The 114,028-nt window shown below is 64.8% G+C and carries 92 protein-coding genes, 7 pseudogenes and 1 riboswitch; of the genes and pseudogenes, 47 read left to right on the forward strand and 52 right to left on the reverse strand.

The features are described from left to right. Positions 1–291: 291 nt before the first annotated feature. Positions 292–948 carry an ABC transporter ATP-binding protein gene (locus tag M3I53_RS24550; protein ID WP_254318443.1) on the forward strand — a complete coding sequence of 219 codons (657 nt, stop codon included), beginning with the start codon at positions 292–294 and terminating at the stop codon, positions 946–948. 121 nt (positions 949–1,069) lie between these two features. Then, a pseudogene (locus M3I53_RS24555) lies at positions 1,070–1,390 on the forward strand (aldo/keto reductase); the annotation flags it as partial. On the opposite strand, the pseudogene M3I53_RS38265 reads toward M3I53_RS24555, so the two are convergent. Beyond that, a pseudogene (locus M3I53_RS38265) lies at positions 1,388–1,684 on the reverse strand (LysR family transcriptional regulator); the annotation flags it as partial. The pseudogenes M3I53_RS24555 and M3I53_RS38265 overlap by 3 nt on opposite strands. A 96-nt stretch (positions 1,685–1,780) precedes the next feature. On the opposite strand from M3I53_RS38265, the pseudogene M3I53_RS24565 reads away from it, so the two are divergent. Then, positions 1,781–1,941, forward strand: a pseudogene (locus M3I53_RS24565) (SLC13 family permease); the annotation flags it as partial. Between the two features lie 213 nt (positions 1,942–2,154). Here M3I53_RS24565 and M3I53_RS24570 read toward each other — a convergent pair. Both M3I53_RS24570 and M3I53_RS24575 read right to left on the reverse strand, forming a co-directional pair. Beyond that, a complete protein-coding gene (locus tag M3I53_RS24570; protein WP_254318444.1) occupies positions 2,155–2,694 on the reverse strand; it encodes a hemerythrin domain-containing protein in 540 nt (179 codons plus the stop codon). Positions 2,695–2,911: 217 nt separating this feature from the next. Beyond that, positions 2,912–4,144 carry an Nramp family divalent metal transporter gene (locus M3I53_RS24575; protein WP_254318445.1) on the reverse strand — a complete coding sequence of 411 codons (1,233 nt, stop codon included), beginning with the start codon at positions 4,142–4,144 and terminating at the stop codon, positions 2,912–2,914. Positions 4,145–4,401: 257 nt separating this feature from the next. Between M3I53_RS24575 and M3I53_RS24580 the strand changes: the two genes are divergently transcribed. The 3 genes from M3I53_RS24580 (at position 4,402) to M3I53_RS24590 (ending at position 5,414) form a co-directional block, all read left to right on the forward strand. Next, positions 4,402–4,659, forward strand: coding sequence for a CsbD family protein (locus M3I53_RS24580; RefSeq protein WP_254318446.1), 258 nt, complete (start codon positions 4,402–4,404; stop codon positions 4,657–4,659). A 72-nt stretch (positions 4,660–4,731) separates the two neighbouring features. Beyond that, positions 4,732–5,106 (forward strand): phage holin family protein, encoded by a 375-nt coding sequence (locus M3I53_RS24585; RefSeq protein WP_254318447.1) that lies wholly within the window; start codon positions 4,732–4,734, stop codon positions 5,104–5,106. Continuing rightward, positions 5,103–5,414, forward strand: a complete 312-nt coding sequence (locus M3I53_RS24590) for a hypothetical protein (RefSeq protein WP_254318448.1) — start codon at positions 5,103–5,105, stop codon at positions 5,412–5,414. The genes M3I53_RS24585 and M3I53_RS24590 overlap by 4 nt, the downstream gene beginning before the upstream one ends. Positions 5,415–5,485: 71 nt before the next feature. Here the strand turns inward: M3I53_RS24590 and M3I53_RS24595 are convergent, their stop codons facing one another. Then, positions 5,486–5,740, reverse strand: coding sequence for a DUF6723 family protein (locus M3I53_RS24595; protein WP_254318449.1), 255 nt, complete (start codon positions 5,738–5,740; stop codon positions 5,486–5,488). Positions 5,741–6,109: 369 nt separating this feature from the next. On the opposite strand from M3I53_RS24595, the gene M3I53_RS24600 reads away from it, so the two are divergent. Further along, complete coding sequence (locus M3I53_RS24600; RefSeq protein WP_375542574.1) at positions 6,110–8,467, forward strand: PAS domain S-box protein; 2,358 nt, start codon at positions 6,110–6,112, stop codon at positions 8,465–8,467. A gap of 11 nt (positions 8,468–8,478) precedes the next feature. Here M3I53_RS24600 and M3I53_RS24605 read toward each other — a convergent pair whose 3' ends face one another. From M3I53_RS24605 to M3I53_RS24620, 4 genes are all read right to left on the reverse strand, one after another. Then, positions 8,479–9,072 carry a response regulator receiver protein gene (locus M3I53_RS24605; RefSeq protein ID WP_254318450.1) on the reverse strand — a complete coding sequence of 198 codons (594 nt, stop codon included), beginning with the start codon at positions 9,070–9,072 and terminating at the stop codon, positions 8,479–8,481. 243 nt (positions 9,073–9,315) lie between these two features. Beyond that, complete coding sequence (locus tag M3I53_RS24610) at positions 9,316–9,513, reverse strand: hypothetical protein (RefSeq protein WP_254318451.1); 198 nt, start codon at positions 9,511–9,513, stop codon at positions 9,316–9,318. A 603-nt stretch (positions 9,514–10,116) separates the two neighbouring features. Continuing rightward, a complete protein-coding gene (locus M3I53_RS24615) occupies positions 10,117–10,308 on the reverse strand; it encodes a hypothetical protein (protein ID WP_254318452.1) in 192 nt (63 codons plus the stop codon). A gap of 357 nt (positions 10,309–10,665) precedes the next feature. Beyond that, the gene (locus tag M3I53_RS24620) at positions 10,666–11,622 is read right to left on the reverse strand and encodes a hypothetical protein (protein ID WP_254318453.1); all 957 of its coding nucleotides are present in this window, start codon (positions 11,620–11,622) and stop codon (positions 10,666–10,668) included. Between the two features lie 323 nt (positions 11,623–11,945). On the opposite strand from M3I53_RS24620, the gene M3I53_RS24625 reads away from it, so the two are divergent. Continuing rightward, positions 11,946–12,203, forward strand: a complete 258-nt coding sequence (locus tag M3I53_RS24625; protein WP_254318454.1) for a DUF883 C-terminal domain-containing protein — start codon at positions 11,946–11,948, stop codon at positions 12,201–12,203. A 132-nt stretch (positions 12,204–12,335) separates the two neighbouring features. Beyond that, on the forward strand, positions 12,336–14,186 hold the full coding sequence (locus M3I53_RS24630; protein ID WP_254318455.1) for an ABC transporter ATP-binding protein: 1,851 nt from the start codon (positions 12,336–12,338) through the stop codon (positions 14,184–14,186). Positions 14,187–14,683: 497 nt separating this feature from the next. Here the strand turns inward: M3I53_RS24630 and M3I53_RS24635 are convergent, their stop codons facing one another. From M3I53_RS24635 to M3I53_RS24650, 4 genes are all read right to left on the reverse strand, one after another. Next, complete coding sequence (locus tag M3I53_RS24635; protein ID WP_254318456.1) at positions 14,684–16,213, reverse strand: CYTH and CHAD domain-containing protein; 1,530 nt, start codon at positions 16,211–16,213, stop codon at positions 14,684–14,686. A gap of 101 nt (positions 16,214–16,314) precedes the next feature. Next, positions 16,315–19,062: an EAL domain-containing protein gene (locus tag M3I53_RS24640; protein ID WP_254318457.1), complete on the reverse strand. Its 2,748-nt coding sequence runs from the start codon at positions 19,060–19,062 to the stop codon at positions 16,315–16,317. Positions 19,063–19,070: 8 nt separating this feature from the next. Continuing rightward, a complete protein-coding gene (locus M3I53_RS24645) occupies positions 19,071–19,853 on the reverse strand; it encodes an ABC transporter substrate-binding protein (protein WP_254318458.1) in 783 nt (260 codons plus the stop codon). A 296-nt stretch (positions 19,854–20,149) separates the two neighbouring features. Further along, positions 20,150–21,502, reverse strand: a complete 1,353-nt coding sequence (locus M3I53_RS24650; protein WP_254318459.1) for an MFS transporter — start codon at positions 21,500–21,502, stop codon at positions 20,150–20,152. Positions 21,503–21,825: 323 nt separating this feature from the next. Between M3I53_RS24650 and M3I53_RS24655 the strand changes: the two genes are divergently transcribed. Genes M3I53_RS24655 through M3I53_RS24665 form a run of 3 tightly spaced genes read left to right on the forward strand, consistent with a single transcriptional unit; the run spans position 21,826 to position 26,288 of the window. Beyond that, positions 21,826–23,619 carry an IlvD/Edd family dehydratase gene (locus M3I53_RS24655; RefSeq protein ID WP_254318460.1) on the forward strand — a complete coding sequence of 598 codons (1,794 nt, stop codon included), beginning with the start codon at positions 21,826–21,828 and terminating at the stop codon, positions 23,617–23,619. Between the two features lie 24 nt (positions 23,620–23,643). After that, positions 23,644–24,822: a fumarylacetoacetate hydrolase family protein gene (locus M3I53_RS24660; RefSeq protein ID WP_254318461.1), complete on the forward strand. Its 1,179-nt coding sequence runs from the start codon at positions 23,644–23,646 to the stop codon at positions 24,820–24,822. Between the two features lie 23 nt (positions 24,823–24,845). Next, positions 24,846–26,288, forward strand: a complete 1,443-nt coding sequence (locus M3I53_RS24665; RefSeq protein ID WP_254318462.1) for an aldehyde dehydrogenase family protein — start codon at positions 24,846–24,848, stop codon at positions 26,286–26,288. A 41-nt stretch (positions 26,289–26,329) separates the two neighbouring features. Here the strand turns inward: M3I53_RS24665 and M3I53_RS24670 are convergent, their stop codons facing one another. The 4 genes from M3I53_RS24670 to M3I53_RS24685 form a co-directional block, all read right to left on the reverse strand. Next, positions 26,330–27,025: a phosphatase PAP2 family protein gene (locus M3I53_RS24670; RefSeq protein WP_254318463.1), complete on the reverse strand. Its 696-nt coding sequence runs from the start codon at positions 27,023–27,025 to the stop codon at positions 26,330–26,332. 332 nt (positions 27,026–27,357) lie between these two features. After that, positions 27,358–28,473, reverse strand: a complete 1,116-nt coding sequence (locus M3I53_RS24675) for a succinylglutamate desuccinylase/aspartoacylase family protein (RefSeq protein ID WP_254318464.1) — start codon at positions 28,471–28,473, stop codon at positions 27,358–27,360. Between the two features lie 96 nt (positions 28,474–28,569). Further along, positions 28,570–29,346, reverse strand: a complete 777-nt coding sequence (locus M3I53_RS24680) for an ABC transporter substrate-binding protein (protein ID WP_254318465.1) — start codon at positions 29,344–29,346, stop codon at positions 28,570–28,572. A 370-nt stretch (positions 29,347–29,716) separates the two neighbouring features. Next, the gene (locus tag M3I53_RS24685; RefSeq protein ID WP_254318466.1) at positions 29,717–30,013 is read right to left on the reverse strand and encodes a hypothetical protein; all 297 of its coding nucleotides are present in this window, start codon (positions 30,011–30,013) and stop codon (positions 29,717–29,719) included. 295 nt (positions 30,014–30,308) lie between these two features. On the opposite strand from M3I53_RS24685, the gene M3I53_RS24690 reads away from it, so the two are divergent. Beyond that, on the forward strand, positions 30,309–32,231 hold the full coding sequence (locus tag M3I53_RS24690) for an enterotoxin (protein WP_254318467.1): 1,923 nt from the start codon (positions 30,309–30,311) through the stop codon (positions 32,229–32,231). On the opposite strand, the gene M3I53_RS24695 is transcribed toward M3I53_RS24690, so the two are convergent. Next, entirely contained in the window at positions 32,228–34,054 is a 1,827-nt protein-coding gene (locus M3I53_RS24695; RefSeq protein ID WP_254318468.1) for a beta-galactosidase, read from the reverse strand. The two genes, M3I53_RS24690 and M3I53_RS24695, sit on opposite strands and share 4 nt — an antisense overlap. A 156-nt stretch (positions 34,055–34,210) precedes the next feature. Between M3I53_RS24695 and M3I53_RS24700 the strand changes: the two genes are divergently transcribed. Continuing rightward, on the forward strand, positions 34,211–34,729 hold the full coding sequence (locus M3I53_RS24700) for a DUF308 domain-containing protein (RefSeq protein ID WP_254318469.1): 519 nt from the start codon (positions 34,211–34,213) through the stop codon (positions 34,727–34,729). Positions 34,730–34,860: 131 nt separating this feature from the next. Next, entirely contained in the window at positions 34,861–35,241 is a 381-nt protein-coding gene (locus M3I53_RS24705; protein ID WP_069262336.1) for an SHOCT domain-containing protein, read from the forward strand. 85 nt (positions 35,242–35,326) lie between these two features. On the opposite strand, the gene M3I53_RS24710 is transcribed toward M3I53_RS24705, so the two are convergent. Next, positions 35,327–35,656 carry an RcnB family protein gene (locus M3I53_RS24710; RefSeq protein ID WP_069262335.1) on the reverse strand — a complete coding sequence of 110 codons (330 nt, stop codon included), beginning with the start codon at positions 35,654–35,656 and terminating at the stop codon, positions 35,327–35,329. A 449-nt stretch (positions 35,657–36,105) separates the two neighbouring features. On the opposite strand from M3I53_RS24710, the gene M3I53_RS24715 reads away from it, so the two are divergent. Genes M3I53_RS24715 through M3I53_RS24725 form a run of 3 tightly spaced genes read left to right on the forward strand, consistent with a single transcriptional unit; the run spans position 36,106 to position 41,938 of the window. Further along, positions 36,106–37,269: an efflux RND transporter periplasmic adaptor subunit gene (locus M3I53_RS24715; protein WP_254318470.1), complete on the forward strand. Its 1,164-nt coding sequence runs from the start codon at positions 36,106–36,108 to the stop codon at positions 37,267–37,269. A 12-nt stretch (positions 37,270–37,281) separates the two neighbouring features. Further along, complete coding sequence (locus M3I53_RS24720) at positions 37,282–40,470, forward strand: multidrug efflux RND transporter permease subunit (RefSeq protein WP_254318471.1); 3,189 nt, start codon at positions 37,282–37,284, stop codon at positions 40,468–40,470. Further along, on the forward strand, positions 40,463–41,938 hold the full coding sequence (locus tag M3I53_RS24725; protein ID WP_254318472.1) for an efflux transporter outer membrane subunit: 1,476 nt from the start codon (positions 40,463–40,465) through the stop codon (positions 41,936–41,938). The genes M3I53_RS24720 and M3I53_RS24725 overlap by 8 nt, the downstream gene beginning before the upstream one ends. A 9-nt stretch (positions 41,939–41,947) precedes the next feature. Here the strand turns inward: M3I53_RS24725 and M3I53_RS24730 are convergent, their stop codons facing one another. Then, complete coding sequence (locus tag M3I53_RS24730) at positions 41,948–43,357, reverse strand: diguanylate cyclase (protein WP_375542576.1); 1,410 nt, start codon at positions 43,355–43,357, stop codon at positions 41,948–41,950. 64 nt (positions 43,358–43,421) lie between these two features. Beyond that, positions 43,422–46,172 carry a bifunctional diguanylate cyclase/phosphodiesterase gene (locus M3I53_RS24735; protein WP_254318474.1) on the reverse strand — a complete coding sequence of 917 codons (2,751 nt, stop codon included), beginning with the start codon at positions 46,170–46,172 and terminating at the stop codon, positions 43,422–43,424. Between the two features lie 378 nt (positions 46,173–46,550). Between M3I53_RS24735 and M3I53_RS24740 the strand changes: the two genes are divergently transcribed. After that, complete coding sequence (locus M3I53_RS24740) at positions 46,551–48,272, forward strand: dihydroxyacetone kinase family protein (RefSeq protein WP_254318475.1); 1,722 nt, start codon at positions 46,551–46,553, stop codon at positions 48,270–48,272. 75 nt (positions 48,273–48,347) lie between these two features. Here the strand turns inward: M3I53_RS24740 and M3I53_RS24745 are convergent, their stop codons facing one another. Beyond that, positions 48,348–49,103, reverse strand: coding sequence for an SDR family NAD(P)-dependent oxidoreductase (locus M3I53_RS24745; protein WP_254318476.1), 756 nt, complete (start codon positions 49,101–49,103; stop codon positions 48,348–48,350). Between the two features lie 159 nt (positions 49,104–49,262). On the opposite strand from M3I53_RS24745, the pseudogene M3I53_RS38685 reads away from it, so the two are divergent. Both M3I53_RS38685 and M3I53_RS24750 read left to right on the forward strand, forming a co-directional pair. Continuing rightward, a pseudogene (locus M3I53_RS38685) lies at positions 49,263–49,352 on the forward strand (LysR family transcriptional regulator); the annotation flags it as partial. A gap of 96 nt (positions 49,353–49,448) precedes the next feature. Then, positions 49,449–50,438: a zinc-dependent alcohol dehydrogenase family protein gene (locus M3I53_RS24750; RefSeq protein WP_254318477.1), complete on the forward strand. Its 990-nt coding sequence runs from the start codon at positions 49,449–49,451 to the stop codon at positions 50,436–50,438. Between the two features lie 96 nt (positions 50,439–50,534). Here the strand turns inward: M3I53_RS24750 and M3I53_RS24755 are convergent, their stop codons facing one another. Then, positions 50,535–51,065 (reverse strand): cytochrome b, encoded by a 531-nt coding sequence (locus M3I53_RS24755; RefSeq protein ID WP_302057829.1) that lies wholly within the window; start codon positions 51,063–51,065, stop codon positions 50,535–50,537. 93 nt (positions 51,066–51,158) lie between these two features. Further along, positions 51,159–52,376, reverse strand: a complete 1,218-nt coding sequence (locus tag M3I53_RS24760; protein WP_254318478.1) for an FAD-dependent monooxygenase — start codon at positions 52,374–52,376, stop codon at positions 51,159–51,161. A 138-nt stretch (positions 52,377–52,514) separates the two neighbouring features. Between M3I53_RS24760 and M3I53_RS24765 the strand changes: the two genes are divergently transcribed. Beyond that, entirely contained in the window at positions 52,515–53,459 is a 945-nt protein-coding gene (locus tag M3I53_RS24765) for a LysR family transcriptional regulator (RefSeq protein WP_254318479.1), read from the forward strand. Positions 53,460–53,474: 15 nt separating this feature from the next. Here M3I53_RS24765 and M3I53_RS24770 read toward each other — a convergent pair whose 3' ends face one another. Further along, entirely contained in the window at positions 53,475–54,314 is an 840-nt protein-coding gene (locus M3I53_RS24770) for an ROK family protein (protein ID WP_254318480.1), read from the reverse strand. A 22-nt stretch (positions 54,315–54,336) separates the two neighbouring features. Beyond that, a complete protein-coding gene (zwf, locus tag M3I53_RS24775; RefSeq protein ID WP_254318481.1) occupies positions 54,337–55,968 on the reverse strand; it encodes a glucose-6-phosphate dehydrogenase in 1,632 nt (543 codons plus the stop codon). A gap of 222 nt (positions 55,969–56,190) precedes the next feature. Here zwf and M3I53_RS24780 point away from each other — a divergent pair, with 222 nt between their 5' ends. The 4 genes from M3I53_RS24780 to M3I53_RS24795 all read left to right on the forward strand — a co-directional run bounded on the left by M3I53_RS24780 (position 56,191) and on the right by M3I53_RS24795 (position 60,333). Further along, positions 56,191–57,945 (forward strand): IlvD/Edd family dehydratase, encoded by a 1,755-nt coding sequence (locus M3I53_RS24780; protein WP_254318482.1) that lies wholly within the window; start codon positions 56,191–56,193, stop codon positions 57,943–57,945. Positions 57,946–58,081: 136 nt separating this feature from the next. Continuing rightward, a riboswitch (SAM-I-IV-variant riboswitch) is annotated at positions 58,082–58,185 on the forward strand. Positions 58,186–58,227: 42 nt separating this feature from the next. Next, positions 58,228–58,545 carry a hypothetical protein gene (locus M3I53_RS24785; protein WP_254318483.1) on the forward strand — a complete coding sequence of 106 codons (318 nt, stop codon included), beginning with the start codon at positions 58,228–58,230 and terminating at the stop codon, positions 58,543–58,545. 43 nt (positions 58,546–58,588) lie between these two features. After that, positions 58,589–59,545, forward strand: a complete 957-nt coding sequence (locus tag M3I53_RS24790) for an ROK family protein (RefSeq protein WP_254318484.1) — start codon at positions 58,589–58,591, stop codon at positions 59,543–59,545. 122 nt (positions 59,546–59,667) lie between these two features. Further along, positions 59,668–60,333 (forward strand): hypothetical protein, encoded by a 666-nt coding sequence (locus tag M3I53_RS24795; protein WP_254318485.1) that lies wholly within the window; start codon positions 59,668–59,670, stop codon positions 60,331–60,333. 11 nt (positions 60,334–60,344) lie between these two features. Here M3I53_RS24795 and M3I53_RS24800 read toward each other — a convergent pair whose 3' ends face one another. The 5 genes and pseudogenes from M3I53_RS24800 to M3I53_RS24820 form a co-directional block, all read right to left on the reverse strand. After that, on the reverse strand, positions 60,345–61,442 hold the full coding sequence (locus M3I53_RS24800) for an enolase C-terminal domain-like protein (RefSeq protein ID WP_254318486.1): 1,098 nt from the start codon (positions 61,440–61,442) through the stop codon (positions 60,345–60,347). 21 nt (positions 61,443–61,463) lie between these two features. Then, positions 61,464–63,020 (reverse strand): annotated as a pseudogene (locus M3I53_RS24805) (xanthine dehydrogenase family protein molybdopterin-binding subunit); the annotation flags it as partial. A gap of 186 nt (positions 63,021–63,206) precedes the next feature. Then, positions 63,207–64,238, reverse strand: coding sequence for a xanthine dehydrogenase family protein subunit M (locus M3I53_RS24810; RefSeq protein WP_254318487.1), 1,032 nt, complete (start codon positions 64,236–64,238; stop codon positions 63,207–63,209). Next, complete coding sequence (locus tag M3I53_RS24815; protein ID WP_254318488.1) at positions 64,235–64,813, reverse strand: (2Fe-2S)-binding protein; 579 nt, start codon at positions 64,811–64,813, stop codon at positions 64,235–64,237. The genes M3I53_RS24810 and M3I53_RS24815 overlap by 4 nt, the downstream gene beginning before the upstream one ends. Positions 64,814–64,923: 110 nt before the next feature. Further along, on the reverse strand, positions 64,924–65,916 hold the full coding sequence (locus M3I53_RS24820; protein WP_254318489.1) for a cation diffusion facilitator family transporter: 993 nt from the start codon (positions 65,914–65,916) through the stop codon (positions 64,924–64,926). Between the two features lie 172 nt (positions 65,917–66,088). Here M3I53_RS24820 and katE point away from each other — a divergent pair, with 172 nt between their 5' ends. After that, complete coding sequence (katE, locus tag M3I53_RS24825) at positions 66,089–68,185, forward strand: catalase HPII (protein WP_254318490.1); 2,097 nt, start codon at positions 66,089–66,091, stop codon at positions 68,183–68,185. 24 nt (positions 68,186–68,209) lie between these two features. Further along, positions 68,210–69,031 (forward strand): CHAD domain-containing protein, encoded by an 822-nt coding sequence (locus tag M3I53_RS24830; protein WP_254318491.1) that lies wholly within the window; start codon positions 68,210–68,212, stop codon positions 69,029–69,031. Here M3I53_RS24830 and M3I53_RS24835 read toward each other — a convergent pair. The 3 genes from M3I53_RS24835 to M3I53_RS24845 are packed head-to-tail and all read right to left on the reverse strand — an operon-like array spanning position 69,028 to position 73,371. Continuing rightward, positions 69,028–70,596: an efflux transporter outer membrane subunit gene (locus M3I53_RS24835; RefSeq protein WP_254318492.1), complete on the reverse strand. Its 1,569-nt coding sequence runs from the start codon at positions 70,594–70,596 to the stop codon at positions 69,028–69,030. The genes M3I53_RS24830 and M3I53_RS24835 overlap by 4 nt on opposite strands. Beyond that, positions 70,596–72,176, reverse strand: a complete 1,581-nt coding sequence (locus tag M3I53_RS24840) for a DHA2 family efflux MFS transporter permease subunit (RefSeq protein ID WP_254318493.1) — start codon at positions 72,174–72,176, stop codon at positions 70,596–70,598. The genes M3I53_RS24835 and M3I53_RS24840 overlap by 1 nt, the downstream gene beginning before the upstream one ends. Positions 72,177–72,186: 10 nt before the next feature. After that, complete coding sequence (locus M3I53_RS24845; RefSeq protein ID WP_254318494.1) at positions 72,187–73,371, reverse strand: HlyD family secretion protein; 1,185 nt, start codon at positions 73,369–73,371, stop codon at positions 72,187–72,189. A gap of 251 nt (positions 73,372–73,622) precedes the next feature. Between M3I53_RS24845 and M3I53_RS24850 the strand changes: the two genes are divergently transcribed. From M3I53_RS24850 to M3I53_RS24865, 4 genes are all read left to right on the forward strand, one after another. Then, entirely contained in the window at positions 73,623–75,413 is a 1,791-nt protein-coding gene (locus M3I53_RS24850) for a thiamine pyrophosphate-requiring protein (protein ID WP_254318495.1), read from the forward strand. A 21-nt stretch (positions 75,414–75,434) separates the two neighbouring features. Next, positions 75,435–76,400, forward strand: coding sequence for an NADP-dependent oxidoreductase (locus M3I53_RS24855; protein WP_254318496.1), 966 nt, complete (start codon positions 75,435–75,437; stop codon positions 76,398–76,400). Positions 76,401–76,653: 253 nt separating this feature from the next. After that, on the forward strand, positions 76,654–78,444 hold the full coding sequence (locus M3I53_RS24860; RefSeq protein ID WP_254318497.1) for a glycoside hydrolase family 15 protein: 1,791 nt from the start codon (positions 76,654–76,656) through the stop codon (positions 78,442–78,444). A 270-nt stretch (positions 78,445–78,714) separates the two neighbouring features. Next, positions 78,715–79,017: a hypothetical protein gene (locus M3I53_RS24865; protein ID WP_254318498.1), complete on the forward strand. Its 303-nt coding sequence runs from the start codon at positions 78,715–78,717 to the stop codon at positions 79,015–79,017. 76 nt (positions 79,018–79,093) lie between these two features. Here M3I53_RS24865 and M3I53_RS24870 read toward each other — a convergent pair whose 3' ends face one another. Genes M3I53_RS24870 through coxB form a run of 4 tightly spaced genes read right to left on the reverse strand, consistent with a single transcriptional unit; the run spans position 79,094 to position 84,597 of the window. Continuing rightward, positions 79,094–80,404 carry a cytochrome c gene (locus M3I53_RS24870; RefSeq protein WP_254318499.1) on the reverse strand — a complete coding sequence of 437 codons (1,311 nt, stop codon included), beginning with the start codon at positions 80,402–80,404 and terminating at the stop codon, positions 79,094–79,096. Further along, entirely contained in the window at positions 80,386–80,835 is a 450-nt protein-coding gene (locus M3I53_RS24875) for a cytochrome C oxidase subunit I (protein WP_254318500.1), read from the reverse strand. Before M3I53_RS24875 ends, M3I53_RS24870 begins: the two co-directional genes overlap by 19 nt. Further along, positions 80,832–83,474, reverse strand: a complete 2,643-nt coding sequence (ctaD, locus tag M3I53_RS24880; RefSeq protein WP_254318501.1) for a cytochrome c oxidase subunit I — start codon at positions 83,472–83,474, stop codon at positions 80,832–80,834. Before ctaD ends, M3I53_RS24875 begins: the two co-directional genes overlap by 4 nt. A 1-nt stretch (position 83,475) precedes the next feature. Continuing rightward, entirely contained in the window at positions 83,476–84,597 is a 1,122-nt protein-coding gene (gene coxB, locus M3I53_RS24885; RefSeq protein WP_375542575.1) for a cytochrome c oxidase subunit II, read from the reverse strand. Positions 84,598–84,609: 12 nt separating this feature from the next. On the opposite strand from coxB, the gene M3I53_RS24890 reads away from it, so the two are divergent. Beyond that, positions 84,610–84,792 carry a hypothetical protein gene (locus M3I53_RS24890; RefSeq protein WP_254318502.1) on the forward strand — a complete coding sequence of 61 codons (183 nt, stop codon included), beginning with the start codon at positions 84,610–84,612 and terminating at the stop codon, positions 84,790–84,792. A gap of 59 nt (positions 84,793–84,851) precedes the next feature. Here M3I53_RS24890 and M3I53_RS24895 read toward each other — a convergent pair whose 3' ends face one another. From M3I53_RS24895 to M3I53_RS24905, 3 genes and pseudogenes are all read right to left on the reverse strand, one after another. Then, complete coding sequence (locus M3I53_RS24895) at positions 84,852–85,004, reverse strand: DUF6496 domain-containing protein (RefSeq protein WP_254318503.1); 153 nt, start codon at positions 85,002–85,004, stop codon at positions 84,852–84,854. A gap of 60 nt (positions 85,005–85,064) precedes the next feature. After that, positions 85,065–86,726, reverse strand: coding sequence for a GMC family oxidoreductase (locus tag M3I53_RS24900; protein WP_254318504.1), 1,662 nt, complete (start codon positions 86,724–86,726; stop codon positions 85,065–85,067). Next, positions 86,716–86,883: pseudogene (locus M3I53_RS24905) on the reverse strand (gluconate 2-dehydrogenase subunit 3 family protein); the annotation flags it as partial. The pseudogene M3I53_RS24905 and the gene M3I53_RS24900, both read right to left, overlap by 11 nt. Between M3I53_RS24905 and M3I53_RS24910 the strand changes: the two are divergent. Beyond that, positions 86,880–88,916 (forward strand): annotated as a pseudogene (locus M3I53_RS24910) (PAS domain-containing protein); the annotation flags it as partial. The pseudogenes M3I53_RS24905 and M3I53_RS24910 sit on opposite strands and share 4 nt — an antisense overlap. 34 nt (positions 88,917–88,950) lie before the next feature. After that, positions 88,951–89,544: a recombinase family protein gene (locus tag M3I53_RS24915; protein WP_254318505.1), complete on the forward strand. Its 594-nt coding sequence runs from the start codon at positions 88,951–88,953 to the stop codon at positions 89,542–89,544. On the opposite strand, the gene M3I53_RS24920 is transcribed toward M3I53_RS24915, so the two are convergent. Beyond that, on the reverse strand, positions 89,537–89,875 hold the full coding sequence (locus tag M3I53_RS24920) for a hypothetical protein (protein WP_254318506.1): 339 nt from the start codon (positions 89,873–89,875) through the stop codon (positions 89,537–89,539). The genes M3I53_RS24915 and M3I53_RS24920 overlap by 8 nt on opposite strands. 297 nt (positions 89,876–90,172) lie before the next feature. Here M3I53_RS24920 and hpnJ point away from each other — a divergent pair, with 297 nt between their 5' ends. After that, on the forward strand, positions 90,173–91,594 hold the full coding sequence (hpnJ, locus tag M3I53_RS24925; RefSeq protein WP_254318507.1) for a hopanoid biosynthesis associated radical SAM protein HpnJ: 1,422 nt from the start codon (positions 90,173–90,175) through the stop codon (positions 91,592–91,594). Positions 91,595–91,831: 237 nt separating this feature from the next. Further along, complete coding sequence (locus M3I53_RS24930) at positions 91,832–93,526, forward strand: ATP-binding protein (RefSeq protein ID WP_254318508.1); 1,695 nt, start codon at positions 91,832–91,834, stop codon at positions 93,524–93,526. Here M3I53_RS24930 and M3I53_RS24935 read toward each other — a convergent pair. The 3 genes from M3I53_RS24935 to M3I53_RS24945 all read right to left on the reverse strand — a co-directional run bounded on the left by M3I53_RS24935 (position 93,523) and on the right by M3I53_RS24945 (position 94,632). Next, positions 93,523–93,678 (reverse strand): hypothetical protein, encoded by a 156-nt coding sequence (locus tag M3I53_RS24935; RefSeq protein ID WP_254318509.1) that lies wholly within the window; start codon positions 93,676–93,678, stop codon positions 93,523–93,525. The genes M3I53_RS24930 and M3I53_RS24935 overlap by 4 nt on opposite strands. A gap of 348 nt (positions 93,679–94,026) precedes the next feature. Then, the gene (locus M3I53_RS24940) at positions 94,027–94,287 is read right to left on the reverse strand and encodes a DUF1488 domain-containing protein (RefSeq protein ID WP_028204289.1); all 261 of its coding nucleotides are present in this window, start codon (positions 94,285–94,287) and stop codon (positions 94,027–94,029) included. A gap of 81 nt (positions 94,288–94,368) precedes the next feature. Continuing rightward, positions 94,369–94,632 (reverse strand): hypothetical protein, encoded by a 264-nt coding sequence (locus M3I53_RS24945; RefSeq protein ID WP_254318510.1) that lies wholly within the window; start codon positions 94,630–94,632, stop codon positions 94,369–94,371. A gap of 418 nt (positions 94,633–95,050) precedes the next feature. Between M3I53_RS24945 and sufB the strand changes: the two genes are divergently transcribed. The 10 genes from sufB to M3I53_RS24995 all read left to right on the forward strand — a co-directional run bounded on the left by sufB (position 95,051) and on the right by M3I53_RS24995 (position 104,214). Beyond that, positions 95,051–96,499, forward strand: coding sequence for a Fe-S cluster assembly protein SufB (gene sufB / locus M3I53_RS24950; protein WP_254318511.1), 1,449 nt, complete (start codon positions 95,051–95,053; stop codon positions 96,497–96,499). 13 nt (positions 96,500–96,512) lie between these two features. Next, positions 96,513–97,325, forward strand: a complete 813-nt coding sequence (gene sufC, locus M3I53_RS24955; protein ID WP_254318512.1) for a Fe-S cluster assembly ATPase SufC — start codon at positions 96,513–96,515, stop codon at positions 97,323–97,325. After that, complete coding sequence (gene sufD / locus M3I53_RS24960) at positions 97,322–98,647, forward strand: Fe-S cluster assembly protein SufD (protein WP_254318513.1); 1,326 nt, start codon at positions 97,322–97,324, stop codon at positions 98,645–98,647. The genes sufC and sufD overlap by 4 nt, the downstream gene beginning before the upstream one ends. Beyond that, a complete protein-coding gene (locus tag M3I53_RS24965) occupies positions 98,644–99,897 on the forward strand; it encodes a cysteine desulfurase (protein WP_302057830.1) in 1,254 nt (417 codons plus the stop codon). Before sufD ends, M3I53_RS24965 begins: the two co-directional genes overlap by 4 nt. Beyond that, positions 99,894–100,346 (forward strand): Fe-S cluster assembly sulfur transfer protein SufU, encoded by a 453-nt coding sequence (sufU, locus tag M3I53_RS24970; protein WP_069262276.1) that lies wholly within the window; start codon positions 99,894–99,896, stop codon positions 100,344–100,346. Before M3I53_RS24965 ends, sufU begins: the two co-directional genes overlap by 4 nt. Before the next feature lie 28 nt (positions 100,347–100,374). Then, positions 100,375–100,701 (forward strand): SUF system Fe-S cluster assembly protein, encoded by a 327-nt coding sequence (locus M3I53_RS24975; protein WP_254318514.1) that lies wholly within the window; start codon positions 100,375–100,377, stop codon positions 100,699–100,701. A 1-nt stretch (position 100,702) separates the two neighbouring features. Then, the gene (locus M3I53_RS24980) at positions 100,703–101,035 is read left to right on the forward strand and encodes a non-heme iron oxygenase ferredoxin subunit (RefSeq protein ID WP_254318515.1); all 333 of its coding nucleotides are present in this window, start codon (positions 100,703–100,705) and stop codon (positions 101,033–101,035) included. A 93-nt stretch (positions 101,036–101,128) separates the two neighbouring features. After that, positions 101,129–101,344, forward strand: coding sequence for a hypothetical protein (locus M3I53_RS24985; protein WP_254318516.1), 216 nt, complete (start codon positions 101,129–101,131; stop codon positions 101,342–101,344). 81 nt (positions 101,345–101,425) lie between these two features. Next, the gene (locus M3I53_RS24990) at positions 101,426–102,172 is read left to right on the forward strand and encodes an SDR family NAD(P)-dependent oxidoreductase (protein WP_254318517.1); all 747 of its coding nucleotides are present in this window, start codon (positions 101,426–101,428) and stop codon (positions 102,170–102,172) included. 371 nt (positions 102,173–102,543) lie between these two features. Further along, positions 102,544–104,214, forward strand: a complete 1,671-nt coding sequence (locus M3I53_RS24995; protein WP_254318518.1) for an alkaline phosphatase family protein — start codon at positions 102,544–102,546, stop codon at positions 104,212–104,214. Between the two features lie 95 nt (positions 104,215–104,309). Here the strand turns inward: M3I53_RS24995 and M3I53_RS25000 are convergent, their stop codons facing one another. From M3I53_RS25000 to M3I53_RS25035, 8 genes are all read right to left on the reverse strand, one after another. Further along, positions 104,310–105,680, reverse strand: coding sequence for an MFS transporter (locus tag M3I53_RS25000; RefSeq protein WP_254318519.1), 1,371 nt, complete (start codon positions 105,678–105,680; stop codon positions 104,310–104,312). A 282-nt stretch (positions 105,681–105,962) separates the two neighbouring features. Further along, positions 105,963–107,744, reverse strand: a complete 1,782-nt coding sequence (locus M3I53_RS25005; protein ID WP_254318520.1) for an ABC transporter transmembrane domain-containing protein — start codon at positions 107,742–107,744, stop codon at positions 105,963–105,965. A gap of 70 nt (positions 107,745–107,814) precedes the next feature. Further along, on the reverse strand, positions 107,815–108,117 hold the full coding sequence (locus M3I53_RS25010; RefSeq protein WP_254318521.1) for a hypothetical protein: 303 nt from the start codon (positions 108,115–108,117) through the stop codon (positions 107,815–107,817). Positions 108,118–108,133: 16 nt separating this feature from the next. After that, the gene (locus tag M3I53_RS25015; RefSeq protein ID WP_254318522.1) at positions 108,134–108,703 is read right to left on the reverse strand and encodes an RNA polymerase sigma factor; all 570 of its coding nucleotides are present in this window, start codon (positions 108,701–108,703) and stop codon (positions 108,134–108,136) included. A 165-nt stretch (positions 108,704–108,868) separates the two neighbouring features. Next, positions 108,869–109,885, reverse strand: a complete 1,017-nt coding sequence (locus tag M3I53_RS25020) for a hypothetical protein (RefSeq protein WP_254318523.1) — start codon at positions 109,883–109,885, stop codon at positions 108,869–108,871. Positions 109,886–109,887: 2 nt separating this feature from the next. Beyond that, positions 109,888–110,409, reverse strand: coding sequence for a (2Fe-2S)-binding protein (locus M3I53_RS38475; protein ID WP_254318524.1), 522 nt, complete (start codon positions 110,407–110,409; stop codon positions 109,888–109,890). Beyond that, complete coding sequence (locus M3I53_RS25030) at positions 110,406–113,135, reverse strand: xanthine dehydrogenase family protein molybdopterin-binding subunit (protein WP_254318525.1); 2,730 nt, start codon at positions 113,133–113,135, stop codon at positions 110,406–110,408. Before M3I53_RS25030 ends, M3I53_RS38475 begins: the two co-directional genes overlap by 4 nt. Before the next feature lie 36 nt (positions 113,136–113,171). After that, the coding region (locus M3I53_RS25035) for a formylglycine-generating enzyme family protein (protein WP_254318526.1) at positions 113,172–114,028 on the reverse strand (857 nt) is incomplete at its 5' end.

Consider the following 114,028-nt stretch of genomic DNA (forward strand, 5'->3'; position numbering starts at 1 on the left):
CCCAGCAGGCGTTTGCCGTGTTCGAGCTGCTCAGCGATCTGCGGGCTCGCATCTGGATGCGTTACGGCGTCGAGTTGCACGAGCTGATCCGTCAACAGCGATCGCCTCCGAACGTCGGCGACGTTGACGATATCGCGGACCCGTTCTGAAACGACGTCAACCAGCGGCCGGCATCGGCCGCCGTTCGTTGTTGAGCGATTTACTCGACCTGCGCCGCCGTTTAGTGTCGGATTTGCACAGCCGTCAACACTTGAGGTCAGCAGCGCCCGCGCCGGCTATGGCGCGATCAATGTGTTATGGGACGTTTCGCTCAATATCGCCAGCGGCGAGGTCACGACCATCGTGGGCCCGAACGGCGCGGGCAAGACCACGCTGCTGCGGGCGATCATGGGGCTCGTGCCGCTGGAGCGCGGCCAGATCACCTTCGACGGCGCGCCGCTCGCGGGCGTGCCGACGTGGGGCATGGCGCAGCGCGGTATTGCGATGGTGCCCGAAGGGCGCATGATTTTCCGCGACATGTCGATCGAGGAGAACCTGATGCTGGGCGCGTTTGCAAAAACGCGGCGCGCTGGCGCGAAAGCGCAGCTCGAGGAGGTCTATGCGCTGTTTCCGCTGCTCAAGGAGCGTCGCGCCCTGGCTGCGGGCACGCTGTCCGGCGGACAGGCGCAGATGCTGGCGTTGGGACGCGGGCTCATGTCTTCTCCGCAGCTCATGCTGATCGACGAGCCTTCACTTGGGCTTGCGCCTGTGATGGTGCAGGAAGTGTTTGCGATTCTCGAGCGGCTGAAGGGGGCGGGGCGCACGATCGTGCTGGTGGAGCAGAATACCAATATGGCGTTGCGGCTCGCTGATCAGGTTTATCTCATGCAGGGCGGGAAGGTTACGTTCGCTGCGCGTGCCAAGGATGTGGATGTGGAGGTGCTTCACGATATGTATTTCGCGCGATAGGTTTTTTGTCAATAGCGTTTCATGAATCCCATTCATGAAAGCATGCGCAATCCAGGTCTTTATCGAAAAGCCACTCCGTATTTAAATCTCCACTTTGGCAACGAGCTCGAAGTGAGAGGATATGGACTATCGCAATCTGGGCCGCAGTGCGCTCAAGATTTCCCCGCTGTGCCTCGGCGCGATGATGTTCGGCGGCGAGACCGACGCGGCCGCGTCGAAGCGCATCATCGACAAGGCCTTCGAACAGGGAATCAACTTCATCGACACGGCCGACGTTTATCACGCGGGCCGCTCGGAAGAAATCGTCGGCCGGGCCATCGCGGCGCAGCGCGACAGCTGGGTCGTGGCGACCAAATTCGGGTTCCCGTTCGCACAGGGGCCGAATGAGCAGGGGCAGTCGCGCAAGTGGATCTACCAGTCGGTGGAGGCGAGCCTGAAGCGTGATGCGGATGGTGCCTGCCGGCTTGTCGCGCAGTTCGGTGAGCGCGGCAAGCTCGGCGTCGATCTGCTCGAAGCGCGGCGAGAGCGCCTGAAAGAGCCGCTCGCCGGCTTCCGTGGTCGATACGCTGCGCGTGGTGCGCGTGAGTAGACGCAGGCCGAGACGCGTTTCGAGGCTGCGGATCGTATGGCTCAGCGCCGACTGCGAGACGCCGAGTTGCGCGGGCGCGCGCGTGAAACTGCGCTCGCGCGCGACGGCCAGGAATGCAAGGAGATCGCTGAAGTTTTCACGCGCCATGATCGGGTTCGCTGTGGGGGCGGGTGGAGCGAATCGTATCAAACACGCGAACGGCTGGCGTGCGCCGCGCCTCCTTCATGCACGGTCGCAGCGGCGATGCTGCTTTCGGAAGGCGCCCGACGGGAAGGACTGTTCGATTGGATCGCCGCACTCGCCGTTCAGCATGCGGGGGCTCCCGGCTGCGGTTGCTCGCACGGATCTATCTGGCAGGAGTCGTCACGACGGCATTTCTCTCAAATGACGCGACGGCGGTCCTTTCGGGCAGACCGACCGTCGGCGCCTTCCGGGCGGTTAGCTGGCGGCCGAGCGCCAGGATGCGCGCCGTCGAAGCGAGCGAGGGAGCTACGCTCGCTCGACAGCTGGACCGCCTGCCCGATTCTCTATCGATCTCTATCGAAATTCGTCAGGCGTTCTGCGCCGGATCAAACTGCGGCTGGCGTCCCGAGGCTGCCAGTTTTCGGGAAGCGGTCTTACTCGGGGAAATCGAGGTGGGACAAGCTGAACGTGCGATCGCCCGTGCTCCGCACACCGGCGGCGTCCAGTTTCTCTTCGAGCTGTCTCTTTCGTGCCGCGATGCGGTTCCCCAGTTCGGCAAGGTCCAGGCTGCTCTTGCGTAACGCGGGGAATAGCGTCTTTTCTTCCTCGTCGACGTGATGCCGTACCAGTTCGGACAGCACCTTGAAGGTCGCGTCGAATCCGGTGTGCGACGGCTCGAGCGTGACAAAGCGCTGGATAAGCGACTTTACAAGGTAGTGCTCGACAAGCGCTTCATCAACCTTGATGGTGGCGTCAGGCAGCGCCTCGGACGCTGCCGGGTAGAGCAGCTCCTCCTCAAGCATGGCATGAACGGTCAGCTGTTCACAGGCTCGCTTGACGAGGGCGAAGCGCGCATCGGCCGCGGCGTCTGGCGCGGGCCTGAACGCGTCAAACAGTTTTTCGACTGACCGGTGGTCCGCGCGAAGGATTTCAAGCGCGTCAGCCGCATCAGGCTTCTTGACTTCATTGACCATGACCTTCTCCTCAACGATCGTGTTTCAGACGCCGCGGGCGGACTGCGAGGGTGTCCGGGCGGGGGCGCGCCGATCGCGCGTTTCGCGAGCGGGCCGGCGCTCCGGTGACTACAGCAATTCACGGACCAGCAGGCGCACTTTGGTGCCCCGAGCGACAAACGAATCCCGTTCTCGCAGTACGCGCCCCGGGCGATCGCGCTCAGCAGAAAACATCCACCTACCCGGGAATGAACATGCCCACGGCCGCAAGCGCCATGAACGCCGTTGCGATCCAGCCGCCCGCTTTCAGCAGCCCCGAGATCGCGAACTTGCCCATCACGCGCCGGTTGGTACCCATCAGCATGACCACGACCATGACGGGCACGGCAGCCAGCCCGTTGACTACGGCGCTCCAGTACAGCGCCTTGACCGGATCGAGATGTAAGAACGTGATGGCGGTGCCGCCGAGGATGGCCAGGGCAATCACGGCATAGAACTCGCGTGCCAGCGTCAAGTGGAGCGAAAGGCTGCTGCGCCACCGGAACGCCCCGGCAGCCCCGTATGCCGCAGAGCCGGCAAGGACGGGCAGCGCGAGCAACCCCGTGCCGACAATGCCAGCGGCAAAGACGTATGCCGCCAGATGGCCCGCTATCGGTTCGAGGGCTCTCGCCGCGTCGGCGGACGTCTGGATCTTCACGTGATGGGTGTAAAGCGTTGCGGCGGCCGTCAGCATGATGAAGAACCCCACCCCGTTGGAGACGGCCATGCCGATCCAGGTGTCGGCCGTGATCCGGTTAATGTGCCGGTACGCGCGAAACGACGAGATCCATCGCAGCGGCCGCTCGCCAGGTTTCGCCCGCATTTCCTCGACCTCCTGCGAAGCCTGCCAGAAGAACAGGTAAGGGCTGATCGTGGTGCCGAGAACAGCGACGACCGTGGTGAGATACTCGGCCGAGAGATGGGCCCGCGGCCAGACCAGCGAGATGGCGACCTTTGTCCAGTCGACCGGGACGACGAAGACGACCGCGACATAGGCGAGCATCACCAGGGTGAGCCATTTGAGAAAGCGCGCATAGCTTTCGTAGGGCAGCGAAATCTGCAGGATGGCTGAGAATACGCCGATGGCAACGACGTAGAGATGCTCGGGGCCCGGAACGAGAAGATGGATCGCTGCGCCCATCGCGGCGAGATCCGCGGCGATGTTGATGGTGTTGGCCACAGCCAGCAGCAGCACCAGCAGCACGACGAGCCATTTCGGGCCAAACGCGCGCATGTTCGAGGCGAGCCCCTTGCCCGTGACGCGGCCGATCCGCGCGCTGGTCATCTGGATGGCGACCATGAGCGGGTAGGACAGCAGGAGCGTCCACAGCAGCGCGAAGCCGAACTGCGCACCTGCCTGGGAGTACGTGCCGATGCCGCTGGGGTCGTCGTCCGCCGCGCCGGTCACGAGGCCGGGACCGAGGCGCGACATCCATGAGCGTTCCGTGCGGTCAGTGACCGCGGTCTCAGGCTCGAGATTCTGCTGATCGTTTGACACGGGGCGGCTCTCCTTTCAGGGCCGCAGACCCTGCGGCGAGACAATTCAGCAAGTCCCGTGCCGAAACGGCCAACCGCTCCTGGGAATGGTGGTTGCTCTCACCTTCGTGTGAGGACGCGATGAAACGTCGCTCCGAAATCGAGGTACAAATTCGCGCATTCGCGCATGAAGGGCACGTGAGGAGCATCATCATGGAAACGACGAAGGCGGACGGGCTGGTAGAAGAAGTAGCAGGAAGCGCGAAGGCGGCAGCTGGCGAAGTGCTGGGTGATCCGGAGATGACCCTGAGCGGCAACGCGAAGGCGCTATGCGGGAAGTCCGCGCAACTCCTCGGCGACGCAGCGGACGTCGCACGCGACGCCCTCTCCGAAAGCCCGATGTCCGTGCTGGGCGCCACTTTCGGCATTGGCCTCGTGATCGGCGCGTTGTGGGCCTGGAACCGCCATTGAAGAGCGGCGTGGTATGACTGCGTCGGGGCGTTGCGCTGGACCGCAAGGCTCTGCGAGGACGGGAGAACGGCCATGCGGATTCAATCGAAGCTCGACCGCTTGCGTAGGGTGTTGCGGTTCGTTACAGCGCGCCTTTCTGACTATGGGGAACTGCTCTCGATCGAATTGGCTGAAGCGAGGGAACGCCTCCTTCGCGAGCTCATCGCGCTTGTCGCCCTCGCGGTCTGCGGGCTGTTCACTCTGTCCTTTTTCTGCCTCGCGCTGATCGCCACCGCGTGGAAGACCCCCTGGTTCCTCGTCGTCGTATGGGGCATCGCCGCGCTCTGGCTGGTCGCATCGCTCGCGGCACTGCTGGCGTTTCGCGCACAGCGGCCCGCAGTGTCGTTCGACGTGCTGAAGCACGAGCTCGGGGCAGACCTCGAGTCAGCCAGGGAGGCGCTCAAATGAACGCTCATGCCCGAAGGCGGCAGGAACGGGAAGCGGTCCTGCTCAGCCGGATGGAGCTCACACGTACGCAGCTTCTTGCCGCCACCGTGAGGGCACGGATTCACGATCGAACGCCGAAGTCCTCCGAGAACGCGCTGACGCTCGCGAATATCGGTCGTGCGCTCATGGCCCAGCCGAACGTCACGCTGCTCGGCTCGGTCGTACTGGGTGCGCTGGTCCTGGGCCCGAAGCGGGTTGTGCCCGATGTCGTACGCACGGTGTTCAGCGCATGGATCACGCGCAATATAAAAAAGGCGATCGGGCGTTGAACGGTAGCACGGCGTCCCATGGGAAACAGCAGGCGTGGCAGCGGGCGCGGTGCGGGTCGGGCCATGCGTCCTCAGTCCTCGGGACGCTCGACATCAAGCCGGACGAACTCTTCGGCTAGCTCACGTACTGCGAGCCGGGCTTCTTCGGCAGTTGCAAACGGCCCTGGAACGACACAGCCGTCGAACGGATAAATCAATTTCCCATCAGCCTTTCTCCTGATCCTGAGATGGCCAACGTACTGGCCCATCGCATTGATCTTTTGTCGGCACACCACGTCGTAGCCAACAATTTGAAGTGCGTCTGCGGCGCGAACGGGCTTCCCCATGGTTTTCCCCAAAAACACGGTCGTACCAACCCAGCTTGATGCGCGGTTTCAGCATTTAGCGAACCTGGCTTACAACGCCCAGTATCTGAAAGCCGCGCACGCACCTATTCAGTCATCGTGTCGGCCCGATCGCGTGTTCTCGCTTGTGTTGGGACGCGATCGAAACGATCTCGACGCCAGTGGCTCCGGACCAATTCGCTGAAGCAGGTCCGATCAGGCAATCGAGGCTCGGAAATTGCTGTGCTCATCCGCTCCGGGGCGCACTGTCCAAGGATCCATCGGAGAGGGGATAATGCTGAAAGTCACTGTTGACGCCGTTCTCGAGGCTGCCATTTGCGGGAGGTGCCGGGAGTCGCGCAGGGAGTCGCGATGATGGAAGATCGCATGTTCCAGTCTCAATCCGGCGACGCAGCGGTTGCCTGGGAAACGGCGATGGTCGCCCGCGTCTCGGAGTACGGGATCTTCCGTCTGACGGAAGCGGGAATCGTCGCCACGTGGAACGCAGGCGCCGCGCGCATCAGCGGTTACGATGCCGCGGAAATAGTCGGCCAGCACTTCTCCGTTTTCCACACCGCCGAGGACAACGAAGCCGGCGTGCCTGAGGCGATGCTGCAAGCTGCCCGTGAGTACGGTCACTGTGAGACCGAGGCGTGGCGTCTGCGCAAGGACGGCTCACGTTTCTGGGCAAACGTCCTCGTTACACCGCTTTGCGCACCGGACGGGAGTTTGACAGGGTTCGCAAATATCGTCCGGGATGTCACCGACAAGCGGCTTGCCCACGAAGCAGTGCTCGAAAGCGAGCGCAAGTTCAGGCTCCTCGTGCAGGGCGTCACCGACTACGCGCTCTTCATGCTCTCGCCCGAGGGGATTGTCACGAACTGGAACCTCGGCGCTGCCCGGATCAAGGGCTACGAGGCGGACGAAATCATCGGGACGCACTTGCGGCGGTTCTATACCCCCGAGGACGCTGCGAAGGGGCTACCCGAACGCGGACTAGAAATCGCTGCGCGTGAGGGCCGCTTCGAAGCGGAAGGCTGGCGCGTCAGGAGAGACGGAAGTCGTTTCTGGGCCAACGCCATCATCGATGCCATTCGGGATGAGCACGGCGAACTCGTTGGCTTCGCCAAGATCACGCGCGACGTGACCGAGCGCAAGGTCGCCCAGGAGCAGCTGGAAAAGGCGCGGGCAGCCTTGCTGCAGTCGCAGAAAATGGAAGCCATTGGCAAGCTTACCGGCGGAGTCGCGCACGACTTCAACAACGTGCTGCAGGTGCTCCGTGGCAATCTCGAGCTGCTGGAGCGCCGCCATCGCGATAGCTGGTCTCGCGAGCGCCTCGAAAAGGCAATCGAGGCGACCGAACAAGGCGCAACCCTCGCCTCACACCTGCTTGCCTTCGGTCGGCGGCAAGCGTTGCAGCCCGCAGTGGTCAACCTTGCCGTCATGCTCAGGAATATGGACGACATGCTGCGTCGGGCGCTCGGCGAAATGATTCAGGTGGAAACGGTGGTCTCGGGTGGACTCTGGAACACGCTCGTCGACCCCAATCACCTGGAGAACGTCGTGCTGAATCTCGCCATCAACAGCCGCGACGCGATGCCCCGTGGCGGTCAGCTGACGCTCGAGCTGTCGAATACAACGCTCGACAGCCACTATCACGCGCTTCCTGAGGATGTCGCCGAGGGGCAGTATGTGCTGCTTGCGATTACTGACACCGGCACGGGCATGCCGCCAGAAGTGATGGAGCATGCGTTCGAACCGTATTTCAGCACCAAGGCGGAAGGGGAAGGGACGGGACTGGGATTGAGTATGGCCTACGGGTTCGTCAAGCAGAGTAGGGGGCACATGCGGATCTACAGCGAGGTCGGACATGGGACCACGGTCAAGATCTATCTGCCGCGCTCGACGGAAGAGGTTGTCGAGCCGGAGCCGTCACAGACACCCATGGTTCCGGGCGGCTCAGAAACCATTCTCGTGGTTGAAGACGACAAGCGTGTTCAGTCCACCGTGATCGAGATGCTCACTGACCTTGGTTACGTTGTGCTGAAGGCGGATGACGCACAAAGCGCCATGGTGATCATCCGCAGCGGCGCCAGGATCGACCTGCTGTTTTCCGACGTGGTGATGCCAGGGCCGATGCGCAGCACCGAATTGGCAAAAATGGCGGTGCGTGTCTTGCCGGGCTTGAGGGTGCTCTTTACTTCGGGTTACACACAGAACGCCATCGTCCATGGAGGACGGCTTGACCCGGGGGTGCATCTGCTCAGCAAGCCGTACAGTCGCGAACAGCTGGCAAGGAAAATACGGCGCATGCTGGGTAGCCGCCCCGGTTCGATTCGTCCCCCACCCCCCAGCGCACCCAACGCGGGCGCGCCACAAGTTTCCATACTAGTCGTCGACGATGATGCTGCTTCCCGCGAAGCAGTGAGCGAACTGCTCTCGCAGATGGGCTATGCCGTCAGGCAGGCGGGTAATCGGGAGTCCGGCCTGCGCGAGGTGACGGAAAGTGTGCAGATTCTTGTCACTGATATCGCGCTACCCGACGGATCGGGCGTCGAACTCGCCCGGGTTGCGCTTCAGCGGGTGCCGACGCTGAAAGTCATCTTTGCGTCGGGCGCAGAGACGCCGCCCGCTCGCGATGTGGGCTTCGAGTTCGCCTCCGTGCGCAAACCGTTTTCGGCAGAGCAGTTGCGCGATCTCATCGAGGCGGCCCGTGCAGGAGAGCCCTGATCGTCACGCGGTCAGCGATTGTCTGTGATGCGCTCGTCGTCGCAGCCGCCGATTCTGTCTATCGCGTTTAGCAGCGCATTGAGCGCCACTGGTTTGGGCACGATTTCGTCGACCTTGCCGATGAAGCTCGGCACGTCCTGCGGCCACGCGAGTGCGATGATATGTGGCCTTTCGGTGCAGGTATCAAAGCCCTCTATCAACAACAAGGACGCGCCGCGAGAAAACGGCGAGACATCGACGACGATCAATTGTGATGGTTCGAGCCAGACCTCATGCCAGGTGTCAAAGGCACGCGCCTTCGCCCGCCCGTAACCCTTTACGTCGAGCAGAACGGAGAGAGAGTCCCGGACCCACTTGTCGTGCCCGACAATCACAATCGGTCCGGCTAGCGGCGCTAATTTAGGTACTCCGTGGGTAGTTGACTTGCGCAGTTGGCACTCGCTGCGCAGCCACTCCAGGCGGGACAGATAGTAGCGATCCTGCGCCCTCGCAAGCCCAGCGAGGGATGTCGCTGGATCGTGCTCGAGGCGTTCCAGGTCCTGTGTTGCCCTGTTCAGTTCAGCGACCGCAGTATCGAATGCGAGCGTGTCTTCCGGCTTCAACATGGCGATTTCGCGTAGGAAACGCAAAGAAGATACTCCCGGGAGTGCCTCCCGACCGTCTAACAGGGCGTGCGCCTTGTCTTCCAGCGTTGCCGGTAGCCATGAAGTTCTTCGCGCGCCATCCGGATTGCACTGGCCTTACGCGGTCATTTCACGCGTATTGCCGAGGCTGCGCTGGCAGTCGATTCCGTGGTTGTTCCGCGGGCATGCGCGGGACTACTTACAAGGTAGGCAGGCGGTTGCCGCTCAGCGTTTTCCGGCGATTGCCTGAAGCACCGAATCACCGTCACGGGTAAGGCGTGGACGTTGTCCTCCAGATGCAAGCTGCTCCAGAGCGACCAGCTGGTGTTCGAGCAACGTGTCGAACTCTTCGCGGTCCAGATCGATCTGCTCGGGCGCGGCCTTGACGAGCATAAGGGTAGCGAATTCGTGAGGGCTTAGCATTTACGTGTCTCCGTATTCTCTCTGGATTGGACGTTGACTGTGAGCATGTATTACCGCTGACGCACCAGCACGTCCGGATTGGCAGTTATTCCAGGTCTTTTTTTCCGACCTTGCGAATTCGAAGCCTTCAAGGCCGGAACTCAAATATTAATTCGGAATGCGACGGGAAACGAATGAAAAGAAAGTATGGAGCCCCAACCATGATAGAGCACCTTTGCCGGACGCATTTTGTATCGCGACGCGCGCCTGATGTGCAGTTGAAGGTACCCTCTCCCCGCAGTGCTGCGCATATGAGGACGGTTTGCCGCGAATAGTCAGACCATGATTCGGCGAATGGCAGGCAGCAGCCTGACAGTCCGTCGCATTACGCCGCTCCCGTGCAATTCGAAATTCAAGGCCGGCACGATTGGATTTAAATTGTAATATTTTTTGCACTATTCATATTAAAGAGGTTGAGCGCGTCAACCCTTATAGGCGCATGCAACTTAACTTGAGGTCTGTCCAGGGACTGTCCGCGGTCTCGGCGCGCTTTTGAGCTTCCCGACAGAGGACGTCGAACAAACCTCGATGACAAGTGTGTCCGGCACGCGCAGCGCCGGTGGTTCAACCGCCGCCGATTCCCTGCGTGACCTTTCCCGTGCCTGCACAAACAGTGCAGCGCTCGCCCTCGACGAGGCCAGTGCCGTGGCAGGCTCCGCACAGGTCCTCGCCTACGCCCGGCGCGTCCGGGGGGCCTTCGTCGCCCGGATTCAAGGGTCCTTCGTTCTGGTCACTTGCTGGCCTGGAATTTTGCATGGCTAGCCTCTCGATGGTGGCGTGTGAATTTCTCGTCCGCGTGTCAGGAAACGGACGATCCGGACCTCTTTCACGCAGTTCTCATGCCCGAAACGGGCACCTTAGCGTTGTTGCATTGCAGTCGCGAACACGAGCGACTTGCCAGCAGACCTCCCCGCGATGGATGCAGCGTTCCGGGGCCGAGGTCTGCGTGCACCATCGCGGATGGAAATGCGGCTGCCTCAATGCCAGAACAGGGCGATGAGAATGATGATCGGGATCGGGACACCGAGCAGATACAGAAGAATCGAGCGCATGTCTGCCTCCTTACAGTTCGAAAAATTCAACGTATTGGCAACGCGTGATCGGCCGGCGCCGTCACAATTCGCGCATGCGGCCGCCTATCGTCGCCATGAGGCTTGCGGCGAATGCGCCAATCAGCAGGGAAATAAAGAGCCACAGCGTCACGTGAACGGTCGCCCTGCGTGCCGTTTCAGCAGCAGCGCGCGCCGCGCGATCTTGAGCGTCCGCATTCTCCTGCACGCGCGACCAGGTAGTCGTCACGCGAGCGCGGGCATCGGCCGGCGCAAGCCCCGTTTGCTGGGCCACGACCCGCGCGACATAGTCGCTGTCCTCCGGCGGAAGAGGGCCGCCGGCAGGCAGGCTGTTAAGGAAGATGCGCGCGATCTCCTGCTTGCGCGCCGCGCTCGCTAAAGCGTGGTCGGCATCCGGCGCTGCCGTCACCGCGCCTGGCGCGGCGGCGCCCGGGACCGGTCGCAACATGCCGTCGATCAAATAGCCCATCGGCCAGGTGTCATAAGCCGCGAGGGCATTGCCGCGGTCAGGCGTCCCGACGTCCCCCGTCATGCCCGCGCGCCCGGCGTTTTGCATGCCGACGCTTGCGCCTTCATGCACGAGGCCGGAAACGGTCGACGTGAGAAGTGCGGCAGAGAGAAGGGTGGCGAGCGCCCAGGCGAGAAAGCCATGCGCAGTATCGCGAAAGTGCGTTTCATCGGTTCCCGCTTCCGGCCAGTGGTGGCGCAGCCGCCCCGCGAGATAGCCACCGAGACCGGCAGACATCACTTGCGTTACGCAGATCCAGATGACTGCCGCTACGCCAAATGCCTTCGCGTGCGCGCCGCTTCCGGGCCACGGCGACAGGGACGAAAGCCCGAGCCCCGTGCCGAGCGTTAGCAGAATGAGCGAGAAGGCGGCCATGCCTGCAGCGCCCGCCACGATCGCGCTCCAGGAAACGGCGGCGCGTGCGCGTCCGTGGGGCAGCCCGGCGGCGCGAGCCGCGGCGATGTCGGTTCCCAGTCGGTCGATCTCTTCCATGACGCTCCTCCCTGTCGTGGACTGCATTGAGCAACAAGTCACTCAGATGAGCGGCGTACTACCCGGTCCGGCGAGCGTGGCACCCGAGATGAAACTGCCGCCCGTTCGAAGCTAGCTGAAGCCAGCACTGGATACGCCCCGCCGCGAGGGCCGCGGCCCGCTGTTAGCGCACCGCCCGTGCCCGGGGATGAAGCCGCGCAGCGCGCGTCTGTGGCATGTCGATTGCTGTTGCGGCGTGGCAATACAGGGAGTCAGGCGCCGCGGCGACCCAGCGGCAGTTCATGACCGAGCATGTCGGTACAAGCGAACCAAGGAGTGCAATCATGAGTTCGGAAAAAGTGGAAGGCGTTGCCAAAGAGATCGCTGGCGAAGCCCAGGAGAAGGTCGGCGCGGCGCTCGGCGATCCGGCCATGGAGCTCGCCGGCACGGCGAAAGCGCTGTGTGGCGAGTCTCGACAGCTCGTTGCCGACGCCGCCGTGGTAGCGCGCGAAGCGATGGCGGAAAACCCCTTGCGGGTGCTGGGTATCACGGCTGCGATCGGCTTCGCGCTCGGGTTGTTGTGGAGCCGGAGCCGCGACTGAGCGCTCGCCGGACCAAGCCGGGGAATGCCATGTCAGGCCGTACGAAGCTCGATCGCTGGCACAACGTCGGACGTTTCGCCGTACGCCAGCTGGCTGACTACATGGAACTGCCCGGCAAACGGGGGCGCTCCCATGGTCACTAGAGATGCAGGCGCGGCAGACGGCGGCCGCCGATTCGATACTCGCGGGCGGCGCGCGAAGGCGCTCATCCAGTACGCGAACAAGCCAGTGCGCCTGCTCTTGCGTTACGTCCTCGCGCGTCCGTATGGTCACGCTCTGGTCCTGTCAAGTATCGCCGCGGCGGTGGTCTGTGCGCTCGGGGCACAGTTCGCGATCAGGAATCTCATCGATGCTCTACCCTCGGGACACGCGTATCCCGCTCGAGTAGTGGATGCGTTTCTCATCATCGTCGCGCTTCTGTTTGCCGATAACCTGTTCTGGCGGCTCGCGGGTCTCTCTGGAGTGCGAACGTTTGTTGCGGTAACGGGAGACGTGCGGCGCGAACTATTCGGATACCTCGCCGGACATTCGCCAACTTACTTTTCGAACGCGCAACCGGGAACGCTGGCAAGCCGTATTTCGGCGACCGCCAACGCCATCTTCACGATCGAAAATACTTCGGCGTGGAGCGCCATTCCAACGTTTCTCACTGTGGTGGGGTCGGTCGTGCTGATCGGCTGGGTGAGCATTGGGATGGCGTTCGCGCTCGTTGCCATTTCCGCTTTCATGACGGCTTTCCTTTTCTGGCTCGCGAAGAAGGGCAGCGAGCGCCATTTGCATTTTGCTTCCCGGGCCGCCTCCGTCGACGGGGAACTGGTCGACCTGCTCGGCAATATGTCTACCATTAAGGCATTCGACGCAACGGCGCGAGAATGCCTGCGTTTCGGCAACTTTCTCGATAACGAGATCCGCTCGCGCCAGTCATCGTTGCGCCACCTGGAAAAGCTCAGGATCGTGCATGCCGTCATGACGGTCGTGCTGTCATGTTTGTTGCTGGGCTGGGTCGTCTGGCTCTGGACCGAGGAGCGCGCCACCACTGGCGACGTCGTGCTGGTGAGTTCGCTTGGTTTCGCGATTCTGCACGGCACGCGCGACCTCGCTGTCTCGCTGGTGGATATGACCCAGCATGTTGCGCGGCTCGCCGAGGCCGCGCAATTCCTGCTCGTGCCGCGGGAAATGGAGCAAAGATTGGGTGTGCCAGACCTGGAAGTCCGCGACGCGAATATCGATTTCGAGAATGTCACGTTCTCCTATCCCGGCCGGCGTCGCGTGCTGGATCACTTCAGTCTGCATATCGACGCTGGGCAACGGGTGGGTCTGGTGGGGCCGTCCGGCGCCGGAAAGAGCACCGTGCTCGCGCTGGTGCTTCGGTGGTTCGATCCGGCAACGGGGGCGGGCGCCGTATGCATTTCCGGACAGCGTTTATCAGACGTGAGCCTGAAGAGCCTGCACGATGCGGTGAGCTTCGTACCGCAGGATATTTCGCTGTTCAACCGCTCGCTGCTGGATAACCTGCGATACGGGCGCCCCGATGCGACTGAAGAGGAAGTCCTGCAGGCCTGCGAGCACGCGGGCTGTCTCGATCTGATCCGCTCGTTGCCGGAGGGTTTGCATACCGTCGTCGGCGATCGCGGCGCACGCCTTTCAGGAGGACAGCGGCAGCGCATCGCGATTGCGCGTGCCTTCCTGAAGGACGCGCCGATCCTGTTGCTTGACGAGGCGACTTCAGCGCTCGACAGCGCGTCCGAAGCGGTGGTCCAGGCTGCGCTAGACAAGCTCATGAAGGGCCGGACGGTCGTTGCAATCGCCCATCGTCTCTCGACACTGCAGAACTTCGACCGCATCGTTGTCGTCCAGCACGGGATGCTGGTGGATGATGGCACTCCCGCGGAGCTGGCGCGCCGCGCGGGCATCTATCGCGACGTGCTGCTTCGTCACGAGCGGCGTGACGCCAGCAGGACCGGGTGGCTCGCGGACGGCTAGCTGGCGTTCAACCAACGCCCAAAAGATCGTTGAATGGGGCGCTCGAAGCCGCGCAGGTCCGGCGGCTCGGGAGCCATGCTTGCGCCGTGGCAGGTGGCTTCAGGCGTCGGCAGGCGCCGTATCGGTCAATATGCCTCGTGAAAATGGCTGCTATGCAAATGGATGACATCCAGGGCGGGGTTGCTCCGGATCATGCGAACGGCTGCCGCGAGAATCAGATCCCGAGACAGCCCGAAGGCATCGACTGGCGATGTAGCCGGCCGTCGGTCAAGCGCAGCCAGCGCGCTGCAGCTTATGGTTGCCGGTATTGTCCGCTCACCGTCACTGAGCCTGAACGAAAGAAGGTCGCTGCCTGGCACCTCGGCCCCGCCGAGTATCGTGAAAGAAGTCTCCATCCCCGTTCGTTCGAGTTATTACGGTGCACAAACTATAGCGTCAAAAGCACTCTCGTCGCCAGGGCGTGTACGTCAAGACGACCTGGCTGATTACCTGCCTGTTCAGTGCGGGGGCGAGAGGCGTCTGAAACGCTTCCATAACTTCTTCAATGTCTGCTGATCGGCAGCGACGCGCGAAGCGAGGTAGCCTCTGGCGAAAGCCGCGCCAGGAACTGCCGCGCTGGACTTCTTTGACACCGTCCGCAGAAGCTGATCGGCGACAACCGCATCGTTACGCCAGCCGAGATCGTCCTGGAGTGCCGTCAGCGCCTTGATGTAATGCTGCACTGCGTGTTTCGAAGACAAGGACGCAAAGAACTCTGTCGCATATCGAACCTTTTTTGCCGCTATACGCGCGCGGTGCCTACGGTGATCATCGAGCTCCGCCAGGCGCTTGCCGCGTTTGATCAGCTTGCCGTGTCGGCCGCTCAGCACTGCGGCGGCGAACTGCCTCGCGGGCCTGTCGATCGCTGCAAGCTGTTTGTCGGTCATCGCGTCACGCCATTTTTTGGCGTCCAGCCATAGCGTAAGTTCCAGCACCAGCCGCGTGTAGCGAACCGATTCGGCCGCGGCTGCCGCCCGCTTCCGGTTATCGACTGCCATCTGTGTGCACGCTTGTCGCACTGACTCCATTTCGCCCGCGTTGCCATCCGCTCCGGCACGATCGAGCGTGGCTCCCGCCAGGACTTCCCAGTCGCGTGCCGCACCGAGTTCCGCCGCAATCCAGCGCAGTTCGTCGTCGAGCCCGGAGTAGGCGGGAATCATCTTGTCGAACAGGTCCAGCGCCGAACGCAAACGCCGAAGTCCCACGCGCATCTGATGCACACACGACGGATCGTGACCGGACACGACGCCGCGCTCGTTGGCGTGCACCTGAGCGAGGCAATTGTGTGCAATCGTGCAGAACGCGTCTTCGATCGAATCACTTTTTCCAAGGCATACAGGCTCTGCCTTGACAGCCTCGGCGTGTTCAGCAACAAGCAATTCGTAACCGACGTCCGCTTTGCTGCGATGGTCGATTCGCAAGGGCGCGACCTTCAGGAGTTCGAGGGCCGCCGCGTGGAGAGCCTGCGGATTGCCCCGCTTGAGTTCGAGTTCGACACCGGCGAGGGGGACGGAGCGCGCTTGTGAGTCTACGGTACCCTCGTCGAGCGCCACTTCAATTTCATCTTCCGGAGGCAGACGCAGCACGATCACGGTCCGGTTGATCCGCGTGACGAATACGGGAGCGATCTGCGAGACGACGGCCTGATCGCGAATCAGCTTGCCGCACTCAGTGTCGGCGGATATCGCATCACTCAATAGCGCGAGGTCGGGCGTGTCACGATCGACCGGCATTTCGAACTCGTCTCTGTCGAACACGCCCGCGTCGCCAACACCCTCGAGCTTCAATGTCTGGGTTCGCTGCTGCCCGTCGGCACGCACGCGCAGAGATGCTTTGCACCGATGAATGGCCAGCTCGGGAGTATCGAAGTAGGTGCTCGTCAGTAAATGCGGGGAATTCGCCTCAGCCTGCCCGTGCGCAAGGAAAGGCGTATGGCGAAGTTTGTCCAGATCGCCGGGGGCGATTCGTAGCTTTAACTCCCTTTCCATAATTGCCTCCATTCGGCGCAACGCGCAATCCAAAACAATACCGCAGCAAGTTTCGCGCCGCCCCGGCACGGACGCGTGATGCGACGGGCAACGGGGCGCGCTTACTCCGTGATGCACTCCGACGCCTCGAACCCACGCAATGCCGCCTCGAACTCCTCGACAGGAATCGGGCGGCAGAACAGATAGCCCTGGTATGCATAACATCCGGCCGAGGCGAGGAAGGCGCGCTGCTCCTCGGTCTCGACGCCTTCGGCGATCACGCCGAGGCCCAGGCTGTGCGCGAGCGCCACGATTGTGCGGGCGATTACGGCGTCGTTCGGATCGACGAGGACATCGCGCACGAAGGAGCGGTCGATTTTCAGTTGATCGAGCGGCAGGCGCCTCAAATACGAAAGCGACGAGTAGCCGATGCCGAAATCGTCGAGTGCGAAGACGATGCCGTTCGCTTTGAGCGCCTCCATTTTCTCGATGATCTCCTGCACGTTGTCGACCAGCACGCTTTCCGTCAACTCGAGCTTCAGCCGGTCCGCTCTCGCGCCGGTCTGTTCGAGCGTGGCCAGCACGCCTTGCACGAAGTCCGGCTGGTGAAGCTGCTGCACGCTGACGTTGACCGCAATGGTCAGATGCTCGGTGTCGGGCTGCATGGCCCAACGCGCCAGCTGGGTGCAGGCCGCGCGCAGCACCCAGCTGCCCAGTTCGGCAATGAGCCCGGTTTCTTCAGCCACGGGAATGAAATCGGCCGGGTACACCAGCCCGCGCAGCGGATGCCGCCAGCGCACCAGCGCCTCGACGCCGGTGACGCGGCCGCTGTCGATCTGCATCTGGTAGTGAAGCACGAACTCTTCGTTCTCGATGGCTTCGCGCAGCGCCGCTTCGAGCGCGGCACGCTCCACCACGACCGTCTGCATGTCGGGGTCGAAGAGGCGCACCGCGTTGCGGCCGCGTTCCTTCGATTTGTACATGGCGAGATCGGCCTGCTTCATGAGGTCGTCCGTCGACGCCTGGAGGCCCTTGAATACGGTTGCGCCAATGCTCGCCGTGCTGCGGTAGTCGATCTCGTCGAGTCGATAAGGATTCCCGAGCACGGCGAGAATCCGCTCGCCCAGGGCCTCGGCCTGGCGTGCCGCTTCGCAGGGAACGGGGTTCAGGTTGCCCACCACGACGACGAACTCGTCGCCGCCCACGCGCGCCACGGTGTCGCCCGCGGGTATGCTCGCCGCCAGGCGTTTGGCCACTTCCTGCAGCAGCAGGTCGCCCTTGTCGTGGCCCAACGTGTCGTTCAGCGTCTTGAAGTGATCAAGATCGATGAACAGCAGGGCGCCGCTCGTGCCGTTCCTCGCGCTATCGGTCAGGGCGTCCTTGAGGTTGTCGAGCAGCAGCGTGCGATTGGGCAAGCCGGTGAGCGCGTCGTAGAAGGCCAGCTCCTTGATGCGCTGGTCGGCGATCTTGCGCTCGGTGATGTCGCGCCCGCTCGTGCGAAAACCGATGAAATCGCCCTTTGAGTCGGTAATCGGCACCCACGACGCGGAGAGCCACATGAGCGAGCCGTCCTTGCGTACGCAGCGGAATTCCAGATTGTCGCCGCGCGAGCCCAGTTGCGCGCCGCGAAATTCGGGCGCGACGTAGGAGGCATCGCCCGGATAGATCACGGTGCAGGCGAAGTCGCTCATCGCCATGCACTCGTCGACGGTATAGCCGATGTACTGCTCCACCGCCGAGTTGATCCAGCGCGGCTTGCCTTCGGGCGACCACCAGATTTCCCAGTTGACCGTGCAGTCCGCAATGGCGCGGAATTTTTCCTCGCTTTCGCGCAGTTCCTTCGTCATCGACGACGCCATCCGTATCGCGCGGCTGCGACCCGTCATCATGAGGCGCGTGAGCAGCGCGAGCAGCAGGCTCAGGCCCGTGCCGGTGATCGCGATGAGCGTTGCCGCGTCGCGGCCGAAGCGCGCTTTGAAGCCGTCGCGCGCCATCAGCTTGAGCATCCAGTCGTGTCCGCAGACGACCAGGTATTCGGTCGCCGAAAGATCGCTGGGCAGGTGATGGGGGGAGGCGCCCGACGTTCTGTAGAGCAACGCGTCCGGCGACGATTCCACACCGTCGTAGATGGAGACCGAGAGGCCCGGCGGCTCCTCGCCGTAGAGGCTTGCGATGACGTCGTGCATGCGAAAGGACGCATAGACCCAGCCCACCAGTTGCGCCTCGCGTTCCGTGGCGTTTGCCGGCGCCAAGCCGCGTGCGTAGACCGGCATGTACATCACGAAGCCGGGGTCGGCGCCGGGATCGGTGTCGACCGAGAGGCGCACCTTGCCGGAAATGGTCGCCATGCCGGTGTCGCGCGCCTGCTCCATGGCGCGTCGGCGCACCGGATCGATCCAGGCGTCGAAGCCGGGCGCGGCGCGATTGGCGCCGATATACGGCTCGCGCTGGATGATGGGTGCATAGTTCGCGCGCGCACCATCGGGCGCGATCGAGTAGCCTGGCAAGCCGCGGTGTTGCATGGCCGTGACATGCGCGGCCTTTTGCGTTTGCGGCACCCACGCGACGATGCCGATGGCCTGGATGCCGGAAAAATTGGCGTCGAGATTGAGTGTATTGACGTATGCCCGGAACGCGTCGCTATCGACCTCGCCGCTGGCGGCAAAGAGGCTCTGCACGCCGCGCAGCAACAGCTCGTACGTGCCCATGCGCTGTTCGATGCGGCTCACGACGTCGCCGAGCGAGAAGTCGAACTGCGTGAGCAGTTCGTGGCGGGCCGCTTCCCGCTCGTGGTTCCAGAGCGTCCAGGTCACGCCGAGCGCGGCGGCGAGAACCAGTAGCGGGAGCAGAACGAGGCGCGTCCGGGTCATGGCGGCGTCTAGAAGGGGACCATCGAGTCGGCGAGGTCAGGCTTGAAATACTTCGTGAAGATGCGCCGCACCGTACCGTCGGCGATCATCTCGTTGACCAGGGCGCGCCACTTGTCCCGCTCCTCGGGCGAGAGCGCCTTCTTCGACATGATGAGTCCATGTGGAATGGGTGGATCGTCGAACTCCACGATATTGGTTACGCTCCGAATCTTCGCTTCGTCGATGGCGGGATAATCGAACGGCTCGATGATCATTCCCTGAATGCGGCCAAGGATCAACGCCTGGTAAAGCGGCTCGAGGCCCCCGGCCTGACTCACGCGGTTTTCGGCGGAGAGCGAATCGACCAGCCGGTTGGCCGACTCGCTGTAGCGGAAGCTGCGAATCACGCCGAGCTGAAACTTGTCGTTGTGCTCGAAATCGGCCAGTTGATGGATGCCCGAATCCTTGCGAACCAGCAGATAGTACTTGTTGCTGAAGTACCAGGCAAAATCCGCGTATTGATTGCGCTCTTCGTTGGCAATGCCCGAGAGGCTGAAATCGAGCGCGCCCGATTCGATCAGTTTCCAGATGCGCGCGCGCGACATCAGGCTCACGCGGATCTGGCAGCCGCTGCGCCGCGCGAGAGCGTCGGCGAAGTCCTTGTCGATGCCCGTGTCCGTGTCGACGGAGTAGAGCAGCCCGTGATCGTGTAAGGCGAGCGTAAATGAGCGCGAGCAGTCGGGGCCCGCGGCAACCGCGGTGCCAATGCAACTGAGCGCGAGCAGCAGGCCTCCAAGGCAGTTTCGAATCACAGCGTCTCCGTTGCTTGTCAATGCGCCGATGGCGGTGCGTCGGGCGAAAAACAGTGTTCACGTCTTATCGGCAGCGTGCTGCAATTCTTGAGACAATTCCAATTGTTTTTTTTGCATGGTTTTTGTGGAGGCGCTGGGGGCTTTCGGCAGGACGATTGCCTGTGCTCGCCAGACTGCGAAGGGCAAAAAAAAGCGCCGGCGCAAGGCCGACGCAATTTTTAAAACGGAATTGTGTAAGGAAGGCGCACCCGGAAGGTGGTCCTCGCAACGGACGATTTAGCCGATTCGCATAACGCTCAGTTCTCTTCCACGGGATCGCGGTTCAGCATGCTTTTCGGAATCGATAGGATCAGAACGCAGCTCACGAGCAGACACGCGCCCAGCGCATAGGTGCCGTTGTTGATGTCGCCGGTCAGGTCCTTCGCGACGCTGGTAATCATGGAGCCCGTGAAGCCGGACAGGTTGCCGACCGAGTTGATGAGCGCAATACCGGCCGCCGCGGCCGTGCCGGAGAGAATCTGCCCAGGGAAAGTCCAGTAAATCGGCATGAGCCCGAGGATCGCGCAGGTGGCGATAGTCAGGAATACGATGGAGAGCGGCACGTTGTGCGCGAAGAGTGCGCTCAGAATCAGGCCGGCGCCGCCGATACAGGCCGGAATAGCCGCATGCAGCCGGCGCTCGCCCGTCTTGCGCGAGTGCGACGCATTCCAGATCATGGCGACCACGGCGCTGAGATAGGGAATGGCGGTCAGCAGGCCGATATTGAACGTGCTCTTCACGCCGGAAGCCTTGATGATGGAAGGCAGCCAGAACGCCAGACCATAGAAGCCAGTATTGAAAGTCAGCAGGATGAACGTCAGCAGCCAGACGCGCGGGCTTTTCAGCGCCGCCATGGCGCTATGCGTTTTCTTCGCGCTTTCCTGCTCGAGATTCTTTTGCAGCACGGCTTTTTCGGCGGCGCTCAGCCATTTCGCCGACTGAATGCCGTCGCCCATGCGCAGCAGCACCACGAAGGCGACCAGGATCGAAGGAATGCCTTCGAGGAGCAGCATCCACTGCCAGCCGTCGAGGCCGAACAGGCCATGCGTGTTTTCCATGAGCCAGCCCGAGATAATGCCGCCGAGCGTGAGGCTCACCGGAATGGCGACCAGGAACCCCGACATCGCGACGCTCTGGCGACGCGCGGGAAACCAGTAGTTCAGGTAAAGAATGATGCCGGGGAAGAAGCCCGCTTCGCAGACGCCGAGCAGAAACCGCAGGATGTAGAACATCGTCGAGGTTTGCACGTGGAAGAAACTCGCGAGCGGCGCGATAAAGGCGAGCGACGAAGACACGATGCCCCACGTCACCATGATGCGCGCGATCCAGAAACGCGCGCCATAGCGATGCAGGAGCAGGTTGCTCGGCATCTCGAAGAGGAAGTATCCCCAGAAGAAAATGCTTGCGCCCACTGCATAGATGCTGTCGCTCAGGCCGAGCGAATCGAGCATCTGCAGCTTGGCAAAGCCGACGTTCACGCGGTCGAGGTAGGCGACGACGTAGCACAGAAGCAGAAGCGGCAGGATGCGCTTCAGGACCTTGCGGTACAGCCGTTCTTCGGCTTCGTTGACGGCGGCCGGCGAGTCCGCGATCTGGGTCAGGGTTGGCATGGGATGTGTCTCCTTTCACATGTGCCTTCGAATTGTCCCGCTGCTGGGGAGCGATTCCACGAGCTTCGTGGCGTACTTGCTGGATCTCGGCGCTGGCTGTGAACAGCGCGCTATTTTGTTATCGGTAACACGGCGGGCGCTAAATTAGCATGAGACGAGGCGCCGCGGCAAGTCGGAAGCCGACGCCAGGGTCGGGAAAACGCGTGGTCTCACCTGGTGCACAGGGCAGGCGCAAAGTGCTAATATCCAGAAATGTTACCGATAACAAACTGGCGCGGACTCGAATATGCGCGCGCCACATCGTCGAGACAAGGAACTAGCAAGTGAGTGATACGACCCAGCCCAACGCACGGCGCCTGCGCAGCCAGGAATGGTTCGACGACCCCGCCCATGCGGACATGACTGCGCTCTATGTCGAGCGTTTCATGAACTACGGTCTGACCCGCGAAGAACTGCAATCGGGCCGCCCCATCATCGGCATTGCGCAAACGGGGAGCGATCTCGCCCCCTGCAACCGGCACCATATCGAGCTGGCGGCCCGCACGAAGGCGGGTATTCGCGACGCGGGCGGCATCCCGATGGAATTTCCGGTGCATCCGCTTGCCGAGCAGAGCCGCCGGCCCACGGCGGCGCTCGACCGCAACCTGGCCTATCTGGGTCTGGTCGAAATTCTTCACGGTTTTCCGCTCGACGGCGTCGTACTGACCACGGGCTGCGACAAGACCACGCCTGCTTGCCTGATGGCCGCGGCAACGGTCGATATGCCCGCCATCGTGCTGTCGGGCGGCCCGATGCTCGACGGCTGGCATAACGGCCAGCGTGTCGGGTCGGGCACGGTCATCTGGCACGCGCGCAATCTGCTGGCGGCCGGCGAGATCGACTACGAGGGCTTCATGGAGCTCACGACCGCTTCGTCGCCCTCCATTGGCCACTGCAACACGATGGGCACGGCGCTGTCGATGAACAGCCTCGCCGAAGCGCTGGGCATGTCGCTGCCCGGCTGTGCCAGCATTCCGGCCGCTTACCGTGAGCGCGGGCAGATGGCGTACGCAACTGGCAAGCGCATTGTGGACCTCGTGCGCTACGACATGCGGCCGTCGCGCATCATGACGAAAGAGGCGTTCGAGAATGCCATCGTCGTGGCCTCCGCACTGGGCGCGTCCACCAACTGCCCGCCGCACCTCATTGCGATCGCGCGGCACATGGGCATCGAGCTGAGCCTCGAAGACTGGCAGCGCGTCGGCGAACAGGTGCCGCTGATCGTGAACTGCATGCCGGCAGGCGAGTTTCTGGGCGAGAGCTTCCACCGCGCGGGCGGCGTGCCAGGCGTGCTGCGCGAACTCGATCGCGCGGGCCTCGTGCACCGCGAATGCCTCACGGTTTCGGGCCGCACCATCGGCGCCATTGCCGACAGCACGCCGGAGCCCGATCGCGAAGTCATCAGGACAACCGATGATCCGCTCAAGCACGGCGCGGGCTTCATGGTGCTCTCGGGCAACTTCTTCGACAGCGCGATCATGAAGATGTCAGTGGTCGGCGACGCCTTCCGGCAAACCTATCTGAGCGAGCCGGGCGCGGAAAATACCTTCGAGGCGCGCGCGATCGTGTTCGACGGTCCCGAGGACTACCACGCGCGCATTAACGATCCGTCGCTCGAAATCGACCAGCGCTGCATTCTCGTGATTCGCGGCACGGGCACGGTGGGCTATCCGGGCAGCGCCGAAGTGGTGAACATGGCGCCGCCGGCGGAACTGGTGCGCCAGGGCATCACCTCGCTGCCCACGCTGGGCGACGGCCGCCAAAGCGGTACGTCGGCGAGCCCGTCGATCCTGAACATGTCGCCCGAGGCGGCGGTGGGCGGCGGCCTCGCGCTGCTGCAAACGGGCGACCGCATTCGCGTGGATCTGAATGCGCGCAGCGTGAACGTGCTGGTCGACGAAGCCGAACTGGCGCGGCGCCGCGAAACGGCGCACTTCGAGGTTCCGCCGGCACAGACGCCCTGGCAGGAGCTTTACCGCAAGACGGTGGGGCAACTGTCCACGGGCGGGTGTCTGGAACCGGCCACGCTCTATCTGAAAGTCATCGCCGAGCGCGGCAATCCGCGCCATTCGCACTAACCATCGGACCCAACTGGACGCACCATGACCTCGAACCCCCCATCAAACTGGCTTCCCGGCGATGTCGGGCAGGCGCTGCTCGTTGGCCGCGTGTGGCGCAACGCGGGCCAGCACGAAGGCCCCTCCGTCGTGCTCGTGCGCAACGGCGAAGTCATCGATATCACGGCCAGCGCGCCGACTACCGCGGATCTGTTCGACCGCGAGGACCTCGCGCAATTTGCGCGCACCGTGAACGGCGAATCGCTCGGCCCGGTGGAAAAGCTGATCGACGCGAATCTGCCCGGCAGCGTGGAGCCCGCGCTGCTTCTGCTCGCGCCCAACGACGTGCAGGCCATCAAGGCCTGCGGCGTGACGTTCGCGGTTAGCCTGATCGAGCGCGTGATCGAGGAGCAGGCAGGCGGCGATCCCGCGAAAGCGCGGGAAGTGCGCGAAACCATCGCTGCCACGATCGGCACCGATCTCTCGAAGATCAAGCCGGGCTCGGAAGACGCAATGAAGCTCAAGGCGGAACTCGAGCGGCGCGGCGCGTGGTCCCAGTACATGGAGGTGGGCATCGGGCCCGACGCGGAAGTGTTTTCGAAGTCGCAGCCCATGTCGGCGGTGGGCTTCGGCGCGGATGTCGGCTTGCTGGCCGCTTCGGTCTGGAACAACCCGGAGCCGGAAATCGTGCTGGCCGTGAACAGCCGCGGCGAGATCGTCGGCGCGACGCTCGGCAACGACGTCAATCTGCGCGACATCGAAGGCCGTTCCGCGCTGCTGCTCGGCAAGTGCAAGGACAATAACGCCTCGTGCGCGATCGGTCCGTTCGTGCGTCTGTTCGACGAGTCGTTCAGCCTCGACACGGTGCGCAAGACGAGCGTCGCGCTGCGCGTGGAGGGCACGGACGACGACTTCGTGCTGGAGGGCATCAGCCACATGAGCGAAATCAGCCGCGACCCGGCCGACCTCGTGGCGCAGACGTGGGGCCCACATCACCAGTATCCCGATGGCTTCATGCTGTTTCTCGGCACCATGTTCTCGCCGATCAAGGATCGCGACACGCAAGGCGGCGGCTTTACACATCACCTGGGCGACAAGGTCACCATCTCAGCGCCGGAGCTCGGCGCGCTCATCAACACCGTGCAGTTGAGCACGGAACTCGCGCCGTGGACCTTCGGCGTGCGCGCGCTTTATCGCAATCTGGCTGCGCGCGGATTGCTGTGAGCCACTGAATCGGAAAACGCGACATGAACCAGTTCGACAATTACATCGGCGGCCAGTGGGTGCCCGGCGCCACGGCATCCACCAACATCAATCCCTCCAATCTCGACGACGTGATCGGCGAGTTCGCGCAGGCAGACGACGCGCAGACGCGCGACGCCATCGCCGCCGCACGCAAGGCCTTTGCGCAGTGGTCGCTCTCCACGCCGCAGCAGCGTTTCGATTTGCTCGACCAGGTGGGTAGCGTCATTCTCGCGCGCAAGGCCGAGTTGGGCCGCCTGCTCGCGCGCGAAGAGGGCAAGACACTGCCCGAGGCCATCGGCGAGGTAGGCCGCGCCGCGCAGATCTTCAAGTTCTTTGCCGGCGAGGCGCTGCGCCTTGGCGGCGAGATCGTGCCTTCGGTGCGCCCCGGCATGACCGTCGAGGTGACGCGCGAGCCGATCGGCGTGATCGGGCTCATTACGCCCTGGAACTTTCCGATCGCCATTCCCGCCTGGAAGATCGCGCCGGCGCTGGCCTATGGCAACACGGTCGTCATCAAGCCCGCCGACCTCGTGCCGGCCAGCACTTGGGAACTCGTGAAGATCATTGCGGAAGCGGGCGCGCCGGCCGGCGTGATCAACCTCGTGATGGGGCGCGGCTCGGTGGTGGGCGAGGCGATCGTCAACTCGCCCGATGTCGATGCCGTGAGTTTCACGGGCTCGGTCCCGACGGGCCGCGCGATCGGCGCGAAGTGCTTTGCGACGGGCAAAAAATTCCAGCTGGAGATGGGCGGCAAGAATCCCATGGTCGTGCTGGACGACGCCAATCTCGACGTCGCCGTGGAAGCCTGCATCAACGGCGCATTCTTCTCGACGGGGCAGCGCTGCACGGCGTCGAGCCGCCTCATCGTGACCGAAGGCATTCACGACCGTTTTATCGAAGCGATGAAGGCGCGCATGAAATCGCTGAAGACGGGCGACGCGCTGGCGGACGGCACGCATATCGGGCCGGTGGTGGACGACAAGCAGTTGCAGCAGGACGAACGCTACATTGCCATTGCGCGTGAAGAGGGCGGCGAGGTGTACGGCGGCGAGCGCGTGGAAGGCGCCGCGCGCGGCTATTTCCTTGCCCCGGCGCTGATCACCGGCACAACTGCGCAAATGCGCATCAACCGCGAAGAAGTGTTCGGCCCGGTCGCCTCGGTCATCAAGGTGAAGGACTATCACGAGGCGCTCGAGGCGGCGAACGACACGGAGTTCGGTCTGTCGGCCGGCATCTGCACGACTTCGCTCAGTTATGCCAACCACTTCCGCCGCCACGTTCAGGCCGGCATGGTCATGGTGAATACCGCGACGGCGGGCGTGGACTATCACGTTCCGTTCGGCGGCCGCAAGGGTTCGAGCTACGGCCCGCGCGAGCAAGGCAGCTATGCCCGCGAGTTCTATACCACGGTCAAGACGGCGTACGTCAATCCGGGCGCAGTGTGAAGCCGCTCGGGCGGCGTATTGAAGACGCCGCCCGCCGGTTTTCAGATCATCCCGTGCACCGCGGAGTGGGCTAGCCTGAGCAGATCGTCGAATTGCGTGATCAGTTCGAAACTCACGAGAAACGTGAATGCGGCAGCCGCCCCGGGACAGCGCACCATCAGGCGCAAGGCGGGCTCGGCGGTCCGCTTCCTCACGGCATCGCGCGTCATCAGCCAGGTGATCGCCACCCCGATCGCGCCGCCCGCTATCAGATCCGTGGGGTAGTGATAGCCCAGATACGCACGCGGCAAGCAGATAATTAGCATCACGTATAACATCACCAGCGCGCCGATCACGCGCCATACCAGCAAGATCCTCATCGCAATCGCCACCCACAGCATGGCGTGATCGCTCGGGAACGAACTGAAATCGGTGAGCCCGGCCGCCCGCAGCGACGACGAGGCGAAATGCAGATGCAGATCGGGATTGAATAGCGGCCGTTGGCGGAACGGCAGTAAACGCGCGAGGAGGCGTCCCACGGCGAGCGCGATCAGGCCGCTCGTCACCGTGGCGATCATCATCTCGCGCCGCCACTCGCGCCGCTCGTTCGGCTGAAACCAGATCCACCATATGAGCGGGATGAGGAAATAACCCTTGAACGTATAAAGTCCCACCATCACCCGGATCGCATGATTGAGCAGTGGCGGCAGATCGACTTGGGTGAGGGCTCCCAGAATGACGGTATCGAAGCTGTTCATTTATTGTGGGCCATTCCGCTGACTTATTTACGAATGAGCAAGGCGGCCGGAAACGGAGGTCTCCGGCCGCCTTGGGGCCCGATATCCCAGGCGCAACCGATCGTAAAGTTCAACTCATCGCGCATAGGTAAAGAATCGAAAGCAAGTGTAAATCGCGCTCGCTCCCGCCCTCACTGCGCCGCAGCGGCAGGCACCATCTCCTGCGGGGTGCCTGCTGGCCCCCCTGTTACGCCCCGTCACACATCGTTTCGTTTCCAAACGAACTGTGCCGGACAGGGTGTCCGTTATCGGGCGCGACCGCACCATGTTGGGCGATTTGCTGTTTTCATCGCTTAGTCGGGAAGCAGGGAGCCGCTGCGCAATGGCGTGGCGCCGGCCACCCACGCCACTTCCATCCCCGCGGTGGCGAAACGCGTGCGTTGGCGTGCGTACAGCATGCCGGTTACAGAACTCGTGATCGTGACGACGCGATCGGTCAGCGGATCGATGACATCGGCAATCGGCTGACCCGGTTCGACCAGCACACCCACCGGCGTGCGGAACACGAGCACGCCGGAGGCCGGCGCAATGAGCGCTTCGGCGCCCGCGAACGGCGTGGCCGCGTATTCGAGCGCAGGCAGCGGCGCGGGCGTGCCCTCGATCACACCGCGATGCGTGAGGTAGTTGATGATGGCGTTCGCGTCGCGTTCGGCGAAGTCGTAGCTTACGTCTGCCTGGCCACGCAGCTCGATCGTCACGGAAACCCCGCCGTTGGGAATCGGAAAGCGCTCGCCGTAGCGCTCGCGCAGCGCGGACCAGCAGAAGCTGTGAATCTCGTCGAAGGGATTGCCGTCCGAATTGAGCGCAAAAAGCGATGCCTTCGCTTCGAGATAGCGCGCGAGCGGCTCCACATCGGCCCACAGGTCGGGGTTCGTGTAGAGATGCAGCGCGCCTTCGAAGTCGCAATGCAGGTCGAGCACGACATCGGCGTCGTACGACAGGCGCTGAAGCGCAAGACGCTGCGAGCCGAGTTCGGTGGTGGGCGTCTGTTCGTCGAGCGCCTCGCGCATCGCAGCGCGCACGACGGCCACGTTCTGCTGCGCGTCGCCGCTCAGGCGAGGACCGACGCGCGGGAGCACGAGTTCGGCAAGATCGTGGAAGTGGCGGTTGAAGTTGGCTGCGGTGCCGCTTTCGAAACGGCCGAGCAGCTGACCGAGCAGGCGTTGATTGAGGCCGATGGGATTGGGCACGGGCACGACGACGACTTCGCCGCGCAGCCTGCCTTCGGCTTCGAGCGCGGCAAGGCGTCGGCGCAGAGCCCAGGCGACCAGCATGCCCGGCAGTTCGTCGGCATGCAGCGAAGACTGGATATAGATCTTCTGCGCGCCGGTGGGGCCATAGTGGAAGCTCGTGAGGTGCCGCGCGGTGCCGAGCGCCGGCGAAATGAGCGGATGGGTCTGGATCTGCATGATGGCGTGAGGGCGGGGAGAGTTGCGGGCGGCGCAAAGGGCAAAAGGCGCGGGAGCGCCCGCGCCTTCATCGCTAATAGTGTGCTCCGGTCAGGCTCAGGAACCGTACACGTCGAATGCGAAGTAGCGCGATTCGATCTTCTTGTACGTGCCGTCCTTGAGCATGTCCGCGAGCGCCTTGTCGATCTTCACCTTCAGGTCGGCGTCGTCCTTGCGCAGGCCGATGGCGGCGCCGTTGCCGAGAATGCCGCTGGGATCGGCCAGTTCGCCGTTCGTGAACGCGAAGCCTGCGCCGCGCGGGGTCTTCAGGAAGCTGAGGTCGGCCTGCACGGCGTCTTGCAGCGCGGCGTCGAGGCGGCCCGAGAGCAGATCCGCATAGACCTGGTCCTGATCCTGGTAAGGCACGATCTTCACACCGTTCGGCGCCCAATTGGCTTTTGCGTAGGCTTCCTGGGTCGTTCCCTGCTCGACGCCGACTGTCTTGCCCTTCAACGAATCCGCCGTGGGCTGGAGGCTCGAGCCCTTCTTCGCGACGAGACGGCTAGGCGTGTGGAAGACCTTCGACGAGAATGCGATCTGCGCTTCGCGCTGCGGCGTCATCGACATCGAGGAGAGCACGGCGTCGAACTTCTTCGCCTTGAGCGCCGGAATCATGCCGTCGAATTCGCTTTCCACCCAAACGCACTTCGCGTTGATGCGCTTGCAGATTTCGTTGCCGACGTCGATGTCGAAGCCCACCAGCTTGCCGTCCGTGCTCTTCGATTCGAACGGGGGATAACTTGCGTCCACGCCAAAGCGGACCGTGGTCCAGTCCTTCGCGCAGACCGAGGTGGCGACGGCGAGCATCGCAATGCACAGGGCAAACTTCTTCATTGACGTGGAGTCTCCAAATATATCTTTCGACGCCGCCGTGACGGATGGCGGCATGGTCAACAGCCGGCTGTCACGTCAGCCGTGTTGTATAGACAAGATAACGGCTCTCACATATTGAGACAAGTAGGGTTTTTGCTGGCGGAAGGTGTAATCGTGCTGACACTTGCGCATTGCACGCGGGAAAGAAGGCAGGAGGCGGGTTGCGGCGCGCGTTGTAATCGTTTATTGGCTAGACAACTTGATAGACCTATCCTGGCGTGGCCGAACAGGACTGCTGTCGCGGGAGGGGGCGAGGGACTTGCAGATGCAGGGGGAGGCGGGCGCGCGCATGAGGTTGCGCGCGCAACGATCAAGCTGTCGGACGCGCCGGTCAGTCGTCGTCGCCGTGGTGATGTTCCCAGCCACGATGACGGCCGTGGTCGTGCCAGTGGTGTTCGTCTTCGTCGTGGTCGTAGCGGTAGTAACCATAGGCGGGGGCCGGTTCGTAGACCGCAGCGGGCGGTGCCGCATACACGACGGGCGGCGGTGCCTCGTACACGGGTTCGGGCGCGGCATAGACCGGACCGGGAACGCCGAGATAGACACCGATATCGGCATGGGCGGATGCCGCTGTGCTGACACACGTCCCTGCGAGTCCTGCGAGGAGATAAAACGTCAGGCGATTCATGATGATCTCTATTCCAGTCAACGGACGCGGTTGCGATGGAAGCGGATTCTAGTCGCTGAGCTTACGGACGGGATGCGCAGATTTGTCAATCGTGTAACCACTGGTAAAGCCGCGCCAAAAATGACGGCCTTAAGGTTCCCATAAGGCAATCGTGCGGCCGGGAATGGCCGCTCGCGTGGGCATGCCGCTTTAGGGCCATTACAGGCTCGTGCCATTGCTATACCCTGTAGACGCTGCTCGCGCTCGAGACAGGTTGCCCATGCGTGCCGATGACCGAACTTCTACGCAAGCCTCCATGCCTGTATTCCGGACACAGGGCGATGTCTGCTCGTTCGGGAACCAGGCCGTGGCATTGCGTTGGGAACTCGAGGACGAACACCTCACTCGTTTCTCGCTGCTCGATTGGGCGGGGGCATGCGAGTTGCCCATCGTCACGCCGTTCGCGCTGACGTTCGCGGATGGCACCACGCTTGGCCCCGCCGCTATGCGGGTGCTTGCACCGGTAAGGGAAGACGCACTCGCGGCCACGCCCCAGGCATCGCGCCTGGCCGATCGCGTCGCGGGCCGGCGCGTGAGCATCACGCTGGGCGACGCCCAGGGGCGTCTCGCGATTCAATGGAGCGTAGAGCAGCGCGACGGCGCGCGATATCTGCGCATGACGCTGAACGTGACGGCCCTGCGCCAGGACGAAGCTATCGCCGTCGTTTCATTGCTGCAGGCGTGCGCTGCCGACGCGCAGACCGGCAGCGAACGCAAGGGCGCGCCGGTCGTCGCGGGCAACTTCTACCTGGGCTTCGAGTTGCCGCTTGCAACCAGCCACGTGCGAGCAGATAGCGTCTGCTTTACGCTGCAACGCACGTTGCCGCTGCAAAAGAGCCGGACGCTGACTTACTCCGCCGTGGCGGGCGTGGCTCGCGACGGTCAGTTGCGGCGCGATTTCGCCGTCTCTCTCGAGCAGGAGCGCGCTCGCCCATATCGTCCGTTTCTGCACTACAACAGCTGGTGGGATATCGGTTACCTCACGCCTTATACGCAGGACCAGGCGCTGGAGCGCATCGAAACAATCGGCCGCGAATTACATACCGCGCGCGGCGTGCAGATCGACTCGTTTCTGTTCGACGATGGCTGGGACGACCTTGGCGGCGGCTGGCATTTCAGCCAGGCGTTTGCTCATGGCTTCGTGCCGCTGCGCGACGCGGCGGCACGCTATGGCGGCGCGCCCGGCGTCTGGCTGTCTCCCTGGGGCGGCTATTGCGGGCCGAAGGACGAACGCGTCACGCACGGCCGCGCCGCGGGCTATGAAGTCATCGACAATGGCTTTGCGTTGTCGGGCCCGCGCTATTACGAGCGTTTTCACGAAGTCGTGATGAGCCTGCTCGCGAGAGACGGCGTGAACCAGTTCAAGTTCGACGGGACGGGCAACGCGGACCGTGTATTTCCAGGCAGCCTTTTCGATAGCGACTGGGGCGCGGCGATCCAGCTCATCGCCGAGATTCGCGCGGCGAAACCGCAAACCTTCATCAATCTATCGACGGGCACGCATCCCTCGCCGTTCTGGCTGCGCTACGTCGACGCGATCTGGCGCGGCGGCAGCGATGACGGTCAGGCGGGCAGCGGCACGAGCCGCGAGCGCTGGATCACGTATCGCGACGCGCAGACGTACCGCAACGTCGTGCTGCGCAGCCCGCTCTTTCCGCTCAATTCCCTGATGTTGCACGGCATTGTGCTGGCACAGTGCAATCCACGCCTGAATGCGCCGGCAGGCGATGCATTCGCGCACGAGGTGCGGTCCTTCTTCGCGAGCGGTACGCAGTTGCAGGAACTGTACATTACGCCATCGCTGCTGGGCGAAGACGACTGGAACGTGATCGCGCAAGCGGCCCGATGGGCGCGCGCGAACGGCGGCGTATTGCGCGACAGCCATTGGATCGGCGGCGCGCCCGACGAAGCGGCCATCTACGGCTGGGCCGCGTGGGCGCCGCACAAGGCCATCGTGACGCTGCGCAATCCGCACGATCGGGCGCAGCGTTTTGCACTGGCGCTGCGATATCAACTCGAACTGCCGGATTGGGCGGTGAGACGATTCCACGCGCGCAGTCTCTGGCGCGCGGGCGCGCCCGGCATACCCGCAATGCTGGACGCGGACGTGCCGTGCGAAATCCAGCTCGCGCCATTCGAAGTGCTCACGCTGGAACTGCTGCCGGCCGAGGGGGGCTAGTACAACGCATTCGCCAGATGCACCGGTTTCGATTCGGTCTGGTGCAGGTCGAAGATCAGCACTTCGTTCTCACCCTGCGTGAGCCACGGCGCGGGGCAATACAAGCGCTGTTGGGGGCCGATACTCCAGTAGCGCCCGAGATTGTGCCCGTTGACCCACACCACGCCCTTGGTCCAGTGGCTCATATCGAACCAGGTGTCGCCGACTTCATCGAGAACCAGGTGCGCCTTGAAAAAGAGCCCCGGTTTCAGCGGATTCGTGCAGCGTTCCTGCAACCCGGCGATGTACGCCTCATCCATCGGCAATAAAAAGACTTCCCATTCCTCGATTGAGGCAACGGACCCGTCGGCGTATTGCATTTTCACGGGCTCAAACAGCCCTTTGCGGTCGACGATCGCAGGCCCGAAGTTGACGCGGCCCATGGCCTCCACCAGGATCTCCAGCGCGCCGGACACGGCGGCGGGCAACGCGAGCGGCGCGCGATACGTCACGCGTAACCGCTGTGCATAGTCGTGCGGAATCCGCGCGCGCGAAACGCTGCCCGCATAGCGCTCGCCGACAAAAACCGCTGCATAGTCGTGAACGCCACTGATATCCAGCGCGCCAACCGGATGCGGTTGTGCCCGCAACTGTTTGCGATACAGCATGAAGCCGGATGTCTGGCCGTAGTGCTCGAACGGCTCCGGAGCGACGCTCGAGTCGCACGGCAGGGGCGCAGGCAGGTTGTCCCAGAGCGAGGCGTGGAGAGTCGGCGTCAGGGTGCGGCCCGCCAGTGTGGGAATGGCGTCGGGAATGTCCGGCAACGGCTCCGCCAGATAGCCCGCGATGAGGTCGCGATACTTCCTGTATTTCGCCGTGGGCGCCCCTTGCTCGTTAATTGGCGCGCCATAGTCGTAGCTCGTGATATCGGGTTGATAGTTGCCCGACCCGTCCGTATTCGCGCCGGCATAAAAGCCAAAGCTCGTTCCGCCGTGAATGACATAGAGGTTGAACGACAATTGTGACTGCATGAATGCTGTCAAGATGGCGGAAAGATCGTAATGGAGTCCCGCGAATTCAGGCTCCCCCCAATGCGTCAGCCACCCTGGGTAGACCTCGCCCGCCATCGCGGGCACGGCAGGAAACGCGCGCCGCACCGTGGCGATTTGCGCCGCGTTGCCGTTGCTCAGCGCGATGGCGCCACCCGTCACCGTCGTGCGGTTGCGTTCGAGTTGCGCGAGACCGTCCTCGGTGTAGAAAGGCCCCGTTATGCCGCCCCGTAGCCAAAGCTGCCTCAGTTCTTCGAGGTATGCGGGATTGCTTGCGTACGAACCGAATTCATTCTCTATCTGGATCATCAGGATCGGGCCGCCTGCATCGATCATCAACGGTTTGATGCGGGGAACCAGTTCGCCGATGTAGCGCGCAACCGCAGCCATGTAACGGGCATCGCTGGCGGAGTCGGTGCGAAGCTGGATGTCCGGTTCGCTCAGCAGGTAAGCGGGAAGGCCTCCCAGGTCCCACTCGGCGCAAACGTAAGGGCCCGGACGCAGCAGCACCCACAGCGCTTCTTGCTGACACAGACGGATAAAGGCTTCGAGATCGCGGTTGCCGCTTTCGAAGTCGAACACGCCCCTGCGCGTCTCGTGGTAGTTCCACATGATGTACAGCGCAATGCAGTTCATGCCCATCGCTTTGGCCATGCGAATGCGATGCAGCCAGTACTCGCGTGGTATGCGCGCGGGATGCATCTCGCCGCTGCGAATCTGCAAGGGTTCGCCGTCGAGCAGGAAGTGCTCGCCGTTGGGACTGAACGAGAAGGTGTGGCTGCGTTCGAGGCTCACGGTGCAATCGCGCCCTTGTATTTGCACACTCACGCACTATACTTCGACGGCTGATAGTAGAACGCTTAATTTCGCTTAAGCCTATAATTCGGCAAGAATACGCGCAAGTCAGATATGCCGAGCTATGTAACCGTATTGACGCAGTTACATTCGAATATGAAAAAGCGTGCTATTTTTCCGATTGCCAGTTCAACGCTTCTCGTCGCGGCGGGAATTTTCTGCATCGTCTTGTCACTCTCGACAAGGTCCCTGATCGGAACGCTTTTCATCGCAAGGATGCTGCTGTTCTGCGGCTTCGTGCATGCCTTGAATCTGTTCACGACGAAGGACTGGAAACTCGCAATCAGGCGCATTCCGCCGGTCATCGTGCCCATACTCATCGGCATTCTCATTCTGGTCAATGACAGCGCACGGGCTCGCGGGCTTACCGTGATGCTGATGATCTTTTTCGTGCTCGACGGCTTCTTCAAGATCATTGCTTCCGTCGGGCAGGACGTGAAGATCAACAATATCGGCATTGTCAGTGCGGCGCTGTCTTTCCTGCTCGCCATTTTTCTGGCCGCCAATTTCCCGAGCGTGCCGTTGCCCTTGCTCGGATTGTTCCTCGGGCTGGATCTCATTTCCATGGCCGTGGTGCCGTTTGGCGGCCGGGAGCGCAGGCGCGACCTGATCTGACCTGACGAAAGCGCAGTCGGCGGCCGCGTCACGGCCGCGCATCACGTTTCGCGCGCACACGGTATCGCCATCGATGCCCGTGTCAGTGTGCGGTTGCCGTTTTACACACGCAAAACCGACGGAGGCGATTCATGATCTTCGCAAATGGCTTTACGTTTTCGAACTTTATTATCGATACGTTTTCGATATTCATGTTCATTCTGTGGTTCTGGCTGTTCATCACGATCACGAGCGACCTGTTCCGTCGAACCGATATATCGGGCTTCCTGAAGATCGTCTGGGTGATCTTTCTGATTGTTTTGCCCTATATCGGCATATTTGCCTATGTCCTCACGCAAGGCAGAGACATGGCGCATCGCAACCAGGAACGGGCGCAGAAGGCGCGCGAAGAACTGCGCCACATAGTGGGCTACAGTGTCGCGGACGAAATCGAGAAGCTCGACAAGCTGAAAACGACAGGCTCGATTACCGACGACGAGTACAAGCGCCTGCGCGCGCGGCTCGTCGAATGAGAAGGGCAGCAGGCATGGCAACCGCCCATGCCTGAATCATGCAGCAAGCGCGGGCTACGGCAACGTAGCCCGTCGCGTCATCCGGTCATTCAGTACCCGAAACGATCTTCGAGATCCTCCAGTTGCTTCTCGTCACCAGCACGTAGTCGCCGTTCACGCCAAGCCATTGCTGGCCGCGCTTCGGTGCGTCCAGGTTATGCGACTTCCAGTCTTTCATCTGGTAGTTGTAATGCCGATACTTCGAGGGAACCTGTTGGCCCTCATGCCAGTCGCGATGCGGCATGGTCGGCATGACCTGCTGGCGACCTGTCCCCTGGCTTTGGTCTGCACCCGATGCTGCGTCTTGCGCCATTGCGGAAGAGGCAACACCGAGGAGGAGCGCAGCGATGACTGAGAGGACGAGTTGGCTTTTCATGATTCGATCTCCGGAGGCAAGAAGATGATTGACGTCGCCATGACTATGGCTTCTTCGGTTATAGAACATCCCGAAAGCCGTGATATCCAGTTGTGCGAACGTGCCCTTAAAAGCGGATGGGCAAAGGCTGGAAAACGAACGAATCTAGCGGTGTGAATAAGGGTGTGAAGCGTCTATCCATAGTAGTAAACGGAATTCCGACTTCAAGTAATTTACGAGTGGTTGATTTTGCGGCGGTTTTGCGTAATTCCTGTGAATGCATGAAAGCGCTGCTTGTTAGATAACGATCGAAACGTTGCATTTCTCGCGCGCTTGAGCATTCGCGAATTGCGCACATCGGGGGCTCTGATTTGCAGTTTGAGTGAACATCGCAATGATCCGGTCGAGTACTGCGCAATGATCCGTTCGGGGCGCGCGCGTACCGTCTCTATTTTTCGGTGGAGCCTCGCGTGCCAAACTGCGAACCCAGACGCTGTAGACCGTGGCTGATCGGCGTTGCGGCGATGTTGCTGCTGGCGGGCAACGGATGCCGCGACCGGCAAGCCCAGAGCGGCGCGGCGCCACCGCCGCCGAGCGTGATGGTCGTAACGGTTGCGGCCCAATCCATTCCCCGCGAGATCGAACTGCCGGGGCGTATCGAAGCGATCCGCTCGGCGGAGGTGCGCGCCCGCGTGGACGGGATCGTCGAGCGGCGGCTCTTCGAGGAGGGCACCGACGTGCGCGCCGGCGCGCCGCTCTTTCTGATCGATTCGCGCGACTACGAGGCCGCGTTGCAGCAGGCCCAGGCCGCGCTCAACCGGGCCCGGGCCGTGCAGGGCAATGCGGCCTCCGAGGTAGCGCGCTTCAAGCCGCTGGTGGCGCGTCAGGTCGTGAGCGCCCAGGAATTCGAGGCCGCGACGGCCGCCCTGCAGCAGGCCGACGCGAACGTTGCGGACGCACGCGCCGCGGCGACGCTCGCGCAGCTTCGCCTCGATCGATGCACCGTTCGCGCGCCGATAGCGGGCCGTGTGGGGCGCGCGCTCGTCACCGAAGGCGCGCTGGTCAGTGCGGCCGGCGCGACGCTGCTCACCCAGGTCAACCAGCTAACGCCTGTGAATGCCGTTTTTACGCAGTCGAATATTTCGTTGCTGGAAGTACGCAAACAGATCGCGTCGGGCACGCTCGCGGCGCCGGCCGCGGATCGCGCGCAAGTCTGGCTCACGCTCGCGAACGGCGACGACTATAGCGAGCCGGGCGTGCTCGACTTCACCGATCTCGTCGTCGATCCTTCCACCGGAACGCAGGTGCTGCGCGCGCGCTTCAACAATGCATCGCGCATCTTGTTGCCGGGGCAGTTCGTGCGCGGGCGCGTCGTGATCGGCACGATACCGAACGGCCTCGTCGTCCCCGCGCGCGCCGTGCAGTTCGACAGCAACGGGGCGAACCTCTCGCTCGTCGCCGACGACGGCACCGTCGTGCGCCGCAATGTGGTGCTCGGCCCGCAGGAAGCGGGGCAATGGGTCGTGAAGGATGGGCTGGAGCCGGGCGAGCGCGTCATCGTCGACGGCTGGCAAAGGGTGCAGCCGGGGCAGCGCGTGGACGCCCATCCCTTCGCTGCGCCGGCCCATTCCTGAGCGGCGCGCCCCATGAACCGATTCTTCGTCTACCGGCCGGTCTTCGCGTGGGTCGTTGCGCTCTTCGTCACGCTCTTCGGCGCCCTCGCGCTCATGCTGCTGCCGGTCGAACAGTACCCCGACGTCGCGCCACCCTCGCTCACGATTTCGGCGGTCTACAGCGGCGCCGACGCAAACACGCTGGACCGCACGGTCACGTCGATCATCGAAGACGAGATGAACGGCGTCGACAATTTCCTCTACATGTCGTCGCAGAGCCGCTCGAACGGCACGGCGCAGATCACTGTCACGCTCAGGCCCGGCACGAATCTCGACGTCGCGCTCTCGCAGGTCCAGGACCGCTTGAGCCGCGTCGAGCCCCGACTGCCGCTGGAGGTGAGGCAGGTTGGCGTGAGCGTCACGAAAGCGTCGTCGGGCTTTCTGATGCTCGTTGCGCTACAGTCCGCCGATGGGTCGATCCCGGCCGTCGAGCTGGGCAACTTTGGCGCCAATAACATCGTCAACGAATTGCGCCGCATCCCCGGCGTCGGCGACGCCCAGCTGTTCGGTTCGTCGTATGCCATGCGGATATGGATCGATCCGGAAAAGCTGGGCAGCTTCGGTATTTCGGCCAGCGAAGTGATGACGGCCATTCAGGAGCAGAACACCCAGACTGCGGGAGGCAGCCTCGGCGACCAGCCCATTGCGCCGGGCGCCGAACTCAATGCGCAGATCGTCATGCGGGGCCGCTTTTCGACGCCCGAGCAGTTCCGCGAGGTGATCGTGCGCTCGAACCCGGATGGCTCGACGGTCCGTGTGGGCGACGTCGCTCGCGTGGAGCTGGGCAACGACAGCTATGGCTTTCGCTTTCGCGTGAACGGCAGGGAGTCCGCCGGCATCGCCGTCCAGCTCGCGAGCGGCGCAAATGCGCTGGCCGTGGCGAGCGCTGTGCGGCAGCGTCTCGCACAACTGCAGCCCACTTTCCCGAAGGGCGTGGCGTGGGTCGTGCCGTTCGATACGACGCCGTTCATCACGACCTCGCTGAGCGGCGTGCTGCGCACGATGGTCGAGGCGTTGCTGCTCGTGACGGTCATCGTGTTCCTGTTCCTGCAGAAGTGGCGCGCGACGCTCATTCCCACGCTGGTCGTCCCGATTGCGCTGATCGGCACGTGCGTCGGCATTTTTTTGTTCGGACTCTCCATCAATCTGCTTTCGCTGTTCGCCATGGTCGTAGCGATCGGCATTCTCAACGACGACGCGATCGTGGTAGTGGAAAGCGTCGAGCGCGTGATCCAGGAGGAGGGTTTGAGTTCGCGGCGAGCGACCGTCAAGGCCGTTGGGCAGATTGCGGGCGCCGCCATTGCGAGCACACTCGTGCTCATTGCGGTGTTCGTTCCCATGGCGTTCTTTCCGGGCTCGACGGGCGCGATCTATCGCCAGTTCTCCGTCACGCTCACCGTCTCGATCTTTCTGTCGACCTTGCTCGCGCTGACGCTGGGCGTGGCCATGTCGGCAACGCTGCTGGGCAGCAGGACGAAGACCGCTGGCGGCACCGGCAAGCCGGCTGCCACGCACTGGCCGGCCCGCGTGCAGCAGCGCGTGTTCGATGCCTTCAACCGCGGCATGCAGAACGCTACCGAGCGCTACGTGCTGGCCGTGCAGGCCATGCTGCGCAAGCCGGTGCGTTGGCTCCTCCTGTTCGTCGCGGTGTGCGCGGCGACCGGCTTCCTCTTCACCCAGTTGCCGCGCGGCTTCATTCCGGGCGAGGACCAGGGACACATTTTTGTTGCATATACGGCGGCGCCCGGCGCGACGGCGCAGCGCACGCAACAGGTCGTCGATCAGGTCGAGGCTTTTCTCAGGCAGCAGCCGCAGGTGCGCAATATCGCGTCCGTCACGGGATTCAGCTTCTTCGGCCAGGGGCAGTCGGCGGCAATGTCGTTCGTCGATCTGAAGCCGTGGTCGGAGCGGCCTGGCGCGGACAATTCGGCGGGGGCGCTGGTCGCGCGCGCTAACGCGGCGTTCCGCAATATCCCTCAAGCGCTCGTCTTCGCGCTCGATCCGCCGGCCATTCCCGCGCTCGGCAACGCGAGCGGCTTCACGATGAAGATACTCGACCGCAGCGGCGTGGGCGGCGCGGCGCTGCAGCAGGCGAGCGCGCGCATGCTGGCGGAGGCGGCGCGCAGCCCCTTGCTGGTGGGCGTGCGTCCCGACGGTTTGCCGCCCGCACCGCAGCTCTATGTCGATATCGACCGTGTGAAGGCGCGCGCGCTGGGGCTGCAGATCGGTCAGGTGAACAGCGCGCTCGCGCTCGCATTCGGCTCGAACTACGTGAACGATTTCGTCTACGAGGGGAACGTGCTGCGCGTGCTCATGCAGGCCGACGCCGACCAGCGCATGCGTCCGGAGGATATCGGCGCACTACGGCTGCGCAACAACGTGGGCGAAATGGTGCCGTTCTCGGCGTTCACGAGCGTGCATTGGAGCGCGGGGCCGCAGCAGGTCGAACGCTACAACGGCTTTCCCTCGGCCACGATTTCGGGGCAGGCGGCGCCGGGCCGTTCGAGCGGCGCGGCGCTCGCGGAGATGGAGCGCATTGCTGAGCACGTTCTTACCGGCAGCCTGACCTACGAATGGACCGGCACGGCGTTCGAGGAACAGCAGGCGGCTGGGCAGATCGGCGCGCTGCTGCTGCTTTCGCTCGTCGTGGTGTTTCTGCTGCTCGCCGCGCTCTACGAGAGCTGGGCGATTCCCGTTGCCGTGCTGCTCATCATTCCGCTGGGCGTCCTGGGCGCGGTTCTCTTCACCATGGCGCGGCGTTTTTCCGCCGACATCTACTTCAATATCGGCCTCGTGACCATCATCGGGCTCGCGGCGAAAAACGCCATTCTGATCGTGGAATTCGCGATCAAGGAGGAGGCAGCGGGCAGCGATACGGTGAGCGCGGCCGTGGACGGCGCGCGTCAGCGCCTGCGGCCGATCCTGATGACGAGCGTGACCTTCGTGCTAGGCATGCTGCCGCTCGTGCTCGCCACCGGCGCGGGCGCGGCGGGCAGGCAGGCGGTGGGCACGGGCATCATGGGCAGCATGCTCACGGCCACGCTGTTCGGCATCTTCTTTACGCCCGTGTTCTATGTGGTGGCGCGCCGATGGTTGAGCCGCAAACGTACGCGCGACGATGACGAAGAAGATGCGCGGCCCGCGGGAGCGCACGATGCTTAAGACTGCCAGGTGGACGGCGACCACCGCGTGTCTGACGCTCGCGTCGTGCAACTTCGCGCCCCGCTACCAGCAGCCGGATTTGCCGATTGCGCAAAGCTACGAGAGTGCGGATATTGCCGCAGCGGGCGGCGAGCGTCTCGCCTCGGAGCTGACGTGGGAGACGTTCTTTCGCGACCCGGCGCTCAAGCAGCTGATCGCCATGGCGCTGGCGCATAACCGCGATCTGGCGGCATCGGTTGCGCGCATCGGACAGGCTCAGGCGCTTTATCGCGTGCAGCGCTCTGCGCAGTTCCCACAAGTGGCAGTGGGCGCGGACGCAACCCGCACCAAAACCCCGCTCAACTCCGTCGAGCCCGAACTGCCCAACAACAACACGTCGATTCACTTCAACCAATACAGCGTGCAGGTGGCCGTCACGTCGTTCGAACTCGACTTCTGGGGGCGCGTGGCGAACCAGAGCGAGTCGGCGCGGCGCAACTATCTGGCGACGATGGAGGCGAACGAAGCGTTTCGCCTCTCGCTCATCAGCAATGTGGCGGCAACGTACTACGCGATCCTTTCTGGCAACGAGGGCATCGACCTCGCGCAGCACACGCTGGAAACGCGCCAGTACGCGCTGGAGGTCGCGCGGCTGCGCCTCGAAGCGGGCGCGACCTCACTCGTGGACTACGAGCAGGCGCGCATTCTCGTTACGCAGGCGCAGACGCAGCTTGCCGAGCTGCAAAGAACGACGGGTCAGCAGCGCGATCAGTTGGCGGTCCTGATCGGCGGTCCTTTGCCGGATGCCGCGGACATGACGCAACGCCACGCGCTCACCGACGCGGACCAGTTCGGCACGCTCGACGCGGGCCTGCCTTCTTCGCTGCTCGCGCTGCGCCCCGATATTCGCGCGGCCGAGCAGTCGCTGCGAGCCGCCGACGCCGATATCGGCGCCGCGCGTGCGGACTATTTCCCGCGTGTTTCGCTCACGGGCAATTTCGGCTATGTGTCTCCCGAGTTGAGCGACCTGTTCGTGCCCGGCAAGCAGACATGGCTCATCTCCGGGTTCGTCGCGCTGCCGATCTTCGACGCGGGGCGACGCAGCGCGCAAGTGCGCCTCTCTGAAGCGCGTCAGACCGAACTCGTGGCGAACTACCAGAAAACCGTTCAAGTGGCGTTTCGCGAAGTCTCCGACGCGCTGATCGCGCGCCAGCGCCTGCAGGAGCAAATCGCGGCACAGGAGCGCGCGGTGGCCTCCGAGTCGCGCCTGGCAGAAGCGGCGGAGCTGCGCTACGAGAACGGCATTTCCATCTACCTGGAAGTGGTCGATGCGAAGCGCAGCCTGTTCGCGGCGCAACAGCAACTGATCCAGCTACGCGCGGCGGCGCTGCAAAACGGCGCCTCGCTCTATGTGGCGCTGGGAGGCGGGCAGGACGCGCTGCGGCCCGATCACGCGAGCGAGGCTTCTAACAGCGTCGCCAATCCTTAGCCGCGCGGGTCAGGCGCCGCACATGGCGACTCGGTTGCGCCCGCGCGCTTTCGCGTCGTACAGCGCCTGATCCGCCGCCTTGATGACCTGCGTGACATCGACATCCTGGTCCGGCGACCAGCTCGCGGAGCCGATGCTCGCCGTGACGCGCCCGTACTCGCTGCCCGCATGCTCGATCGCGAGTTCGCTGATCGCGTGGCGGATCTTCTCGGCGATCGCGCAGGCGCCTTCCAGCAGCGTATCGGGCAGCACGACGATGAACTCTTCGCCGCCGTAGCGGGCGGCGGTGTCGGCGGGCCGGCGGATGTTTTCGCCGATGCAGCGCGCCACGGCGGCGAGCGCGTCGTCGCCGGCCTGATGGCCGTACTGGTCGTTATAGGCCTTGAAGCGGTCGATATCGACGAACAGCAGCGAGAACACGCTGCGCGCGCGCCTGGCGCGCCGCCACTCCTGTTCGAGGATTTCGCCGAGCGTGCGGCGATTGTTCAGCCCCGTGAGGCTGTCGGTGCGCGCGAGCAGCTGCAGTTCCGACTCGGCGCGCATTCTGCGCCGCAACTGCGTAGCGAGCACGAACGAGAGGGCGACGAAGCCGATGGCGAAGGTGCCCATGAGCGTGCCGATGGTCAGCGCGCGCCGCCGCCACGCGGCGTAGATATCGGGTTCGGCTTCCGCCACCATGATGATGAGCGGCTGGCGCGGGAAATTGCGAAAAAAATACATTCGGCGCACGCCGTCGATCGACGACGTGTCCGGAAAACTGCCTTCCTGCGCAGTCAGAAAGTGGCGGAAGGTACTCGCGTTGCGGATGTTGCGTCCGACCACGGCCGGATCGTAGGGCTGGCGCATGATCATCGTGCCGTCCTGCGCGATCAGCGAAATCGCCCCGTGGCGGCCGAGCGAGAGCCCGGCGAACAGCTGGTGAAAATACTCGAGGTTAATGGCGATCATGACGATGCCGGCGAACGACCCGTCGGGATGCGAAAGCCTGCGGCTCAGCGCAATGCTGGGCGCGCCGTTGCGCAGGCGCGAATGGTAGGGCGCACTGACGTAGAGGCCGGCATGGGGATTGTCGCGCTGCGCCGTAAAGTAGTCGCGGTCGGCGAAATTGGCCTTGAGCGGCGCGCCGGTAGCCGAATTCATGACGACGTTGCCCGCTTCGTCGAGCACGAGTATCGAGCCCAGATATCTGGCGGTAATGGCGTGGTCGAACAGCAACTCGCTGCGCAGCGGCGTGGGCAGTGCCATGACGTCGGGCCGGCCGATGCCGTCGACCACCGCCTGCAGCGAGAGTTCGTAAAGCTCCAGGTTGCGCTCGATATCGCGTTCGGCAATGAGCGCGACGTTGCGCGAGTTCTCCCTGGCGCGCTCCAGGGCGTCGTGGCGGCTCTCGTAGAGCACCGTCGCGCAGAGCGACGCCATGATGAAGGCGACCGCCAGGCTGCCATAGAAAATGGCGCGCGGCTCAGTGAGCCATCTGAGCAGGTTAGCGCTGGTGAACGCTGGCCGCATGGCTCGCTTCCAGGTAAGACTGCGCGCTCGCGGCATCCACAGGGCGTGAGAACCAGTAGCCCTGCGCCTCGTTGCAGCCGTTCTCGATCAGGAATTCCAGTTGCCGCAGCGTTTCCACGCCTTCGGCCACCACCCGCATGCCGAGCGTATGGCCGAGCGTGAGCACGGCCTTCACGATGACCTCGTCGGCGCGCGAATGGCCAATGCCCTTCACGAACGACATGTCGAGCTTGAGGCGATCTGGCATGAAACTGCGAATGTAGCCGAGACTCGAGTAGCCCGAGCCGAAGTCGTCGATGGCGACCGAGAGCCCCATCTCGCGCAGGGCGCGCAGCGTGGCGAGCGAACGGGGCGCCATGAGCACGCCTTCGGTAATCTCCAGTTCGATATTGCGCGGGCTCACGCCGGTGCGCGCGAGCGTTTCGGCCATCATCGCGGGCAAATCCGCACGCACGAACTGGACCGGCGAAACGTTGACCGAAACGACGATGTCCGGGTGCTCGCGCGCCCACTCGCGGGCCTGGCGGCAGGCCGCATCGAACACGAACTCGCCGATCTGCACGATCAGCCCGTTTTCCTCGGCGAGCGGCACGAACAGCGCCGGGCTCACCTGGCCGCGCTCCGCTTCGTGCCAGCGCACGAGCGCCTCGAAACCCATCGTCTCGCCCGTTATCGGATTGACTCTCGGCTGCCACGCAACGGCAAACGCGCGCGACGCCACGGCAAACCGCAACGCCTGCGCGAGGCTCGCCCGCTCAAGGTTCTGCATGGCGATGGCCATGTCGAAAACCTGCATGCTGCCCGGCCCAGCCGACTTGGCGCGGTACATGGCGGAGTCGGCGTACTTGAGCAGCGAGTCGGGATCGCTCGAATGATCGGGGAACACGGCGAGGCCGACACAGGCGAGCGGCACGATGACCTTGTTGCCGATCAGCAGGCCATGTGTCAAGGATTCCTGCATTCTTGCCGCAGCGGCGACGAAGTGATCGACGCTGCCCCGGCCATACAGCACGGCGACGAACTCGTCGCCCGCATAGCGCGACACCATCTCGCCGGGAGCAATATTGGCGGACAGGCGGCGCGCGACTTCGCACAGCACCTCGTCGCCCGCGGTATGGCCGAGCGAGTCGTTGACTTCCTTGAAATTGTCGAGGTCGATGAACACCAGCGCGAACTTCTGCTGCGCGTCGAGCGCCGTTCTGACCAGTTCGCGCAATCGCGCCTTGAGGCCGAGCCGGTTCGGCAGATGCGTGAGCGAGTCTTCGTTGGCCTGCAGGCGCAACTGCTCCTGATAACGGATGCGCTCGGAAACGTCGTTGAACACGGTCACGCAGTGCGTTGGACGATTGCGCTCGTCGAGCACAGGTGCGACATGCAGCTCGATCCAGTAGGGCGAGCCGTCGGCCCGGCAGCATTTGAGCAGACCTTCGCCTTCGCGCTCCGATTGCATGGCACTGCGAACGGTATGGGCATCGGCGGACGATTTATCGCAATCGAACATGTCCCAATGCCCCATGCCATTCGCCGTAGCCACGGGGCGGCCGGTGATGCGCTCGAACGCCGCGTTGGCGTACGTGATGATGCTCTCGCCGTCGATCTTTTGCGAAATGATCACGGCGTTTCTCGAGGCCTCCAGTGCCCGGCTGCGGATGCGCAAATGCTCTCTCGCCTCTTCGTGGGCCGTGACGTCGTGCGCGGTGATGAAGCACGCGTCCTGACCCGCATAGTCCAGCAAATGCCACGCGATATCGACGTGGATCACTTCTCCGTTGATGCGCACGTGCCTGCGCACGCCGCCTGCTCCGCTTTGCGCCCCGGAATTGACGTAGCCGTGCAGGTCGCGGCGGAACGCACCGGTTTCGGCCTGCGGGCGAAGCTGCTCGACCGACATGCCCCTGAGTTGCTGAAGGCTCGCACCGTATTGGCGCTGGGCCGCGGCGTTGGCGGTGAGGATCGCATAGGAGCGCACATCGAAAATGAGCATCGCAACCGGATGCTGCTCGAAGTACTCGCGAAAGCGCCGCTCCGCCTCGAGCGCGACGATCTTCGCGGCGCTGCGCGAAAGCGCCGCGCGATGGCTCGTAAACAACGTGAAGAGCAGCAGCAATGCGCCGGCTGTCGCGGTGCCGATCAGCGAGATCTTTTGCCGCGCGAGCTGCGCCTGCGCGCCGAACTGCACGACCTTGATCTGCTCGCGCTGCTCGGAGCGCAGTTCGGTGAGCAGCGACATGATGGAGCTGAGCGTTTCGTTCGCGCGCTGCATCAGGGCGGGGTCGAGCCTCGCGCCCGCGTCTGCGAGCGCGATATTGCGCGCGGCCGCGTCGAGCTGCTCGGGCCAGAGGGCGCTCAACTGCCGCAACTGGCGGATCGTGCGCTCGTTGCGCGGCGCGCCGGCAAAGTCTTGCTCGAGCTGGTCGTAAATGCCGGCTACGACCGCGGCCCGCTTGATCGGCCACGCGCGCGACGTATAGCCCGCCGTGCCCACGCCTTTGAGGAAGTCCGTATTCGCCGCGATATGCAGCGTGAGCAGGGCTTCGAGTTCCGACGTAATGTTCAGTTCCTGACGAAGCCGCGAGTCGGCCGTGCCGCGCGACAGGTTCGCGCTCAGTATCGCGCCGATTGCCACGCATACGATCAGCGCCACGGCCAGCGCTACGGCAACGCCCTTGCCGGGCGCACGGGACGGTGCCTGTGGAGGGGTTCCGGATATTTCAGCTACGTTCATCGCCACGCAACGCGATTGGGCACATCGCCACTCGCGCCGCGTTGCTCGGCCGCAGTGGGCAGGTTACTGGTGAAGGCACCGGCATCAGCGCGGCAGGCGGGCAGAGGGGCCATGTGTTCGAGGCATGCAGACCGCGAAAGCACGGCAAGGCCGTGATCGGTCGCTTCTGTCTGAATAACGGGTATTACGCGTGCCTCTTTGATTGGTGTTTTTACCTAGATACCTGGATGTTGGCGCTACGCGTGGGACACGCATCCTGAACGCATTTGGCGCCCGTGTTTCAATACGCTCGTGGCGTAAAGGGATCGCTCGGTCCGCCGTTTTTATCCTCGCTTCTGCCCCTCGTTTTTTCCCCTGTCACCCGTTCAAGGGACTCTCATGAAGAAACTCGTCAACGATCCGTCGTCAGTCGTGCGCGAAATGCTCGAGGGCATTGCGCGCACCGCGCCGCATGTCGCCGTGCTCGGCGACGAGAACGTGCTAGTTCGCAATCCGCTGCCCAGCCCGGCCGAGCGCGCCGTCGCCGTGATTTCGGGTGGCGGCAGCGGCCACGAGCCCGCGCATGGCGGTTATGTCGGACAAGGCATGCTCACCGCCGCCGTGTGCGGCGAGGTGTTCACGTCGCCTTCCACCGACGCCGTGCTGGCCGCGATTCGCGCGAGCGCGGGTCCGAACGGCGCGCTGCTCATCGTGAAGAACTACACGGGGGACCGGCTCAATTTCGGCCTCGCGGCCGAACTGGCGCGAGCCGAGGGCATTCCGGTCGAAATCGTCATCGTGGCCGATGACGTGTCGCTGCGCGGGCATACGGAGCGCAATCAGCGGCGGGGCATTGCGGGGACTGTGCTCGTGCACAAGATCGCGGGCGCGGCGGCGGCGCGCGGCGACGCGCTGGGCCTCGTGGCCGCGATTGCGCGCGGCGTGGCCGAAAATCTCGGCACGATGGGCGTGGCGCTCGACGGCTGCACGCTGCCGGGCGCGGAGCAAGCCGGCTTTCGCCTCGCCGACGATGAAATCGAGCTCGGCATGGGCATCCACGGCGAGAAAGGCGTGGAGCGCACGGTGCCGATGGCGGCCGGCGAATTGACTCAGACGCTGCTCGCCAACATCGTCGAAGACCTGGCGTTGAAAGGCGGCGAGCGTGTGGCGCTGCTCGTGAACGGACTGGGCGCGACACCCGCGATGGAACTGGCGATCATCATGCGCGATGCATTCGAGGGCCTGAATCGGCGTCATGTGACGGTCGAGCGGGCGTGGACCGGCACGTTTCTCTCGGCGCTCGACATGCCGGGCTGTTCGATCTCCGTGCTGCGGCTGGACGATGCGAAGCTGGCGCTGCTCGACGCCGCTACCGAAGCGCGCGCTTGGCCCGGCGTCGGCACGGTCAACCGGCGAATCCGCATCGAGCCGGCGCATTCGGCAGCGGATACGCCCGCGCAGGCGAACCCTGAGCCTGCGGACGCGGCGAGCGTGGCGTGGGCACAGCGTTTGAAGCCCGCGCTCGATGCCGTTGCGCACGCATTGATCGAGAACGAAGCGCTGTTCACGGACCTCGATTCCCGAGCCGGCGACGGCGATCTGGGCGCGAGCATGCAGCGCGCCGCCCAGGCCATGCTCGCCGTGCCGCAAGGCGCGCTCGGCTCGCCGGGCCGCGCGCTCGCTGCGCTCGGCACGGCATTGCGCCGCGCGATAGCGGGCAGTTCCGGGCCGTTCTACGCAACGGCGCTGCTGCGCGCCTCGCGCACGCTAGGCGGGAAAGCGCAGCCCGACGCGCGGGACTGGGCCGCCGCCATGCGCGGCGCGGCGGAGGCGATCGGCGAACTGGGCGGCGCGAAGCCCGGCGACCGCACGATGCTCGATGCGCTCGTACCCGCCGTCGATGCGCTGGAAAGCGCCTTGAAGTCGGCGCTCCCCGTGGGCGAGGCGTGGGCGCAGGCGGTGATCGCCGCGCAGTCCGGTGCGAAAAGCACGGCGCAAATGACGCCGCGCGCGGGCCGGGCAAGCTATCTCGGCGCGCGCGCGATCGGGACGCCCGATGGCGGGGCGGCGGTGGTGGCGTGCTGGCTGAAGGCGCTGCAGCCGCATATCGGCGCGGCGTGAGGCAGCGGCGCGAAATCGGCGGCCCGCATCAGTGTATGCGAGCGGCCTCTGGCCTGGGCGGCGGCGCAACGAGCACTACGCCGCCGTGCGCCCGCCGTTCACGCGCAGCACTTCGCCCGTCATGAAGCTGGCCGCGCCGGAAGCGACGAAGCGGATCGCGTCGGCGATCTCCCCGGGGTTGCCGGCGCGCTTGAGCGGCACGCTTGCGAGCGAGGTCGCCTTGCGCTGCGGGTCGGGCATGAAGCGGTCGAGCATGGCGGTCTGCACGGGGCCGGGCGCCACGGCGTTCACGCGCACACCGAACGGCGCGGCTTCCAGTGCGGCCGACTTCGTGAGGCCTTCCACGGCGTGCTTGCTCGCCACGTAGAGCGCGGCATTGGGCGCGCCGCGGGAGCCCATGGTCGACGAAACGTTGACGATGCTGCCGCTGCCCTGCGCCGTCATGGCGCGCAGTTCGTGCTTCATCGCGAGCAGCGTGCCGAGCACGTTCGCGTCGAACACGGCCGCGTAATTCTGCGGCGTTTGTTCGGTGATGGGGCCGGACTCGCCTTCGACGCCGGCCGAGTTGACAGCGATATCGATGCGGCCGAAACGTTCGATCGTGCGCTCGACCAGCGCGCGCACGTCGTCTTCCCGGCTGACGTCGGCGTGGATGTATTCGGCTTGTGCGCCGAGTTCGCGGAGTTCGTCCGCTAACGCGCGGCCGGGCTCCTCGCGGCGGCCGGAAACGACCACGCGCGCCTTGTCGCGAGCGTAAGCGAGAGCGGTGGCGCGGCCGATGCCGGTCAACGCGCCGGTAATCAAAACGACAGGTTGGGTGCTGATGCTCATGGTATGGCTCCGTGAATGTTGTGCGAGTCGGGTCAGTCGCGGCCTGCGCGTCTTCTTCGACAAGCGTTGTGCCGAACTGTAGAGCGCGCTTGTGCGGCGGAAAAAGACTTTGTAGGCTTGCCGGCATACCCGCGAGGCATGGCGAGACTGGATCGCGCGATGGAATTGCGGCATCTGCGGTATTTTGTGGCGGTGGCCGAAACCGGCAGCCTGACCGTCGCCGCGCAGCAGCGGCTGTTCACGTCGCAGCCCAAACTGTCGATATCGGGCCCAGTCGAACTCACAGGTCGCAACGGCCTTGTGATGCGCTCATTGCGTCCTCATCAACCGAAGCAGGAGTCAGTCATGTCCCGCACAGTCAGGTTTGCACAAGCAGGTGGCCCGGAAGTGCTGCAATTCGTGGACGAACCGGTACGCGCCCCTGGCGCCGGCGAAGTTCGCATCGACGTGAAAGCCATTGGTCTGAATCGCGCGGAATCGATGTGGCGCGCCGACCAGTACATCGAGCCCGCACGCTTTCCGGCAGGACTCGGGTACGAAGCGGCCGGCATTGTCGAGGCGGTGGGCGAGGGGGTGGCCGGCATCGCACCGGGAGACAAGGTCAACGTGATCCCGTCGTTTTCGATGAATCAGTACTTCACGTACGGAGAAAGCATCGTCGTGCCGGACTATGCAATCGTCAGGCATCCTGAATCGCTTTCGTTCGCGCAAGCCGCGTCGGTGTGGATGATGTTCGTCACCGCGTACGGCGCGCTGATCGAAGATGCGAAGGTGCGCGCCGGCGACTTTGTCGTCGTGCGGGCCGCGTCGAGCAGTGTCGGACTCGCGGCGATCCAGATAGCGAATTACGCGGGCGCGACTTCGATCGCGGTCACGCGTCACACCGCCAAGAAACAACCGTTGCTCGACGCGGGCGCGGCGCACGTGGTCGTGACCGACGAGACGGATCTGCTGGACGAGATCATGCGCATTACCGGCGGCAAGGGGGCGCGTGTCGTTTTCGATCCGGTCGGTGGCCCAAGCTTCGCGAAGCTGATTTCGGCGCTGTCATTCCAGGGGATCGCGTATCTCTACGGCGCGCTCGATGAACGTGCCACGACGCTGCCGGTGCTGGAGATGATCGCGAAGGTCGTGAGCGTGAAGGCCCACAACATCTGGCTCACGAGCGGCGACGCAGAGCGCCGCAAGGCCGCCGTGGAATACGTGTTAAAGGGACTCGAAAGCGGCGCTCTCAAGCCCGTTATCGATCGTACCTTCACGTTCGAACAGATCGTGGATGCGCACCGCTACCTCGAAACCAATGGGCAGTTCGGCAAGATCGTGGTGACGGTGTAGCGTGGCTCGCGCGCAAGGAGTCCGGCTCTATGACGGAGTCGAGTCTCACCATCGACGGCGGCATGGCGCTGTGAGCCCGGCCGCCTTGCGGCGCGCCTAGAGCTTCATGCGTTGCAGCACACGGTCGTTGAGTACGAAGCGATGAAAGAGCGCCGCGGCCACATGCATGCAAATGAACGCGAACAGTACCCACGCGAGCACGCTGTGGACGTCGCCCATGGCGTGCCCGAACGACGAACCGGCAGGGGAGAGCGCGGGCAGCGGGATGGCGCCGAACAGCGTGACGTCCCACGCGCGCGACGAGGCGTTGATCCATCCGAGCAAGGGCACTGCGATGAGCAGCGCGTAGAGGCCGACATGCGTGAGGGCCGCCACGGCGCGCATGAACGGCGTCTGGTCGTCGGGCGGCGGGCGATGGGTGGCGCGCCAGAGCAGACGGCACACCATGGCGGCGAGGAGCGCCGTGCCGACGCCCAGATGCCACGCAATTTCACCCACGGGGCGCGTGTCGCGGTGCACATCGGGCATGGTCCAGCCGATCACGAACTGCGCCGCCACTAGTGCGACGACGAGCCAGTGAAGCAGGCGCGCAACGAGGTCGTAGCGCGAATCGGCGGCGATTTGCATGGGCGCTCCGTGCTGAGGAATGATCGGTCGAAAGCGGCGATTCTAGCGTGCCGAGATTAACGGATCATTAACTGCGCAACTTGCCGGTCCCCTTTAAAGCCACGTTCCCCCTTGGCGCTCGTTCGGCTCCTGTGCAAGCGCGTCGAAATCGTGGATCCAGTCCAGATGATTCAGCACGCCCTCGCGCGAGCCGAGCCGGGCGTTGCGCTCCTGCGCAGCGGGGCCATCGGGCAGATGCAGCACGTCCGCCGCGGTGATCGAAGCGTACTGCACCTTGCGCGTGCGGCCCCGGCGCAGGCGCTCGTAGGCTTCCTGCGCTTCGCGCCAGTTACCCGGGCCCGCCTTGGTCAACTGGTCGGCCAGCACCACGGCATCCTCGATCGACTGGTTCGCGCCCTGGCCGTGGTGCGGCACGAGCGCATGCGCGGCGTCGCCGATCAACGTGATGCGGCCCTTGCTCCAGCGGCCGAGCGGCGGACGGTGGAACAGCCCCCAGCGCTGGCTGATCGGCACGGCGGTGATCATCTGCACGACGGCTGGGTGCCAGTCCTTGAAGAGGCGCAGTTGCTCGCCTTCCTGGGCAGGCATGACCCACTCGCGCGAGGGCCACGGCGAGGGATGGCGCTCGACCAGCAGGAAGTTCTGGTCGCCCTTGTCGCCAATCGGATAGTGCAGCAGATGGCCGCCCGGCCCGACCCAGAACTGAATGGTCTCGGGATCGGGCAACAGGTTCATGCGCTCCGCGGGCACGACGCCGCGAAAGCCCGAGCAGCCCGAATACAGCGCGTCGTCGTAACCCAGCATCCAGCGTCGCGTGATCGAACGCGCGCCGTCGGCGCCGATCACGAGATCGGCATCGACGCGTTCGCCGTTGGCGAACGTCAGGCTCACGCGATCGGCGTGCTGCGCGAGATCGACGAGCCGATGGCTGAGCTTGATCCGCTCGAGTCCGACCGCGCCCGACAGCACCGCTTGCAGATCGGCGCGATGCACGCCCCAGTACGAACCGCCGAATTGCTCGCGGTAATCCGGTGCCCCGCGATGGTGGCCGATCACCGCGCCGCTGCGTCCGTCGCGATAGACGAGTCCCGGCACTTCCGCGCAGACTTTTTCGAAGGCCGGGCGCAGGCCCATGCGCTCGTAGAAGCGCGTGGCATTGGCCGAGAGCGCGACGGCCGCACCCACTTCGCGCAGCTCGTCGGTCTGCTCGAAGAGTTGAGCGTCGATGCCGTGCTCGCGCAGCGCGAGAGCCAGTGTGAGGCCGCCGATGCCAGCGCCGACGATCGCAATCTTCAGATCAGGTGATTTCATGACTCTGTCTCCGATATTCAGTTTGTGGGGGCGGCTGGCGCTGGTTCGTGACCGCGCATACCGTGTCCGTATTCTCGGCAGCCTCTCTTCATTCCACAATAAAATGGGACGAATCTAATTCATCACTGGATTGAATGAATGGAACTGGGCGACATCGATCTCAACCTGCTGCTGCTTTTTCATCGGCTCATGCGGGAGCGGCGCGTGGCGAGCGTGGCCGAGCAGATGAACATGAGTCAGCCCGGCGTGAGCAACGCACTCGCGAAGTTGCGCCGCCTGCTCGGCGATCCGCTCTTCGTGCGCGGGCCGGGTGGCGTGGTGCCCACGCCGTTCGCACTGCGTCTCGCGGAGCCGGTTGCGCAGGCACTTGCCACGCTGCACGGCGCCCTCAATCCTTTGACCGGTTTCGATCCGCTGCGCGCCACGCGCACCATGACGATCGGCATGACCGACATCGGCGAGGTCGTGTTTCTGCCTGCGCTGCTCGAGCGCCTCGCGCGCGAAGCGCCGGGCGTCGCGCTCAACACCGTGCGCAATACGGGCGTCAATCTCAGCGAAGAGATGGCCGACGGCCGGGTCGATCTCGCCATCGGACTGCTGCCGCAACTCAAAGGCGGGTTCTATCAGCGGCGCCTCTTCGATCAGCGCTATGTCTGCCTCTTCAGGCGGGGTCATCCGTTGGAAAACGCTCCGCTCACGCTCCCGGGGTGGCGCGAGGCCGAACATCTGGTAGTGGTGTCGGCGGGCACGGGGCACGGCCAGGTCGACGAGTGGCTGAAACGGCGCGGCGTGAAGCGTCAGGTGCGGCTCTCGGTGCCGCACTTCATGAGCGTGGGCTACATCCTCGAACGCACCGATCTGATTGCCACGGTGCCGGAGCGGCTGGCGCTGCAACTGGCGAAGCCGTTTTCGCTGAGCCTGAGCGCGCTGCCCATGAAGCTGCCCGCCGCGCCCATTCATTTGCTCTGGCACGCGCGCGTGCAGCACGACGAGGGCAACCGCTGGCTGCGCGAACTCGTGATCGAACTGTTCGCAGATGGGGGCGGGCAAGCCCGCAAGGGTAGCGGCGCGGCCCGCGCCTAAGCCTTGAACGATCCGCTAGCGGAACTTGCCCGCGCGCTGCGTGGCCGCGGGCAACTGCCGCGTTTCGCGCACCGAACGCGGATGCCACAGGCGCGCGCCGCCCTCGATGCCGCGATCGTTCGGCACGGTCGCCACGTTCGGCGGCAGATTCAACGTGAGGCGAGCCGCGTTGCCGCCGCCTATCCACAGCTTGTCGTAATGCACGAGCGAGTCGAGGATGCCGATGATCTTCTCGACGCGCGCGTTCCAGCGTTTGTTGCCGGCCTTGCTGCGCGCGGCGTCGCCGATGTACTCGTCGTAAGCGCGCTTCCTGCTGACCGGATGATGCGCGAGTTCGAGGTGCGGCATCAGTTCGCCGTCGCGGAACATGGCCGTGCCCACGCCCGTGCCGAGCGTCATCACGAATTCGAGGCCTTGTCCTTCGATCGCAGCGAGGCCCTGCATTTCCGCGTCGTTGATCATGCGCACCGACCCGATGCCGAGGCGCTCGCCGAGCATCTGGGCGAGCGGCACGTCGTTCCAGTCATCGGGGCCGAGATGCGGCGCCGTGATCACATGATTGTTGCGCACGAAACCAGGAAAGCCGATCGAAACGTGGGTAGCCGGATACTGCTCGAGCAGCGGGCCGACGAGCGTCGCGAGCGTTTCGACCAGCAACGCGGGCGGGCACGGATGCGGCGTCGCCACGCGCACGCGCTGCGTGCGCATCGCGCCGCTCACGTCGACGATCGCGGCCTTCAGGCCCGTTCCGCCTACGTCGATGGCGAGAATATCTTCGATGTCCTGCGAGGTGTGTGCTGCACTTACCGCGCTTTTCACAGCGCTTTTCTTGACCGCCTTTTCGATTTTGGTCATACGTCCTCCTTGGCTGTCTGGTTCACGTCTTCTTCGCTGGCGCCGGCGCGAGGGCGCGCCACGCCCGCCCGTCGCGCGCGAGCAGCGCGTCCGCCTGCGCCGGGCCTTCGCTGCCCGCGGCGTACTCGTACACGGGAGGCGCGGCGTCGAGTTCCGGGTGCAATACGCCATCCACCGTCGACCACGCCGCTTCAATGCCGTCGGCGCGTTGAAAGAGCGTCTGGTCGCCGAGCATGCAATCGTAAAGCAGGGTTTCGTAGCCGACATTGGCGCGCTCCGCGAAGAAGTCGTCGTAGTCGAACGACGAATGCACCGGGCCGATCTGCACGACCGGCCCCGGCGTCTTCACGTTGAAGTCGAAGCTCGTGCCATGCGAGGGGTCGATGCGCAGCGTCAGCACGTTGGGCGTGAGCGTATCGACCGGCGTATCGCGAAAGAGCAGAAACGGCACGCTCTTCAACTGCACCGAAATCTCCGTGCGCCGCGCGGCGAGGCGCTTGCCGGTACGCAGATAGAACGGCACGCCCGCCCAGCGCCAGTTGTCGATCTGCACCCGCGCGGCGGCGTAGGTTTCGGTGCGGCTGTCCTGCGCCACATCCGGTTCTTCGCGGTAGCCCACGCCTGCCGGGCCTTTGGCGTATTGCCCGAACACCACGTCGTCGGGCGTGAGCGGCTTGAGCGCATCGAAGATGTCGGCCTTCTTGTTGCGCACAGCTTCAGCGTCGAACGAGTTGGGCGGCTCCATGGCGACCATGCCCAGCAGCTGAAACAGGTGATTGGGCACCATGTCGCGAAACGCGCCTGTCTGCTCGTAGAACTTGCCGCGGCCTTCCACGCCGATCACTTCCGAGGCGGTGATCTGCACGCTGTCGATGTACTCGCGCCGCCAGACGGGCTCGAACATGGCGTTGGCGAAGCGCAGCGCGAGTATGCTCTGCACCGTGTCCTTGCCGAGGAAGTGGTCGATGCGATAGACCTGCGATTCGTTCGCGAAGCGCAGCACATGCTCGTTCAAGTCGCGCGCCGAAGCGAGATCGGCGCCGAAGGGCTTTTCGATGACGACGCGGCGGAACACGCCGTTGCTGTCGTTGTCCTCCTCGAGCAGCCCGGCCTTGCCGAGACGTTCGATAATCGGCTTGAAGAAGCGCGCGCCCACGGCGAGGTAGAACACGACGCTGCCGCGCGACTTGCCGTTCAGCTGCTGCGCGAGGCGCTCGAACGCGCTGTCGTCCTCGAATTCGCCCGCCATGTAGGTGAGGCGCTGCGCGACCCAGTCCCACGCCTTGTCGTCGAGCTTGCCGGCGTGGAAGGTGCTCGCCTTGTCGGCGGCGAATTTTTCCAGCGAGGCGTGCAGGTCGTCGGACCACGCCTTCGTCTCGCGCTCGCCATGATTCACGCCGATGATCTTCATGCCGTCGTCGAGCAGGCGGTCGACGGCGAGGTTGTAGAGCGCCGGCATCAAAAGGCGCTTGGTCAGATCGCCCCCCGCGCCGAAGATCACGAGCGTGCAGGGCGGCGCGGGATGCTTGCCCGCGGGCGAGGCGGGCGCGGCCGGTGCGCTGTGCGGATGTGCAGGCACTTTCGCGCTGGGGGCCGCGCGGGAAGCCGCGTTGGAAGAGTCAGGCTGGGTTGCGGGGTTCGGTTTCGTCGACATAATTTCGCTTTAGTGGGCAGAAATGAATAGAGCGAGCAAATCCGGTACCTTGACTGACCGAGTTTGCGCGCATTCGGTTCAATCTGCCATTGAAAGCGTCGTGAAATATCTCGGGCGCGCACGCTGGGCCGCGCGCCACCTCGCTGATGGCGCAATTCGCAGTACCCTTACCGGCGACGGCACTTCGACCAGGCTTCATGAACCGACCCGAGGATGGTGGTTATGTCCGAAAAGCACTCCCCAGACGACAAAGATTCCCATGATCCGCAGGGCATGCGTGGCGGATTGACGAACTACGGCGACACGGACTTCTCGCTGTTCCTGCGCAAGGCCTTCATCAAGGGTGCCGGATATACCGACGACGCGCTCGCGCGTCCCGTCATCGGCATCACGAATACGGGCAGTGCGTACAACCCGTGCCATGGCAACGTGCCCCAGCTTCTCGAGGCGCTCAAGCGCGGCATTCTGCTGGCGGGCGGCTTGCCGATGGAATTCCCGACCATTTCCATCCACGAGAGCTTTTCGCAGCCGACCAGCATGTTCATGCGCAACCTCATGTCCATGGATACGGAGGAGATGATTCGCGCGCAGCCCATGGATGCGGTCGTCCTCATCGGCGGCTGTGACAAGACGGTGCCCGCGCAGTTGATGGGCGCGGCGTCGGCAGGCATTCCGGCCATCCAGCTCATTACCGGGTCGATGGTGACGGGCGCGCATCGCGGGGAACGCGTCGGCGCGTGTACGGATTGCCGCCGCTACTGGGGCAAGTTTCGCGCGGGCGAAGTCACGGCGGAAGAGATCGCCGAGGTGAACGACCGCCTCGTGCCGAGCGTCGGCACCTGTGCCGTCATGGGCACGGCCAGCACCATGGCCTGCGTGGCGGAAGCCATGGGCATGACGATGCCGGGCGGGGCCTCGCCGCCGGCGGTGAGCTCGGACCGCATGCGCGTGGCCGAGCAGACCGGCGCTCAAGCCGTGCAGATGGCGAGGCGGCGGCTCACCATCGACCAGGTGCTCAGCGCCGAGTCGTTCGAGAACGGCTTGCGGGTGCTGCTGGCCATCGGCGGGTCGACCAACGGCATCGTGCATCTCGCCGCGATTGCCGGGCGCATGGGCTTCGACATCGATCTGGACGCCGTGGACCGCATGGGCCGCGAAACACCGGTACTGCTCAACCTGAAGCCGTCCGGCGAGCACTACATGGAAGATTTTCATCGGGCGGGCGGCATGGCCGCGCTGCTGCATGAACTGAAGCCCTTGCTGCATCTCGACGCCATGACCGTGACCGGCCGCACCCTGGGCGAGGAGATGGAGCGCGCCGGGCCGCGCTTCGCGCAGGACGTAGTGAAGCCGCTCAGCGCGCCCATTTACCCGCAAGGCGGCCTCGCCGTGCTGCGCGGCAATCTTGCGCCGGGCGGCGCGGTCATCAAGCAATCGGCCGCCTCGGCGGCGCTCATGGAACACGAGGGCCGCGCCGTTGTGTTCGAGGACGCGACCGATATGGCGAACCGCATCGACTCCGACGGCCTCGACGTGCATGCCGACGACGTGATCGTCCTCAAGCGCATCGGTCCCAAAGGCGCGCCGGGCATGCCGGAGGCCGGCTATATCCCGATCCCGAAGAAACTGGCGCGGGCCGGCGTGAAAGACATGGTGCGGATATCGGACGGACGCATGAGCGGCACGGCATTCGGGACCATCGTGCTGCACGTCACGCCGGAAGCCGCCATCGGCGGCCCGCTCGCGCAGGTCCGCAACGGCGACCGCATCCGCTTGAGCGTGGCCAACCGCGAAATCACCCTGCTCGTCGACGACGAAGAACTGCGGCGCCGTGCGCAGGCGAATCCAGTGACAGCGCCCACGGCAAGCCGCGGTTATCAGAAGCTCTTTCTCGACACCGTGACCCAGGCAGACAAGGGCGCCGATTTCGATTTCCTCCGGGCGGCCGAATCGCGAGGTGCAGTTCCCAGGAACTAGCGTGCGGGCCGGGAAGGCCGGGAAGGCCAGGAAGGCCGGGCTTAAAGTTGCGCATGGCCGCACTGCTTGCCCGGCGGCCTGATTTCGGTATAATGAAAGTTCGTTCGGAATATCGAACAAGAAAAAGCAAGCAGCAGCAAAGCATCCAGAGTCGGACTGACCGACGCCAACCTGCCCTCCCGGGCAAGGTGGAAGCCCTCGAGGCGATGCGGCCGATTAACGGCAACGAAACGGGAACAGCCTGGCTGGCACCGGTTCGATCAACCTTCATCCGGAGCCATCATGCATCAAGACACCTCCTCCTCGTCGACCGTCTGTGAAGACCTGTCGCACTGCCTTCCTGGTTTCACGTTGACTCACACCGTTCATCTGGTGTCCGGTCTGGACCTCGGCGTCGTGTCGACCGCTGCCGGTGTGCTCGACGGCGAACAGGTGGTCGTCGACCGTTGGGCCGTGACCCGCTTCGGCGACGTGCTCGAGCAAAAAATCGTATTTGGCGACATGACCGAAAGGCGGGCGGCCCGGCTGCGCGAACAGCTCGCGGCCGTCGACGGCGTGTTGCGCGCGAAGATAGAGCATCATTTCGTGCGCGCCCGCTGAAACTGCAGGCTCGCGTCGCCGATGCACTGAACGAGGAGCCAGCGTGCCAGATACCAGCGTTGAACAGGGGCAACACTCACGCGTCTTTGTCGCGGACATTGGCGGCTCGTACATCAGGCTCGCTGTATCGGACCGTCCGGGCAGCGTGCGCCTCGTCGAATGCGTGCCGACGCCCGTCGACAGCTGGGAGGCGTTCGGCGCGGCCCTCGAAGCCCTGGTGGCCCGTCATATCGGCGAGACTCGCTCGTCCTTCGTGATCTCGATGGCGGGCGCGATCGATCCCGCAAGCGGCGTGATTTGCGCGTCCAACGTCCCATGCGTCTCGGGCCGCGTGCTCGGCGCGGCGTTGTCCTCCCGGCTCCAGCGGCGCATCCGCGTTGCCAACGACGCGGACTGCCTCGCATTGGCCGAGGCCGTCGAGGGCGCAGGCGCGGGCCACGATGTCGTGTTTGGCGTGGTCCTCGGCTCCGGTGTCGGCGGCGGGCTGGTCGTGGGCGGCCGCGTGGTGGGCGGCGCGAGCGGCATCGCGGGTGAGTGGGGCCACGGGCTGCCCGTGAGCACGCACGTCGACTTCGACGGCATGGGCCACGCGGAGCCCGTGATGGCATTGCGTTGCGGCTGCGGGCGAGTGGGCTGCGTCGATACTATCGGCGCGGCACGCGGTCTGGAACGCCTCCACGCACTCCTGAGCGGCGAACGCAAAGACAGCCACACCCTTCTCGACGACTGGCAGCACGGCGGCGAGCGCGCGCGGCGCACCGTTTGCGCGTGGCTCGCGCTGGTCTCGGAACCGCTCGCGGCCGTGGTCAATATCACGGGCGCTACCGTCGTCCCGGTTTGCGGCGGCCTGTCGAATGTGGCCCCATTGATCGACGCGCTGGATGCGGCCGTGCGCAAGCGCACGCTGCGGCAGTTTCACGAACGCGTCGTCGTTCCGGGCGCGTTCCGAAGTGACGGCGGACTCATCGGCGCGGCCATCATCGCGAGGCAGGACGACTAGCCAGCGCCTAACGCGCCGCGATCGCACGCACAGGAAAAATGGGCTTGCGACGCCTAAACTGATCTATGAAGCCAGACGGCTATCGGTCAGCGTGTGGATCTGCGGCTACCGGGGTAAGCATCATGAAAGCGCGTGAATTGTGCAGACTCGTGCTCGTGCTCGTGGCGTTATGCATCAGCGCCGGGGCGAGCGCGGGCAGAGGCGGCGGATGGGTGCATGGCGGCGGCGGTGGCTGGGGCGGCGGTGGAGGCGGCGGCTGGGGCGGCGCGAATCACAGCGGCGGCTGGAGCGGCGGCTACCATGGCGGCTATAACGGCGGCGCCTGGTATCACGGCGGTTATTACCACGGCGGCTACTACCATGGCGGTTACTACCACGGCTACGGCTGGTATCACGGCGGCTACTATCACGGCTGGTATGGCTGCTGCGGGTCGGCGAGCGTCGGCTTCTACTTCGGCCCCGGCTTCATCTACGGCTATCCGTTCTATCCGTACTACTATCCGCCGTACGTCGCGGGCGTCTATTACCCCTACGTTTCCGGCGATTTCTCGCAGCCCACGCAGTGGATCGAACAAGGCCAGGGCCAGGCCCAGGCCGAGCCCCAGTACGGCGGCGCCAATATGTACGATCAAAACGAGCAGTACGGGCAAGGCGGCCAAAGCGGCCAGGGTGGCGAGGCGCCATACGGCGTCTGGTACTACTGCGTCGCGTCACAGACCTACTACCCCTACGTACGGACCTGCGCGGGTGGCTGGCAGCAGGTGCCCGCGCGGCCGCCTGACAGTTGAATGACGGCGCGTCAGCGCACCGGGTAGCGTTCGGCGTCGGCGTGCCGGAACGTCAGGCCATGGCCATGGCGCGCGAGGTCGGGCGCGATATGCCCGCCGTGCAGGCGCGGCGCGCCTTCGAACAGCATGGCCTCGATGCGCGCGTGATCGTGAAACCACTCGAGATGCACGAGGCGCCGCGCCGCGCACGCCACGTGCAGATGCAGCGCCGGCGCGCAATGCGCCGAGAGCGGCGTATGCCACGCATCGCACAGCGCGTCGGCCTGCAGAAAGCCGGTGATGCCGCAGCAGCGCGTGGCGTCGGCCTGCAGCACGTCGACGGCGTGGCTTTCCAGCAGTGCGCGGAAGTCGTCTGCCGTGTAGGCGTATTCGCCCGCCGCGAGCGCCATGCGCGCGGGCAGGGCGGCGCGCAACGCGGCGAGGCCGCGGCGATCGTCCGACGAGACCGGCTCCTCGAACCACTGCACGTCCTCTTGCGCGAAGCATTGCGCGAGCCACTGCGCCTCCTTGATCTCATACGCGCCGTTGGCATCGACAAAGAGGCCCGCCGTATTGCCAATCGCCTGGCGCGCCGCCTTCACGCGCGCCGGGTCGTCAGCCGGGTGCGAGCCGACTTTCATCTTGACCCACGCGCAGCCGTCGTCCTCGACCCAGCCGCGCAGCTGCTTCGTGAGCGTTTTCAGGTTGTAGCTCGTGAAGCCGCCGCTGCCGTACACGGGCACGCGCTCGCGCTGCATGCCGCGCAGCGCGCATAGCGGGATGCCGAGCGCCTTCGCCTTGAGGTCCCAGAGGGCGGCATCGACGGCCGAAATCGCGCAGGCCGCGAGGCCCGGCCGGCCGATGTTGCGCACGGCTCGCTGCATTTCGAGGTTGATGCGCGCGATGTCGAAGAGGTCGTGCTGACGCACGGCGTCGCCGAGCACGCTCTCCACGAGCGCCGTGGCGCTCGCATGCGCATAGGTATAGCCCACGCCGGTGAAGCCGAGCGCGTCGATTTCGACCAGCACGAGCGTGGTGGAACGCCAGGCGATGGTGCCGTCCGCTTCGGGGTGGTCGGTGGGGATCGTATAGGCTCGGGCTTTGAGGCGCGTCACTCGTGTTGCATTCATGGCGTCGGGTCCGGGCCAGTTTCACAGCAGCTTGTCGAGCGTGATTGGCAGATCGCGCACGCGCTTGCCCGTGGCGTTGTAGATCGCGTTCGCCACGGCGGCGGCCACGCCCACCACGCCGATTTCACCTACGCCCTTCGCGCCGAGCGGATTCACCACGTCGTCGTGTTCGTCCACGAACAGCACGTCGATCTCGCCGATGTCGCGATTGACCGGCACGTGATATTCCGCGAGGTTGTGATTCATGATGCGCCCGAGCGCATGGTCGAATTGCGCTTCCTCCTGGAGCGCCATGCCGATGCCCCACACCACGCCGCCGGCGATCTGGTTTGCGGCGGTCTTCGGGTTGACGATGCGGCCCGCCGCGACGGCGCTCACCACGCGCGCCACGCGTACCATGCCGAGCGCTTCGTCCACGCGCACTTCGGCGAACACGGCCGAATGCGTCGCCATGGAATACTGCTTCTGGAGCGCCTCTGGCTTGAGCGTGACCTGCGCTTCGAGCGTTTTCATTCCCGCGTCGGCGAGAACGTCGGCAATGCGGGCGCGCGTCTCGGGCCGGCCAGCGCTCTCGCTCAACCTCACCTCACCGCCTTCGATCACGAGCGCTTCGTCCAGCATACCGGGGTCGAGATTGGCGAACGACACGCCGCCGTGCGCGGGCAGCAGTTGTGCGAGGCGCGAGCGCAACTGCGTGCAGGCGAGCGATGCGGCGCTGCCCACGGAAGCCACGGTCCACGAGCCGCCTTCGATCGGCGCGGGCGGCAGTGATGTGTCGCCGAGCGTGAACTCGACATCGTCGATGGCCATGCGCAGCGCGTCGGCGGCGATCTGCGAAATGGCGGTGTAGGTGCCGGTGCCGATATCGGCCGTGGCGCTGGCGAGTTCGAGCCGTCCTTGCGCATTGAGGACGGCGCGCACGGTCGCTTCTGTCTGCAATGCCTCCCAGATGCCTGTGGCCATGCCGTAGCCCACCAGCTCGTGGCCCTCGCGCATGGCGCGCGGCGTGGCAATGCGCGCGCCCCAGCCAAAACGCTCGGCGCCTTGCGCGTAGCAGTCGAGCAGCGCCTTGCTCGAATACGGCAACTGCTTGTTCGCGTCTTCGTCGGCGTAATTGCGGATGCGCAGTTCGAGCGGATCCATGTCCAGCGCGACGGCCAGTTCGTCCATGGCGCATTCGAGCGCGTAGAGACCTTGCGCGGCGCCGGGCGCACGCATGTCGAGCGGCGTGAACACGTCGAGCCGCCCTAGCTTGTAGCCGAGCTGGACGTGCGGTGCGCGATAGAGCTGGCCCGTCCAGTTGACGACCACGTCGGTGAAGTCCTCGAACTGCGAGGTTTCTCCCACGGCTTCGTGGATGATCGCTTCGAGACGGCCGTCGCTTTGCGCGGCGAGCGCAACGTGCTGGATCGAGGCGGGCCGGTGTCCGAACGTGAACATCTGCGCGCGCGTGAGCGCCACGCGCACGGGCAGGCGCAGCACGCGCGCCGCCATCATCGCTAGCGGCAGATGGTATTGCGGCCGCAAGCCGGAGCCGAACGCGCCGCCCACGAACGGCGAAATCACGCGTACGCGGTCCGACCCCTCCACGGAGAAGGGCGGCTTCGAGCCGCCGCCGGCACCGCGCGGCCACGCGTACCGGGCGCTCGCGCGCGCCCACGCCCGCGTCGACGCGTTTTACCTTGCTGCGGCCATCCACGCGCGAAAGCGGCGCGCCGATGCGCGCGACCGGGCTCGCCGCGCGGCGAGCTTCATAGGCGGTACTCATGCTGATTCCTCCCCGGAGTCTTCTACCCGATCGCCCTCGGCACGGGGTGCCAGCGCCTGTTCGAATGCGCGCACGATCGCGCGCCGCGCGAGATCTACCTTGAACGCATTGCCGGGACGCGGGTCGGCGCGCGCGACCACGGCGTCGGCGTAGTGTTCGATGGCGCGGGTGTCGTCGACAGCACGGCCGATCAGCCGCTCTTCTGCTTCGCGGTCCCGCCAGGGCTTGTGCGCGACGCCGCCCAGCGCGCAGCCCAGCGCGCACATCGTGCCGCCCTCCACGCGCACGCCGAGCGCGACCGAAACGAGCGCGAACGCATACGACTGGCGATCGCGCAGCTTCAGATACGTGAAGTGCTGCGCATAGCCCTCGCGCGGCAATTCGACGGCGGTGATGAGTTCTTCGTCGGCGAGCGTCGTTTCGCGGTGCGGCGTGTGGCCCGGCAGGCGGTGCAGGCTTTCGAAGGGCAGCGTGCGCGTGCCGTGCCGGCCTGCCACGTGCAGTGAGGCGTCGAGCGCTTCGAGCGCGACGCACATGTCCGATGGATGCGTGGCGATGCAGTGGTCGCTCGCGCCGAAGATCGCGTGCATGCGGTTCACGCCGTTCAGCGCCGCGCAGCCGGTGCCCGGCGCGCGCTTGTTGCAGCAGGTGGCGGGGTCGTAAAAGTAGAGGCAGCGCGTGCGCTGGAGCAGATTGCCGCCCACGGTCGCCGCGTTGCGGATCTGCGCGGACGCCCCGGCGAGCAGCGCCTGCGCGAGCAGCGGATAGCGCTCGATCACACGCGCGTCCCATGCCAGCGCGCTATTGGTGGCGAGCGCGCCAATGCGCAGGCCGCCGTCCTGCGTCGGCTCGATGTCGCGCAACGGCAGCCGCGTGATGTCGATGATCGCGGCGGGGCGCATGACGTCCTCGCGCATCAGATCGACGAGATTCGTGCCGCCCGCGAGGAATTCGGCGCCGGGGGTGACGTAGTGCAGGCGCACCGCGTCGGCCACGCTCTTCGCGCGCGCGTACGAGAAGCGGTTCATGGTGCGTCTCCTTCTTGTTCGCTGCTGGCGAGGTCCTGCGCGCGGCGCACGCTTTCCACGGCGTTCGCGATGTTTACGTATGCGCCGCAGCGGCACAGATTGCCGCTCATCTGCTCGCGCACGTCGTCACGGCAATGGGCGTGGCCTTCGGCGAGCAGCCCCACGGCAGAGCAGATCTGGCCCGGCGTGCAGTAGCCGCACTGGAACGCATCGTGGTCGATGAAGGCCTGCTGCACGGGGTGCAGCACGTCGTCCTGCGCGATTCCCTCGATCGTCGTGATCTCCGCGCCGTCGTGCGACACGGCGAGCGCGAGACACGCATTGATGCGCGCGCCGTTGACGAGCACCGTGCACGCGCCGCACTGGCCGTGATCGCAACCTTTCTTCGTGCCGGTGAGATGAAGCTGCTCGCGCAGCAGGTCGAGCAGGCTGGTCCACGGTTCGACGCGCAGCGCATGGTGCGCGCCGTTGATCGCGAGTTCGATCGGCACGGCTTCGCTGCGAAGATGCGTGTCATCGTGCCTCGCCTTTGCGTCGTGTGCGCGCGGCGCGCGGTTGCGGGTGGCTGTGTGCATGACGGCCTCGTTATCAGGGCGGGTTGGGCTGGAATGGTCGCGATCATGCAGTGCGCAATGCGCTTGCCTGGTGGTTCGGGTGCGTGCGGGGGCCCGATCGGGCCCTCGACCTATAGCGGATGCTCACCGTGTTCCGGCAACTCGGGCTCGAAAAACACCCAGCGCGCCGCAGGAAACGCCGCCTGCAAGTCGTTTTCGACACGGTCGATGATGCGCACCAGCTCGACGGCGTCGCAGCGCTCGGCGAGTTCGGCCTGTACTGCTACGAGCAGGCTGTCCGACCAGCGCAGCACGACGAGGCTGACCACGCGGCCGATCTCGGGGCGCGCTTCGAGCCACGCGCGCATGTCCCGGCGCACGCTCGCGCGCGCCGCTTCGCCCACGATCAGCGACTTGATCTCGCGAAGCGCGAACACGGCCGTCGCCATCATCACGCCGCCCACGCCGATGCTGCCGAGCGCGTCGAAGCCCGGCCAGCCGGTGAGGGCGGCCAGCCCCGTGCCGGCAATCGAGACGACGAGGCTTGCGAGCGCCGCGGCGTCCTCGCCGATCGAGAGCATGTTCTCCAGTTCGCCGGTTTCGCGAAACCAGCGCCATAGACCGCCCGCGCGGCGCCGCCGGTCGACGGAGCGGATCGATGCGCGCAACGCGGTGCCCTCGGCGAGCGCCGCAACGGCCAGCACGCCCAAGGCGATCTGCACATGATCGACGCCGCTGTGATGCCAGAGCCGCCATGCACCGATGGCCATCGAAAGCAGGCCGCCGACGAAGAAAAACTGCAGCGCGACGAGCATGGCGTAGAAGTGCGTCTCGCGGCCAAAGCCAAGCGGATGCTGTTCGTCGGGCCGGTTGCGGGCCGCGCGCCGGCCCGCGATGAGCAAAAACTGATTCAGGCAGTCGGCGCTGGAGTGCGCGGCCTCGGCAAGCGTGGCGCCCGAATTCGTGTAGGCCGCGGCGGCGAACTTGCACAGCGCCACCACGACGTTGGACGCGAGCGCGTAGTAGACGGCGCGCGGGACCTTCGCGCTCGCCTGCCCAGTCGCGCCGCGCTCCATCAGAACCCCGGGATGTCGCGCGCCGCAACGTCTATCGTCTTGGTCCATGCAGCCATCGTGCGCTCCCGTTCACGCCCCCTTATTGCGGGGGCGCAAATCGCATGCCCCGTGCGCGCGCGCCGGCGCGATTGCAAGGGCACATGGCTTGCTCTGCGGGCGGTGTCGGCGCTCGCCTGCAGACTGTGGCGAGCCATTCGGAGCACTCACCAGGAGCCACCCCATGACACAACACAAACGCCCCAACGGCAAGCATCAGCCCACCGACGCGAAATCGCAGAGCCTCGAAGCGTTCCGCGCGCATGCGGACGGCGAGGCGCTGCGCACCAACCAGGGCGTGAAGATCGCCGATAACCAGAACACCTTGCGTGCGGGCGCGCGCGGCCCTTCGCTGCTCGAAGACTTCATCATGCGCGAAAAGATCACGCACTTCGACCACGAACGGATTCCCGAGCGCATCGTTCACGCGCGCGGTTCGGCCGCACACGGCGTGTTTCGCGTGTACGAGTCCCAGGCCGAACTCACCCGTGCGGGCTTCTTGCAGGACCCCGCGAAGGAAACGCCTGTCTACGTGCGATTCTCGACGGTGCAGGGCCCGCGCGGCTCGTCGGACACCGTGCGCGACATCCGCGGCTTCGCCACGAAGTTCTACACGGACGAGGGCAACTTCGATCTGGTGGGCAACAACGTGCCCGTGTTCTTCATTCAGGACGCGATCAAGTTCCCCGACTTCGTGCATGCCGTGAAGCCCGAGGCCCCCGATGAAATGCCCACGGGCGGCACCGCCCACGATACGTTCTGGGACTTCGTCTCGCTCGTGCCGGAAAGCGCGCATACGGTAATCTGGGCCATGTCAGACCGCGCGATACCGCGCAGCCTGCGCACCATGGAAGGCTTCGGAGTGCATACGTTTCGCTTCGTCAACGCGAAAGGCCGCGCGCGCTTCATCAAATGGCACTGGCGGCCCGTGCTGGGCTCGTATTCGCTGCTCTGGGACGAAGCGCAGAAGATCGCGGGCAAGGACCCCGACTTTCATCGGCGCGACTTGTGGGAAGCGATCGAGCGCGGCGACTATCCCGAGTTCGAACTGGGCGTGCAGATCATCGAGGAGAGCGACGAACACAAGTTCGACTTCGATCTGCTCGACCCGACCAAGCTCGTGCCCGAAGAAGAAGTGCCGGTGAAGATCATCGGCAAGATGACGCTCAATCGCAATCCGGACAACTTCTTCGCGGAAACGGAGCAGGTCGCGTTCCATCCCGGCCATATCGTGCCGGGCATCGATTTCACGAACGATCCCTTGCTGCAAGGGCGCCTGTTCTCCTATACCGATACACAGATCAGCCGTCTTGGCGGCCCGAACTTTCACGAGATTCCGATCAACCGCCCGGTCTGCCCGTACCAGAACAATCAGCGCGATGCGATGCACCGCCAGACCGTCAACGTCGGTCAGGCTTCGTACGAACCGAATTCGGTGAGCGGTGGCTGGCCAAAGGAAACGCAGCCGAAGGACGGCGGCTTCGAAAGCTACCAGGAACGCATGGACGGCGCGAAAATCCGCGTGCGCAGCGAATCGTTCGCGGACCACTTCTCGCAGGCCACGATGTTCTACAACAGCATGTCGGAGCCGGAGAAGGAACACATCAAGGCCGCCTACACCTTCGAACTGGGCAAAGTCACGAGGCCCGAAATACGCGAACGCCAGGTCAACGCCATTCTCGCGAACATCGACGCGGACCTCGCCTCGAGCGTGGCACTGGCGCTCGGCTTGCCAAAGCCAAAAGCGGGCGCCAAGCCAGGCAAGCCGCCCACGGCCAGTTCGCCCTCGCTCAGCCTGCTCAACCGCGTGAAGCCGGGCATCAAGGCGCGCAAGATCGCCTTGCTCACCGCGCCCGGCGCGGACCCCGCCATGCTCACGCGGTTGCGCGATGCCTTTGCGCTGGAGGGCGCAACGGCGCTCGTCATCGCGCCCACGCTCGCGCCGATTGGCGATATTGCGCCCGATGCGACGATCACCGGCATGCCCTCCGTCATGTTCGACGCGGTGTTCGTCCCCGGCGGCGAGAAGGCCACGGAGGCACTGGCGGAGTCGGGCGACGCGCGTCACTTCGTGCTCGAAGCGTTCAAGCATCTGAAGGCGATCGGCGCGGTCGATACGGGGCGGCTCGTGCTCTCTGCCGCGCAGTTGCCCGATCACGCGGACGGCGTCGCGAACGGCGATGAAGCCGAACTCGAGCGCGTGCTCAAGGAATTCATCGAAGCGGCAGGGCAGCATCGCGTATGGTCGCGCGTGGCGCAGACGCTGGCGGTGCCGGCGTGAGCGTCAACGGGAGGGCACAAGCAAATGGACAAGCCGGCTACACGATCGAAGAACGCGCGCAGCGACGCGCAATCGCAGTTCTCGCGCTATGCGCAGCCGCTGGTGAGGGAAGCGCTTGCGCGTGTCGCCGCGCTCGACACCGAGCCGGAAACGATGCACCAGCTGCGCGTCGCGTTGCGGCGGCTGCGCACGCTGTTGTGGGCGTGGCGGCCGCTGCTCGGGCGCGCGAAGATCGAGCCGCAGCGCGCGTTTCTCAAGCGTGCGGCGGCGGCCGCGGGCGAGGTGCGCGATTGGGACATTGCCGTCGCGCTGCTCGGCACGGACGGCGCACTCGCGAACGGGCACCTTGCGCCGGTACGACAAGCGGCGCGCGAGCACGCCCGGCAGACGCTCTCTGCCGCCGATCTCAAGCACACGCTGCGCGACATGCTGCATGAGGTGAACCGCGCGTTGAACACGTCGCCGCGACGCACGCCGCTCAAGCGCCTCGCGCGCGAACGCGTGCGAGTGGCGCGGCGGTCGCTGGCCACGCGCATGCAGCGAGCGCGCCGCGCGAAACGCCGCGATTACGCCGCATGGCACGAGGTGCGCAAAGGGGCGAAGCGCCTGCGTTATCTGCTGGAGTTCTTCGGATCGATCCTGCCGCGCCGCGAAAACCGGCGCGTGAAGTCGCTCAAGAAACTTCAGGATCGTTTCGGCAAGCTAAACGATGCGGTGGCGAGCGAGCGCCTGGTCGCGCAGCATCGTGAGATCTTCCCGGACAGCGCGAAGGCCGATGCCGCGCTCTCGGCGCTGGGCCGCGAACGCAAGAAGCGGCGCAGAAAGGCGGCGAAGCTGCTCCATTAAGGCGCCGGTGAAGCAGCGGACGACGCGATCGGCCCCCCTTGCTGCCACCCGCCGCCCAGCGCCTTGTACAACGCCACGAGGTCGGTGCAGACCTGCAACTCCGCTTGCTGTGCGTTCTGCTCGGCGCTGCTCAATTGCCGCTGCGCATCGAGCACGTCGATGAACGAGACAATGCCCTTGCGATAGCTCTCCCGTGCGAGATCGAACGCGTGGCGCTGGGCTGCCGCGCTCTCGTCTAGCGAGACGAGGCGCGCCTGATCGGTGCGATAGACATCGAGCGCGTTGTTCACGTCGCGCAGCGCATCGAGCACGGTCTTGCGGTAGTCCAGCGCGGCTTCGACCTGCTGGAGCTTCGACAGTCGCAAGTTCGACACGAGCGCGCCGCCCTGGAATACGGGCAGCGAAACGCTCGGCCCCCACGACCAGAAGAGGCTCGCCCAGTGCGTGAGATCGTGCGGGGAAGTCGCGCGCGTGCCGATTTGCCCGGTAAGCGAGATGTCCGGATAGAACTGCGCCACGGCCACGCCCACGCTGGCCGTGGCCGCGTGCAGCGAAGCTTCGGCGCGGCGGATGTCGGGACGCCGGCGCGCGAGCGTGGCGGGCAGCCCGACCGGCACCGCGGGCGGCGTGCCGGGCAGTACGCCGGGCGGCGTGAGTTCCGTGTCGAGCGCGCCCGGCGCTTCGCCCACCAGCACCGCGAGCGCGTTGAGCGACTGCGCGATCTGTTGATCATATTGCGGCAGCAGCGCGTCGGTTTGCGTGCGCTCGGCGTGGGCGCGCGCTACGTCGAGTTCGCTTTCGAGGCCGTGCATCGCGGCGCTGCGCGCGAGGTCCTCGGTCTCGCGCTGCTCGGCAACGAGGTTCTGGGCCGTTGCGTGCAGCATCTGTGCGCCGCGCAGTTGCAGATACGTCTCGGCCACTTCGGCTTCCAGCGAGACCTGCGCGTCGCGTTGCGACTCGAGCGCGACATCGGCTTGGGCGTTCGCGGCTTCGACGGAGCGTCGCACGCGCCCGAAGAGGTCGAGTTCCCATGACGCGTCGAAGCCGACCTGCCACAGGTCCACGGGCGCGGTGAGTTGGTCGAGCGCGCTTTGCGCGCCGCGCTCCACGCTCGGGCCCGCACCCGGCGCGATCTGGTCGATGGGCGAGTTGGGTGCGCCGAGCGCATCGACCTTGTTGTACACGCCGGCCGATTCGAGGATGCCCTTCGCGCCCAGTTGTTCGCGCTTGTAGCTCGCGCTTGCCCGCACGTTCGGCAGACCTTGCGCGGCGGCCTGCTGGGTTCGTTCGCGCGCTTCGGCGATGCGCACGACCGCGATGTGCAGATCGGGGTTGCCGCTCAATGCGCGCCCGATCAGGGCGTCGAGCGTGGGGTCGCCGAAGCTGCGCCACCACTGCGGGTCCGGATTCGCTTCGACGGTGGGCGTCGATGCAGCGTTCGATGTGTTCGCCGTGCGTTGCATCGCATGCCAGTCGCCGGGCGCGTTTGCCTGCGGCGGCTTGAAGTCGGGGCCTACGGTGCACGCACACAGCGAAGCGGCCAGAACGATGGCGAGCGCGCGCATCAATGTCCTCCCGAACCCGACGCCTTCGCGGGCGCGAACAACAGCGCCAGCGGCGCGAAGACCATGCAGAAGCACGCGAGTATGCCGAACACGTCGATATAGGCAAGGATGGTGGCCTGCGAAACGAAGGTCTCGTAGAGGTGGCCGTTCGCGGTCTGCATCGCCTGCGCGAGCGGCGCGCCCGTGCCTTGCATGACCGTTTGCGCCTCGCGCGTGAGCGTGTCCTGATAGTTCTGCGAAAGCGGCGACATATAGGCGCAAAGATGCGCCATCCATGCCTGCGAGCGCTCGCGAATCAACGCGGTGGAAACGGAAATGCCGATCGAGCCCGCCACGTTGCGGAACATCGTGAACAGCGCCGAGGCGTCGTTATTGAGTTCCTTCGGCACCGTGAGGTACGCGAGCGTCGTGACCGGCACGAACAGAAAGCCGATGGCGAGCGACTGCGCGCTGCGCAGCTTCACGAGCGTGAGATAGTCGATATCGGGCGTGAGGGTGCGCGCGTAGATGAGCGCCACGGTGAGCATGATGAAGCCGGTCACCACGAGCATGCGCGTCTGGATATGAGGCATCAGCCGGCTGACGATGGGAATCTCCATCGTGATGAGCAGCGCGCCCGGCGAAAGCACGAGGCCCGCGAGCGTGGCGGTGTAGCCGAGCTGCTGCTGCGCGAGCTGCGGAATGATCACGGCGCTGCCATAGAGCACGGCGGCGAACGCGGCGATCATGCAGCAGCCCAGGGCGAAGTTGCGGTCGCGCAGGCAGCGCAAATCCACGACGGGATGCTTCGCGTAGATGAGCCGCAAGATCGCGCCCACGATGCCGAGCAGCGCGAGCACGGCGAAGGTGACGATGAACGGCGATGAGAACCAGTCGTCGTCCTCGCCGCGATCGAGCATGACCTGCAGGCAGCCGAGACCGAGGGCGATGAGCCCGATGCCCCAGAAGTCGACCGTGCGCCAGTTCATGCGTCGATGCGCCTCGCGTTTGACCCAGGGCGGGTCTTCCACGAGCTGGAACACGGCGAGCGTCGTGAGAACGCCGACAGGCACGTTGAGCAGGAAGACCCAGCGCCACGACACGTTGTCGGTGATCCAGCCGCCCAGCGTCGGGCCGAGCACAGGGGCGACGACAATGGCCACGGCGGAGATCGAGAACGCGCGGCCGCGCTGGCTGGGCTCGAAGGTGTCGAGGATGATGGACTGCTGGTTCGGCTGCAGGCCGCCGCCGAAGAACCCTTGCGCCACGCGGAAGATGACGAGCTGGCCGAGGCTCGTGGCGACGCCGCACAGGAACGAGCACACCGTGAACGCGACGATGCAGACCATGAAATAGCGCTTGCGTCCGAGCACGCGGCCGAAGAACGCCGAGATGGGCAACACAATGCCGTTGGCGACGAGATAGGACGTCAGCACCCAGGTGGCTTCGTCGTAGCTCGCCGACATCGTGCCGGCGATATGAGGCAGCGCGACGTTCACGATGGTCGTGTCGAGCACTTCCATGAACGCGGCGAGCGTGACCGCGATCGCGATGAGCCAGGGGTTGCCGGCGGGGCGCCAGTTGCTCTGCGAATCGCTCATGGCCGCGCCCTCAGTCCGCCAGATACACCGTAGGCACCACCGAAAGCCCGAGCGGCAGCGGCCGGTTCCCCGGCAAGCCGCTGTCGATGACGATCTTCACCGGCACGCGCTGCACGATCTTGACGAAGTTGCCCGTCGCGTTTTCGGCGGGGAACGCCGAAAAGCGCGAGCCGCTGCCGAGCTGGATGCTGTCCACGTGCCCGCGCAACTCCAGCTTCGGGTAGGCGTCCACGCTGATCTTGACCTTGTCGCCCGGACGCATGCGCGTGAGTTGGGACTCCTTGAAATTGGCGGTGATCCAGATTTGCGGCGTGACGATCGAAAAGAGCGAGGCGCCCGCCTGCAAGAACGTGCCGTACTGCACGTTGCGGCGCGTAACCCAGCCGTCGGAGGGCGCGCGCATGTCGCACCAGGCGAGATTCAGTTCCGCCGTGTCGAGCTGCGCCTCGGCCTGCGCCACCTGTTCGCGGCGGGCCTCCATGGCGGCCACGGCCTGGCGGATCTGCTGCGGCACGAGGCTCGCCGTCTTCAGCTGCGCGCGGGCGCTCATGACGCTGGCGTGCGACACGCGCTGCTGGTCGTTGGCCGTGTCGATGTTCTGCTGCGTCGTCGCGCGAGGATCGACGCCGTGCTGGCGGTCGTAGTCGGCCTGCGCGCGCGCATAGTTCGCACTGGCCGTTTCGATTTGCGCACGCGCCTGGTCGTATTGCGCGGGGTACTGCACGCGCGCGATGTCGAGCTGCGCCTGCGCCGAAAGCAACTGGGCCTTCGCGAGGCCCAGTTGCGCGCGCGCCTGGTCGACCTGGGCCGCGTAGTCGCGCCGGTCGATCTCGACCATCAGGTCGCCCTTGTGCACGTAGACGTTGTCGTCGACGTTGAGTTGCGTCACGTAGCCAGACACCTTCGGGGCGATGGTAATGGCGTTGCCGTCGGTATAAGCGTCGTCGGTGCTGACTTCGTTGCGCGTGAGGAGCCACCAGATCAACGCGCCGATGGCGATCACGAGCAGCACGATGCCGATCACGATGAGTGGCTTCTTGCCGGGACGCTTGCGGCCCTGATTGTCGTCCTTGTTGCCGCCTTTCGCGCCGTTTTTCGCGTTGTCTCTGGATTTCGCCACATCCGCACGGCGCGGTTTGCCCCGATGCGCGCGCGACCACGCGCCTACGCCGCCCGTTCCTTCTTGTTCAGCCATGCGCGGCTCCTGGCTCGCCGGTGAAATCGGCTGAATAGGGGAAGGTGTGCATGCGGGGCCCGGTGGATTGATGTCCTCGGAAAAGACAACCCCGCAGATAGCAATCGCTATGCCTATGCAGCGGGTATCGAACAAAAGGGAAACGCGCGTCGAGGCGCGAAAGCGCCAGTCTCGTCCGATGCAGGTTCGGCGTTTGCGCGCGTGATGCCAACACGGCAAACGACTCGGACCATCCGCAAGGAGAACGGCACATGGCGACCACAGTGAGCGACTTCATCATCGAGCGGCTGCACGAATGGGGCGTGCGGCGCATCTACGGCTACCCCGGCGACGGCATCAACGGCATGTTCGGCGCGCTGCAGCGCGCGCACGGCAAGATCGAATTCGTGCAGGCGCGCCACGAGGAAATGGCCGCCTTCATGGCGAGTGCGCACGCCAAGTTCACGGGCGAGCTGGGCGTGTGCATCGCCACTTCGGGGCCGGGCGCGGCGCATCTGCTCACGGGGCTCTATGACGCGCGGCTCGACCACATGCCCGTGCTCGCCATTGCGGGACAGCAGGCGCGCGCCGCGCTCGGTGCGCACTATCAGCAGGAACTCGACCTCGTCTCGATGTTCAAGGACGTGGCGGGCGCCTACGTGCAGCAGCCAAGCGTGCCGGCGCAGGTGCGCCACGTGGTGGACCGCGCGGTGCGCATCGCGCGCTCGCGGCGCACGGTTACGGCCATGGTGCTGCCCAACGACCTGCAGGAACTCGAGTACGAGCCGCCCGCGCGCAAGCACGGCACGGCGCATTCCGGCGTGGGCTACAGCGCGCCTGAGGTGGTGCCGCGCGAGGCGGACCTCAAGCGCGCGGCCGAGGTGCTAAACGCAGGCAACCGGGTGGCGATGCTCGTCGGCGCGGGCGCGATGCACGCCGGCGACGAGGTGGTCGCCGTGGCCGAGCGCCTGCACGCGGGCGTCGCGAAGGCGCTGCTCGGCAAGGCCGTGGTGCCCGACGACATTCCCTGGGTGACGGGCAGCATCGGCCTGCTCGGCACCAAGCCGACCGACGAGATGATGTCCGCATGCGACACCTTGCTGATGGTCGGTTCCGGCTTCCCCTATTCGGAATTCCTGCCGAAGGAAGGCGACGCGCGCGCGGTGCAGATCGACATCGACGCGGGCATGCTCAGCCTGCGTTATCCGATGGAAGTCAGCCTCGTGGGCGACAGCGCGGCTACGCTGCGCGCGCTTCTTCCGCTGCTCGAGCAGAAGAACGCCACGAACTGGCGCAACCGCCTCATTCATGCGGGCGAGCGCTGGCAGCGCGTGCTCGAGGAGCGCGCGAACGCGGCGACGAGCGGCAAGGTGAACCCGCAGCGCGTGGTGACCGAGCTGTCGCCGCGCCTGCCCGATGGCGCGATCGTCACGAGCGACTCGGGCTCGTGCGCGAACTGGTATGCGCGCGACCTCAAGATCCGGCGCGGCATGATGTGTTCGCTGTCGGGCGGACTCGCCTCGATGGGGGCGGCGGTCCCTTACGCCATCGCGGCGAAGTTCGCGCATCCCGAGCGGCCGGTGATCGCGCTCGTGGGCGACGGCGCCATGCAGATGAACAACATGGCCGAACTCGTGACGGTGGCGAAATACTGGCGCCAATGGTCAAGTCCCCGCTGGATCTGTTGCGTGTTCAACAACGAGGACCTGAATCAGGTCACCTGGGAGCAGCGCGTGATGCAGGGCGACGCGAAGTTCGAAGCCTCGCAGGACATTCCCAACGTGCCGTATCACCGTTTTGCGGAACTGGTGGGGCTCACGGGCATCTACGTCGACGACGCGGAGCAGTTGGGCGATGCCTGGGAGCAGGCGCTCGCCTCGCCGCGCCCCGTGGTGCTCGAAGTGAAGACCGACCCCGACGTGCCGCCGCTGCCGCCGCACGTGACGATGGAGCAGGCGCGCCATTTCGCGCGCGCGCTCATGGAAGGCGACCCGGACGAGGGCGGCATGATTGCCAACACGGCGCGTCAGGTAATGGCGAGCGTCATCCCGGGCAAGAAGTGATGCGCGCACAAGGAGCGATCGATGGACGCTGATATTCCCGAGACGATGCTCGCGTGGCGTGCGCCGCGCTTCGGCGGCCTGGAGTCGCTGTGCCAGGAGAGCCTGAGCGTGCCGGAGCCCGCGCACGGCGAAGTGCTGATCGAAGTGCAGGCCGCCGCGCTCAATCCCGTCGATCTCAAGACGCTGCAGGGCCGCTACCCGCTAGTCACGGAAGGCGACTTGCCCTACACGCTGGGCCGCGACGTGGCGGGTGTCGTGGTGAGCAGGGGCGAAGGCGCACAGGCCTGGCCGCAAGGCGCGCGCGTCTGCGCGTTCGTGGGCCAGGGGCCTGGCGCGCTCGCCGATTACGTGGTGGTCGCCGCAACCGCGCTCGCGGGCGCGCCCGCCACGTGCGCCGTGGACGCGGCGGCCGCCATTCCGCTTGCCGCGCTCACGGCGTGGCAGGGCCTATTCGATCACGGCAAGCTGCAAGGCGGCGAGCGTGTGCTGATTCAAGGCGCGAGCGGCGGCGTGGGGCGCTTCGCCGTGCAGTTCGCGCGTCATTGCGGCGCGCGCGTCGTCGCGACGGCCTCGGCGAGCGAGCGCGACGCGCTGCGGTCACTCGGCGCGAGCGAAGTCATCGACTACCACTCGCAGCGCTTCGAAGAGGAGGCGGGAGAGGTCGATCTCGTCTTCGACCTCGTCGGCGGCGAAGCCCAGGAGCGCTCGTGGCAGGTCGTCAAGAACGGCGGAGCGCTGGTCTCGACGCTGGGCGAACCTTCGCAGGCGCAAGCGAGCCGCCACGGCGCGCGCGCCACGCGCTACACCGCGCGAGCGGACGGCGCGCAGCTCGCCCATATCGTCGATCTCGTCGAGAAGGGCGCGGTGAAGGCGGAAGTGGTCGAGCGCTTCGGCTTCGACGACACGCCCAGGGGCTTCGAGCGGCTTGCGCAGGGGCATTCGCACGGCAAGCTCGTCGTGATGCGTCAGTGGCACGACGCGCTTTGATCTCGCAGCGCCGCACCCGTGCATGCATGACCCCCGATCGGACCGCGATCAACGCACGGCTACGCGCTGCGCACGCGTTTCAAGCCTTACACGTAATTGATGCAAGGTCGCGCGCGGCCGCTGCAACGCTAAAGGACGGCGTGCAGCCGTCTCAAAGGGACGCGCCCTCATTGTGCTTGCGAATTTTTCGGGAATCCGAAGTGCTTGCGCAGGTTCGGTCGCGCCCATTCGCGCGCGGATGGCGCGCAAGTCCATGACCCGAACACGCCTCATCGAAGATTACGCATTGCTTGCCGATGGCCGCAGCGCGGCGCTGCTTGCTCGCGAGGGCTCGATCGACTGGCTCTGCTGGCCGCGTTTCGACAGCGAACCCTGCTTTGCCGCGCTGCTCGGCGGCGAAGCGGATGGCCACTGGCGCCTCGCGCCCGCGGCTTCGGCGTGCCGCGCGAGCCGCAGCTACCAGCGCGACACGCTCGTGGTCGAAACCGGGTGGGAGGGCGAGCACGGCAGCGCGCGCGTAATCGACTTCATGGCGGCCGATAGCGGCGAGGCGTGCGTCATGCGCATCGTCGAAGGCGCGCACGGGAGTGTGGATATGCACATGACCATGCAGCCGCGAGGCGCCGACGGGGCCGCTGCGCCGGGCGCGACGCACGCAAGCGGCGCGGCGGCGACCCTGCACGCCGCGTGTGGCCCGATGACCTTGCGCGCGGATGTGCCGTTGCGCGTTCACGCGCAGGCTCTCGAAGCCGCGTTCACCGTGCGCGCGGGCGAGCGTTTCGCTTTCACGCTATGCCAGGGGGAGGCCGGGGGCATCGATCCGGCATCCGCCGTCATGGCGCTGCACGACACGCAGCGCCACTGGCGCCGCTGGATCGACCGTTTCGACAACGATCGCACGCTCTGGCCGCAAGCGGTGCGGCGCTCGCTGCTCACGCTCTATGCGCTGGTCTACCGCCCCGCCGGCGCGATGGTTGCCGCGCCTACCACGTCCTTGCCCGAGGCCCCGGGCGGCGAACTCAACTGGGACTACCGCTATTGCTGGCTGCGCGACGCGAGCTTCGCGGTGGAAGCGCTGCTCGAAGCAGGCTTTCACGACGAAGCGCGGGCCTGGCGCGACTGGCTGCTGCGTACGATCGGCCACGCGCGCGGACGCATTCACGTCATGTATTGCGTGGATGGCAGCCACGTGCCGCGCGAGCGCGAGGTCGACGGCCTCGCGGGCTGGCAGGGTGCGAGGCCCGTGCGCTTCGGCAATGCGGCGTCCACGCAATATCAGCCGGATGTGTTCGGCGAGGCGTTCGATTGCCTCTATCTCACGCGGCGCGCCGGCATCGTTGCGGCACAGGAGGAAGCCGAGCTCGAAGCGCGCCTGATCGGCTGGCTGCTCGATCATGGCGGCAAGCAGGGCTCGGGAATCTGGGAGACGCGTGGCTACGCACGCCACTACACGCTCTCGCGGGTCATGGGCTGGGTGGCGCTCGACCGCTTCATCAAACACTGGTGTGAAGAGGGGCCGGGCATGGGCGATCCGCTGGTGCAACGCGCATTGCAGATGCGCAAGGCCCTGCACGAAGAGATTTGCGAACGCGGCTGGGACGCCCGGCGCGGCGCCTTCGTGCGCGGTTACGGCGAACAAGCGCTCGATGCGAGCGTGCTCCTCATGCCGCTGGTGGGCTTCATGCGCGCCGACGAGCCGCGCATGTCGGCCACCATCGACGCGATTCGCGCGGAGCTGGGCGAAGGCGGCCTGATTCGACGCTGGCGGCGCGGCGCAGACGAAGCGCCCGACGAAGGCACCTTCCTCGCGTGCTCGTGCTGGATGGCAGACTGTCTCTACCTGCGCGGCGACCAGGAAGAGGCCGTCGCCCAGTTCGAGCGCGTGCTCGCCGTTGCCAACGACGTCGGTTTGCTCGCGGAAGAATACGACGTGGGCGCGCAAAGGCTGGCGGGCAATTTTCCGCAGGCGCTGAGTCATCTGGCCGTGGTCAAGACGGCGATGCTGCTGAGCGGATCGGCGAAAGGCCATCGCCGCGCCAGGTGAGTCAGCGCGAGCGCACAGTTGTGCTCATCGCTCGATCGACCACGATGCTTCGCCGTGCACCTGCGCCAGGAGCGGGGAAAGTGCGGTTTCCACAGCGTCGCCGCCGGCATCGCCCATAGCGACCCAAATACGCGCAAGCCGCATGCCCTGGCGCTACGGCGCACGTCGGCGGGTGTGGCACACGTTGTGCGGGACGAAGGGCTCGCGCGCGGGTGGTGTTCAACATGGCCGCCCGTTTTTCCATCCAGACGATGACGAGGAAAGCCAACCATGAAGTCACGACACTATTTCATTTCTGCACTCGCGGGCGTGACGCTTGCCGCATCGGGTCTCGCGCTCGCACAGGGTTCGGGCGGCGGCGGCAGCAGCGGCTCGAGTCCAGGCGCTGCAACCGGCGGCGCGAGCGACGCGTATCCGGCGCAGACTCAGGGTGCCGACCAGAATCCTTCGGGTACCGGCACGACACACAAGTCAACCCATCACAAGAAGCACACGAAGGCGATGTCCAAACCGATGAACGACACGACCAACACCCCAGGCGCGGACGCAAGCAGCGACACCAAGGGGCAATAGAGTCGTCAGGCCGCCCCTGAGCCGCGTGGCGCGCGGTCCTTCCCGAGCGCGCGCCATGCATCTTTTACAGGCGAGCTCAACGGTGGATCGCGCCGCGCAGCCGCGTGACTTCGGCGGCCGCGATGGGCGGGGCGTTGTTGCCCCATGCGCCGCGCACGAAGCTCGCCACCTGGGCGACTTCGCTGTCGGTGAACTGCGTGCGGAACGCGGGCATCTTGCGCGGCGTGCCGCCGTTGCTCGTTTGCGGACTCTGGCTGCCTTCGACGATGAGGCGCAGCACGCTGGTCGCGTCGGACGATAGCGCGAGCGAACTGCCCGCGAGCGGGGGTGCCTTGTCGGGTTTGCCGGCACCGTCGGCGCCGTGGCATCTCGCGCAGTACGAAAGATAGAGGCCGGCGCCAGGACGCTCCGGCGTGCCGGCGTGCAGCGCCGCCATGGTCGAGGCGCGCGCGGCGGCGGAATCGGCATACTGGCCGCTCGCCTCGCGTGCGGGCAGCGACTTCAGATAAGTGGCGATGGCGCGCAGATCGTCGTCGCCAAGGTATTGCGTGCTCGCGCCCACCACGGGCGCCATGGCGCCGAACGCATAGGCGCGATCGTTGTGGCCGTCTCGCAGGAACGCGGCGATGTCGTCGGCGCTCCAGCGGCCCAGGCCGCTGCCGGGGTCGCCCGTGAGATTCGGCGCGTACCAGTGGTCGTTCATGCCGCCCGTGAGGTAGAGCGGGCTGCTTTGCGTGTAGCCCATTTCGTTGTAGGCGGGCCCGCGCGGCGTGTGGCACGCGCCGCAGTGGCCGAGACCTTGCACGAGCCACGCGCCGCGATTCCCCTGTGCGGACTGCGCGGGGTCTGGCTCGAAGCGGCCATGTTGTGCGAACGCGATACGCCAGAACATCATCACCCAGCGCTGGTTGAACGGAAACGGCAGATGCGTTTGCGGCGCGGCATTCGGCACCGGCTTCACGCCATACATGAAGTACTGATAGAGCGCGTTCACGTCGCTCGCCGCCAGCGCCGAAAACGACGGATAGGGCATCGCCGGATAGAGCCGCTTGCCGCCACGCGCTTCGCCGCGCTGCAAGGCCGCGGCGAACTGCGCGGGCGTGTAGTCGCCGATGCCGTGCACGGGGTCGGGCGTGATGTTGCTGGCGTAGATGGGACCGAACGGCGAATTCACGGCGAGGCCGCCCGCGAAAGGCTCACGTTTGGCGGAATCGTGGCACGAGGCGCAATCGCCCGCTTTCGCGAGCTTTTCGCCGAGCGCGATCTGGGCGGCATCGGGCGGCGGTTTCGTGTTCGCGAACGGCTCGTCGCGGTGGCACCCGGCGAGCAGCACGAGGGCGAGCAAAACGCTCGAACAGGCGCGCGCATTCATCGCAATGCCCCGCATAGCCGTTCGAGCGGCAACGCGAACAGCACCGATGTCGTGAACACGAGCGCGATCGTGAATGCCACGGCGACGGCGGCGCTGCTCCACGCGAGAAAGCGGAAGGTGTCGCGCTGCGGCGTGTTGACGGCGGCGCTATCGCGCCACGTGCGCCACGCCAGCAGCGCGCCGGTGAGCGCCAGCGCGAACGCGGCGGCGGAGACGAGCGCAAGCGTCCAGTGCACGACCTGCCAAGGCTCGCCATTGCGTTGCGGCACGCCACCCGCGCAGGCGGTGGCCGCGAGCGTCTGGCAGAACAGCACGTGCGCCGCCCAGATGGCCGGCACGCCAAAAATGCCGTACCACACGGCGATATGCTGCCGGAGCGTGGGCCGGACGCGCGCGGGCACGGGCGCTGGCGGGGCCGGCGGCGCGGGAGCGGCGGATCGCATCATCGGCCTCGCATCCAGTAAGGCGACAGATAGAGCACGGAGAAGATGAAGAGCCACACCACATCGACGAAGTGCCAGTACAGGCCGCCGATCGTGAGCGCCGCATCGCGTCTGCCGTCGAAATAGCCGCGCGCGATCCAGAACGCGAGCGCGGCGAGCATCAGCACGCCCGCCATCACGTGGGCCATGTGAAAGCCCGTAATCGTGAAGTACAGCGAACCATACAGATTCGTCGCGAGCCCATAGGGCCGGTCGTGCCATTCGAAGAACTGGATCGTGACGAACGCGACGCCGAGCGCAATGCCGACGATCATCGACCAGAACGCGGGCCACGAGCGCGCGCGCCGCACGAACGCGCCCGAGAGCCATACGAACACGCTGCTCGCGAGCAGCAGCGCCGTGTTCAGTCCGCTCATGCCGAGCTTGGGCAGGCCTTCGGGCGGCCAGGGCTGCGCGCTCTGCGAAGCGAGATAGAGGTACGAAAAAAGCAGATAGCCGAACAGCGCCGTTTCCGTCACGACGAGCGTGAGCACGCCCCACCAGCCGCCCGCATGTTCGCCGGCGCTGCCAACGGGCAGGGCGAGGGTTTCGTCCTCACTGCGGATCGGGGCCGTCTCGGCGACTTTACCGGGGGGCGTCGTGGCTTGCGGCGCGAACGGCTCGCGCTGACCGAGCGAGCGCCGCGGCCACATCCATGAGAGCAGCGCGAGCCCGCACGCGAGCCCGGCGAGCGCGGTGAACGAGGTCGAATGGAACAGCAGCCCGACGAACACGAGCGTCGAGGCCACGCCCAGCACGAAGGGCGCGTAGGTGTCCTCGGGCATCTTCAGGATCACGTCGGGTTCGCCCCCGAGCGGCGTGACGCCGAGCGCCTCGCGTCCGCGATGGAGCAGGTAGCCGGGGCGCGGTACATTTGCATCGGGCTGCCAGAGCGGGTCTCGCGAGCGCACGCTCGGCAGGATGGCGAAGTTGTACGGAGGCGGCGGCGAGGAGGTCGCCCATTCGAGCCCCGCCGCGTTCCACGGGTTCGCGCTCGCGCGAGCGCCGCGCCGCGCGCTCACGAGCGCATTGCCGATGAACATCGCGATGCCGATGGCGAACACGAACGCGCCGATGCTCGTGAGCAGGTTGGCCGTGTCCCAGCCCATGCCTTCAGGGTAGGTATAGATGCGCCGCGGCATGCCGAGGAGCCCGGAGATATGCATCGGAAAGAAGCCCAGATTGAAGCCGACGAAGGTGACCCAGAAGGTCCACTTGCCGAAGCGCTCGTGCATGAGCCGTCCGGTGAACTTGGGGAACCAGTACGTGAGGCCGCCCAGCACCGGAAAGACGTTGATACCGAGCAGCACGTAGTGGAGGTGGGCCACGACGAAGTAGGTGTCGGTGAGCTGCCAGTCGAGCGGCACGGCGGCCGTCATCACGCCCGAAACGCCGCCCACGGTGAACATCAGCACGAAGCCCGCGAAGTAGTAGAACGGCGTCTTGAACACGGGCTTGCCGGTCCAGATCGTGGCGATCCACGCGAACACGGCAATCGCGCTCGGCACGGAAATCACCATGCTCGCCGCGCCGAAGAAGGCCAGCGCGAGCGGCGGCAGGCCGGTGGCGAACATGTGATGGAGCCACACTTCGAAGCCCACGAGCATGGTCGCGACGGTTGAGAGCGCAACGGCCGCGTAGGCGACGATCGGGCGGCGGCAGAACGTGGGCAGCGCGTCGGACACGATGCCCATGGCGGGCAGCACGACCACATAGACCCACGGGTGCGCGAAGATCCAGAAGAGGTGTTGCCACAGCAGGGGACGCCCGTCGGCGGTGGTGTCGAAGAAGTGTGAGCCCGCGTTGCGGTCGAGCCAGAGCATGAGGAACGCGAGGCTCACGGAGGGCACGGCGAGCAGATTGGCGGCCGAAGCCGTGAGCGTGCCCCAGACGAGAATCGGCAGACGCGCCACCGACATGCCGCTCGCGCGCATGCGCAGGAACGTGATGACGAAGTTCCCCGCGCCCACCGTGGTGGAAATGCCGAGCAGCACCATGCCGAGCGCGTAGACGTCGATGTTCGGCCCAGGGTCGTAGGCGGCCGTGGAAAGCGGCACGTAGTTGAACCAGCCCGCATTGGCGCCCTGTCCCGCGGGAAAGCTCGCGTAGAGCAGAATGCCCGCGCCGAGAAAGACCCAGTATGAGAGCGCGTTCAGGCGCGGGAACGCCATGTCGCGCGAGCCGAGCACGAGCGGCCACAGGTAGTTCGAAAAGCCGCTCAGCACGGGGAGCGCGTAGAGAAAGATCATCGTGACGCCGTGCATCGTGAAGAGCTGGTCGTATTGCTCGGGCGTGAGCAGCGTTTCGTTGGGGCGCGCTAGCTGCGCGCGCATGATGAGCGCCTCCACGCCGCCCAGCACGAGGAACACGAACGCCGTGACGAGGTAGCGGAGGCCGATGGTCTTGTGATCCACCGTGGAGAGCCAGCCGCGCCAGCCGGGGCGGGTTTCCCAGATCTCCTCGAGGCGGCGCAAGGTGGCTTCATCGAGCGGCGCCGTGCCCGTTTCCGGCACGCGCGAGAGGCGCCCGGCACGCGGACGGCGCGGTACCGTCGCGCTGGCGGGACGGTCGGAGGCTGCAGGAGAAGCTGGGATATCGTTCATGTCACTGAAGTGTGTCGAGCCACGCGCCGAGGTCGCTCGCCTCGGCGGGGGTGAGGGCAATGTCGGGCATGAGCGATTCGGGCTTGCGCTGCTGCGCATGCGCGACCCAGTCGAGCCGGTTGACGGACGTGTTGGCGAGCGTGCCGGCGGCGATCAGGCGCCGCGAGGCGAGATGCGTGAGGTCGGGCGCCTGCATGCCGCCCGACTGCGTGCCGCGCACGGCATGGCAGCCGCCGCAGCGCGCGGCGAAAAGCTGCTCGCCGCGCTGCGCCGCGCCGCTTTGCGCGGCGGCGGCCGGCTGCTGTTGCGCCTCGAGCCAGCGCGAGAAATCGGCGGGGGCTTGCGCCACCACTTCCATGGCCATATGCGCGTGCTGTGCCCCGCAAAACTGCGTGCATTGCCCGCGCCATACGCCGGGATGGTCTGCCTCGATCCACTGGTGATTGACCTGGCCCGGGATTGCCTGGGTCTTGCCCGCGAGCGCCGGCACCCAGAACGCGTGCACGACGTCGGCGCTTTGTAGATCGACGCGCACGGGCTCGCCCGTGGGAATGTGGATTTCGTTGGCGGTTTCGAAGCTCGCGCCCGCAGGCGTTCGATAGGTCACTTTCCACCACCAGTCGTAAGCCGTGACGGTCACGGTGAGCGAGGGCTCGCGCGGCGGATCGGCCACGGCGGCCAGCACCCGCAGCATCGCCACGAGCGCGCCCAGCAGCAGCACCGAGGAAATCGCCGTGCCCACCGCAACGATGCGGTTCGCCGTGCGCTCGCCCTGCTCGTCGGCGACGTTGGTTTGTGCCAGCGCTTCGTCTTGCGCCCCGCGACCGCGACGCCTGCGCCGCATCGCCAGATAGAGCAGCAACGCAATGACGATGCACACCCCCACGGACAGCACGGCTAGGCCCCAATCGAGCGCCTGCACCGGACCCGATGCGGGGCCCGCGCTGTGCAGGAAATAGGCGAGCGGGGTCATGAGCGGCGCAGCAGCGTAGGCGTCTGAATGTTTTTCGTGTTTTCGGCATGCGCACCCGGCATGCCCGTGCGCGCCGCTTTGCGCGCGAGCCAGGCATACGGGCTGCGCCATCCCGGCATTCGCGCTACGCGCTTTTGCCGGCGTTTTCAATGGAGATCGAGCATGCAAAGCCCTTACGACCTACCCCGTTTCCCGCACGCCCAAGGAGTGCCCGCCACGCCGCCCGGAAAGAACGACCCCGGCCAGGGCGCGGAACCCGACGAGCGCGAGCCCGGCGCCCCGCAGGCGGAGCCGCACGAATTGCCGGACCTGCCGGAGCCTTCCGAAGTTGGCGAGGATGGCTAACGAACCGAACGCGGAGCCGGCGCGCAATGAAAGACGCGCCGCATGCGCGGCGCGCCGGATCACTTATGGTTCTTCTTCGGAATCTTCGCGCCGGACTTGCGCGCCTGGTTTAGCGCGATGGCGACGGCCTGCTTCTGCGACTTGCCTTGCTTCACTTCCGTCTTGACGGTCTTCGAGATCGCTTCGCGAGTTTTTCCCTTGCTGAGTGGCATGACGGCCTCCTTTTGAAAAACCTCTGTCTCCACGCACGACGCGTGCCCGCGCGACGATCGTCAAAGCTCCCCGCGCGCGGCCAGCGCCCGGATGCGGTCGGCGGTGCGGCACGCAACGGCCTGGATGGTGAGCGACGGGTTCACGCCGCCCACGGTCGGAAACACGGAGCCGTCGCAGATCCACAAATTCGGAATGTCCCACGAGCGGCAGTCCGCATTCACAACGCTCGTTCGCGCGTCGCTGCCCATGCGCGCGGTGCCGTTCAGGTGGCAGGTGTCGTCGTCCTGGGTCCAGATGTCGCGCGCGCCCGCCGCGGCTAGCGCGCGGCTCATATAGTCCAGCGCGTGCCTCACGAGCCGGCGGTCGTTATCGCACATCGACCACGTGACGCGCGCCACGGGCAGGCCGAGCGCGTCTTTCTCGTCGGCGAGCGTCACGCGGTTGCGTTCCTGCGGCAGCGTCTCGCCCACGATCTTGAGGCCCGCCTGATGGTTGTACTTCGCCATCTCGCGCATGAGCGCGTCGCCCCACAGGCCGCGGCTCGTCTGCGTCGCCGCCCAGACCAGCGGCAGCGGGCCCTGGCTCATGTAGCAGTAGCCGCCGTGAAAGTCCTTGCCTTCGTCCTGATAGTTCCAGTGCTCGGTGAGCGCCAGCGAAGGCGGTCCCTTGTACCAGCGGATCTCGTCCTCGAATGCGCCCCACGCGGCCTGGTTCGCCTGCACCATGAGGTTCTTGCCGACGAGTCCCGAGCGGTTCGCGAGGCCTTCGGGAAAGCGACCGTTCGCGGAGAGCAGCAGCAGGCGCGGCGTTTCGATGGCGTAGCCCGCCACGACCACGTTGCGCGCGCGCTGGAAATGCCAGCGCCCCTCGCGATGAAAATGCACGCCGGCGGCGCGTCCCCGCGCGTCGGTTTCGATGCGGCCCACCATCGCGAGATCGCGGATCTCCGCGCCCGCGCGCACGGCGCGCGGAATCCACGTGACGAGTGCGCTCTGCTTGGCGTTGGTCGCGCAGCCCGACACGCAAAAGCCGCGATAAACGCACTGGTGCGCGTCGCCGCGCGGCGCGGAGAGTGTCGCGAGCGGCGTGGGCGCCCAGGGAATGCCGAGCGCCTCGCAGCCGCGCACTAGCACGAGGCCCGCGCCGTTGATTTCATGCGCGCGATACGGGTAGCGCGGGCGTTTGGGTCCCCACGGATAGTTCACCGGGCCGGAGATGCCGAGCGCCTGCTCGACCTCCGTGTAGTAGCGCCACATCTCGCGCCAGTCGAGCGGCCAATCCACCCCGTAGCCGAGTTTCGTGCGCGATTGAAACCATTCGGGCCGAAAGCGCAGCGAGACCATGGCGAAGTGCACGGTGCTGCCGCCCACCGCACGGCCGCTGTTGTTGCTGCCCAGCTGCAAGGGGTTTTCGCCGTCGCAGATGCGTTCGTCGGTCCAGTAGAGTTTGGCCTGGTGGGTCTCGTCGGAGGCGAATTCTTCGAGCGGCCGCCACCATGCGCCCGCGTCGAACGCCACCACGCGAAAGCCCGCCTCGGCGAGCCGGCAGGCGAGCGTCGCGCCCCCCGCGCCCGTTCCGACGATGGCGAAATCGACCGGATCGTCAAGCGCGTATTCGCGCATGGGCATCCAGCCGCCGCGACGGAACACGTCGGGTGCGCGGCCGTGCTTGCCGCGCGGCGCTTCGTTGGCGTCGGTCAAGTCGGCGAGATCAGCGCACACGCTGGTTCTCCCTGCGGGCGGCCTCGTGCGCCTCGTCGCTCTCGTCGGCGGCTTCGACGGCTTCCCACGGATCGCGCCGGTTCGTATAAAGGCGCACGTAACCGCGCGGATTCGCCGGGCCGCCAAAGCCCATTGCACTCCACGCGAGCGGGGCTGAAGGCGTCCAACGAGGAACTGCAGGCGATCAACGAGGAACTGCGCTCGGCCACCGAGGAACTCGAAACCAGCAAGGAAGAGCTGCAGTCGATCAACGAGGAACTCACCACCGTCAATGCGGAGCTGAAGTCGAAGGTCGAAGAGACCAGCAAGATCAACGACGACTTGCAGAACCTGATCGCGGCGAACGACATCGGCACGATCTTCGTGGACCGCAACATCTGCATCAAGCGCTACACGCCGCGTGCGACCGACGTGTTCAGCATCATTCCCTCGGATATCGGCCGTTCGCTGCTCGACATCACGCACCGGCTCGAATACGACAAGCTCGCCGACGACGCCGCCGAAGCCTTCGACTCGCTGCGCCTGATCGAGCGCGAACTGAAGAGCAACGACGGGCGCTGGTATCTCGCTCGCTTCGTGCCGTACCGCACAACCGAAGACCGCATCGACGGCGCGGTGCTCTCGTTCATCGACATCACCGGGCGCCGCCAGGCCGAAGACCAGCTGCGCGAAGGCGAGCGGCGCATGCGCATCGTCGCCGAGGGCACGAAGGACTACGCAATCATCACGTTCGACGACGAAGGCTACATCACGAGCTGGAACGCGGGCGCGGAACGCATTTTCGGTTATACGGAGGCCGAAATGATCGGCGAGTCCGCCGATCTGCTCTCGACCGAAGAAGACCGCGTGAACAAGGTCGCCGACCGCGAGTTCGCGCTGGCGCGCCAGCATGGCCGCACCGACGAGGAACGCTGGCACCTGCGCAAGGACGGCACGCGCTTTTTCGCGAGCGGCGTGCTTTCGCGCCTCGACGAAGCGGGCGTGAGCGGCTTTGCCAAGATCGCGCGCGACCTGGGCGAACTCGTGCCCGCGGACGCGGACGTGCGCGACACCACGCTCGAACAGGTGCGCGACGCCGGCGAGCGCGACGGGCAGCGGCGCCAGGACGAATTTCTCGCCGTGGTGTCGCACGAACTCAAGCATCCGCTCAACCTCATCTCGGCTAGCGCCGAACTGATTGCGCGGGCGCCGGAAACGCGCCAGAGCCTGAACCTCACGCGCGCCGCGGACACGATCCGGCGCACCGTGGTCGGCCAGGCGCAGATCATCGACGACCTGCTGGACATCTCGCGCGTGCGCACCGGCAAGCTCTCGGTCATGCGCTCGGCGGTGGACATGCGCGAGATCGTGCAGCGCGTTTGCCACGCCGTGCAGTTCGACGCGCAGCAGCGCGGCATTGTGCTCAACGTCTCGATCACCGAGACGCCAGTGATCCTGCACGCCGATTTCACGCGCATCGAGCAGATTGTCTGGAACCTCATCAGCAATGCGATGAAGTTTACCAATCGCGGTTCGGTGAGCGTCTCGCTGGGGGTCGCCGAAGACGAAGCCGTGCTGCGCGTGGAGGACACCGGCACCGGCATTGAACCGGTGCTCCTGCCGCATATCTTCGACATGTACAAGCAAAGCCGCCAGTCCGCCGCGCGGCGCTCGGGTCTCGGCATTGGGCTTGCGCTCGTGCGGGAACTCGTGACGATCCATGGCGGCAGCGTGCGCGCGGAGTCGGCAGGCCTCGGCCACGGCGCGACGTTCACGGTGACGATGCCGATGCAGCGTTCGTTCGCGCATGCGCAAAGCCGCGACGGCGCGGCCGTGGCTTCGCTGGATGGGCTTCGTATCCTGATGGTCGACGACGACGCCACCACGGTCGAAACCTTCAGGCTGCTGCTGGAGAGCGAGGGCGCGAATGTGCAGACGGCCACGAGCGGCGAGGAAGCGCTGACGCTGCTCAACGGCAACGCGCCGGATCTCGTGCTGTCCGATCTCGGCATGCCGGGCATGGACGGGTACGAGTTCATCGGCAAGCTGCGTGCGCAGCCCGCGCTCGAATCGGTGATCTGCATTGCGCTGAGCGGCTTTGGCCAGGAGGCCGATGTGGAGCAGTCCGAACAGGCGGGTTTCGACGCGCACCTCAAGAAGCCAGTGATGCTCGAAGACCTGCTGGCGACTTTCGCGCGCTTGCGACGCTAGTTCGCGCACCTTTGGGCGAGTACGGGAGCCACGTGTGCAACGGACGTTTTTCTACATCAACGGCGCAAGCGACGGCGAGTTTCCCGAGCGGGAACTGATCCAGCTCGACAAGGCGGGCTACACGGTGGCGCTCAGCCGCGTGGCCATGGACACGGTGGCGCCCTATGTGGCTGCCGCAGAGCGGCCCGGGTTGACGAGGCTGCTCGGACGCATCGATCCCGAGGACGAACTCGTCGTCCTGCAGCTTTCCGCCCTGGGCTGCAACGCGCGCGACGTGCTCGGCACGCTGCTCAACTGCCGCAAGGGAAAGATCGGCGTGCGCTGTGTGGAACTGGGCGGCGTCGATCTCACGGGGCGCCCGGAGCCACAAGCGGTGAAGATGCTGCGCGCCGTGGTGCGCATGGAGGCGGCCACGCGCAGCGAACGCAGCCGCAACGGCCTGAGGGCCGCGCAGCGCAGCGGGCGCCCCACGGGCAGGCCCGCGTCGCTCTCTGCGCACGACCGTGCGCGCGTGATGAGTTCGCTGGGCAGCGGGCTTTCGGTGAGCGAAGTGGCGCGTCGCTTCGGCACTTCGCGGCAGACGGTCCTGCGCATACGCGCCGCCGCGGGAACGCTCGATCTCAAGTGACCAGCGTATAAGGGTCGGCTTCCAGCGCGACGCCGGCACCACGTATCACCTGCATGTAAGCGAACGTGTCGCCAACCGCAGCGCTGGCTTGCTCCGCGAGACTGCGCACATCCACCGATTTTTCGGCGCTGGCCATCATGGATTCGAGCGCGGCCGATTCCGCGAAGCCGTGCGCGGCCGCCGCACTGAGCACCGCATCGAGAATACGCCGGGCCGCCGCGCGGGCATCGACCGATGCGAGCGGGGCGCGGTAGGCGAGAAAGCCTGCCATCAACAGAAAGTCCGCTGGGCTGATACGGTGGCCATTGCCAACCGGCACGCCTTCCGGCATGTCGTGATATCGCGACATACTTCGCCTCCCGCGTTGGAGCGCTGTGAATGCTGCTGCGGCTGCCAAAAAATATAGTACAGAAAGCATCGCTCATGCCGACGAATGCGGTTGTTCTGCAGTGTTCCAACCGGCGGCCGCCTTGTTAAGTGGGGGTTTCGATAAGTGGTACAGACATTTTTTCGACGTGCCGCGGCAGCAAGTCGTAGTATTCTTGACCCGGGCAAAGCTGCCATCCAGCAAAGTGTCATGTTTTTGTAGGCTTCGAGACAAATTCACGATTTTTCTCCGAGGGCATTCATGAAAACGCTGTTTCTGCAGGCACCTTCCTATGAAGGCTTCGATGGCGGCGCGGGCTCGCGCTTTCAAACGAAGCGCGAAATCCGCTCGTTCTGGTATCCCACGTGGCTCGTTCAGCCCGCCGCGCTGGTCGAAGGCAGCCGCGTGGTAGATGCCCCCGCAGACGACCTGACGCTCGAAGCGACCCTGGATATTGCACAGGAATACGAACTCATTATCATTCACACGAGTTCGCCCTCGTTCCAGAGCGACATACAGTTCGCCGAGCATCTGAAGCGGCGCAAGAGCACTATCCTCATCGGCATGATTGGCGCCAAGGTGGCGGTCGATCCGCATGGTTCGCTGACCGCGAGCAACGCGCTCGATTTCGTGTGCCGAGAAGAATTCGATTTCACCTGTCTCGAGATCTCCCAGGGCCGGCCGTTCGAATCGATCCTGGGTCTGAGCTATCGCCTGCCCGACGGCGGCATCATGCACAACGACGCCCGGCCGATCCTCGAAGACATGGATCAGCTTCCCTTCGTCTCGCCGATCTACAAGCGTGACCTCACGCCCGAGCATTATTTCAGCGGCTATCTCAAGCATCCGTATCTGTCGCTCTACACGGGGCGCGGCTGCAAATCGCGCTGCACGTTCTGCCTCTGGCCGCATACGGTGGGCGGCCATCGTTATCGCACGCGCTCGGTCGAGCACGTGCTGGAAGAGGTGAAATGGATTCGGGACAACATGCCCGAAATCAAGGAGATCATGTTCGACGACGACACGTTCACGGATCTCAGGCCGCGCGCCGAAGAGATCGCGCGCGGGCTTGGCAAGCTGGGCGTGACATGGTCGTGCAACGCGAAGGCGAACGTGCCGTACTCGACGCTCAAGGTGATGAAGGACAACGGCTTGCGGCTGTTGCTCGTGGGCTTCGAATCCGGTGACGACCAGATTCTCGTGAACGTCAAAAAGGGCGTACGCACTGACTTCGCGCGCCAGTTCAGCGAGGACTGCCGCAAGCTCGGCATCAAGATTCATGGGACCTTCATCCTCGGCCTGCCGGGCGAGACGCACGAAACGATCCAGAAGACCATTCAGTACGCGAAAGAGATCAATCCCCATACCATTCAGGTCTCGCTCGCCGCGCCTTATCCCGGCACGGTGCTGCATAAGCAGGCAGTCGAAAATGGCTGGCTGAACGATACCAAGGTCATCACGCTCATCAATTCCGCCGGCACCCAGGCCTCCACGATCGGCTATCCGCATCTGTCGCGCGAAGAGATCTACCTTGGCGTCGAGGAGTTCTACAAGCGCTTCTATTTCCGGCCGTCGAAGATCTGGGAAATCGTCCGCGAGATGCTGGTGAGCTGGGAAATGATGAAGCGGCGCCTGCAGGAAGGCGCAGAGTTCTTTAAATATCTGCGGGCGCGCAAGGTCTGAAGCAGCGAGCGTCCCCTCCAGAGAAAACGCCCGGGATTTTCCGGGCGTTTTTTTGTCACTCGCCTGTCACGATGTAGCAGAATGGTTGCTCGGGCGCGCGGTGCGGACATGTCCGTAATGCAATCGTTACGAACGCCGAGCGGCGTTTAACATTTTCGCCGCCCGTGCCTAGAATGGCTCAGCCTTATCACATACGCGATAACTCATAGCTTCGTCGGGCCACTGGAGGAGACCGCAATGGCACCGAAAAGCAGGTCGCCCGCCATCGCCGATATCGACGCGCGGCCGTCTCGCGCGCCCGACCATGCGCGCGAGAATCAGGCGCTTCTCGCTCTGGTCACCGCGCAACTCGACTCGCGCGAAGTGTTGTTGCAGAGAATTGCAGACTTTGCGATGCGCCTTTGCGGCGCCCAATCGGCCGGCATCAGTTTGCTGGAGCACGAAGGCGAAGAGCGCTACTTTCGCTGGCACAGCGTGGCCGGCGAATTCGCGAACCTGTGCGGCACCCGGATCCACTGGCGCGACTGTCCGTGCGCCGTCGTGTTCGAAGCCGGCAAGCCGCTGCTTTTCACCGCATTGAGCGACGATTTTCCGGTTCTCGCACCGGCATGCGCCGTCGTTCAGGAGGCGCTCATCCTGCCCATCGTTTCGAAAGGGCGGCAACTGGGTGCGATCTGGGCCGCCTCGCTCGAAGAATGTTCGCGCTTCACTCGCGAAGACCAGCGGGTGCTCAGCGCGTTTGCCGCCGTGGCCGGCTCCGCGCTCGATCTGGTCGAGGCGCGCGACCATAGCCGCATGCAGACGCAGCGCTATTCGGAAGTGATCGCCGTGCTCGCGCATGAGTTCCGCAACCCGCTCGCGCCGCTCGAAAACGCGTTCCAGGCGCTCCAGATGATTTGCGAAGACCGCCCGCTGCAGCGCGAATACTTCGCGGTCGCGCAGCGCCAGATCGCCCAGCTCAAACGTCTGATGGACGAACTGCAGGATGCGTCGCGCCTCGATCATGACAAGCTTTGCGTCGATCCCACCGATGCGTCGTTGAACGAAATTCTTTCCGACGCGCTCGCCTCCATCCGCGAGCGGGCGCAGGCGCGCAGGCATACGCTGAGCGTGCATCGGCCTGGCGGCGACCTGCGGCTGTTTGCCGACCCGACGCGGCTCACGCAGGTGATCGTGAACCTGCTTTCCAACGCCGTGCGCTATACGCCCGACGGCGGCGAGATCGCGATCGTCGTCGAACAAAAGGGCGCCGGCGACGCGCGCTGCGTCGAGATCTCGATTCGCGACAACGGCATTGGGATCGACCCGTCCGTGCTCTCGCGCATTTTCGAGCCGTTTGCGCAATTCGCGGGCAAGAGTGCGCGGCTGGAAGGTGGGCTCGGCATCGGGCTTCCCATCGCGCAGCGGCTCGCGCAGCTGCATGGCGGCGAGATTCTCGTAACGAGCGAGGGAATCGGACGCGGCACGCTGGCGCGCCTCTCGATTCCCGTGCGAACGGCCAGCGCCGAAGCCGTTAAGCCGCTCGCCGCAGTGCTGGCGGGCAACGGCCCGGCGCGGGTGCTCATCGTCGACGACAATGCGGACGCGCGTTTCGCACTCGGCGCGTTGCTCGAGCTGGAGGGGCACGACGTCAGGACGGCGGGCGACGGCACGAGCGCGCTGAGTGTGCTGAGGCAATGGAAGCCGCATCTCGCGCTCGTTGACATTGGCATGCCGGGCATGAACGGCTACGAACTGGCGGAGCGCTTGCGCGCCATGCCGGATCACGCCAACGTGATGCTGGTCGCGCTGAGCGGGCATGTTTCGGACAGCGACCGCGCGGCGGCGCTGGCGGCCGGCTTCCATGCGCATCTCGCGAAGCCCGCCGATATCGGACGGTTGCGCGCGATGCTCGCGACCTGCGCGCAAGACGACAGGCGCGTGGCTGGTTAGCGCAAGTGCGAAGAGTGGATGCCGTTGTGGTGGTGCAGGTTGCGCAACAGGCTGGCGCGGCGCCGTTCGCGGCGATAGTGCGCGATTACCGCTGTGGCCGCGATCACCAGAACCATGACGCCGACGGCGGTTCCCCACTGTAATGCATCCATGTCTGCCTCCTTGTCGCGTCAGGACCGTCGCGTCGAGGCGAACGGGGTTCAAGCGTAGTGCGGCTGGCAGGTGCGTTCCGCGGCAAGCACCGGGAGAACAACGCGACGCACACGAAAGGGTGGCGCTGGTCGCGGACGCAAGAAAAGATTAGCCGATTGCGATGCGCAATTGAACCGCGCGGGCCTGTACGGATGCCAGCCATTGTGGACGCCCCGCATTCGCCGAACTGGCACTCGTGGGAGCGCTTTTCGGTTCCTCGGAGAAGTATGGGGCCTGCCTGGAGCGGGCCGGTTCCGCATGACGATTCGAACCCGGTTGCGATTGCAATTGCGCTTGCCTCGGCGCGATTACTCCAGATCGCGTGTTTCAAGCTCCACGGACTGGCCCCCGTTTTTCTCCAGCGCGTGCCGCGCGGCCAGTTCGATGCTCGGGCGGTTTGCCTCGAAGGCGCTCAATAGCGCATGCGCCGATGTGCCCGTGTTGCCGAAGCGGTCATTCAGCGCGTCGAGTGACACGCTGCACCATACCGGGCGGTTGTCCACGTTGGCTTCGAACGCTACGCGTGCGGCGGCCACGGCGTGACGACGACTCGTGAATTCGATTCTCATCCTGGTCCTCCGTGAGTTCCATGGTTAAAGGGTAGAGCCTGGCTCAGCCCATGGTGAGCTCTTTTTGCGCTTCTTTTCGCGCTATTTGGCCTGAGCGTCACTGGCGGGGTCGCTGCGCATCATCGGGTCGTGCGTGGCGGGCCCCTTGGGCTTTTTCACCGGCATGTTGTCGGGGTTGGTCGGGTTGGATTCGCCTGCCGTACCGGGCACGGCTGGCGGCGGCTTCGCCATCGGTGGCGCAGGCGGTTGAGCGGGCGTTTGAGTCTGGGCGTCGGCGCGGATCGAGGCGGCGGCGAGCGCCACGCAGGCGATCGCGCCCCAGACGGGAACATACGGTGGCTTCATGGTTGCTCCGTTGCTTTCATCTTCATGTTCTTGCAGAGCTTCGCGAATCGCGTGCCCGCCAGCGTGGACATACGGCCCGCGGTGTCAGTGAAGCAACGTCGATGTGTCGACGTCGGCGAGTTGTGTTGTTCCAGTTTGTCGCGGCGTGTGTCGCACGCGCCGTATCGTCGCGCTGTGTGCGATCCAGATGGCCAGCGCGACGATGGACAGACGTGCGCGGCGAAGAAACTGACTGCGACTAGTGGAAGTGTCGGCTTAACGCGGATGTGTTGTCATTTCTTTCTTCCGAAGGAGGGTCTTTCGCATCGCGCGTGCCCGCCTGGCGTCTCATGCGCGCCGCTTAAACCCCGGCCATGCCAGGGTTTTGCCAGGGGCTCTAGAATGAGGTCGTGAGTGTAAAGGAGACCGTAATAACGTCATGGATACACAAGCGAAAACATTCGAGGAACTGCTGCGGCGGGAATATCGGCACGGCTTCGTTTCAGATGTGCAGTCGGACACGTTGCCGCGTGGTTTGTCCGAAGACGTGATCCGTCTTATCTCGGCGCGCAAGCAGGAGCCGGACTTCATGCTCGAATGGCGGCTCGCCGCCTACCGGCATTGGCTCACAATGACCGAGCCGCATTGGGCGAGCATCGAACATCCGCCCATCGACTTCCAGGACATCGCCTACTACTCGGCGCCGCATACGCAGGCGAACCGTCCGAAGAGCCTCGCCGAAGTCGATCCGGAACTACTGCGCACCTACGAAAAGCTCGGCGTGCCGCTGCAGGAGCGCGAGATGCTCGCGGGGGTGGCCGTTGACGCGGTATTCGACAGCGTGTCCGTCGCCACGACGTTCCGCCGGCAGCTGGGCGAGCTTGGCATCGTCTTTTGCTCGTTTTCGGAGGCAGTGCGCGACCATCCGGACCTCGTGCGCCAGTATCTCGGCTCGGTCGTGCCTTACACCGACAACTTCTTTGCGACGCTCAATTCCGCCGTGTTCAGCGATGGCTCGTTCTGTTATATCCCGCCGGGCGTGCGCTGCCCGATGGAGTTGTCCACGTACTTCCGCATTAACGCGCGTAACACGGGCCAGTTCGAGCGCACGCTCATCGTGGCCGACAAGGGCGCTTACGTGAGCTACCTGGAAGGCTGCACCGCGCCGATGCGCGACGAAAACCAGCTGCATGCCGCAGTGGTGGAACTCGTTGCGCTGGAAGGCGCGCAAATCCGTTATTCGACGGTGCAGAACTGGTACCCGGGCGACGCGCGGGGGCGCGGCGGCATCTACAACTTCGTGACGAAGCGCGGCGACTGCCGCGAGGCCAATGCCCGGATTTCGTGGACCCAGGTCGAAACCGGCTCCGCCATTACGTGGAAATATCCGAGCGTGATCTTGCAGGGCGACAACTCGATCGGCGAGTTCTATTCGGCGGCGCTCACCAACCACTATCAGCAGGCCGATACCGGTACGAAGATGGTGCATATCGGGCGCAATACGCGCAGCACGATCCTCTCGAAGGGGATATCGGCGGGCCGCGGCAAGAACGCTTATCGCGGGCTCGTGAAAATGGCGCGCTCGGCCGAGAACGCGCGCAACTACACCCAGTGCGATTCACTGCTGCTCGGCGATCGCTGCAGCGCCTTCACGTTTCCGTATATCGAGGTGAAGAATCCCAGCGCGAAAGTCGAACACGAAGCTTCCACGTCGAGGATAGGCGAAGACCAGTTGTTCTATTGCCGCCAGCGCGGGCTCAGTGAGGAGGACGCAGTGTCGATGATCGTCAACGGCTTTTGCAAGGACGTGCTCAAGGAATTGCCGATGGAATTCGCCGTGGAAGCGCAGAAGCTGCTTGGCGTGAGCCTGGAAGGCAGCGTAGGTTGAGAGGGAGAAAAGAATGCTGGAAATCCGCAATCTGAATGTCGAAGTGGAAAGCAAGCCGATTCTGCGCGGGGTGGATTTGCGCGTGAATGCGGGCGAGGTTCACGCGATCATGGGGCCGAACGGCTCCGGCAAAAGCACACTCGCCCATGTGCTGGCGGGGCGCGAGCAATACGTGGTCACGGGGGGCAGCGTGCAGTACGACGGCTGCGACCTGCTCGCGCTTGCGCCCGACGAGCGCGCGCGCCGCGGGCTCTTTCTCGCGTTTCAGTATCCGGTGGAAATACCGGGTGTGAGCAATATCTATCTGCTCAAGGCCGCGCTCAACGCGCAGCGCAAGCATCGTGGCGAGGCGGAACTCGACGCCATGGACTTTCTCGCGCTGGTAAAGGAGAAAATGGCGGCCATGGAGATGAAGGAAGACCTGCTCTACCGGGGCGTGAACGAAGGGTTTTCGGGCGGCGAGAAAAAGCGCAACGAGGTGCTGCAGATGACGGTGCTCGAGCCGCGTCTCGCCATTCTCGACGAGACCGACTCCGGGCTCGATATCGACGCGTTGCAACTCGTCGCCCGTGGTGTGAACCAGATGCGCAGCGCGGACCGGGCCATCGTGCTCGTGACGCATTACCAGCGCCTGCTCGACTACATCGTGCCGGACCAGGTGCACGTCCTTTCGCAGGGGCGCATCGTGCGCTCGGGTTCGCATGAGCTTGCGCTTGAACTGGAGCGCAAGGGTTATGGCTGGCTCGGCGGGCAGGACAGCGACGGACCGGCAGCAGGGCAAGGCGCCGACACGCAACACTCGGCAGCCGCCAGGGAGCAACGATGAGCGAATCAACGCGCGAGCATTACCGCGACGCCTTCCGCACGATGGCTGGGACGCTGGCGGGCGTCGAGCTGCCGTGGTTGCGCAAGGCGAGACGGCACGCGTTCGACCGCTTCGAGACGCTGGGCTTTCCCGGCACGCAACTCGAAGCGTGGAAATACACCAATGTGATGCCCATTGCGAAGCCGCATTGGCATTTCATGCCTTCGGACGGCGAGCAAACCGACTATGCCCGCCTGATCGAGGACCTCGTGCCCGCGGATGCGGGCGGCCGTATCGTGTTCGTGAACGGCCGCCACGTGCCGAAGCTCTCGTCCTTGCCGCCTTTGCCGGAAGGCGCGTTCGTCGGCACGCTCGCGCAGGCAATGCGCAGGATTCCTGAGCGGGTGGAATCCATCATGGCGCGGCGAGCGCCCGAGGACGGCTTCGCGGCGCTCAACGGCGCGTTTCGCAGCGACGGCTACGTGGTCGTTCTGCCACCGGGCTGCGCGCTGGACTGGCCGCTGCACGTGCTGTTCTTCAGCAGCGAGGCCGCGCTCGCCATGCATCCGTTTAACGCGGTGGTGGCGGAGCGGGGGGCGCGGTGCTCGATCGTCGAGCAGTTCGCGGGCATTACCGACGAAGCCTACTTCGTCAACACCGCCACGGAAATCGTCGCCGACGAAGAGACCGACGTTCAGCATTGCCGCATCCAGCAGGAGGCCCGCAGCGCGTTTCATATCGCGCACGTGGGCGTTTCGCAGCGGCGCGCGAGCCACTTCACCTCGCACTCGTTTGCGTTCGGCGGCGCATTGTCGCGCACGCAGATCGATACGCGCCTCGATGCGCAAGACGCGCAAGTCGACCTGAACGGCCTGTATTTCGTCAGCGCGCGCCAGCATGTGGATCATCACACGCGGATCGACCATGCGATGCCGCGCGGCACGAGCCGGGAATACTATCGCGGCGTGCTCGACGGCGCTTCACATGCGGTGTTCGATGGCCGCGTGATCGTGCACCAGGACGCGCAGCAGACCAACGCGCATCAAGGCAACGACAATCTGCTCCTCTCGCGCAACGCCGAGATCGACACGAAGCCGCAACTGGAGATTCACGCCGACGACGTGAAGTGCACGCACGGCGCGACCGTCGGCCAGCTCGACGAGAGCCCGCTCTTTTATCTGCGCTCGCGTGGCATAGACGAGCGCATGGCGCGCGCGTTACTCGTCTGGTCATTCGCGCGCGTGAGCGTGGATCGCGTGGAAAGCGCCGCGCTGCGCAGCCGGCTCACGCAACAACTGCTCGCGCGCCTGCCCGGCGGCGAGTACCTGCGGGGACTGTCATGAATCTACTAGAACCGGTGGGCATTCCCGACACCGAAGCGGTGATGGGCTGGCGCAGCGACTTTCCGATTCTGCGGGAAAGCGTGCACGGCAAGCCGCTCGTATACCTCGATAACGCGGCGACCACGCAGAAGCCCGCGAGCGTGATCGCGGCAGAGCAAGCCTATTACGAGCACGACAATGCCAACGTGCATCGCGGCGTTCATTTGCTGTCGCAGCGCGCGACCGATGCCTACGAGGGCGCCCGCGCGCGCATTGCGCGTTTCATTGGCGCGGCGCACGAGAAGGAGATCGTCTACACGCGCGGCACCACGGAAGCGATCAATCTGGTGGCGCAAAGCTACGCGCGGCCGCGCCTTCAGCCCGGCGACGAAGTGCTCATTACCGCGATGGAGCATCATTCGAACATCGTGCCGTGGCAACTCGTCTGCGCGCAGACGGGCGCGCTACTGAAGGTGACGCCAATCGACGACGACGGCACGCTAGACCTCGACGTCTACGAGCGCCTGCTCGGCCCGCGCACGCGCATGGCGGCGGTGTCGCATGCGTCGAACGCGCTGGGCACCGTCAATCCGCTTGCGCAGATGATCGAGCTTGCGCATGCGCGCGGCGTGCCGGTGCTGGTCGATGGCGCGCAGGCGATCGCGCATCTTCCCGTGGACGTGGCCGCGCTCGATTGCGACTTCTATGCGTTCTCGGGTCACAAGATCTACGGCCCGACCGGCATTGGCGCGCTGTACGCGAAAGCCGCCCTGCTCGACGCCATGCCGCCCTGGCAGGGCGGCGGCGACATGATCCGCTCCGTGACGTTCGAGAAGACCGAGTACAACGTGATTCCGTGGCGCTTCGAAGCGGGCACGCCGAATATTGCCGGCGCAATCGGGCTCGGCGCGGCGCTGGACTACGTGAGCGTGATCGGCCTGGAAGTGGCGCAGCGGCACGAAGCCGATCTGCTCGCTTATGCCAACGCGGCATTGCGTGCGATGCCGAATGTGAGAATAATTGGCATGGCGAAGCAAAAGCTGGGCATCGTCTCGTTCGTCATGGAGAACGCGCACGCTCACGACATCGGCACGATACTGGATCAGTGCGGCGTGGCCGTGCGCACGGGCCATCATTGCGCGATGCCGGTGATGGAGCGCTATGGCGTGCCGGCCACCGTGCGCGCCTCGTTTGCGCTGTACAACACGCGCGCCGAAGTCGACGCGCTGCTGGACGGCCTAGCGCGCGTAGAGGAGGTGTTTCCGCTATGAGCGACTTGCGCGACCTGTACCAGGAAACGATCTTCGACCACTATCGGCGGCCGCGGAACTGTCACACTGTGCCCGGTGCGACGCATAGCGCCGAAGGCTACAACCCGTTGTGCGGTGACCGCGTCACGTTGTATCTGCGTATCGAGGACGGCGTAGTCAAGGACGCCGGCTTCGAGGGCGCGGGGTGCGCGATTGCGACGGCTTCGGCCTCGTTGATGACCGAAGCGCTCAAGGGGCGCACGCAGGCGGAGGTCGAGGCGCTGTTCGAACGCTTTCACGCCATGGCGACGGCGCCTTCGGACCGCCCGGCCTCGGCCGAAGGACTAGGCAAGCTCGCGGTGCTCGCCGGCGTGCGCGAATTTCCGGCGCGCATCAAGTGCGCGACGCTGGCGTGGCACACGCTGCACGCCGCGTTGCGCGACGAGCGCGGGACCGTTTCGACGGAATGAGGCTGCGTGTGCCTGGAGGCATATGACGATGAATACGCAAGTGGCGAGCAACGACCTGCGCGAACGCGTGATCGATGCGCTGCGCTCGGTGTTCGATCCGGAGATACCGGTGAACATATACGACCTGGGGCTCGTTTATCAGCTGGACGTGGACGCCGAAACGGGGCGCGTGACGATCCGCATGACGCTGACCGCGCCGGGCTGCCCGGTCGCGCAAACTTTCCCTGGCACGGTCGAAGAATACGTGAACGAGGTGGAAGGCGTGAGCGCGACCAACGTGGAGCTGGTCTGGGAGCCCCCGTGGACGAGAGCGCGCATGTCCGAAGCGGCGCTGCTGCAACTGGGGATGCTCTGACATGGCCGACTGGGTGGACGTGGCTCCATACGCCGACTTTCAACCGGGTGCCGTGCTCAGCGTCGATGTTGACGGTACGCCGGTCGCCGTATTCAATCTCGATGGGACCTGCTATGCGATCGAGGACACTTGTCCGCACGATGGCGGCGCGCTCACGGGAGGCGACGTAGAGGGCGACGAGGTGATTTGCCCGCGCCATGGCGCCCGGTTTTGCATCAAGACGGGGAAAGTCCTCGCGCCGCCCGCGTATGAGGACGTCGCGGTGTTCGCGGTGCGCGTGGAAGCGGGCATGGTGCAGGTGCGCGATACACGCTGGGACGAGGGCTTTTCCTGAGCGCGGGGCTCGCGCCAACGCCGCACGTCTTACGTGCGCTGCAGTCGTTGCTGCGTCCGGTTGAGCACGCGTTGCAACTATCGAGAGGCATTCATGAAGGCACTGTTCCATCTCGCGGCGGCGGCCGCCGCAGGCACGCTCGTGATGTTCTATCTGGACCCGGTTTCCGGTCCGCGTCGCCGCGCGAAACTGCGCACCCCGCCGTTTTCGCGGCCTGGCGGCCGGATGAACGCTCACAGCCAGGGGGCTGCGCCTGGCGTCGACGGGGAGCTGGCAGGCCCGGGCGGCGGCATTGGCACCGCGCCGTAGCGCGTCAAGGCGAGCGTCTTGCGCAAGGGCGGCGGTGCAGTGCAAACCTGCAGTGCAAACCAATTGCTGAAGGAGTCCGCCATGTCCGCGCTTTTACCCGACCTCAATCATCGTGTTGCGCTCGTGACCGGCGGCTCGCGCGGAATCGGACGCGCCATTGCGGTGGCGCTGGCTACGGCTGGCGCGGCGGTCGGCGTGAATTACCGGCAGCGCGCTGACGAAGCGGATCAGGTCGTCGCGCAGATCGAGAGCGCCGGGGGCCGCGCGCTCGCGGTGCGCGCCGATGTGTCGTCGGCCAGCGACGTCACCCGCATGATCGGCGAGATCGAGCGCCGCCTCGGCGCGGTCGATGTGCTCGTGAACAACGCCGGCACGGGTACGTTCAGCGATATCGAGTCGCTGACGGAGACCGAATTCGACCACACGCTCGCCGTCAATCTCAAGTCGGCATTTCTATGCACGCAGGCGGTGTTGCCCGGCATGCGCGCGCGTCGCTGGGGCCGCATCGTCAATCTTTCGTCGGCGGCCGCGCGCGGCGCAGGCCTCGTCGGCGTTCATTACAACGCTTCCAAAGCGGGCCTCGAAGGCCTGACGCGAGGCTATGCCTCGCGCGTGGCACGAGAGGGCGTGACCGTGAACGCCGTGGCGCCGGGCCCCATCGACACGGAAATGGCCGCGCCGCTGAAAGCGGCGAACGTCGCCGAGCGGCTGCCGGTTGGCCGCCTCGGTGAAGCCGATGAGGTCGCACAGGTCGTGTTGATGGTGGTCGGCAACGGCTTCGTCACGGGGCAAACCATTGCCGTCAACGGCGGCGTCAGTTTCATCTAGGCCGCGTATTCATTCTCGGGCCGCCGCGTCGCGGCCCGCCTCATTTTTAATTCACCTTGTTTGCCAACCCCGTTTGGTAGCGGGCTTTCCTGGCCGACGGATGAGCGCTGCGCAATCTTCATACCTGAAATAAAAGCCCGCTCTCTCGATTCGGTGCGTCGTGCCAATTGAATGACTATTTGGCGCAAAACTTTCCAATCGAAAATATTTCGTAAGGAGTCTGACGCCGAGCATTCATACCCCGATGCTCTAATCCTCATGCCGTGTAGCCTCCGCATTCAGCTGGCATGAGCGCCACGATGCGTGCTGCATAACGCCTTCACCCGGCTTCACGGTGATCCCGACAATACGAAATCAACCAGGAGCCGAAAATGCAATGGCGTCACGTCGCAGTTGGTTCGCTCACAGCCGCAGCATTCGCATCGACAGTTGCGTGGAGTGCTGGTGACGATCACGACAAGAATCATCCGGAACACGATCACACGGCCACGCCGATCAAGCACGTGGTCGTGATTTATGGCGAGAACGTTTCGTTCGACCACTACTTCGCGACCTATCCGCATGCGTCCAATCCGTCCGGCGAGCCTGCATTCAGGGCGCAACCCGGCACGCCGGAAGTAAACGGTCTGACGGGCACGCTGCTGAGCAAGAACCCGAACTTCGCGAATGCGGCCAATGGCTCGGGCGCGGCTAATCCGTTCCGCCTGGATCGCACGCAGGCGGCCACGGCCGACCAGAACCACGCTTATACGGCCGAGCAGCAGGCGTATGACGACGGCCGCGCCGACCTCTTCCCGTTGTACACGGGTAACGGCACGAGCGGCGGCGCCGGCGCGTTCGGCACGAAGGGCCAGGTGATGGGCTATTACGACGGCAACACCGTCACGGCGCTGTGGAACTACGCCCAGCACTTCGCGATGAGCGACAACGCCTATACGTCGACCTACGGTCCGTCGACCCCCGGCGCGCTCGAAGTGATCTCGGGCCAGACCAACGGCATGAAGGTTGTGCTCACAACGAAGAAGCCTTCGGTCGCCGGTTCGTACTATGTGAACGACGGGCAGAACGGCTTTACGATGATCAACGACGTCGACCCGGCCTACGATCTCTGCTCGAGCGCGACCGATCAGGCGCAGATGACCGGCAAGAATATCGGCGACCTGCTGAACGCGCGTAACGTTTCGTGGGGCGGCTTCATGGGCGGCTTCAACCTCGCGACGACGAACAGCAACGGCACGACCGGCTGCAAGCGCAGCACGCTCTCGCCGGTGGTCGGCGCAGCGACGTCCGACTATATTCCGCACCACAACTGGTTCCAGTACTACGCAACGACTTCGAACCCGCAGCATCTGCGTCCGGGCTCGCTCGCCGCGATCGGCCATACCGTGGGCAAGAACGGCAGCCCCGACCCGGCGAATCACCAGTACGATACCGACGACTTTTTCGCTGCCGTGAAGGCGGGCAATTTCCCGTCGGTGAGCTTCCTGAAGGCCCCCGCCTACCAGGATGGCCACGCTGGCTATTCCGACCCCCTCGACGAGCAGGCTTTCGTCACGAAGGTCGTGAACTTCCTGCAGCAGCAGAACGACTGGGAAGATACGGCCGTGATCGTCGCATGGGATGACTCGGACGGCTGGTACGACCATGCGTACGCGCAGCCCACCAGCGCTTCGTACGACAGCGTTGCCGACCAGTTGACCGCGGCCGGCATCTGCGGCACGGGTTCGGCGCCTGCCGGCTTGAACGGCAAGCCCGTGAACGGCCGCTGCGGTCCGGGCACGCGCATTCCGTTCGTCGTGATCTCGCCGTGGGCGCGTGAGAACTACGTCGACCATACGCTGATCGACCAGTCTTCCGTGGTGCGTTTCATCGAAGACAACTGGCTCGACGGTCAGCGCATCGGCGGCGGCTCGTTCGATGCGACGGCAGGCAGCATCATGGGCATGTTCGACTTTGACCGCCGCGGCCGCGGCCACGAAGATCGCAGGCTGTACCTTGATCCGACGACGGGCGTGGTGCTCGACAAGGCGCCGAGGATTTGAGCGTTCAGGATGGCTGATCGTTGTTGATGGCCAAGAAGAAGCGCGCCCCTGCGAGATTCGTCTCGCAGGGGCGCGCCGGGTTTTTCAGCAGTCGATCACGCGGGGTGGGAAGCGTGCCCGTGATCGCCCGTGCCGCGCGCGTCGTCGTATTCGCGCGAGATATCCTTGTTCGTGTAATCGACCATGCGCCAGGCGGCTAGCAGACTGATCACACCGCACACGGCGATATAGATCGCAATGGCATAGCCCGTGCGGTAGTACGCGAAGAGCGCCGTTGCGATCAACGGCGCCGGGCCGCCCGCAATCACGGAGGCCAGCTGATAACCGAGTGAGGCGCCGCTGTAACGCAGCCGCCCTGTGAACGATTCGGCGATGAACGCTGCCTGTGGACCGTAGAGCATGGCGTGCGGCACGAGCGAAAGGACTACGGCCGCAAAAATCAAAGCCGTATTTTTTGTATCCAGCATACCGAAGTAAATAAAGCCGAAGATGCCCGCGGCCACCGCACCGATCATGTACATGCGTTTGCGCCCGATCAGGTCGGACACGTGCCCAAAGAACGGAATGGTCGCGAACTGTACAACGGCGGCAGCCAGAACCGCAGTGAGCATGAGGTCGCGCGAAACGTGCAGCGTCTTGACGCCATACGTGAAGACGAAGGCCGTATAGATGTAGAAGGGCGCCTGTTCGGCCATGCGCGCCAACGCCGAGAGGAGAATATCCTTGGGCTGGCGCCGAATGACTTCGAGCATCGGCGTTTTCTCGATTTTGTTCTCCGCGAGGAGCTTCGCGAAGATCGGCGTTTCAAGAATGCTCAGCCGGATATAGAGGCCGATCGCGACCAGCACGATGCTCAGCAGGAACGGCACCCGCCATCCCCACGTCATGAAGGCGTCTCCGGAAAACGCGCTAACGGTGAGCACCACGAGATTGGCGATAAAGAGTCCCGCGGGCACGCCGAATTGCGGCCAGGAGGCGACGAAGCCGCGATGCGAATTGGTGCGCGCCCACTCCATCGACATCAAGACCGAGCCGCCCCATTCACCGCCCACGCCCACGCCCTGAATGAAGCGCAGCACCGTGAGCAGAACGGCGCCCCAGATGCCGATGGATGCATAGGTCGGAACAAAGGCCACGGCGAAGGTGGCGAGCCCCATGAGCAGCAGCGTGACGATCAGTGTGGCTTTGCGGCCGACGCGATCGCCATAGTGGCCGAATATGGCCGCGCCGACTGGCCGTGCGACGAAGCCCACGGCATAGATGAGAAACGCTTGCAAGGTGCCAACGAGCGGGTCGGATTCAGGAAAGTACAGCTTCGCGAAGATAAGCCCGGTGACAATGCTGTAGAGGAAAAAGTCGTACCATTCGATCGTCGTGCCGATGGTGCTGGCAATTACGGCGCGGCGCAACTGGCGCTGGGCGTCTTCGTCCGAAAGGAGCGTGGCTCCCGGTAGATCGGCATTCATTTCGCACCCCCAAGGCAAGGGCGATACGGCCAATGCAAGAACGCATGGCCAGGGCTTCCGGTGGGGCGCAAAAAACGTGCCCCTCTGCCGGGATATTGGCTTCGCCGATCGTGTGGAAGCGGTGCGTCCCTTGCTATCGCTGCATCCTGATCGGCACGGGCGAGACGGGTGTTATACGAATCGATGGTATATCACGTTGTGATGCAGTGTGCGCATTTTCAATGAATTCGCCATGCCGCAGTGCATCACGCGGGACGCCGACAATGCGCCGACGCCGAGCGGTTACATGACGGTATTCGCGTGCTGCGCGCCGAACTGCAGCGCAGCGAGCTGCGCATAAAGCGGCGAACTCTGCAGGAGCTCCGCATGCCGGCCTTGCGCCACGATGCGGCCTTGCTCCATGACGATGATGCGGTCGGCTTGCTGCACGGTGGCGAGACGATGCGCAATGACGAGCGTCGTGCGGTTCTGGGCGGCGTTGTCCAACGCCGTTTGCACGAGGCGTTCGCTCGCGGCGTCGAGCGCGCTGGTGGCCTCGTCGAGCAGCAGAATGGGCGGATTCTTGAGGATCGCGCGCGCGATGGCAATGCGCTGCCTTTGACCGCCTGAAAGGCGCACGCCGCGTTCGCCGAGGAACGTATCGTAGCCTTGCGGCAGTTCCGCGATAAAGCCGGCCGCCGCCGCCATGGAGGCGGCGCGCTGGACAGCTTCGAGCGGGGCGTCGGGCGAGCCGTAGCGAATGTTGTCGAGCACGCTGCCCGAAAAGATCACCGATTCCTGCAGCACGACGCCGATCGCCTGGCGCAACGCCGCGAGCGACACCTGTTGCGTAGGCACACCGTTGATGCTGAGGCTGCCCGATTGCGGGGCGTAAAAGCGCAGCAGCAATTGAAAGAGGGTGGTCTTGCCTGCGCCCGACGGACCGACCAGCGCGACATGCTCGCCCGGGCGCACGTCGAGCGAGAAGGCGTCGAGCGCGGCAATGCCGGGGCGCGAGGGGTAGGAGAAGCCAACGTTGTCGAACCGGATGCCTGCGCCGTGAGCCGGCAGCGGCACGGTCGCCGCCGCCTGCGCCACGGGCGAGTGCGCGGCGAGCAGTTGCAGCAGCCGTTCTGTGGCGCCCGCGGCCCGTTGCAGATCGCCCCACACTTCGGCAACGGCGCCCACGGCGCCGGCCGTGAACACCGCGTAGAGAATGAACTGGGAGAGCTGGCCGGCGCTCATCTGCCCGGCCAGTACCGCCTGCGCGCCGAGCCAGAGCACGAACACGATGGCGGCGAACACGAACACGATCACCACGGCCGTCAACCCGGCGCGTGCCCGAATGCGTGCGAGCGCCGTTTCGAAGGCCGCCTCCACGGCGCCGCCAAAGCGCTTTGCCTCGAACGATTCCTGCGCATAAGACTGCACCGTGGGCATGGCGTTGAGCACTTCGCCCGCCAGGGCGCTTGCGCTCGCCACCTTGTCCTGGCTCGCGCGCGAAAGCCGCCGCACGCGCCGCCCGAAGATAACTATAGGTGCGACCACAACGACCAGTGTCGCGATGATGTAGCCCGACAGCACCGGGCTCGTCGCGACGAGCATCGCCACGCCGCCGACCGTGAGGAGCAGGTTGCGCAGGCCCAGCGAGAGGCTGGTGCCCACTACGGTCTGGATCAGGGTCGTGTCGGTGGTGAGACGCGAGAGCACTTCTCCTGTTTGCGTGGTCTCGAAGAACTGCGGGCTCATGCGTATCACGTGGTCGTACACGGCGCGCCGCAAGTCGGCCGTCACCCGCTCGCCGAGCCACGAGACCCAGTAGAAGCGCAGCGCCGTCGCCGCAGCGAGGATCAGCGACACCACGAAGAGCGCGATGAAATAGCGGTCGATATGCGTGCGATCGCCGCTCGCGAAGCCACGGTCGATCAGGTACTTGAATGCCACCGGCAGCGCGAGCGTCGCGCCCGCCGAGGTCAGGAGCGCGAGGAAGGCGAGCGCCCAGCGCCCCGCATAAGGGCGCAGGAAGGGCAAAAGGGCGAAGAGGGGCGCGACGCGTGAAGGGCGGCGGGCGGCGACATCTGGCATGGAGCTTCCTGGCGGATCGACAATGGATGAATTGTGCCAGCCCGTGACAGGACGAGGCTTGGCCCCTGGCTTACTGCGCGGGCGGCGTGGCGCCATTGCGCAGCTGCTCGCGCTCCTGCGGCGTCATGTGCTGCCACTGTTGCCACTGGTGCCAATGCATGCGCCGGCGGCAGCCGCCATGCCCGCGGAAGCCGCCGAACAGGATCCGGCACAGCACCAGCAGGCCGATCGCGCGTGGATAGTCGATGGCATGCGCATTGGCCACGATCGTCGGTGCGATCCAGTTCCACAGGCCCATGACGATCCCGCCCAGCAGGGCGATGACCGCAATCATCAGCAGCGCCTTGGCAAACATTTTGCGGCGAAACTTCATTTCATTCTCCTTCGGTTCAAATGTCCAGGTCGTCCCATGACGCGCGCAAACGTTCGCGCAGATGCAGCACCGCATAACGTTTGCGCGCCAGCAGCGTATTCACGCCGACCCCGCTCGCGGCGGCCAGCTCCTTGAAACTGCGCCCGTCCAGTTCGTGCGCGATGAACACTTCGCGCTGGCTGGGCGGCAGTTCGTCGAGCGCGGTGCGCAGCGCGTCGAGCATCGCTGCGCGCTCGTAAGCGGCCTCGGGGCCGGCGTTGGAAGAGGGCAGTGCGAGGTCGAGGCGGTATTCGCTTTCTTCCTCTTGCGGCTCGACTAGCAGCACTTCCCTGCGTTTGCGAAACCGGTCGACGATGCGATTTCGCGCCACGCGAAAGAGCCACGCGCCCACCTGCTCGATGGGCTCCGGCAGCCGCCACGCCTGAACCAGTTCCTCGAACACGTCCTGAAGAATGTCGTCGGCTTCGTCCTGGTCGACTACGCGGCGGCGGATGAAATTGCGCAGCCTCGGGCGCTCGCGGGCGACGGTGTCGGCGATTTCGCGGTCCTGCGTACTCGGCGGGCTTGGGGTGGGCGGCGGTTCCATACCCGTGTAGACGATCCGGAAAGAGAAATATTGTGCCGCGCGCTTGCTGCGCTTGGCCGCCACCGCGCTTTTTTTGGGCGGCCGCAGCGGTGGCCATGGTTTTCGCGGCGGCTTTGGTGGTCGAGGTGGCGGGCGCGGCAGCGGAAGGCGCGCCGGCGATGTAGATCAACGCAGTGACCGCTTATCCGGACTCGAAGGGATGGGCGTGAACGTGCAATTCGGATCTTTGTGCGCCGGATCGTTGCAGCAGGCCAGCAAGGCTTCGACCGACGCGACGTTTGCCTTGTCCCATTGCTCTTTGCTCATCGCGTTGTCGGTCGGCATCCAGTGGTTCTGCGGAAAACTGTTGGCGAGCTGGTCGTTACCCGGCGCTTTCAGCTTGCCCACCGAAAGCCCGAGAAAGGCAGTGCAGCTCTGCTCGCTGCCAATGCGGTGACAGCCAATGCAGGTGTTGCCCGGTGTGCTCATCGTCATGAGGTGATACGACGAGAAGGCCTGCCCGATGCTCGAATACTTCCCCCATGGGTCGGTGGGCACCTTGTCCCACACCTGCCCGATATAAGGGCTGAAGATGAAGGGGCCCGCGTCGTGGCATTGGACGCATGTGGGTTTTTCGGAGGCGACCGCTGCGGGTGTCGCCCAGAATTCGACTGCTGACGGTTGTCCTGATGGCGGCTTTCTCTCGTTTGGCGGCGGCACGCGTGTCGCAACGATTCCACTACTTGCGGGTACGTCAGCTCGCGATTTCGATACTGGAGGCGCCTTCGCCTCGAACCAGCAGGTCTTGCCATTGCCTGAATGATGCATCACGACGACTACGAGGTCATAGAACTGGCTATTGTCTCCGCGCAGCACATCGCGACGGCAGTACGCGGAAATTTGCGTGTTGCCGCGCGACAGATTCAGGATCTTCGAAAACGGAATGCATTGACCTTTTGCTTCTGAAGTCGGGTTTAGCAATGAAGGCTTGTCGCATCGCTTCGGGGACTCACTGGGTCCGGGCGGCTTTCCATCGATCGTAATGGGAATATCGGTTCCGTCATTGCAGTTGAACGGTGGGATTTCGCCGATTTCCCTCACGCATTGATCGGCGTATTCGAGCAAGGTCTGCTCATGGGTAAAGGCGGCAAGCGGCACGGCAAAGAGAAAGCACAGAGCGAACAGGCTGGCGCGGACAGACATGGTCATCCTCCGCTTTTCATCTGCATGAGCGCGACCTTGCGAATCGCTTCCCGATACTTCACGTAGCCTGTGCAGCGGCACAGATTTCCCCCCACCCACGTGTCGATTTCCGTTTCGAGCTGGTCTGCGCTGACACGGTACGCCTTTACATGTTCGAGCATGGCGGTCGCCGCCATCAGAAAGCCACGCGTGCAGTAGCCGCACTGAAACGCGAAGGACTCGAGGAAACCTTGCTGCAGCGGCGAAAGCCCGTTGCCGTCCGCGAGGCTCTCCACGGTATAGATATATTGATTCGCGACCGCGCTCACGGGTGTCACGCACGCCAGGGTCTTTTCCATCAGCGCGTCGCGGCTGCTGCGCAGGCCCACGGTGCACGCGCGGCACGTGCCAATGCCGCAGCACACCTTGGTCCCCGTGAGGTCCATTCGTTCGTGAAGATATTCGGCGAGGTTCATGTCGGTATCGGCGGCCGGTACCGTGATGGCGTGTCCGTTCACGTGAATCTTGACGTCGGCTTCGCTCACTTCAGAGCCTCGCGTATCTTGTCGGGCGTGACGGGGGTTTGCCTGAAGCGATGCCCGGTTGCCATGGCCAGCGCGTTCAGCAGCGCCGGCGCGATGGGGCACATCACGGCCTCGCCGATGCCGCGCGCGCTGTGATGGTCTCCATCTGGCGGCGGCAGCGCGATCAGTTGCTGGCGCGGGACGTCGGTCATGCGCGTGATGAGGTACCGGTCGAGATTCCAGGTGCCGTTGCCGGGGCCGCGATCGCCCAGCGGACACGATTCGCTCAGCACATTGCTCATCGCCATGGCCACCGCGCCTTGCGACTGGCCTTGCACGATCTCAGGACAAATCAGACGGCCGGCGCTGAGCGTCGTGACGACATGTTCGACCTTCGCGTGCCCGCTCTCGGGGCTCACGGACACCGCGACGAGCGCTGCCGAAGGCGCATAGTTCGTGCGCCCGAAATTGAACGTATCGAGCGGCGGCAGCAACTCTCCGTGAGGCAAGCCCTTGAGATGGTGGGTATCGGGGCCAACGGCTATGTAGTCGCAGTCCATCTCGACGGCGCCCGACGCGAACGTGTACTGGCTTCTCCAGAACCCCCCGGCATAGGTGACATGGGCGGCGGCCACGGTAGGCAATTGCTGGCGGTTGATCTCGTCGAGCAACGCGGGCCAGCTGATTGCCGGGTGGCCGGCGGCGGTCAGCCTCGCATTGGTCCACTTGAGGTCATGTCGCTCGACGTGCGGGTTGCGCCATAGTGCGCGAGCGGCAGGCAGCACGCTTTGCAGCATCAACACCATTGCGGCGCGGTCTACGGCCTGAAAGTGATGGAACGCACCGAGGCAGGCGCTCGAAGAATTAAAGGGGCTCGAGATCGGTTTGCTTAGGGGATTGCCCAGGATGCCCAGCTTCGAGTATTCAAAATCCGATATCTGAAACGCGTCGACTTCGTTCATGGTGATGGTCTGCGCGTTCTGCCCAAGGCACGCGGCAGGCGCGAGGGCCAACGTGGTTGCCGCGCCATTGCCCATGTCCGTGTAATGCGTGAGCACATGCAGGCCCGCGTTCGGCTGAATCTGCACCATCGCGAATACGGCGTCCTTGCCGGTACCGTAGGCCTGATTCGACATGGCGAGTCCAACGCCATATCGCAATCCGAGCGCGCTGCGTTGCGCGCGCACGCTTTCCCTGTTGCGCCATAACTCGTGCCCTTCGAGCCGGTTCAGCAGGTCGGCGAGTTGCAGATCGAACAGAATGGGTGCGCCAGTGAGCGTTTTGCCGTGCTGCTTGCTCAGGAGGTTACTGCGCCGGATGTCGAATGGACTTTTGTGCAACGCCTGGGCGGCCTCGTCCATGAGCGTTTCGATGGCGAGGTAAGCCTGGGGACCGCCAAAGCCACGCTGCGAGCCGCCGAACAATGCGGGCGTATAACGCACGGAGCTTTGCGCAATGGCGCGCGGAATGTCGTAGCAGCTCATGGCGCTCATGGCAGCGAGGTCGCCAACGGCGCCCGTGAGATTTTCCTTGCCGCCGCCATTGAAGCTGAAGGAACCGACGAGCGCCTGGAGCTTGCCGTTATCGTCGAGCCAGATGGACTCCGTGAAATCCGTTTCCGCGCGTTTCAAGCCGACCTGAAATTGTTCATAGCGCGATTGCTGCCAGCGCAACGCCCCCTTCGCGAAAGGCGCAGCGAGGGCGAGATAAACGGGAAAATTCGATTCGTCGCGGCCGCCGAATCCGCCGCCTGGGTAGCAGCTGATCACGTGAACGTGCTTGACGTTGATATTGCTTTCCTTGAACACCTTACATGCGGATATGCAGTCGCCGCGCGGCGATTGTGTGCCGAGTACCAGATTCAGACAACCGGAATCCGCCTGAAACCACGCCAGTCCCGACTCCGGCTCCATGAAGACGGGATCGATTGCGGGCGTTTTGAAGGCGCCATCGAACCGGTGCCAGACCTTGCTCTCGACCTTGGCGCTGGCCAGTTTGAGAATGCCATTACCGATGTTGTTGCATTTGGCGGTGAATGCCTTGTCGGTATGGCCGCTGCTTTGGAGGTTCGAAAACGACCTGGCGTCGTCGCGCACATAGAGCTTGGATGCGAACGGATACAAGGTGGTCGTGTTGCTTTCCGGCACCGTTGCTCCGTAACGGATAACCGACTCGTTGAAATCGAGCAGTTTCTTCGCACGGCGGTACGTGTCGTAGTCTTCGAAGATCAATAAGGCGACCGGCTGGCCGTAGCAATTGGCGGGTTTGCCTTTCTGCGCGAAGAGATAGATATCCTGGCTAGCTACCGGATCGGTCTCGGCAGCGAGAGAGATGCGATTGTCATTCAACGTCTGACTGGAGACCACGGCGATCGGGCGAAGATCGCGCGGCAATACGCTCAGGTCGAACTCTTCGACATTCTTGTCGACGCAATTACATCTCAGCGCATATAGCCAGTTTTCTTCTTTCGGCCAGCCGTCGAAGTCGCGCGCCTTGTAATCGCGTGCGTAGATCTTCGCCCCCGTGACCTTGCTCACGCCCTCGATGCGCCAGCGCGCCTTGCCTGGCTCCGGCGCCCAGTCGGTAGTGCCGTTCGGTGGCGGTGGTGCGCAATGGGCGCTCGTCGCGGCGAGTGCGGTTGGGCTGGCAGCCGTGAACGCGGTAATGGAGCTCACCGACATCGTGACCGCGCCGCTCCCCATGGCCTTGAGGAATGTCCGGCGAGTGATCGGAACATCGCAAGCCATGTGCGTCTCCAGGCGAGACCCGCAGCGTAATCTGCGTTATTTCATGTCGCGCGCTACGCGAAATCCATTGGCTTCGTAGCGAACGCTGCTGTCGTATTTGAAGCGCGTGGCGGCGAGCATGTAGCCCGCACCGTCGCGCCACGATCCGCCGCGAATCACGCGCGTTTGGCAGTTAGGCTCGTCCCACGAGTGGCCATCGTTCGGGGCGTTCTTGTATGAGTTGTGCCAGCAGTCGCTGACCCATTCCCAAACGCCGCCGGCCATGTCGTAGAAGCCAAATGCATTGGCCGGGAACGAGCCCACGTCGTCGGGCGCCTCGACGTGCCACGGCGGCCCACAGTCCTTGCAGTTCGCCGTGCCCTTGCGCATATCGTTGCCCCACCAGTAGCGCGTTTCGGTGCCGGCTCGCGCGGCATATTCCCATTCCGCCTCCGTCGGCAGGCGGTAGGGTTTGCCGCTGACCTTCGAAAGCCATTTCACGTATTGCTGCGCGTCGTCCCAGCTCAGGTCGCGCACGGGGGCGTTCGGAGAGGCGTTGTTCTCGTTCGACAGGCGCGGGCAGGCACTCGCGGCGACACACGCGTTCCACTGCGCCACCGTTACCGCATACTTCGCGAGTGCGTAGCTATGGCTGATTGTCACGTGGTGCGCGGGCCGCTCCGAGGCGTCGTCCGTGTCGATGCCCATGGTGAAGTTGCCGGGCGTCACCGCAACCAGCACCGGGCAAGATGGGCAGTCCTGAATGTCGTGGGGACCCGGCTTCAAAATGGCGGGGCTACCCTTCGCGGCAACTGCCGCCGCGGCCGCGGTCGTTGCGGCGGCTGCCGGTGCCGAGGCGGACGCTGCCTTGGTCTGCGTGGCTGGCGGGGCAGCCGGGGGCGGCGGTGTCTTTG

The organism is Paraburkholderia sp. CNPSo 3272, from assembly GCF_024206495.1.
GTDB lineage: Bacteria > Pseudomonadota > Gammaproteobacteria > Burkholderiales > Burkholderiaceae > Paraburkholderia.

Bases quoted from the DNA above. Each gene is read 5' to 3' on its own strand.
- M3I53_RS24570 (WP_254318444.1), bottom strand. From the start codon at position 2,694: ATGGTCAATGAAGTCAAGAAGCCTGATGCGGCTGACGCGCTTGAAATC.
- M3I53_RS24575 (WP_254318445.1), bottom strand. From the start codon at position 4,144: ATGTCGCGCCTCGGTCCCGGCCTCGTGACCGGCGCGGCGGACGACGAC.
- M3I53_RS24580 (WP_254318446.1), top strand. From the start codon at position 4,402: ATGGAAACGACGAAGGCGGACGGGCTGGTAGAAGAAGTAGCAGGAAGC.
- M3I53_RS24585 (WP_254318447.1), top strand. From the start codon at position 4,732: ATGCGGATTCAATCGAAGCTCGACCGCTTGCGTAGGGTGTTGCGGTTC.
- M3I53_RS24590 (WP_254318448.1), top strand. From the start codon at position 5,103: ATGAACGCTCATGCCCGAAGGCGGCAGGAACGGGAAGCGGTCCTGCTC.
- M3I53_RS24595 (WP_254318449.1), bottom strand. From the start codon at position 5,740: ATGGGGAAGCCCGTTCGCGCCGCAGACGCACTTCAAATTGTTGGCTAC.
- M3I53_RS24600 (WP_375542574.1), top strand. From the start codon at position 6,110: ATGATGGAAGATCGCATGTTCCAGTCTCAATCCGGCGACGCAGCGGTT.
- M3I53_RS24605 (WP_254318450.1), bottom strand. From the start codon at position 9,072: ATGTTGAAGCCGGAAGACACGCTCGCATTCGATACTGCGGTCGCTGAA.
- M3I53_RS24610 (WP_254318451.1), bottom strand. From the start codon at position 9,513: ATGCTAAGCCCTCACGAATTCGCTACCCTTATGCTCGTCAAGGCCGCG.
- M3I53_RS24615 (WP_254318452.1), bottom strand. From the start codon at position 10,308: ATGCAAAATTCCAGGCCAGCAAGTGACCAGAACGAAGGACCCTTGAAT.
- M3I53_RS24620 (WP_254318453.1), bottom strand. From the start codon at position 11,622: ATGGAAGAGATCGACCGACTGGGAACCGACATCGCCGCGGCTCGCGCC.
- M3I53_RS24625 (WP_254318454.1), top strand. From the start codon at position 11,946: ATGAGTTCGGAAAAAGTGGAAGGCGTTGCCAAAGAGATCGCTGGCGAA.
- M3I53_RS24630 (WP_254318455.1), top strand. From the start codon at position 12,336: ATGGTCACTAGAGATGCAGGCGCGGCAGACGGCGGCCGCCGATTCGAT.
- M3I53_RS24635 (WP_254318456.1), bottom strand. From the start codon at position 16,213: ATGGAAAGGGAGTTAAAGCTACGAATCGCCCCCGGCGATCTGGACAAA.
- M3I53_RS24640 (WP_254318457.1), bottom strand. From the start codon at position 19,062: ATGACCCGGACGCGCCTCGTTCTGCTCCCGCTACTGGTTCTCGCCGCC.
- M3I53_RS24650 (WP_254318459.1), bottom strand. From the start codon at position 21,502: ATGCCAACCCTGACCCAGATCGCGGACTCGCCGGCCGCCGTCAACGAA.
- M3I53_RS24660 (WP_254318461.1), top strand. From the start codon at position 23,644: ATGACCTCGAACCCCCCATCAAACTGGCTTCCCGGCGATGTCGGGCAG.
- M3I53_RS24665 (WP_254318462.1), top strand. From the start codon at position 24,846: ATGAACCAGTTCGACAATTACATCGGCGGCCAGTGGGTGCCCGGCGCC.
- M3I53_RS24670 (WP_254318463.1), bottom strand. From the start codon at position 27,025: ATGAACAGCTTCGATACCGTCATTCTGGGAGCCCTCACCCAAGTCGAT.
- M3I53_RS24675 (WP_254318464.1), bottom strand. From the start codon at position 28,473: ATGCAGATCCAGACCCATCCGCTCATTTCGCCGGCGCTCGGCACCGCG.
- M3I53_RS24680 (WP_254318465.1), bottom strand. From the start codon at position 29,346: ATGAAGAAGTTTGCCCTGTGCATTGCGATGCTCGCCGTCGCCACCTCG.
- M3I53_RS24685 (WP_254318466.1), bottom strand. From the start codon at position 30,013: ATGAATCGCCTGACGTTTTATCTCCTCGCAGGACTCGCAGGGACGTGT.
- M3I53_RS24690 (WP_254318467.1), top strand. From the start codon at position 30,309: ATGCCTGTATTCCGGACACAGGGCGATGTCTGCTCGTTCGGGAACCAG.
- M3I53_RS24700 (WP_254318469.1), top strand. From the start codon at position 34,211: ATGAAAAAGCGTGCTATTTTTCCGATTGCCAGTTCAACGCTTCTCGTC.
- M3I53_RS24705 (WP_069262336.1), top strand. From the start codon at position 34,861: ATGATCTTCGCAAATGGCTTTACGTTTTCGAACTTTATTATCGATACG.
- M3I53_RS24710 (WP_069262335.1), bottom strand. From the start codon at position 35,656: ATGAAAAGCCAACTCGTCCTCTCAGTCATCGCTGCGCTCCTCCTCGGT.
- M3I53_RS24720 (WP_254318471.1), top strand. From the start codon at position 37,282: ATGAACCGATTCTTCGTCTACCGGCCGGTCTTCGCGTGGGTCGTTGCG.
- M3I53_RS24725 (WP_254318472.1), top strand. From the start codon at position 40,463: ATGCTTAAGACTGCCAGGTGGACGGCGACCACCGCGTGTCTGACGCTC.
- M3I53_RS24730 (WP_375542576.1), bottom strand. From the start codon at position 43,357: ATGGCGTCGCTCTGCGCGACGGTGCTCTACGAGAGCCGCCACGACGCC.
- M3I53_RS24735 (WP_254318474.1), bottom strand. From the start codon at position 46,172: ATGAACGTAGCTGAAATATCCGGAACCCCTCCACAGGCACCGTCCCGT.
- M3I53_RS24740 (WP_254318475.1), top strand. From the start codon at position 46,551: ATGAAGAAACTCGTCAACGATCCGTCGTCAGTCGTGCGCGAAATGCTC.
- M3I53_RS24745 (WP_254318476.1), bottom strand. From the start codon at position 49,103: ATGAGCATCAGCACCCAACCTGTCGTTTTGATTACCGGCGCGTTGACC.
- M3I53_RS24750 (WP_254318477.1), top strand. From the start codon at position 49,449: ATGTCCCGCACAGTCAGGTTTGCACAAGCAGGTGGCCCGGAAGTGCTG.
- M3I53_RS24755 (WP_302057829.1), bottom strand. From the start codon at position 51,065: ATGCAAATCGCCGCCGATTCGCGCTACGACCTCGTTGCGCGCCTGCTT.
- M3I53_RS24760 (WP_254318478.1), bottom strand. From the start codon at position 52,376: ATGAAATCACCTGATCTGAAGATTGCGATCGTCGGCGCTGGCATCGGC.
- M3I53_RS24765 (WP_254318479.1), top strand. From the start codon at position 52,515: ATGGAACTGGGCGACATCGATCTCAACCTGCTGCTGCTTTTTCATCGG.
- M3I53_RS24770 (WP_254318480.1), bottom strand. From the start codon at position 54,314: ATGACCAAAATCGAAAAGGCGGTCAAGAAAAGCGCTGTGAAAAGCGCG.
- zwf (WP_254318481.1), bottom strand. From the start codon at position 55,968: ATGTCGACGAAACCGAACCCCGCAACCCAGCCTGACTCTTCCAACGCG.
- M3I53_RS24780 (WP_254318482.1), top strand. From the start codon at position 56,191: ATGTCCGAAAAGCACTCCCCAGACGACAAAGATTCCCATGATCCGCAG.
- M3I53_RS24785 (WP_254318483.1), top strand. From the start codon at position 58,228: ATGCATCAAGACACCTCCTCCTCGTCGACCGTCTGTGAAGACCTGTCG.
- M3I53_RS24795 (WP_254318485.1), top strand. From the start codon at position 59,668: ATGAAAGCGCGTGAATTGTGCAGACTCGTGCTCGTGCTCGTGGCGTTA.
- M3I53_RS24800 (WP_254318486.1), bottom strand. From the start codon at position 61,442: ATGAATGCAACACGAGTGACGCGCCTCAAAGCCCGAGCCTATACGATC.
- M3I53_RS24810 (WP_254318487.1), bottom strand. From the start codon at position 64,238: ATGAACCGCTTCTCGTACGCGCGCGCGAAGAGCGTGGCCGACGCGGTG.
- M3I53_RS24815 (WP_254318488.1), bottom strand. From the start codon at position 64,813: ATGCACACAGCCACCCGCAACCGCGCGCCGCGCGCACACGACGCAAAG.
- M3I53_RS24820 (WP_254318489.1), bottom strand. From the start codon at position 65,916: ATGGACCAAGACGATAGACGTTGCGGCGCGCGACATCCCGGGGTTCTG.
- katE (WP_254318490.1), top strand. From the start codon at position 66,089: ATGACACAACACAAACGCCCCAACGGCAAGCATCAGCCCACCGACGCG.
- M3I53_RS24830 (WP_254318491.1), top strand. From the start codon at position 68,210: ATGGACAAGCCGGCTACACGATCGAAGAACGCGCGCAGCGACGCGCAA.
- M3I53_RS24835 (WP_254318492.1), bottom strand. From the start codon at position 70,596: ATGCGCGCGCTCGCCATCGTTCTGGCCGCTTCGCTGTGTGCGTGCACC.
- M3I53_RS24840 (WP_254318493.1), bottom strand. From the start codon at position 72,176: ATGAGCGATTCGCAGAGCAACTGGCGCCCCGCCGGCAACCCCTGGCTC.
- M3I53_RS24845 (WP_254318494.1), bottom strand. From the start codon at position 73,371: ATGGCTGAACAAGAAGGAACGGGCGGCGTAGGCGCGTGGTCGCGCGCG.
- M3I53_RS24850 (WP_254318495.1), top strand. From the start codon at position 73,623: ATGGCGACCACAGTGAGCGACTTCATCATCGAGCGGCTGCACGAATGG.
- M3I53_RS24855 (WP_254318496.1), top strand. From the start codon at position 75,435: ATGGACGCTGATATTCCCGAGACGATGCTCGCGTGGCGTGCGCCGCGC.
- M3I53_RS24860 (WP_254318497.1), top strand. From the start codon at position 76,654: ATGACCCGAACACGCCTCATCGAAGATTACGCATTGCTTGCCGATGGC.
- M3I53_RS24865 (WP_254318498.1), top strand. From the start codon at position 78,715: ATGAAGTCACGACACTATTTCATTTCTGCACTCGCGGGCGTGACGCTT.
- M3I53_RS24870 (WP_254318499.1), bottom strand. From the start codon at position 80,404: ATGCGGGGCATTGCGATGAATGCGCGCGCCTGTTCGAGCGTTTTGCTC.
- M3I53_RS24875 (WP_254318500.1), bottom strand. From the start codon at position 80,835: ATGATGCGATCCGCCGCTCCCGCGCCGCCGGCCCCGCCAGCGCCCGTG.
- ctaD (WP_254318501.1), bottom strand. From the start codon at position 83,474: ATGAACGATATCCCAGCTTCTCCTGCAGCCTCCGACCGTCCCGCCAGC.
- M3I53_RS24890 (WP_254318502.1), top strand. From the start codon at position 84,610: ATGCAAAGCCCTTACGACCTACCCCGTTTCCCGCACGCCCAAGGAGTG.
- M3I53_RS24895 (WP_254318503.1), bottom strand. From the start codon at position 85,004: ATGCCACTCAGCAAGGGAAAAACTCGCGAAGCGATCTCGAAGACCGTC.
- M3I53_RS24920 (WP_254318506.1), bottom strand. From the start codon at position 89,875: ATGCCGGAAGGCGTGCCGGTTGGCAATGGCCACCGTATCAGCCCAGCG.
- hpnJ (WP_254318507.1), top strand. From the start codon at position 90,173: ATGAAAACGCTGTTTCTGCAGGCACCTTCCTATGAAGGCTTCGATGGC.
- M3I53_RS24930 (WP_254318508.1), top strand. From the start codon at position 91,832: ATGGCACCGAAAAGCAGGTCGCCCGCCATCGCCGATATCGACGCGCGG.
- M3I53_RS24935 (WP_254318509.1), bottom strand. From the start codon at position 93,678: ATGGATGCATTACAGTGGGGAACCGCCGTCGGCGTCATGGTTCTGGTG.
- M3I53_RS24940 (WP_028204289.1), bottom strand. From the start codon at position 94,287: ATGAGAATCGAATTCACGAGTCGTCGTCACGCCGTGGCCGCCGCACGC.
- M3I53_RS24945 (WP_254318510.1), bottom strand. From the start codon at position 94,632: ATGAAGCCACCGTATGTTCCCGTCTGGGGCGCGATCGCCTGCGTGGCG.
- sufB (WP_254318511.1), top strand. From the start codon at position 95,051: ATGGATACACAAGCGAAAACATTCGAGGAACTGCTGCGGCGGGAATAT.
- sufC (WP_254318512.1), top strand. From the start codon at position 96,513: ATGCTGGAAATCCGCAATCTGAATGTCGAAGTGGAAAGCAAGCCGATT.
- sufD (WP_254318513.1), top strand. From the start codon at position 97,322: ATGAGCGAATCAACGCGCGAGCATTACCGCGACGCCTTCCGCACGATG.
- M3I53_RS24965 (WP_302057830.1), top strand. From the start codon at position 98,644: ATGAATCTACTAGAACCGGTGGGCATTCCCGACACCGAAGCGGTGATG.
- sufU (WP_069262276.1), top strand. From the start codon at position 99,894: ATGAGCGACTTGCGCGACCTGTACCAGGAAACGATCTTCGACCACTAT.
- M3I53_RS24975 (WP_254318514.1), top strand. From the start codon at position 100,375: ATGAATACGCAAGTGGCGAGCAACGACCTGCGCGAACGCGTGATCGAT.
- M3I53_RS24980 (WP_254318515.1), top strand. From the start codon at position 100,703: ATGGCCGACTGGGTGGACGTGGCTCCATACGCCGACTTTCAACCGGGT.
- M3I53_RS24985 (WP_254318516.1), top strand. From the start codon at position 101,129: ATGAAGGCACTGTTCCATCTCGCGGCGGCGGCCGCCGCAGGCACGCTC.
- M3I53_RS24990 (WP_254318517.1), top strand. From the start codon at position 101,426: ATGTCCGCGCTTTTACCCGACCTCAATCATCGTGTTGCGCTCGTGACC.
- M3I53_RS24995 (WP_254318518.1), top strand. From the start codon at position 102,544: ATGCAATGGCGTCACGTCGCAGTTGGTTCGCTCACAGCCGCAGCATTC.
- M3I53_RS25000 (WP_254318519.1), bottom strand. From the start codon at position 105,680: ATGAATGCCGATCTACCGGGAGCCACGCTCCTTTCGGACGAAGACGCC.
- M3I53_RS25005 (WP_254318520.1), bottom strand. From the start codon at position 107,744: ATGCCAGATGTCGCCGCCCGCCGCCCTTCACGCGTCGCGCCCCTCTTC.
- M3I53_RS25010 (WP_254318521.1), bottom strand. From the start codon at position 108,117: ATGAAGTTTCGCCGCAAAATGTTTGCCAAGGCGCTGCTGATGATTGCG.
- M3I53_RS25015 (WP_254318522.1), bottom strand. From the start codon at position 108,703: ATGGAACCGCCGCCCACCCCAAGCCCGCCGAGTACGCAGGACCGCGAA.
- M3I53_RS25020 (WP_254318523.1), bottom strand. From the start codon at position 109,885: ATGTCTGTCCGCGCCAGCCTGTTCGCTCTGTGCTTTCTCTTTGCCGTG.
- M3I53_RS25030 (WP_254318525.1), bottom strand. From the start codon at position 113,135: ATGGCTTGCGATGTTCCGATCACTCGCCGGACATTCCTCAAGGCCATG.